Here is a 115,343-nt window from a genome sequence, read left to right as displayed (position 1 = left end):
CTGTAAAAAAGACGATACTCCTTCGCCCAACGCTAACAGGGTAAAGACCTACACTGTGTGGGACAGCTTTTCTGTTTTTATTCCCCCCACAGTGGTAACCTATGACCTCTCCTACGATGCCAATGGCAGAGTAGCTAGTTTAATTTCCACTTCTTCACCCGGAGACCGGACCGAATATTCATACCCTTCAGCAAATCATTTTTCGAAGGATGTTTTCATTTCCAACGTGCTCTTCTCGCACGAAGATGATTTCACTAACAGCAACCGATTACTGGACAGTGTTTTTCAGTACCAAGTCACCTGGACTATTGAATTCAATACCTACGATACCATTGTAACCAAGTACCTGTACGACGCATCTAACAAATCAACAGGTTATAAAGGATTCAGATATTCACTGGTATACGGTATAAAGCCACAATATGCGGCAAACACCGTTTACAATGCAGACGGAGACCTGTTACATGCCGAATCCGGACCCGGATTCAAGGACACCTTTGACTATGAATATTATACCGGTCTTGATTATATCCCACCCATCATATCAGGGCTGCCCGGCGTTAGCAAGGGTGGCAAAAAACACCTCGTAAAAAGAGCAATACTAAACAGCTTTGGCGGGGGCGGCCCCGGTTATATTGATCATATCTATACTTTTGACAGCAGTAACAGAATTGTTTCTGAAAAGATTGTTGGATCCGGAGACACGGAAATAATCACTTATACCTATTTCTAAAAGATCACGTCCCGGGTTTGCGTAGCTGAGCACTGTAGCTTGTGCCGGTTGTTAGTTTAAATAATTTGTGCAGTAATATTGATCCGGAAGTTTTCTTGAAGACCTGGGTGGAAGAATTGAGGCCAGTATATGGGATAAGTTTCCATTGATGAAAGGTACTGTTTTTAGTTGCAGCTTTTTTATTGTTCGCTTCGGTTGTTGGTCAACAAGGCCAACAACGGCCGCCGTGATAGCCTACGATTTTATGGACGTAATGGTTAAAGGCAAGCGAGTCAAAAACATTTACAACTACAGGAGATGAGCCATACCAACACCGGCGAAAGCAACTATATTGTCCGCTCGTTTTAGTTTGATATTATTTCTGGTTCTTGTTGTTCGGGAACAACTAAATCATTACTTAATTCTTTTATAGTTTCCTGCAACTTTTTCAAAGTTGCACCATGTGTATCAATAAATGTCCATGTTACACCTTTATCACTGTAAATGCCAATAAGTGTCGACTTTTGAATTAGTTTTCCATCGGTATGCTTCAATTCGACAATTTCAGTCAAAGTACACTGCAGTTGCTTTTCTAAGTGAATGATTTTTGAACAATTTTCAACTGTAACGTTAGCAATACTAAAACCTTCATCTTCCATTCCCTTAAAGCTTTCTTCCATATAAGAAGCCATTTTGTCAAGCCCGCCAGCCATTTTTATTATTGGAGCATAGGTAAATGCTGTAAAAGATCTATAGTCTTTTTTCAATAAGAGCTTCGCCATAAGAGTCCCCTGTTTTAGAGCATTAGATTGTGAAGCAGAGTCTGCATAAAGCGTCTGAGAAAGCAGTGAAGTATAAATTAATAAAAGAGAAAGTGATGTTATTAAATATTTCATTTTGCTTATTTTACGACTATAAAAAATATTGGATTGCCCAAACCTTTCTGCAAGATTAAATCTCTCAAGACATTCTATCTCACCATCGTGGCAGTGTAAAAACTGAGGCCAGTATACGGGATATGTTTCCATTGATGAAAGGTACTATTTTTAGTTGCAGCTTTTTTGTTGTTCGCTTCGGTTGTTGGTCAACAAGACCAACAATGGCCGCCGTGATAGCCAACGATTTTAAGGACGTAATGGCTAAAGGCAAGCGAATCAAAAACATTTACTACTAGATGTTATAACCCAACCAACCACGGCGACTTATTACCGTACTGTTATAGAAACCCCTTAGCCGGGATTATGCCTATCTTTTATTTTGATAATCTACAAATCCTTTAATTACTTCAGCAGTTTGTGTATTGATAGATGGATGGTCTAAATATGCCTGCAGCCTGTCAATTAAATTTTGTTTGATAATTATATTTTTCTCTCCATTAATTATTCTGTTAAGCATCAGGATTGTCAATGGCGTTGGTTTGCGGTTTAATGATTCAAACAAATGACTTTCATAATACCCAATGAATTTTTCAATAGTATGTACAATAGGCCCCGGCGAACCAAAGTCGGTAGTTGGATATTTTTCCAGCAAATTAAAAATTGGGTCAAATGCCAGCTCGAAATCTTTCTCTTTTTCCAGATCGCTCAATATATCATCGAGTGGTATCTCGTTGCTGTTTGCGGCATTGTCTTCGCTAAAAGGAATAAAATTATTTAGCTTCTCTATTATCTGATAAATGGACATGTTCAGAGTTTTTAATTTTTATGCGGATTGGTGTTACTGATCAAGTACAACGGTTAAATTTTAAACGCCGTTGTTGGTCTTATTGACCAACAACCGAATCGATGGGTTTAGCAATGTGTTAGCATATTAAATTCATCAATACCCGAATGATAAAAGCTGGCTGATGAATAAAGACATCGCCTGAGATTTTTTTATTGGAGACTTGTGGTCGAAGAATGTTTGATGCTATAATTTCATCAGACCACTAACTGCCATCCAATTGGGGTCTTTATTTATTTCTGTTGTAAACGAAACCAGTCGGTTTTTGTTTATTGCTATTTCATGCAATAGTTCGGCAACTTGCTTACCTTTTTCTACATACATTTCAATATTCATTCCTTCATCAGTCACAAGCCGGGCAACCATGTGGGCAATGCATATTCTTCTTAGGTTTTCTGAAAAAAATTCCTCGACTGATCTCATGTCTAAGTCAGGATTTTTTTGAGCTATGCTGTCTTTCAGGTCAACTTTTATTAAAACATTGTAGGGACAAAATTTTTTATAAGCGTATTGCTCGTAAGCCTTGTTCACCCAACCTGTGCCGGTGCCACCTCTTTTGGTTTTAAGTGTTAATATTGAAATGGAACTTTTGGGGTATACTGTGTCACTACTTTTGTTAGCCGTCCAGATTGGATCTTCTTTTTTGCCGCCTAACAATTTGCTGATTAGTCCCATTTGATAATTTACTTTTTTAGTACTGGCAAAGTTGAATATAGCACAATTTTTAAAGTGAAAGATTTTTATAACTGCGAAAGATAACATGGCGGCCCAGCTGTCTGCCTTTGAGATGAAAGGTACTATTTTTAGTTGCAGCTTTTTTGTTGCTCGCTTCGGTTGTTGGTCAACAAGGCCAACAACGGCTCCCGTGTTAGCCGATGATTTTAGGGACGTAATGCTAAAGGAAAGCGAATCAAAAGCATTTACTGCAACATGAAGTAATCTTACCAACAACGGCGAAAGAAAAAGTTAGGCGCTGGTATTTATTTTAGGGCCATGTAGAAAAAAGTCTATAGCCCTGAAGCTTTTACGAATATTAGTATATGAACTACTATACTCCACATTGTTTAAAATTTCATTGAGAACAATCAAATCTTCTCTTTCTGGAAATACTTGTGTTAAATTAAAAACCCAATATTTTCTTGTATCAAGGCCTAAGCCATGGTCATTTATCAAATAGTTTAAAAACTCTCCAACGTGTATTTTTTCTTTAAATAGATCATCTATTCTTTCTTCATAAGTTTGAGGCAGAGGATAGTTTTTCGATTTTGAAATTTTTGTTTCATATTTCTCAAGATGCACCTCAAAGCTGCTTTTTTCTTTTAGAATTGTACTATAAAAGGGATCTGAAATGTCAACTGAACTGTTTCTCTCAACTTTATCAATGCCTTTTAATATAATATCTATGTTTCGACTTAGAGATGTATTTCCTATCCTACCGGCTCTTTTAAGCTGAGATTTAAGTTGACCCAAATCATTTGTTTTTCTAATCATAAACCAAAAAGGTGCGCATGTGCCGCCTTTTGGAGTATTAAGAGCTGATACAATAAAAGGCCATGTTTCATGTGCGTTGAACAAATTGCCCTCTGTCAATATTCCAGCCTCAATTAAATCAATTGAGAATGCATTATACACTGAGTTCTTGGGTGGCAAATCTAATTGATTGCTGCCGAGTCTTCCGTTTGCAGTTGAAATGTCCGCATAAAACTGATCTTTATATTGAGTGAATTCTGTCCTTAAATATTGTGGAGCAATGGGCAGCGCACTAGGATCATTATTGTCAATTCTTACAGTCAACATTTCGCCTTTCGTTCTTACTTTCTTTAACGTAACAGGATTAGCCGTTTCCAAAGCATTTACCAGATACACTGTATCACTTTTCTTCGGCGCTATATTAAACCTCTCAAAACATTTTATCCATTCTGGCATTTTTTTAGGTAATTCTGGCAAAATCAAAAAAAGAGAAGTTATTAAACTCTTTTTGTCAAAAGGGTTAGATGTGTTGTTTATTTTATTGTACAAATCCTCAATTAGAACTTTTTTGTCTATACTGATGCCCACAAGTGAAGGTATTTTGAAAAGATAAGGTTTGTAATTTGATGATAGACTTAACAAGTTTAAGAACAAAGAAACTTCCTGAAAAAACGAAGCAGTGATTTCATAAGATAAACCAATACCATTATGTAAAGCATTAGCCCTGCTGATAATCATTATTTGGAATCTGTTTGTTAATTCCAATATCTTTTCAATATGCCTTGCACCGTCTTTTATTCCGTTTGTTAAAAATATCGTAATAGCAGAGGATTGATTTAATAAGCTTCTAAAATCATGCAATATTTCAGAGGCTGTTTTATATCGGCTTTCATCCTTGTAAATAATTTTTCTTCCAAAAGCCTGAGCTAGCACAGAGTTCATTGCTAATTCAATTGATACTCCTATTAATCCAACCTCCACAGAATATCGTACAGAATCAATTTTCAATTCATCTTTTCTGAAAGTGCAAATGCCAATTTGGGCTAGTGACAAAGCCTCAATGCTCGCTTCAATAAGTCTTATGCTGTCATTTTTTAAGAGCCGTGGCATGGTTTAAGGTATTTGAAGGGGTCTGCGTTTACGATAACATGTAAATATATGATATAAGATGTTAGGTTGGCGAATCCTAAAGCTTATGCTAGTTGTTGGTTTAAAATAATTCGTGCAGAGACATCGCTTGAGAAATTTTTTATCGGAGACTCTGAGTGGAAGATATAAAGTTTGTTTGTTGTTCGCTTCGGTTGTTGGTCAACAAGACCAACAACGGCAAATAACCTACGAACAACGGCGAAAATATTATTCGTTTTGATATATTTGAGCATGGAAGATTTTAATAATGCGCTTTTCATTTATTCTGTAGCAAAGGACTTCCTTGGACAAAGTGCTCATGCTGCAAAAAAAGTGTTTCTTAATCCCGAACTGCTTGATGTTGAAACAGAAGGACAGTTACAATCTTTGGGTAAATTACCTTTTCCAATGGTAGCAGCATCTTTTAGCATGGAACTAGCTTTAAAGGGTTTATTAATGAATAATAACATTGAGATTCCTAATAAACATTACTTAAAGAAACTCTTTTTCTTACTGCTTCCGGACGTTCAAGAACGCATTATTCAGAATTATCTTAATCAAAATGAATTTAATGGATACCCCAACTTCTTTTTAAAGGTCGGAAACAAAAACGCAACATTGCCTCCCACTGTACTACCTGAAAAAAATGAAAAATTAATTAATCAACATGTTGAGGAATTATTAGAAAGGCATAAAAGTGCTTTTATCGATTTTAGATATTTACACGAATTTGGAATAAACAAGCATGAGCTTGCAATGGATTATAAATACTTAGCCAATTTTACATATTCTGTACTCTCTGTGCTTGCTAATGATATCGGACTTCAAACAAACCTAACCCCGCTCCCATAAAAGCCCCTCAGCGGTATGCCGCACAAGTGAGTGACACAACGATGTTGCCCAATGCAAAAATGCCGGTGCAAAAATTAAGCATTCCATAACCATTGCTAAATACGCCTGCCTTATTTTTACACCCCACATGGCTTCACCCATTTTAACATACAACGCAAGGGAAATTATTTTTGAAAACTTTCAGTTCTCAAACCTTACACCGGCCTTTATACTGGCCAACTGTGCCGCTATGCCGGATACAGGTGCCGACCGATTTTTTGCAGTGCAGCCGGATATGATTGACATCAATACGGGTACTTTCAGCAACCCGGGAGGTGGCGTGGTTTTTCCGCCGGTATGGGTGCAGTACAACAAGGGCACGCTGGCACTGGGTTGCAGCTGCAACTATGGTCACCACAAACTGTGCGCTCACGAGGCGCAGGTGCTGTACAACATCATGGAGCGGCCCGACCTGCGGCTTTTTTTTGATGCGGCGTTTCGCCACGACAAGATACAGGCGGTGGCGAAAAACTACGGGCTGGAGCAATCGCCCAACCCCGACGAACATTTTGAACTGGTATGGCAAAACAAATCCGTACGCATAGCGCCGCGGATGAAAGCGCTGCAACCGGTAAACGAAGCAGCACTGAAACAACTGGCAGAAGAGCTGCTGCCTCCACCGGAAAAACCGGCTGCGAAACAAGCAGAAACCCCCACCACGATACTGGTGCTGAGTGCGCATAAATACTACCAGCACCTGCAGGTGGGCTTGTACGAAGCGCCCACCAGCACGGGTGGTAAAATAAAAAATCCGCTGCAAATACTCAACGCCGAAGCCATGGTTTGGACAAGCGCTGAAGCGGTCGTGATAAAATTTTATACGGGTGTGGTGGCCTTTACCAACAACCATCAAAAAACGCCGGAAGCGGCGCACCTGCAGGCTTTGCGGAGCATTGTACAGAACCCGCTGACCTTGCCTGTGTACTGGCACAACCCTGCCCTGTCCGAAAACATTGGCGCCAATAGTTTGGTGCCGGTACAACTTGCTTTGTTGCAAACGGGTCTGCAGTTATCGGTGTATTTAAAAGGCGAATACTACGAGATTAGCGGGCAACTGGCCATTGGTGATAAAAGCTATGCGCTGAATAACCTGCTATTAAAATATGGCTGGTTTATACATGCTGCTAACGTGCTGCACCTGGTGGCCAACCTTGACCTGTTGCGGGTGATGACCTACTTTAAAAAACACAACAACATTGTAGTGGTACACCGGCAAAAGATGGATGAATTCAGGAAGACCATATTGGCGCCGCTGGAAGATACCATCCGCATCCACTACGCCTGGCTGGTGGCGGCCACCAAAGAACAGCTGGAAGAAAATGGTTTTGATGAACCACCGCAGCAACTGATTTATTTAAGTGATGCGGGCGTGCATGTGATGATAAGCCCGGTGGTGCGCTATGGCGAAGTGGAAGTGAGCGTGCTGAGCAAAAGGCAGCTGTATGCAAGGGATCAAAAAAACAATGCCTTTATTGTTGAACGCGATGAAGTGCTGGAAAATAATTTTACGGCGCTGCTGCTGTTACAACATCCCGACTTTGCGGAGCAACTGCACCAGCAGGCTTTTTACCTTACCAAAAAACAGTTTTTGGAAGATGCCTGGTTTTTGGATGCCTTTGAACAATGGCAGGCGCACCATATTAAAATACTGGGCTTTAATGAAATTAAAAACAACCGCCTGAATGCGAATAAGCCGAGTGTGCACATTAAAGTTACCAGTGGTTTAGACTGGTTTAATACCGACCTGGAAGTGCGCTATGGTGGTCAGAAAGCGAGCCTGCGGCAGTTGCATAAATCGTTAAAGAACGGCAGCAAATATGTTACGCTGGATGATGGCACGCTGGGCATGCTGCCTGCGGAATGGGTGAGCAAAATGGCTGCGTATTTTGAAGCGGGTGAATTGGAGGGCGAACAGATCCGTACACCGTTTATCAACTTCGCAACGGTAGAGGCTTTGTACGATAAACAATTATTGAGTGAAGAAGTACAGGAACAGCTGGCCAGCTACAGCGACAAGCTGCACCACTTTGAACGCATTGCCGAAGTGCCCGCCCCGCAAGGCTTACAGGCAAGCCTTCGCCATTACCAGCAACAGGGATTGAACTGGTTAAACTTTTTAGACGACCTGCATTTTGGCGGTTGCCTGGCAGATGATATGGGCCTGGGTAAAACAATACAGGTGATTGCGTTTATGTTGTTGCTTCGGCAAAAACGTGGCGCACAAACTAACCTGGTAGTGGTGCCCACCTCCATCATTTTTAACTGGCAGGAAGAACTGGAAAAGTTTGCGCCTTCGCTTACTGTGCTCACGATACATGGCAACAACCGCGTAAGAAATAATCATTCGTTTAAAGACTATGATGTGGTGCTGACGAGTTATGGCATGCTGGTATCAAACATTCATTTTATGAAAAGCTTTCGCTTTGGTTATATCTTTTTAGATGAATCGCAGGCAATAAAAAACCCGGATTCGCAACGGTACAAGGCTTGCCGTTTATTGCAATCGAACAACAAGATTGTGTTAACAGGTACGCCCATCGAAAACAATACCTTTGATTTGTACGGTCAGCTGAGTTTTGCCTGTCCGGGTTTGCTGGGCAACCAGCAATATTTTAAAGACATTTACTCGCAGCCCATCGATAAGTTTGGCGACAGCAAACGGGCGGCGGAACTGCAGCAGAAAGTGAACCCGTTTATTTTGCGCCGCACCAAACAACAGGTGGCAACGGAGTTACCGGATAAAACAGAGATGGTGATCTATTGCGAAATGGGCATTGAACAACGCAAAGTATATGATGCTTACGAAAAGGAATTCCGCAATTATTTACTGCACCAGCCGGAGGAAGATTTACCAAGGGACAGCATGCATGTATTGCAGGGCCTTACCAAATTAAGACAGATCTGCAACTCCCCCGCCCTGCTGAAAGATGATGCTTTTTATGGCGACACCGCAGCAAAAATTGAAGTGCTGGTGGAACAAATTGAAAGCAAACATAAGCATCATAAGATACTAGTGTTCTCACAGTTTGTGGGTATGCTGAACCTGATCAAAAAAGAACTCGCCGCCAAATACATTCCGTTTGAATACCTGACCGGCCAAACGAAAGACAGGGCTGCCGCAGTGAATGCGTTTCAAAATAATGACGACATCAGGGTCTTTCTCATCAGCCTGAAAGCGGGTGGCACCGGCCTCAATTTAACGGAAGCAGATTATGTGTATTTAGTAGACCCCTGGTGGAACCCGGCAGTAGAAAACCAGGCCATCGACCGCTGCTACCGCATCGGGCAAGAGAAACATGTAGTCGCCGTGCGCCTGATTTGCCCGGATACGATTGAAGAAAAAATTATGAAAATGCAGGCGGGTAAAAAGGCATTGGTGAATGAGTTGATACGCACGGATGTAGGGATATTGAAGCAGCTGGGGAAGCAGGATTTATTGAGTTTGGTGGCTACCCCCGTCCCCTAAAGAGCGGTAATTTGGAGCGTTTTGTTTTTCTGTGAAGTCTGCTGATAGGATTGCTTAGTTGGAGGCACCGCTCCTTCTCTTCCTTTAGAAGAAAGATAAGACAACATCGCAAAGGGCCTTGCAACAGCAAAGCCCTCAACTAAACCATCAATCAATCGACCATCAAAATATTTTTTCTTTCCGCATTTATTTTACCGTAAAATGAATCGTAATAACAGTAGAATCGCTGCCGTGCCCGTTGCGGCCATAACCACGGTTGCCGCCCTCTTTTACTGTTAGTACTACCTGGTCTGACAGTCCCGTTTTTGTTTCAGCCTGGTAATGATATACCGGCGCAAAAATACCAGCTGTATTCACGATTTCGCTTTTTGCATAATTCACTGCCTGTTTGCTGATGGCGGCCACATCATCCGCATCACCATAGGGCTGCAGGTTAAGCAAGTACCCGGTTCCCAAGCTTAGCGTGGTGTCGATGCTGACTTGTTTTGAAATATGGTCGTGCGGTTTTACGCAGGATTGTGTCAGCAATAAAATCATACCAGACGAAATAATAAGTAAAGCTTTTTTCATACATGCAGTTTTTATAAGAAGGCGCCGCGTCTTCTTACAAACAAGACGATTGATTATACAAAAAGGTTGGGTAAAACCCGGTGGATTTTTATCAGCATGGAGCAGCAAGTTCTTCAAAAGAAATAATGCAATGCACAGTTAAAAAAATACAGGTGGATTAACGATTAATAAAATCACTGTAAATACAACCCATGCACCTACAGTAACGCCGGCAATACTCAGTATGCGGTTGCTTCTTGTTGCCTTTGCATCCAGTTCGTACATATCCAGTCTTTTAATATTACTTAAAGGCAGGGTCACACTGTTATGGCTGGTATCCGCCGGCGCTGACAGGTACAGGTGCACTTCCAACAGGGTTTGCTGCTGGTACTTTGCCTTCATTTTATTGGCTTCGTTTACCACGGGAGCTGTATAATAACTATGTTCCCTGGGCAATGCCACCAGGTCTGCCTGCAGGCGATCGTTTGCCAGTGTAACATTTTGCAATCCCATTATTTTATCGGAATAATGAACAATAAAATATTTATTGGCGTTGACCAATTTTTCCATCACAGTCGCACTGACATGTTCCGTTGTATTGGTTTTGTAATAATGTAAAAAACACCCTGAAAGCAATGCGCTGGCGAGTAACAATAACAGTACACTTCTTGCTTCCGGCAGATGTTGTACAAAAGAATGAATCGCTTTCGCAGTTATTTTTTTTATTGTTGAAGCGGCTGCATGTTTCATAAACAATAATAAGTTGTATGCCCGCTGCGTACACCGCAGGCAATGGTTACCTGAAATAAATTTTAATTCCGGCTGAAGGAAATGCAGGTGGTACATTGCTGCTCCATTGCGGTGTGTTTAGCCGCATCAGCCCCACCTCCCCTTCTGCCTTCAGCTTGTTTCGGTGCCCGGCTATAAATAACGGTACACTAGCCCCGATAAACACAGCGCCCATGGTGTATGAGGCTGCATCTAAAGACTTATCGAGTCCGCTTAAATCAAACCAGCCGGTGTTGTTGGTTTCGGTTGATTTGGTATCGGTAAGTGGCGCGATAATAAAAACAGCGCCAATGCCGGCCAGTATCCAGGCAAAGGTTTTTTGTATTCTGCTTTTGCGCAGGTAATCATTAGGTGTAGTTATTTTGATGGGTTTGTCCTGCTGGCTTTGGACTACAGCGGACGTGTTGCTTGCTGATGTATTAATGGTCTGACTTTGCTGGCTAAATACGCCTGTGCTGATCAGTAATAAAGCCAAACCAGGAAGGAACTTTTTCATTGCTTCAATTATTAAAATGTAAATGATCGCCGTTGAATAATTAAAATTACAAACAGGTATTTTTTTCTCTGATGACAATTGTCAATCCAAGTACTGATTGCCGTTTGCAGAATGTTATGGAGCACACTTTTCAATACAATATCCGCCGACGACCAGCTACAGCGTTACTGAATAGGTAAAAATACGTTTACTAAAAAGCCGTTCTGCAACAAACAGAACGGCTTTTATACGCTCAATAATTGTATTGTTCACTTACTGAATAACAATCTTTCGTACCACCCTTTCGCCGGTTGCCTTTACAAAAGCATAGAGTACGTAAACGCCGGGCCTGGTGTTATTAATCTGCAGGTATTCTGTGACAAGGCCATCCCATTTTTTCACTACCCTGCCTGCCATATCATTCAGCACCATGTCAACCGCACCGGTACCGGCAGGTATTAAAACATTCACATTGGCCTGCGCAGGGTTTGGATATATGATCCATTCCTTACTGGCATTGTTTCTTATAACCCTGATTTCACTGAAACCAATTTTACCATTGATATCAGTTTGTTTCAGGCGGTAAAAAACAGGCGCTGAACCAGCCGTGTTATCAGCATCTGTATAATTATAACTTATGGTAACATCGCTGTTGCCGTTGTAAGCTTTGGTTGCAACAAAGGCAACCGGCGTAAAGTCGCCGCCACTCAACTGACGCTGAATTTCAAAACCTTTATTGTTTTGCTCCGATGCAGTTTGCCAGTTCAATGTCACCCCTTCGTTTACACGACTGGCAGTAAAGGTTGCCAGCCTTACCGGAAGTGCACCGCAACCACTTTCTATTGCTGATACGATGCTAATTGGCCATTGTGCGACCGCTACTTCCGCAAGCAAAGGCTGCGTGGAAGAATAAAAAGCATCCTGGTAAGGCTGAAAACCTGTTGCCGGAAAAGAAGCGGTAGCATTGGCTGCCAGGTTAACTGGCGTACTTGCAAAAACCATCGTGTCGGAGGTGTTCAGCACATGGTAAGGCGCATAATCTACATACACTTTATACGAAACATTGTCAAGTGCAGGTCCGTTGTTTTGCAGGATGAGTTTAAAGCCGGGCGGGTTGGTACAATTAACTAGGCCCAGTACCCGAAGCTGGTTAACAGCAACAGACTGCCCCGCAAGCGAACAGCTGACACTGCGGCCATTGGCTGCCTCGCTTGTCCATACATCAAAATATAAAGTTTGAACAGTTGTGCAGGAAGGTAATATTACCTTGATATTTTCAACCGACATTCTTTCGATCAACGTATTGTTGAGGTGCACTTTCACAATGTACAAACCCGGTTGGGGTGGCAATGTATACGAGGGATCAGGATGATACACTGTTCCCGGTAAAGGATAGTCAGCTTGGTTGTCATCAATAACAAAGGTAGACAAGACATTTACCAGGTCGGCCGCTACGGGGTAACGCTGGGGGTTGCTGTACATGCCAACCCAATTGGCGGCTGGCGTGTGATAGGCAGGCTGCGACCAGACATGTACATAGGCAAATTTATTTCCGCTGTTGATATCCTGTGTCCAGGATAAATCAAAACTTGCTTCGCATGTAGCGGGATTAATGCCATTGAGCCGTATTTTTAAATCGGAAACGGCACACTGGGCAACGGCTTGCTGAAAACTAATAAGCAGGACGCTTAATGTTAAGAGGTAGTATAACTTTTTCATAAAAAAAATTTAGGTGAGCAATTTTTTTTATCTCTTGTGGAGAAGGGACTAAATCGTGGGAGTATCGGAGTTAGTGTTAGTCTTTACAAGGAGGAAGGATATGCTGCTTTTGATTATTTGCAGCAGAAGGAAATATTAAATTGCTACTGCAAGTTTACCACCTGCAACAGACAATAATGATGACGACAGATACTGTACAGGATGATATCTGTCAATAAAAAAAATAGTGTGATTTCTTAAATGATCAGAGTCACTGTATGCGGTTAAAGGATGATTTGAACGGGCTTTAAACGCAACAATCATGGGCGTTTTATAATTGATTTGAGATGGTGAAAAAGAACGTACTTCCTTTACCCGGTTTTGATGTTACCCAAATTTCGCCGCCATGGTTCTCTGCTATTTTTTTACAAATGGCCAAACCAATACCGGTTCCGTCCAGTTTTTTATCTGTTTCAAGGCGCTGAAAAATAATAAATATTTTTTTGAAATACTCCGGCTCTATTCCCCGACCATTATCCTGCACCGAAAACACCCAGTGGGTATTGTTAGATGCAGCGTTTACATAAATTTCAGGCGCAGCTTCACTCCTGTATTTAATGGCGTTGCCCAGCAGGTTTTGAAACAGTTGCAGCATCTGCGTTCTGTTTACTTTTATTTGCGGCAGTGCGCCCACCACAATGCCCGCCCCGGTTTCATTCAACACACCCTGAAAATTTGCTTTCACCTCTTCCATTAATTCATTTAAATCTACTTTTTTGTACCCCACCTGACTGATGCCGGTTTTACTGTATTCCAGCAACTCATCAATCAGCCGCTTCATGCGTGTGGCACCGTCAACAGCGTAATGAATGTAAGTATGTGCCTTATCATCCAGCTGGTCTTTGTATTTCGCCTGCAGCTGTGTTAAAAAACCAGTCACCATGCGGAGCGGTTCCTTTAAATCGTGGGAAGCGATGTGCGTAAAATGCTCCAGTTCCCTGTTGGTATCATTTAATTCAATGATGGTTGTTTTCAGGGCTCTTTCGGATGCACTTAAACTGTTTAGCATGCGCATTGCGAAAAGGCTTGTAACCCCCAATATAACCAGTATGAGAAAAATATTTAACCACTGTAAAAACATCTTAATATCTCTTGCTACTTTATCAAGTTTCTGCGAAAAAGCACTCTCTTTTTCTGAAAGCCGCGTAGAGATATCACTGATCTCTCTTATCGATTGCAGCCTGGCAGCATCACTTAATTTTTCCGCATCTTTCAGCGAATAAATGCTGCGACCAAAAGAATCAAGCCGGTTGATTAGCGGTTCAGTGGCCGCCCAAATTTCTATGGCCTGCTGCATAAAGGAAATGTTATGGAACGTCTTAAACAACCAGATCATATCGGGGATATCATCGGTGTGATTTCTACCCATCAAAAAACCTTGCGTGGTTAAGGCATCTTTATCGTTATTGGTTAAACTTGTTCTGGCAATGTTGTCGCCGATGGGAATACTGATCGCTTTGCTAAACCCATACATGTATTCTTTGTTGCCTGTCTGCAGGTAGGTAACCAAAAATATAGAGGCATCTTTTTGTCCTTTTGAAAATTCTGACTCCCCATTGATATAAGCCCTTACAGCAGACAATACTTTTATGGTATAAAAGTTTGTGAGGATTAGTATGATGGATGCTATTAATACTACCAATAACAGCAGTTTCTTTTGTTTCATGAGATTGATATAACTTCTTAGCTACCGGCGGTTTAAACTGCGATGCATTATTCCAATTTTACCGGCTACGTCAAAAGTATAATTAAAGGATGCTATACCTGCGCACGTTAACTATCTTATAGCTTTTTTTAGCCATATTATTACAGGTGGATAATTAAATAACTACAACAGCATTTTTGTTGTTTGGCCTGATGCAGATAGATCTGTAAAAATTGATTCAGAGAGCAGCATGCGTTCCATTCCTGCTACCGGATCAGTAGTAAGGGCGGGGCTGCTATGAGGATTTACAGCCGACATCGCAGCAATTAAGTTGCAGCCATTTGCAGCAGTACCGGATGAGGGCTTACAGCTGCTTTGACACGGTAAAAAAGAAAGTACTGCCTTTACCGGGCTCAGATTCCACCCATATTTCGCCGCCGTGGCGTTCGGCTATTTTTTTGCAAAGGGCCAGGCCAATACCTGTACCAGACTGTATTTTATTAGTTTTCAGGCGCTGAAAAATAACAAAGATGGTTTTAAAATATTCCGCCTCAATTCCCAAACCATTGTCCCTGACCGCGAAAACCCAATGGTCTGCAGTAGCACTTGCATTGATGTGTACCTGTGGTGCTGCTTTACTGCGATATTTGATGGCATTGGCAACCAGGTTTTGCAATACTTGTTGCATCTGTAATTTATTTGCAACTATTTGGGGCATTGCTTCCGCAAACAATCCGGCTCCCGGTTCATCCAGTACATCCTGGAAATCTGTTCGCAGTCTGGCGATAACTTCGTTTAAGTCAACCGTTTCATAAGTAATTTTATTGATGCTGGTTCTGCTGTATTCCAGCAAATCATCAATCAGTTTTTTCATGCGGCTGGCGCCATCTACTGCAAAATGGATGTAAGTCTTCCCCGTTTCATCCAGCTGGTTGTTGTACTTTTTTTCTATCAGGCCTAAAAAATTGGTTACCATCCTGAGCGGCTCCTTTAAATCGTGCGAGGCTACGTAACTGAAATTTTCCAACTCCCTGTTGGTATCATTCAGCATTATGACCGTCGACTTCAATTCACTTTCAGACTTATTTAAACTATTAATGATTTTCATTACAAACAGGAAGCTGATGGACATAATTAATAGGATCAGCAAGATATTTACAGTTTGCAGCACGATTTTTATATCGCTGGCTGTATCATCCAGCACCCGGGAAAAAGCGCTTTCCCACTCAGATGAAAGCACTGATATACCATCTATTTCCTCAATCAGCTGCTCTTTGGCAATGGGGGTAAGTTTTCCCTGCTGCTGCAGTTGCTGAACCATGTCGCCTATCGTACTCAGCCGGTTGACGTGGGGTGCCGCTGCGCCCCACAATTTGATGGCTTTTTGTGCAAACGCAAAAGATGAAAAAGTTTTATAAAACCATATCATATCACTGACATCTGCGGGATGATTCTTTCCTGCTAAAAAACCCGCCTTTGTTTTTGAATCATCCCCATTTACAAGCAAATTGTTCCCGGCAATATTATCACCCAGGGGGATAGCGATTGCCTTTTTAAATTCAGCTATGTAAACCAAATTCTCTGTTTGCAAATAGTTGATGAGGTTAACAGCAGCATTATTTCGTCCCTTGGAATATTCTGCCTGGCCATTGATATAAGCACGCACAGAAGACTGGATTTTTATGGAGTAAAAATCTTTTACTATCAGCAGCGCAGAAGCCACTGATATAATGAACAACAATGTTTTTTTGTTCCGGTTCAAGTCGTCGGTTGAGTGTTGGTGCAGCTTATAACTGTTTGCAATACCTGCGATTCTGTATAACAGACACGGATTAAATTAAGCGATTGGGTTTTCGTGGGTTAGGTTATATTGGACAAATCATTTCGACTATTCATTAAAGATACGTTCATTTAAATATAAAACGCCGTTACATAAATTGAAACGGCGCTATGTTTAAAAGAATTTAAATTTTATTTGCCTTTACCAAACTCAATGGCAGCCTGGGCTGCAGCGAGCAGTGCAATCGGCACGCGGAAGGGTGAACAGCTAACATAGTTCATACCAGTACGGTGAAAGAATTTTACGCTTTCCGGATCACCACCATGTTCGCCACAGATACCTACTTTTAAATTTGGTTTGGTGGAACGACCACGGTCAACACCAATGCGCACTAATTCCCCTACGCCAGCCTGGTCAATCGTTTGAAACGGATCATCATTCAGTACTTTTAAATCCATGTACTGCGGTAAAAATCCGCCGATATCATCCCGGCTAAAACCAAAACTCATCTGGGTTAAATCGTTGGTACCAAAACTAAAGAAGTCTGCTACTTCCGCCATATGATCGGCCCTTAATGCGGCTCTTGGAATTTCTATCATAGTGCCGTAGAGATAAGGGATTTTTTTAACTTTCATTTTTTCACAAACTTCCCTGTACACTCTGTCAACAATTACTTTCTGGTGACTTAATTCATTCACCGTACAGGTTACGGGCACCATAATTTCGGGCAGCACTTTTTTACCTGCCTTTGTTAATTCAGCCGCTGCTTCCAGTATTGCCCTTACCTGCATCTCTGTAATTTCAGGATAACTTACGCCCAGCCTTACACCACGGTGCCCCAGCATAGGATTGTTTTCATGCAATGCCAATACCCTCCTGCGCAACATGTTCATACTGATGTGCAGCTCTTTACTTAACTCATGCAGTTTGGCCACATCATGGGGAACAAATTCATGCAGCGGCGGATCCAGCAAACGAATGGTAACGGGATAGCCATTCATTACTTCCATGGTAGCCTTGATATCCTTCTTTACAAACACATACAATTCTTTCAGGGCCTGGCGGCGCTCTCCTTCTGTTTTACTTAAAATCATTTTACGCAGCAGACTCAATGGCTGCTCGCTGCCTTCGCCATAAAACATATGTTCGGTGCGGAAAAGGCCAATCCCTTCTGCACCAAATTTTAATGCCTGTTTTGCATCTTCAGGAGTTTCTGCATTGGTTCTTACTTTCATTGTACGCTCCTTATTCACCAGTTTCATCAGGTTTCTATAAGCCGCGTTGTCATCCAGGTCAATATCTACCAGCGCCATACTTCCGGTGTAAACAAGGCCCCTGGTGCCGTCCAGACTTAACCAGTCGCCTTCTTTAATGTAAGTGCCATCATTGGCTTTAAAAGATTTTGTTTCGCTGTGTATTTCAATATCCGCACAACCAACAATACAGCATTTACCCCAGCCCCTTGCCACCAGCGCAGCGTGAGATGTCATACCACCTTTAGTGGTAAGTATCGCTTGTGCCTTATGCATACCGTCTACATCTTCGGGAGAAGTCTCTTCTCTTACGAGGATCACTTTCTCGCCTTTGCCTGCCCATTCAACGGCATCAGCAGATGAGAAAACAACACGACCTTTTGCACCGCCTGGTCCTGCAGGTAAACCCTTGGCTACCGGTTTGGTAACCTTCTGCACTTCGGGATCAAGCATAGGCAATAACAATTCCACGAGCTGGTTGGGCGCAACCCGCATGATGGCTGTTTTAGCATCAATCAGTTTTTCGTTGTACATATCGCTGGCTACTTTTACAGCCGCAATACCGTTGCGTTTACCAACGCGGCATTGCAGCATAAACAGTTTGCCTTTTTCAATGGTAAACTCAATATCCTGCATGTCTTTATAATGCCTTTCAAGCCTGTTCTGTATTTCGAATAACTGTTTGTAAATTTCAGGCATGGTCTCTTCCAGCGATGGCAGGTGTTTACTCTGGTCGTTTTTGGAATAATCATTTACAGGTGCCGGAGTCCTGATACCTGCTACTACGTCTTCGCCCTGTGCGTTCAGTAAATACTCCCCATAAAATTTATTTTCTCCAGTACCCGGGTTTCTTGTAAACGCAACACCGGTGGCACTGGTATCGCCCATATTTCCAAACACCATGGCTTGCACGGTCACAGCGGTTCCCCATTCATCCGGTATCTTTTCTATGCGGCGGTATTCGATGGCCCGTTTGCCGCTCCAGCTGCCGAATACAGCGCCCACACTGCCCCAAAGCTGTTCGTACGGATCATCGGGGAAAGGTTTGCCGAGTACTTTTAATACAGTGGCTTTAAAATCTTTTACCAGTGCTTTTAGTTCGGGTACTTTAATATCTGTATCAAATTGATATCCCTGTTTTGATTTTACTTTTTCCAGTTTTTCATCCAGCACCTTGCGAATGCCTTTGCCATTTTTTGGCTCAATGCCACCGGCTTTTTCCATCACCACATCCGCATACATCATAATTAAACGGCGGTAGGCATCATAGGCAAAACGCTCGTCGCCGGATTGTTGTATAACGCCCAGGATTGTCTTTTCATTCAGCCCGATATCCAGTACTGTTTCCATCATGCCCGGCATAGACCGCCTTGCACCGGAGCGTACAGACACCAGCAACGGATTGCTGGCATCGCCGAATTTTTTGGCCATTTCTTTTTCTACAGCGGCCAATGCGCTTTGCACCTGGCCTTGTAATTCAGCTGGATATTTCTTTTTGTTTTTGTAGTAAGCCGTACACACTTCCGTGGTAATAGTAAAGCCCGGGGGAACAGGCAAACGAAGATTGGGATGCCCCGCCATTTCCGCAAGATTAGCCCCCTTGCCGCCTAGTAAGTTTTTCATGGATTCATTTCCATCTGCTTTTCCGCCACCAAAATAATACACATATTTGATAGCTTTTTTAACTTGTGCCATATGTAAATTTTTAGATTTTATAACGATGCATATTACAGCGAAGCAGGATTTTTTTGTATTACATTTATCATAACGGCAGGTGATAGTGATCACTTTTTTATACCATCGTTTCCAATGTTTTCATTCAACACGAAGTCACGTTTAAATGTAACAGCGCAGGTTTGGTTTGGCCGGGAGAAGAGATATTGCTTGCTATTTTTATATAACCATTAGTGCAACGCCCTTATTGTTTACAAAGTATTTACCAACGGCTGCACCTATGCTAACAATAAATAAATTTGTCCGGCCGCTATATAATACAACCGGGCTGCAATTAAATTTTAAGTAATGTACTTTTTGTTTTTTTGCTGCATAACTTGTTGCGTCGCTAACAATTTATGATTGCTTCACACTGTCAAGTATCTTAATATAGTTAATCCTTTCATAAGCCGTTGGATCCGGCATATGTTTCTGGCTCATGCTGCCTTTAAATGCAGCCACATCATCAAAGCCCATTCTTTCCATCCATTGCTGCAATTGTTTGTTCATAGTACGCAGGTAAGGAATACCGTTCTTATATAAAGACGAAGCCGTCATCGCCACATCAGCGCCGGCCAGCAAATATTTAATTACTTCCACACCGGTTTGTACGCCGGTTGTTGCGGCCAGCGAACAATAAACTTTGCCGTACAACAAACTAATCCACAATAAGGGCAACCTGATTTCGCTTGATTCGCTGAACTTTAAATCGGTTGTTACCGACAATTCATCGATATTAAAATCCGGCTGGTAAAAACGATTGAACATTACCAGCGCATCGGCACCGGCATGCTGCATACGAATACTCATATTGCCCATGGCACTGAAATAGGGATTTAATTTTACGGCGACGGGAATATTGACTGATTGCCGGATGGCATCAATGATGTTGAGGTAGCGGTGTTCTACTTCTGCAGATGACATGGTTATATCTCCCGGAATAAAAAAAATATTTACTTCAATGCCATCGGCACCGGCCCATTCCATCTGTTTAGAGTAGTCGACCCACCCCTGGTTGGTGATGCCATTTAAACTGGCTATAATGGGTATTTTCACCCTTTCTTTTGCCTTGCGTATCTGGTTAAGATAATCATCCGTGCCGGAGTTTACATCATCCAGGTCGGGAAAAAAATCCAGCGCTTCAGCAAATGCGTTGGATGTTTTGGAGATCACAGAATTTAACCGCTTCTCTTCTTTGTGTATCTGTTCTTCAAACAGCGAATGCAGTACAACAGCGCCGGCGCCGTTATCTTCCATCATCACAATATTATCTGTTTGTTCAGATAAGGTACAGGCTGATACCACGATCGGGGAATTTAGTTTGAGCCCCATGTAGGTTGTTTGTGTATTCATTTTGCTAAGTATTAAATTGTATTAACTGTATTTTTAGTGAAACATTTCTTTGTCACTTCAATACAACTTTTTAAATTTTAGTCAGTCGTCATAGTCCACACATTCATTCCACAGCGTTTCATTGCTTCATCATTCGTTCCCGCAGTAAGTTGCTATTGTCAGGCTATAGGAACAAAATCACTTGCTTTTTTGGTAGCCAGCTCTTCATAATTTTTCCATTTCAGGTTTACCAGGTCCTGTGCATGTTTCATCAGGTCTTCTGCCACAGTTGGGTTTGTCATGGTAAGCACTTTGTATCTTAATTCATTGTAGGCATAATCTTTCAATGAAATTTTTGGCCTGGTTGAATCCAGTATAAACGGATTTTTATTTTTTATCCGTAAGGTTGGATTGTAGCGCATTAAAGGCCAGTGGCCACTTTCAACGGCTTTGTTCTGTTGTGTTAATCCATCTTTTAAATCGTAGCCATGTGCAATACAATGGCTGTAGGCCAATATCAGCGAAGGTCCGTCGTAGGCTTCGGCCTCTCTCATCGCCAGCAACGTTTGTTGCGGATTGGCGCCAAATGCTACCCTCGCTACATATACATTGCCATAAGAAATTGCCTGCATTGCCAGGTCTTTTTTACCACCACTTTTACCACCTGCTGCAAATTTTGCAGTAGCTGCTGTTGGGGTAGATTTAGATGACTGACCACCGGTGTTTGAATACACTTCTGTATCCAGCACCAGGATATTGATGTTTCTTCCGCTTGATAATGCATGATCCAAACCTCCGTAACCAATATCATAAGCCCATCCGTCACCACCTACTAACCATACACTGCGGCGAACCAATTGGTCAACTACAGATAACAAATGAAGTGCTGGTGAAGAAGTCATTTTTTTCAACTGCTCTTTTAATAACTGTACCCTCAAATGCTGTACCGCCAGTTCTGATTCCAATACCTGTTTGGCGTTCAGAATTTCATCTACCACCGTTGCACCCAGCTGATCTTTCAGCTCCAGTAAATATTGTTTGGCAACACCCAGTTGTTTATCTGCCGTGATGCGCATGCCCAAACCAAATTCTGCATTGTCTTCAAACAGGGAGTTTGACCAGGCTGGTCCGCGGCCGTCTTTGTTTACCGTCCATGGTGTGGTTGGTAAATTACCTCCGTAAATAGAGGAACAACCTGTTGCATTAGCAACGAGTAAACGTTCACCAAATAATTGTGATAATAATTTCAAGTAAGGTGTTTCACCGCAACCGGCACAGGCACCGGAGAATTCAAACAATGGTTCTAAAAATTGAGCACCGTGTACTGTGGAGAAATCAATCTTGGAACGATCATTCCAGGGGATATTTTCAAAGTACTCAATGTTCTTTTTGCCCTGTTCCAGGATGGGTTCTTTTTCTGCCATATTGATGGCTTTTTTTGTACGGTCTGTAATGTTTACCGCAGGGCAAACTTCTACGCATAAATTACAACCGGTACAGTCTTCCAGGTAAACCTGTAAAGCATATTTTGTTTCAGGAAAACCTCTTGAATTGATAGGCGCTGATTGAAATCCTTCGGGTGCTTTTCCCAAATAATTTTCGTGGAAAAACTTGGCCCGGATAACTCCGTGCGGACAAACATACGCACAGTTACCGCACTGGATGCAGGTTTCAGCATCCCAAACCGGCACCAGGTCAGATACATTTCTTTTTTCCCATTGGGTAGTACCACTTGGATAAGTACCATCAACCGGCATCTGGCTTACAGACAATTCATCTCCATGTCCGGCCATCATTACAGCCGTTACTTCCTGCACAAACTGCGGTGCTTTTTTAGGCACAATCAGCAATTCATGCATGGCTGCTGAAACAGTTTTAGGATAGTCAACTTCATATAAATTAGCCAGCGTTGCATCCACCGCTTTAAAGTTCAGGTCAATCACTTTCTGACCTTTTTTAGCGTAGGATTTTTCAATCGCTTTTTTAATCTGCTTAATGGCATCTTCTCTTGGCAACACACCGCTCAATGCAAAGTAACAGGTCTGCATAATGGTATTGATGCGACCCGCCATGCCGGTTTCCCTGGCTACGTTGGTGGCATCAATGATGTACACCTTTATGTTTTTGTCAATGATCATTTTTTGCACCTGCCCGGTCATCTTGCCCCACACTTCATCCTTATCATAAGGACTGTTGATTAAAAACGTAGCATTCTGTTTGGCAAATTCCAGCATCTCCACTTTTTCAATAAAGTTAAACTGGTGACAGGCGATGAAATCTGCTTTGCTGATGAGGTATGGTGCACGGATTGGTTTTGGTCCGAAACGTAAATGGGATACTGTTCTTGCTCCTGATTTTTTTGAATCATATACAAAATATCCCTGTGCAAACAGGTCGGTATTTTCACCGATAATTTTGATGGTATTCTTATTGGCACCTACGGTTCCGTCAGCACCCAATCCAAAGAATAAACCCTGTCTCCATTCTGATTCATCCAACGTATAGGAAGGATCACAAGTAAGGCTGGTAAAGGTTACATCATCGTTGATACCTACTGTAAAACCATTTTTAGGTTTGTCTTTTTTCAATTCATCAAATACCGCTTTCACCATGGCTGGTGTAAATTCCTTGGATGATAAACCATAACGGCCACCAACCAGTCTTGGTAATTTGTCTATTTTTCCTTGTTGCAATGCTTCAACCAAAGTAGCCAGCACATCCTGGTACATCGGTTCGCCGGAAGCACCCGACTCTTTGGTACGATCTAAAATGGCGATTGATTTTACTGAAGCAGGAATTGCTTTTATAAAATGTTCCAGTGAGAATGGTCTGTACAAACGAACCTGGATAACACCCGTTTTTTCGCCGGTTTTATTCAATGCCTGGACAGTTTCATCCACTGTCTCGCCACCAGAGCCCATAATGATAATGACTCTTTCTGCATCAGGCGCACCTGAATATTGAAACAGTTCATATTTTCTGCCGGTCATTTTTTCGAAGTCGTTCATTACTTCTTCAACAATGGCGGGCATTTTATTGTAAAAATCATTCACCGTTTCTCTTCCCTGGAAATAAATATCCGGGTTTTGAGCTGTTCCTCTTATGAAAGGATTTTCCGGATTTAAACCACGGTTGCGGTGTGCAATCACCAGTGCATCCGGTATCATCGATCTGATCTGATCATCAGTCAACAACTCCAGTTTGTTTACTTCATGCGAAGTACGGAAGCCATCAAAAAAGTGCATCACCGGAATTCTTGCTTTCAGTGTTGCAACCTGCGCAATCAGGGCAAAGTCATGTGCTTCCTGTACACTTACAGAACTCAACATGGCAAAGCCGGTAGTTCTTGCGGCCATCACATCCTGGTGATCACCAAAGATGGATAAGCCTTGTGCAGCCAGCGAACGGGCGGCCACATGAATTACGCAGGCAGTTAATTCGCCTGCAATTTTATACATATTCGGCAACATCAGCATTAAGCCTTGTGATGCCGTAAACGTAGTGGTAAGCGAGCCGGTTTGCAAAGCACCATGCACGGTACCGGCGGCACCTGCTTCACTTTGCATTTCCATAATATCGGGAACAGAACCCCAGATATTTTTAATTCCTTTAGCGGCCCATTCATCGGCCAGTTCGGCCATGGTAGAAGAAGGCGTAATTGGATAGATGGCACAGACTTCATTTACACGATAGGCCACATAAGCAGCGGCTTCATTTCCATCTATTGTTGCGATTGTATTTTTATTTGACATCGGTAGTAACATTAACGGGTTCTGAAATCATTTCTATTGCGTGGCATGGACATTGTTCAAAACAAACAGCACAGCCGGTGCAGGCATCGTAATTAAATTTGTAACGGTTACCCTTGCCTAGCTTGATGATGGCATCTTCGGGGCAGGCACCAAAACAGCCGTCGCACTCAAAACAGTTACCGCAGCTGAGGCAGCGTTGTGCTTCAAACCTGGCTTCGGCTTCATTTAAACCGCCGATAATTTCTTCAAAGGTTTTGATGGCTTCTGCAGGCGCCAGTTTATCCTGTTCTTTTTGAGGCGCATCGGTTTGATACCACATGTGTAATTTGCGGTAACCAGCCGTAGGATGTTTTTCACCCTTCAGAAACGCCTGTTGTAACAGATAGGCATTGATGTATTTGGCCGCTTTCTTGCCATGACCAATGGCAATGGTAGAGCTTCTGTTTTCACCTGGCAACATATCGCCTCCGGCAAAAATGCCCTCCTGCCCTGTCATGCGTTCTGCATTGATGTTCACTGTGCCGTCCGCGTTGATGCTGATGCCTTCCAACGCCCTTAAAAAATCGGAGCCTGCTTCCTGTTTGTTTGCATTGATCAGCACATCTGCTGTTACGGTTTCAAACTCACCGGTTCCGATGGCTTTGCCCTTCTCCACTTTCATTTTCTCCAGCGTGATCGTTTTATTTTTTATGCTGCGAATGCTTTTCAGCAACTGCACATCCACACCTTCCGCCAGTGCATCTTCTGTTTCGTAATCGTAAGCCGGCATCAATTTTTTGTCTCCAAAAAAATAAACGGCCACTTCAGAGTGCAGCCGTTTAATAATGCGGGCAAGGTACAAGGCCAGTTTGCCACCGCCATACACTACCACTTTTTTTTGGGTGTAGGGACCAGCGTTGATTTTAAACTGATTAAAGAAATCAAATGCATCGGTTATTAGGATAGAGTCATCCTGTTCAAAATTTTCTTTTTTTATTAACTGGGAACCGATACCAAGAAAAACGGCGTCGAATTTCCCTACCGCTTTTTCGGTGGCAATATCCGTTACCCTGTAATTGGAGCGAATGGTGACACCCATTTTTACGATTCGATCAATTTCTGCTTTTAATATATCATCCGGCAGACGGTAGTCCGGGATGCCGGTCCATAATAAGCCACCGGGATGATCACCGGCGTCAAAAACCTCTACCGTATGTCCCAGCCGTGTAAGATGATAAGCAGCAGATAAGCCTGCGGGTCCTGCCCCCACCACCAGCACTCTTTTGCCAGTTGGCACCACCGTACAACGGATGGGCCATTGCTGCCGGATAGCTTCGTCGCCGATAAATCTTTCTACCGCATGTATATTAATGGTGGTATCAATGTGGTTCCTGTTACAGCCGGTTTCACACGGCTTTACACAAACACGGCCCATCAGCCCTGGAAAGGGATTTTCTTCCACAAGGGTTTGAAACGCTTCAAAGTAGTTGCCAGCCTGGGCGTGGGACAACCAGCCCTGGATATTTTCACCCGCAGGGCAGGCGCTGTTGCAGGGTGGCATAAAATCAACATACACCGGCCGCATGGAACGGAGGGGCCCGGTACCTTCTGCATGTTGCAGCAGATCTACCGGCTTTGTGCTATCTGTACTGGACATAGATAATTATTTCGTCTGTAAAAAATAGAATGATACTGTCAAAAAATCAAGGAAAGGTAATAAGCCGTGCAGCAGTGACAGGTGACTTACTTCAGTACTGAAAATGATTCATATCATGTGAAGTGGATAGATAGTACAGTCTGTATTGAAGTGATGCTACTATTCAGGGCGCTGTGCCCCAATTTTTATTTGCAGGCAAATATTACGCGGAATCGGGTGCTGGCTACGAGGCAAGATTTAAATAAAATTGAAAAAAAATAAAAACAGCCGTACAGTCGATAATTCCGGCAGGCTGGTTAAAACCAGCGGGCAGTACTTTGGCCTGCAACAAAACAATTGAAGAAACGGGAAGAAGGGAAATTTGTTATTATTCAGCAGATTTAGGAAAAGAGACAAAGAAAGTACTTCCTTTCCCTTCTTCAGATTCTACCCAAATTTTACCTTTATGCAGTTCTGCGATTCTCCTGCAAATGGCAAGGCCGATACCTGTTCCCGGATAGCTGCTCCTGGCGTGCAGGCGTTGAAATATGATAAATATTTTATCAAAATATTCGACGTTGATGCCGATACCGTTGTCTTTTACAAACAGCACATAGCGGCTGGTTTCTTCAACACAACCAGCTTCAATTTGCGGCGGATCATAGCCCCGGTATTTTAGTGCATTGGTTAACAGGTTAAGCAGCAACTCATGCACCAATGTATCATTTGCTATGATCACAGGCAATGATTGAACCTTTATTACAGCGTTGTTTAAATCAATTGTTTCCCGCAGCACATTCTGCAGATGTGCAAAAACGGCATTTAAATCCACTGCAGAAAATTCTTCCTTATTCGTACCTATCCGTGAATATTGCAACAAATCGCGTATCAATATTTTCATGCGGTCTGCGCCATCAATTACAAAACGAATGTATTGGCGGGTGGTTTCATCCAATTGGCTGTCCAGCCTTCTTTCAACCAGGTTTAAAAAACTGTTTACCATGCGCAATGGCTCCTGCAAATCGTGGCTGGCGATAAAAGCAAAATTTTCAAGATCTGAGTTCACATTCTTTAACTCCTTTGCATATTTTACCAGCCTAGCTTCTGAATGTTTCCGGTACGTAATGTCTTCGGTAATTGCCAGGTAATGCGTGGTTTCGCCCGCAGTATTCTGAATGCAGGAGAATGCCGCAGATTCCCAGTAAAACTGGCCGTTCTTTTTTTTGTTGTGAAACTCGCCGTGCCATTCGCAACCCTCTTTAAGTGCCTGCCACAAAGCTGCGTATTCTTCATCAGTTGTATGCCCTGAGTTGAGTACGGCTATATTTTTGCCTTTTACTTCTTCAAAATTATAGCCAGTGTTTTCAGCAAATTTTGAGTTCACATATTCAATGCTTCCGCTGGTGTTGGTAATTATAATGCTTACCGGGCTCTGCTCTACGGCTTGGGAGAGCTGCCTTATTTTGTCTTCTTTTTCTTTACGGGCCGAGATATCCAGCATTGTTAAAAAGCAGTGCTCCCCATTGTCGGTAAGGCTGCCTTCCAGGTGTAAAAACATTGGTGGCCGCCCGTCCATCGCAAGCGACAACTCGCAGGTCTGACTAAGGTTTGTTTCAAATATTTTTTCTACAAAATGGTCAAATACGGGCTTGGATTCAACAGTAATAAATGCTGAGAAAAGCTTACCCTTTAGTGTGAGTTTTTGTCGCCCGAGGAGCTGTGCGCCGCGAAGGTTAAGCTCTATAATTTTACTGTGCCTTGACAAGGTAAAATAAGCGCAGGGTGCTATGTTGTATAAGGTAAAATATTTCTGTACGGCCTGGTCTGAAAGCTGCATTGCCGTTATTAATTTTTTGTTGCTTGCATTTAAAGCGGCTGTCAGCTTTTCGTTTTCTTTACTTTTAAGTGTCAGTTCCCTGTTGGCAAGCACCAATTCTGCCGTATGTTGTTCGCTTATTTTATTTTGCAATAACAGCGTTTCCTTTGCCTGTTTCCTTTCAGTAATATCAATGACATTTATAAAACATCTTTCTTCTGTTTCATCTACTGTGCCCGCAAGCAAAACATGCATGGGTGACCGTTCATTTACAGATAAAATAATTTCGCAGGTGTGTTTGGCTTTATCATTAAAAATACTCTCCAAAAAAAGATGATACCGGGGTTGTGTTTCAGGCGATACATACAATGCAAGCCGGTTATTGATCAACCTGCCGCGATCTTTTCCCAGCATTTTCGCCGCACTTAAATTCAATTCCATTATGTCCCCTGCCCGCGAAAGGGTGCAATATCCCGATGGTGCAAAATCATACAGCGTTGCATATTTGCGTGCATACGCAGCCAATTTTTCCACTTCCTCTTTTACCTGGTTTTGTGTTTGCAACAGTTCTTCGTTCTGCATTTCCAGTTCAATCTGGTGCACTTCTAATTCATATATCAGTCTTGAGGTCTCAATTTCTTCGATGGGCTTAAAACTTTTCTGGAGGGTGTCAATTGTTGACAGAGGCTTATTTTGCATGGTAAATACATTTATTGAAAAGGTGGAGTTAGTGATGTTAAGTTAGCATATTAATTTATATTGTTTTTATTTAATTAAACAGCATGCATAATTGTTTTACTTTTTTAATGGATAAATTTCATATTGTTATGGGTGAGCTATTCTTCTAAATGCCGTATAAATTTTATTTATCTAAAACGCCGGATTTAAATTGATAATAGTTATTTATCTTCCGTGTATTGTTACTGATTTAAGGCATGCGCTTATTTATCTTCCATTAGAAGCCAAAAGAAATAAACAGTAAGTTGTACAAACACAATTGTTGTCCGATGACCAAAACAAATTTTATTATGAAGCATCTTTTCTTTCTGTTATTAAGCCCCCTTTGTTTTTTAACTACAAAATCGCAGTCGTACAAGAAGCTGCACTATGATGCCATATTGATTGATACGCACAACGACATCCCCAGTTCCACCATTGAAAAAAAGGTTCAGTTTGATACCAACCTGAAAGGCAAAACACATTCTGATTTAAACCGGATGAAAGAAGGTGGCATTGACGTACAGATATTCTCTATTTTTTGCGGGCCTGAGCAGGAACATCCCTATGCATTTGCCAACCGGGAAATCGATTCTGTGTATGCCTGGTGTAACCGCAACCCGGGTAAAATGATGCTGGTTAAAACTCCGGCGCAATTGCAGCAGGCCGTCAAGGCAAAAAAGCTGGCGGCCATGCTGGGTGTGGAAGGCGGGCACATGATAGAGAATGATTTGAATAAACTGGATACATTTTTTAACAGGGGTGTAAGGTACATGACATTGACCTGGAATAACTCTACCGACTGGGCTACATCAGCCGCAGACGAAACCTTAAAAGGTGATTCACTGAAACACAAAGGACTGACGGATTTCGGAAAACAAATAGTGAATAGAATGAATGACCTGGGCATGATGGTAGACATTAGTCATAACGGAGAACAAACATTCTGGGATGTGATCAATACTACTACCAAACCCATTATAGCATCACATAGCAGTGTTTGGAATTTATGCAAACACCGTAGAAATTTAAAGGATGAACAGATAAAAGCCATTGGAAAAAATGGCGGCGTTATTCACCTAAATTTTTATGCCGGCTTTATTGACAGTACGTATGAAGCAAAGGCCATGGCTTTTGTTGCACAGCATAAATCATCCGTTGATTCTTTAATTGCCTTAAAAATACAACCGGATTACGCAGCCATTATGGTGGGCGAAATTTACAAAGATGAAGTCAGGAATTTTCGCCCGCATCTTTCCGTGCTGATAGACCACCTGGATTATATTGTAAAGCTGATAGGTGTTGACCATGTAGGCCTGGGCAGCGACTTTGATGGTATTGAAGCTCCGCCGCTGGAGCTGAACGGTGTAGAAGATTACCCGCTGGTAACGAAAGCCCTGCTGGAAAGAGGCTACAGCGAAAAAGACATCCGCAAAATTTTAGGCGGGAATTTTATCCGTGTATTTAAAGCAAATGCCGTTAAATAATTTAAGCAGGCATAGCAACCGAAATGCAAAAGCCTCTTTTTATATTCCTTTACCCATTCGATAATTTTAACAGCCACCCTGACTACTAAGTTAACTAAACTGATACATACTGTCAGAAGCGGGATCAGTGCTTTAAAAAAACGGGCGAGGTGTTATTACCTGGATATAAAATGAAAATATTTTTTACCTGCACAATGCTTTTACTGTCATTTGCCAGCGCTTCCCAGCTGGTGGACCTTTCAAGGGTTCCGCCCTATCGCCCCGTTTTTGTGGCTACTGATGCATTTGATTCTTCTTATTTAACCCAGCTGGAAAAAGCTACTACACAAAACCTGCCTGATACCGTGCAACTGGCCATTGGCAACGATCTTGCCTATTACTGGCATACCCGAAATCTTGACAGGGCTTGCGCACTTGCGTATAAAACCCTTGTATTTGCAAAAAGCATTCACAATAAAATATGGGAAGGACGTTTACTGGTAACGCTCGGGGCCGTCTTACTGCGACAGGAAAAACTGGATTCGGCTTTTAAAGCACTGACTTCAGCAATACCCATCGTTACAAAAAAAGATTTACCACAACTCTATACACAGCTGGGGTATGTAATGGAAAGAAAAGGGCAGCTCAGCAAAGCGGCAGATTATGCACTGGAAGCCCTGCACACAGGCGACACGTTGCATGATATAAAAGCGCAGGCAATGGCTTACAGCGACCTGAGTAATTTGTTCTGGAAACAATCCAAGTTTGATAAAGGGATTGAATATGGACTTCATTCGGTGGCACTTTTTAAACAGCGAGGCATCAAAGACATGGACTATAGTTTTACCTTGTACGTACTGGGAAACAATTACCTATCCGTAAAAGATTATCCGGATGCGCTGCAATATTTCAGACTGGCTTTGGCACAAAGCGAACAATACCAGTTTTACAATAACCTGGCCGATATTTATATCGCCCTCAACCAATTGTATACACTTACTGCCGACTATGCCAAAGCAACCTTCAATGCAAGGCAGGCCATCCGGTATTCAACCTTGCTTGACAATAATTTCATGCTGATGCGGTCGTGGCTTTGCCTGGCACATTTACAAAACCTCACCCATCAGCCTGATACAGCAATCGCAAGTTTAAAAATTTGTTTACGGGTGGCAGGCAACTACTTCGGCGATAAATTCTTTTTAAGTCGTGCCTACAAAGAACTCGGTGATGCGTACGCCGCAACAGGCGACTATAAAAATGCGTATACCGCCTTTCAGCAATATGATATATTAAAAGACAGCGTATTTACTGCTGAAGCCGACCAGCGGGTGGCCCAACTGCAAACCGAATTTGAAGTTGCGCAAAAAGAAAGTACTATCAAAACCCAGCAGCAGTCTATACTACAGCAAAGACGGCTGCAGTGGTTAACGCTGGGTGCAGCAGGTTTGCTGGTGCTTATTTTAGCCGGCTTGTACCGCACCTACCACAATAAACAAAGGGTAAATGCACAACTGGAAATGCTCAATGAAAGCCTGGAACAAAAAAACAACCAGCTGGATAAACGCAATGCAGAAAACGAATTGCTGTTAAAAGAAATTCATCACCGGGTAAAAAATAATTTGGAAATCGTTTCGGGGTTACTGGCATTGCAGGCTGCTCAAACCGATCATCCATCGGCGCAGGCGGTGATGCAGGCCAGCCAGAACCGGGTACTGTCTATGGGCATCATTCACCAGAAGCTATATCAAAAAGGCAATCTTGCAGGTATAGAAATGAAGGACTATTTTCTTAACCTGGGAGAAAGTATCCTGGATGCTTACAATGCGGCAGACCGTATCCGCATTACCTGCAATATGCTTCCAATGGACCTAGATATTGATACGGCAGTGCCTGTCGGGCTCATAGCAAATGAATTATTGACCAATTCATTAAAATATGCTTTTGGAGCAAATCAACCGGGAGAAATAACCATTGATCTGAAGAAAACGGAGGTGCTGGATCAATACATTTTTTGCCTGGGCGATAATGGTATTGGCAGGCCTGAAAATACTATTGCTAAAGGCACCGGCTTTGGAACAGAGTTGGTAAATTTACTCGTGCAGCAACTGAATGGCAAACTGACTACCTGTATTAACCACGGCACCCTGATTACCATACGTTTTAAATATACTAAACCACACAATGAGCACACCCGTTAAAATACTGGTTGTAGAAGATGAGATGATCATCGGGGCAAAAATTTCCATGCAGCTAACCAGCCTCGGTTACGAGGTTACTGGTATACTGCCGCGTGGAGAAGAAGCCATCCTGCACGCCAAAGAAAATAAACCCGATATCATACTGCTGGATATTAACCTGAAAGGAAAGCTGGACGGCATTGAGACTGCAGTAGCATTACAACAACAGGGATCCATCCCGATCATTTACCTGACCGCCAATTCAGATGAAGCTACTTTTAACCGGGCTAAATCAACCAAGCCATATGCTTTTATTGCAAAGCCTTTTAAGCAGCTCGATCTGCAACGGGCAATAGAACTTACCATTAGCCGCATGGCAGAAAACGCCGGCGGCTTACCAATGGAAAATAAAACAGAAGAAGAACAGTCTTTTATTTTAAGCGACCGAATCTTTATAAGGCATAAGGAGAAAATGATAAAAGTTATGCTTGGAGATATTCTGTACATGGAGGCCGACCGCAACTACAGCCGCATTTTTACCAGTAACCGTGAATACCTCTTGTCAACAACACTTAAAACAATAGAAGAGAAAATGAGCATGCAGCTGTTCATGCGCATACACCGCTCTTACCTCATCAACATTACGCATGTAGACGAGGTAGCGGAAAGCCATGTGATGATTGGAAATAAAGCGGTGCCGTTGGGTACGGGTATGCGGGAACAACTGATGCACCGGATGCAGACTTTGTAATACTTCCATCTGCTTTTGCCAAAAGGTTGTAATGTTTTTTTCGATGTAACCATCTTCCTGTAAAAAGTTTCGGCCGATACAAGAACAGGTTCCCGGAAACATCCACCTGGCAAAAAAGCATTTAGTTAATATGAAAAAAATCTTTTTACTTTTCGTTGTCAGCAATTTATTGCATCATCATTGCTGTGCCCAAAAAAAAGGGAAATTCCTGGTAGACTCATTGGTTGCTGCATTAGCCGGGATGAAAGAAGATACAACCAAAGTGAACCTGTACTTCAATATCATGAGTGCATATGTTTATTATAAACCTAAAGAGGGATTGGATTACCAGACAGCGGCTTTGGAACTGGCCACAACAACCGGCTGGAAAATCGGTATTGCGAAGATCAAAGACAGGATAGGTCGTCTTAACTGGCGGATGGGCGATTTTGCCGAGGCACTGAATAATCATTTTGAAGCACTGAAAGTTTTTCAACAACTCAATAATGGATATGCCCGGTATATCCTGATAGAGATAGGTCAGGACTACCTGGATGACGGTAAATATGCACAAGCTGAACCGTATTTACTAAAATCAGTAAAGCTGTGTATGGCAGACAACGATAAAACTAACCTCGCTATGGCATACGATATATTGAGGTATATGTACGGCGTACAAGGTAACACGGCGGAAGAGACAAAAATCGGGTACGCTTACCTGAAAGTGACTGAAGAAATAGGCGATATAAATTCCATCTACTATGCAATGCTGCAGTTAGGGAAAAATTTTAAAGAAATTGGCAACTACCCCGATGCTTTAAAATATCTTAAACAAAGTTTACAGATTATCCATGGGTCGGGCAACAAACTTAAAGAAGCCTACTCCAACCTGAGCATTGGCGAAATTTACAATGCAACCGGCAACTTTTCAGAAGCAACGAACTATTATACGAATGCGCTCCGCTTTGCCAATGAATCAAAGGATGTAAATCTGCTGGCGGACGTATATAATGGTATGGGAAATTTATCCATTGCTCAAGGCAGGTACGTGGAAGCCATTCAATATTATACCAACGCCGAAGCGGGTTATAAATCAATCGCACATAAAAGGGAATTGGCAACGCTATATACCAACGTAGGAAAGGCTTACACCTGCCTGAAAAAATTTCCCCAGGCTACAAAATCATTCAGTGATGCAAAAACCCTCTATAAAGGGTTAAAAGCCGACCTGTCAATGGCAGATTATTATAGCGGAATGGCTATGCTGGATAGCGCCACTGGTAACTGGAAAGATGCTTACCTGAATTACCACAAATACATTGTTATTAATGACAGTTCGTTTAATAAAGAAACACTAAAAAAAGCGGTGGCATCGCAAATGAAATATGAAAACGATAAAAAAGAAGCGAATATAAAAGCCGAACAGGAAAAAAAAGATATAGCGGCGCTGGCCGAAATAAGCAGACAGCGTAATATCCGTAACGCTGCATTTGGCGTACTGATATTGGTCCTTGTATTCTCGGGGGTAGTATTCCGCCAACGTAACAAAATTGCAGGTGAGAAAAAACGAAGCGACCAGTTGTTGATGGATAAAGAAGTGCTGCTGAAAGAAATTCATCACCGGGTAAAAAACAACCTTGAAGTGGTCAGCAGCTTACTGGCGCTGCAAAGTGCCCAGATTGATGACCCGAACACCAAAGACGCCATGCTGGCCGGTCAAAACCGCGTGCATTCTATCGGCATTGTACACCAGAAATTATACCAGGGCACTAACCTTGGGGCCATTGAAATGAAAGACTATTTTATTAACCTAGGTGAAAGTATACTGGATTCTTTTGGTGCTGAAAAAAGAGTAACTGTTGAATGTGCCATGGATCAGTTGGATGTAGACATCGATACTGCAGTACCGCTCGGTTTAATTGTAAATGAACTATTGACCAATACGCTTAAATATGCCTTTCCCGAAGGACAAAAAGGGAAAGTGCAGATAAAACTACATAAACAAACGGACGGCGCATTGCGCCTGGAGGTGTCGGACAATGGCGTTGGTAAATCCGGCGTTACAAAAGGTACCGGTTTTGGCGGACAACTTGTATCCTTGCTTACACAACAACTGAGCGGCTCCATGCGGGAAGAAATAAACAATGGCACCCATATTTATTTTGAGTTTAAACCGGTAAAGGCGGCTTGAATTTATCAGCGCAGCAGTATAAAAAACTTAACTTATCCTACCTTCTTTATTTCCGGGCTAAACTGTAGGAAACGTTCAACTTTCACTTCTAAAATAGACGCTGCATCTACCCTGAACAATTGTAATGGCCGGTCCGGTAAAGAATAGCCCATCTACGGACAGTTTTACCGCCCTTTGGTCCTCAAGTGCTGTAAATCCTTATATCCAATTGTTAAGTTTACACAAGAAATATTCGCTTAATGGCGCTTCACTTCAAATGAAAAAGCCATCGTAAAAATGAACAGCTAATAAACAGGACAATACTGGTTAATTATTCAGGCAACTGTTGCGGAATAGTTTTTTTAACGACCGGGTTTGCTGAAAGATAGTATTGATAAGGCGGGAATCTAATCAATGCATAAGGAGGGATGAATAAAATCATTCCTCCTTTTTAAATCATTTCGATGATGCTTCGTCGTATCATATAAAAACTGCACCTCCAATTGTTCGTTACACCACCCCCTGAAAAATAAGCAGATCCAACAACACCTCCCATAATAAAGAATTGATTAAAATGAATGTGAACGGAACGGTCATTCGACTTAGCGTAGTAATAGCCTGAAAAAAAATAGCATCAATTTTTATTAGTTAGATAAGCAACATTATTTTTTATTTCAATACACTTACACCAATGATAAAATTATTTTTATTTGCCTGCATTCTTTCAGCCTGTGCACTACTCTTTATTCGCTGCAATCATGTTCCACCCCAACACCAAGAGGCAACTGCCCCCCTAACAAAAGAAGCAACCGCCGAAGCCCCGGAATACTTTAACCTGCGGCCAAAACTGGAAAAAGAATATGGCTATACACATGCGGTTAAAATCGGCAACGATCTTAAAATTTCAGGCGCCGTTAGTATGAATGATTCAGGGGTAATTATTGGACCGGGAAACATGGAATTACAAATGAAAAATTGTTATAGTGATCTGGAAAAAATTCTGCAGCATTATGGTTACACAATCGATGAAGTGGTAGCTGAAAACATTTATACCACCAATATGGCGGAGTTCATCAAAGTATCCGGTTTTCGTAACTCAGTTTATAAAAAACAATTTCCCACAGGTACCTGGCTGGAAGTAAAAGGGCTGGCATTGGTGGGACAATTGATTGAGATAGACATGGAAGCGCATAAGGTAAAATAATGGGAACAACATGTAGTAACAACAAGCCCAAAGGTTAGCTAAAAAAACAACCGAGCAATAAAACGCCCCATCACCATTAAATATAATCAACATGCCAACGATCCTAGCCAGACACAAAGTAAGAGGCATTGATGCATGGCTTAAAGGCCACCAGGACAGGGTAAACCTGTTTGCTCCTGCAGTAACAAGTTTTAAAACATTCCAGGATACAGACGATCCGAATTCTGTGCTACTAGTAATAGAAACAATGGATGTTGCGCTGCTGGGCGCCATCATCAATGACCCAAAAAATCATGCAGTAAAAGAATTGCACACCGTGTTGGATCCAGTAATACTGTCTATGCCAGTGGATTTATAATGCACTGTACTGCCGCATGTGAAGCAGTCCGGCAGTAATTGGCCGGGTACATAGAACATTGACAGCGACCACCGCACAATCAAAAAAAAGCCAACAATCAAATAAAAATTTATACCATGGCACAATCTAAACTGATCCCCATCCAGCAGCCCAAAGTAAACTGGCAACTGGTTATTTCCTTGTTACTGATTGCATTCGCCGGCAAATTTGTGATACAACATGCTTTACCCTATTTTGGTTTTAAGCAAGCCACTTTTGGCAGGTACTGGAATTATAAATGGCCGCTTATTGGCCACATTTCCGGGGGATTGCTGGCGCTTGCCATCGGTCCTTTCCAGTTTTGGAGAGCCTTCAGAAATAAATACATCACCACCCACCGTTGGATGGGACGCAGCTACCTGTTGTCTATTTTAATCGGCACAGTTTGTTCTACTTACCTGGCCTGGACAAGTGCCATCAAAGTTAATTTTTCCTGGGCGCTGGGTTTACAGGCGCTGGCATTTGCATGGATGACCACTGCAACTATGGCCTATATTTCTGTTATGCGTGGACGCATCATGCAGCACAGGGAATGGATGATCAGGAGTTATGTGGTCACTTTTGCATTTGTAACATTCCGGTGGCTGAATGACTCTTCCATAGCCATCCAACTGATGGAAAAATTTACAGAAAGAGGCCCGGCAATCATATGGCTTTGCTGGACAGTTCCATTGCTTATTACCGAAATAGTACTCAGCTCGAAATACAATAATGCTTATTAAGCCCAACAACATAACACAATCATTTTAAAAAACTAACAACATGAACTTTATTCAAAAAAATGCAAAGCCAGTTTTAATGGCCTCAATCATGGTTACTCTTTTTTCATGCAACAGCACTCCTGAAAAAACAGAAGAACCAGCAAAAAAGCAAGACACCGCGGTAGTAACAATAGCCGCCACACCCGAAGCCCCCAAAATTGCTGCACCTTTTGATATGATGGAAATCAACCATGCGGTAAAAGATTATACCAGCTGGAAAAAGGCATTCGACCTTGATTCAGCGGCCCGTGCAGCAAGCGGTTTGAGCTCTTTAGTATTGGCGAGAAGCCTGGATAAACCAAATGATGTATCAGTTACATTATTGGTTTCTGATGTACAAAAAGCAAAAGCATTTGCCGCAGATCCGAGACTGAAAGATGTGATGGATAAAAACGGCGTGGTGTCAAAACCGGAAATTGGTTATTATCATGTAACCCGCTTTAATCCTGATTCAAAAGAAAAGCAATGGGTAATCATCACCCACAAAGTAAAAGACTATGCTGCCTGGCTAAAAGTATATGATGGCGAAGGCCCCGCAACAAGGTCTGCTAACGGATTGGTTGATGTAGTACTGTCCCGCGCCATTGATGATTCCAACACGGTGCAAATAATATTTGATATTAAAGACATGGCAAAAGCAAAAGCAAGAATCAGTTCACCTGAATTAAAAAAATTAATGACAGATGCAGGTGTGACTGGTGCTCCAAAAATTGAATATTATAACCAAGCGGAATAAGTTAAGCAGGATTTAAACCACCCGTAACAGTGTGGTTTATTTATAACTTGTTTAAACACTTCATCATCACAAAAAAAAACAGCATGCAACGGAGAGCCTTCATTAAAAATTCAGCGCTGGGAGCAGTTGCTTTAAGCGCTTACGGGTTTATACAATTTGACGGTAACAATTATATTGGCGACTGCGAAACAACCACCGATATACTTGGCCCCTTCTACCGGCCCGGCAGCCCCGTTAAAAATAACCTGGCATTAAAAGATGAGCCAGGTAATCCAATCGAACTGAGTGGTATCATCAGGCATAAGGATTGTAAAACCCCTTATCAAAAAGCCAAAATTGAGTTGTGGCATTGCGATGCCAAAGGGGTATATGATAATACTTCAGCTGAATTCCGGTACCGCGGTACTACCTGGTCTGACGATAATGGCAATTATTCTTTTACTACTATTTTACCGGTGGCCTATGATGCTGGTGGCGGCCATATACGTCCGGCGCATTTTCATTTAATGATCACTGCTGAAGGATATCAGCCATTGGTAACACAACTTTATTTTACAGGTGATATCCACATCAAAAAAGACCGGTACGCTTCTTCACAAAAAGCAAAGGCGCGGATTTTAAATGTGCAAAAATTAAACAATGGTACACGGAAAGTAGTGTACAATGTAAGTATGGCGGAAGTATTACAGCTGGAAGCTGCAACAGTAGAAAAGTTAACCGGCACTTATACTGATAGCTCCAATAAAAATAAACCCGTGGAACTTTTCAGTAAAAACAATGTATTGTGGATGAAAAATGAAGCCTTCGGCAATAAGTTTGAATATTCCGGCAACAACACTTTTGAAGAAGCAAACAATCCGCCCGGCATGTACTGGAAACTTCATTTTGAACTTATGGAATCTGGTGCTGTGAAGCTTACTGAAAACTATGTTGATGACGATTTGGTTAAACATGTTGCTACCTATGTAAAAGGAAAATAGCCTTCTTTTTTCCGGCGTTAAAAAATAATCGAAAAATGATTTTCTATTTATCAGGGGTTGCCGAAAACTTTGGAAGCTATTGATGGAGTAATTAAAAAACTTAGATCGTACGGCAAAATGAAAGACCAGTACCTGACCAGCTAACTAAAAGCAACATAAAAAATGAAAAAAATAATTCTTTCTACGATTATTGCAGGGGCTGTTTTCGCATGCACGCAATCTCCCCAAAATATAGACAATAACGTTACTACCGTAACAAGGGATAGCGTTTATACTGTTAAAACCGGGGGTGCTAAAATGATACAGGTAGATGGTAAGTACAATGTATGGACAAAGAAAGTTGGTGATGGAAAAATAAAAGTATTGTTGCTGCACGGCGGCCCTGGTTTTAGTCACGACTACTTTGAGTGTTTCGAAGATTTCCTGCCCAAAGAAGGCATGGAGATTTATTATTACGATCAATTGGGTTGTGGCAATTCAGATGCACCAACAGACACTTCACTTTGGAATATTGCCCGCTACGTAGAAGAAGTGGAGCAGGTGCGTAAAGGTCTCGGGCTTGATACTTTTTATTTACTGGGCCATTCCTGGGGCAGCATGCTGGCCATGGAATATGTACACAAATACCAGCAGCACGTAAAAGGCGCAGTATTATCTAATATGACTGCGGGTATTAAAAGTTACCTGCCCTACGCAGAAGAATTAAAAAAGAAATATTTAACCAGGGCTGACATAGCCACCTATGATTCGCTGGATAAATTAAAGGCTTACCAGTCCCCGGAATACCAAAATTTACTGATGAGTAAATTGTATACGCAAACCATTTGCAGGCTTCCAATGGAGCGCTGGCCGGAGCCATTAATGAGAGCTTTTAAAAAAGCAAACCAATCTATCTACATTCAAATGCAGGGTGTGGATGAATTTCATGTAACAGGAAATTTTAAGGACTGGGAGATGTGGGATCGCCTGCCGGATATTAAAGTACCAACGCTTGTCATTGGCGGAATGTATGATGAAATGAATCCGGCAGAGATGAAAAAAGAGGGACAGCTAATTCCTTACAGTCACACCTACTTATGCCCCAACGGAAGCCATATGAGTATGTATGATGACCAGCAAAATTATTTTAATACCCTCATTAAATTTTTAAAAGATGTAGAGAGTAACCAATTTGTTGCAGATAAAAAATAACGTCACCCGTATCTTTTTTTTAATAAACAAGAAATTAATCACTGCTAAAACTTTAGAAAATGAAATCAGTAATTATTACAGGCACCAGTAAAGGAATTGGCCTCGAAACAGCACTTGCCTTTGCGCGGGCCGGTTATAACGTTTTTGCCACCATGCGCAGTCCGCAAAGTGCGAATGCTTTTAAGCAACAAATTAAAGACGAGGCTTTACCAATAACCATTGCTGCGATGGACGTGAATTCTGATGCATCAGTTAAACAATGTATAGACGGCATACTCAGTGAGAATGGATCAATTGATGTACTGGTAAATAATGCAGGCATTGAGCGACATGGCTCCATTGAAGAACTGACAATGGCCAATTTTAAAGATGTGATGGAAACAAATTACTTTGGGGTGCTCAGATGCACAAAGGCTTTATTGCCATTGATGCGTAAAAACAGGAATGGCTGTATCATTAATGTAACGAGCATTGCGGGTAAAATTGCCAACACACCCTTAGGCCCTTATTCTGCCAGTAAATTTGCGCTGGAGGCTGTTAGTGAATCACTGGCACAGGAAGTAAAACCACATAATATACGGGTAGCCATTGTAGAACCGGGCATTATCAATACACAAATGGCGAATGACATCAGTATAAACGAAGCTTCAATATATCCGCAATCGAAACGTTTTGCAGGCTTGTTTGCCGCTTCACTTAAACACCTACACAACCATCTATGGTTGCAGAAAAGATATTGGAAATTGCTGAAAGCAACAGCTGGCAATTGCGCCACCCGGTTGGGCCCGATGCAATACCTTTTTTGCAATGGCGGGCTTCAATGACAGATGAACAATATGTGGATTGGAATGCAGCCACGGATGAAGATTATTATAATGCAGTACAAAATACTTTTGGTCTGAATGCAAGACCGGAGCAATAGCGGTTTAAAATCTAATTTAAAATTCTTTTATAAAGGTGCTTGCATAATCCGCAGGCACTTTCACTATTTCTTTATGTTGCAACAAAAAAAAAGATGACGAAACTAACATTCACAACGCTGATCTTCTTAACAGTGTTAAGTTCATTTATCAGCACCCATTTAATGGCACAAAATACAGTAACAAAAAATGCAAAAAAAGAGAAGGTAAAACCAGCGATGCCTCTGTATGAAAAATACATTGACGACAACATGGATGCACACCTGAAAGAATTTGTTGAGTTGGTATCTATTCCAAGTATATCATCTATCCCATCCAATAAGCCTGATGTAGAAAAAGCAGCAGCATGGATACAAAATAAATTAAGAGCCATTGGTATCCCCACCACGCAACTAATACCCACAGATGGGAACCCGGTAGTATATGGCAGCTGGGATAAAGCGCCTGGCAAACCAACGGTGTTAATTTATGCGCATTATGATGTGCAGCCGGTAAAAGAATCAGAATGGGACAACCCTCCTTTTGCACCGGTTATTAAAGATGGAAAAATATTTGGCCGCGGTGCCAGCGATGACAAAAGTGGTGTGATGACAACCATCTGGGCGGTGGAAGCCATGTTGAGCACCAACGGAAAATTACCGGTGAATGTAAAATTTATGTTTGAAGGAAATGAAGAAGTGGGCAGCCCCTACTTTAAAGATTTTCTTATAAAAAATAAAGACTTGCTGAAAGCTGATTTCGCATTGAACGCGGATGACGGCCAGATTGATGAAAACAATCCTGCGATGACAGTTAGTTTACGCGGCGCAGCGCAAATGGAATTCAGCATTAAAACAGCTAATACTGATGCGCATTCGGGAGAGTTTGGTGGCAAGACACCCAATGCGGTTTTGATCCTGTCCCAGATTATCAGTTCTTTTTATGACAACAAGGGTAATGTGGCCGTGGAAGGGTTTTATGATAAGGTTGTACCTGTATCTCCTCAGCAAAAAGAGATGATCAAAAAAATACCTTATGATCCCGCAACGGACATGAAAATATTAGGCACTACAGCCGAAGCAGGAGACACCAGTTTTTCGCCGTTGGAAAGAATCTGGTTTCGTCCCACGCTGGAAATTGTGGGCATGCAGGGCGGTTATACTGCGGCAGAAGGCCACTCCAATATTATTCCCGGCAATGCGATGGCGAGAATAACCTGCCGCCTGGTAAGCAATCAAAACGGAAAGGAAATTATTGATTTAATCGTAAAGCACATCAACAAAAATTGTCCGCCAGGCGCTACGGTTACATACAAATTTGGCAAAGGCTATGCAAGCCCGATGCAATTGCCTGCTGACACAAAAGAATACCGGTATATCTCTGATGTGTTATCAACAATTTACGGCAAACAACCTTTGCAATTGGCCACCGGGGGCAGTGTTGGATCGCTGTTATCTATCAAGGAAATTTTAGGGCTGAATGCCTATCCGTTGGGCTTTGAATTAAGCGATGAAAAATGGCATGCAGCCAATGAGTTTTTCAGGATATCCAGTGTACGTAGGGGTCAATTGATTTACTGCAATTATTTACAATATCTTGCTGATGAAGAAGCCAAATTAAAAAAGTAAAAACCCGTACACAAACAATAGACATACAACATTCAAGGTCGTTTATTTAATCGATTTAAAATTTATATTGTTACTAATACTTTGCAAAAAAGCGTGAAGTCCACGAGCCCTGTTTCGAATTTAAAACAGTAACTGGATAAGCTGCCTCTTTTGGTTCGGTTCCGGCTTGCCGGAATTCAAAAAAATGCGCAGCATATTTTTTTGAAAGAAGCAAAAGCAGCAGCGTTCCAGTTACGCAGCCACGCCGGCTGCGGAGGCGAAGTCAACATGTTGAAAAGAAGCACCCAATTAAATGATGCTTTAATTTTTAGACGAACGAATGAAATAAAACCATGTTTAAATAAACACATTGATACAACACTTAGCGAATAAAACAGCAAAAGCACATTCAACAACCAACCAAAACCAAACATCATGCAACGCAGAACATTTATCAAGCATTCGTCTTTGACGGCACTCAGCATCAGCGCATTTGGCAGCCTGTTCTGGAATGGAAAAAACTATGAAGGCGACACGCCAACAACTACTGATATTCTTGGTCCGTTTTACAGACCGGGTGCTCCATTGAAAACCAACCTTATCCTGCGGGGTTCAAAAGGAACACCTGTTGTTTTAAAAGGAAGCATTTTTAAAGAAGATGGCAAAACGCCTGTCAGCAATGCATTGGTTGAAATCTGGCATTGCGATGAAAACGAAGTATACGACAATACTTCTGAAGCTTACCATTATCGTGGCGGACAAAAAACAACTACAGATGGCAAATACGCATTTACAACGATTTTGCCCGTGCCCTATAAAGCCGATCCTAAAGATGAATCCTCCTGGCGACCTGCGCACATTCACATGCGGGTTTCAGTGCCCGGTCAGCAAGACCTTATCACTCAAATCTATTTCAAAGGAGGCAAATATGTTGAAACCGATAAATGGGCGTCTGCTCCGCAGGCAGTAAACAGGATACTGGATATTGCTACCAACAAAGCAGGCCAAAGCGAAGTTGTTTTCAATGTGACCATGCGTAAAGAAATTCCGTTGGATAAAAAAGTGTATGAAAAGGTTACCGGCCTCTTTGATATTGGAGATAATAATACAGTAGAGTTCATTAAAAATGATGACTTGCTTTTTATGAAAAGTAACGGGCAATTAAGGGCTGCTTTAAAATACATTGGCAATAACACCTTTGAAGCGGGAATCGGTTATCCCAAAGCAACTTTTGAATTGCAAAAAGACGGAACTGTAAAAGTAGCTATACAGCGAACAATTGATAAGACTATGTATGGCACAAAAGTTTTAAAATACAATTAATAAAATATTTCAAAAAACTAGAAGCAGCCAGTCAGACTATGAAAGCAATTGCAAAAGCAAGAATAGAATCTATAGATATTTTAAGGGGGGTGGTAATGGCTATTATGGCACTAGACCATGTAAGAGATTATTTTCACTATGGTTCCATTTTTGGTGACCCGACAGATTTAAAAACCACCACCCCTATCCTTTTCTTTACCCGTTTTATTACCAATTTTTGTGCTCCTGTTTTTGTATTCCTGTCTGGTACGTCTGCGTTTCTTTATGGAAGCAATAAATCAAAAAAACAGCTGTTTAAATTTCTTTTCACCAGGGGTATCTGGCTTATTTTTCTTGAAACAATAATCAACAATTTTATCTGGACTTTCGATATCACCTACAGCATACATATTTTCCAGGTTATTTGGGCGATCGGATGCAGCATGGTATGCTTATCCATCCTCATCTTTCTTCCCCGGAAAATAATTTTAGCAATTGGAATGCTACTGGTTGCAGGGCACAATGCCCTCGATGGCATTGTGGTGCAGGGACATAGTTTCCAGTCAATCGTTTGGGACGTTTTACATCATGAGAATGTGCTGGTATCAGGTTCAGGCCATATCTTCTTTCTACACTATCCGCTTATTCCCTGGATTGGCCTGATGGCACTGGGATACTTATTTGGAACATTTTACCAGAAAGATTTTGATGCAACACTCCGCAAAAAATGGCTACTGGGATTGGGCCTTGGGTCGCTTGTTTTATTTTTGGTTTTACGAGGTTTGAATGTGTATGGTGATTTAGTGCCATGGTCAGTGCAGGATAGCCGTACCAAAACAATACTGTCATTTTTTAAGGTGACAAAATATCCTCCTTCGCTATTATTTCTCTGCATTACGATTGGGCCTGCCCTATTGTTTTTATATGCTTTTGAAACCATCAAAACCAAGGTCACTGATTTCTTTTTGGTATTTGGAAGTGTACCTTTGTTCTATTACTTCCTGCACATGTTAGTGATTCATGTTTTTGCCGTTATAGGTCTGGTGATTACGGGCGGCCATTGGCAGGACATGATTATAACTGCTAAAGGATTTCAAAGCCAACAACTCTTAACATATGGATACCCGCTTTGGGTAGTATACCTCGTTTGGATCGGCGTTGTTTTACTGCTGTATCCATTTTGTAAAAAATACATGTTGTATAAACAAGCGCACAAAGAAAAATGGTGGTTGAGTTATTTGTAAAAAATAATCACAAAAACATTGCCCCCAAGACATTTACTTATTAAACAAACAAGATGAAAAAATATGTATGCCTATTACTGCTTGCAATAATTGGATGTACGAACCCTACAAATAGCCAGCCGGTGAAAATCAATGAGCATGATAAAAATGCAGATTCAATAGAAGTGGTAACAATTGTAAAAGAGTTCTTTAAATCGTTTGATGACCGGGACTTGCAAAAGATGAATGAGCTATTGGATCCGTCAATGAAAATCATTCATCACAACGGCGCAACCACTAACCGGGAAGAAATGATTGCCATAATAAAAGAAACAAAAAACTGGTGGCCAAGAACAAGAAAGTTATCGGAGATAGAATTTACCGGTTCCCCTAACATGGCAGTAGTCGGCATTTTGAATGAAGTGATCTTTTCGTTACCCAATAATAAAACAGTGGAAGAACGGTATAGGGAAACCTGGATTTTTAAGAAAACTGGCAATCAATGGAAACCCGTTCGTTGTCACTATTCAAAAATAATGGTCGATAAACATTCTGAAGAAGTGAATTAAAAATCAGTCATACAGATTTACCAATGAAAAAAATACAACTATTTGGAATTGCAATTTTATTTACGGCGCTGTTGCAGGCACAATCAAACCAAACCCAGCAGGCAGTGCAACAAACAGTGACCAAATTATTTGACGCATTATCCAACCGGGACTCTGTCAGCTTAAAACAATATTGTGCTGATGATATAAGCCTGTATGAATATGGAATGGCCTGGAATCTGGATACGCTTATCAACAGGGCAATTACATTAAATACAGCAACCGATTTTAAGCGCATTGATACCCTTGACTTTATCAACACAACCATTGATAAAAACGTAGCATGGACAACTTACAATCTTAGTTCTGAAATTACAAAGGATGGTAAACAGACTTCTGTAAAATGGCTGGAAACAGTGATTGTAGTAAATGAGAGAAACAAGTGGAAAGTCAAAGTATTACATTCATCATTGATCAAACGTAATTAATAAAATTTATGAAACGAATATTACTTGCTTTTATCCTGGTTTCATTTTTCATTGCGCCTGCATTCTCCCAAACCACATTCAGCGATGAAACAAAAAAATACATTGAGTACAACGACTCTGTTACGGTGTTTAAAAATGCTTTGTTGATTGATGGCAAAGGCAATGATGCAAAGCCGCATCAATCCGTTATTATCAGCAATGGTAAAATTAAATGGATGGGTGATGATGCAACACTGCAACTGCCAAAGGGTGCAAAGCTCATCGACTTAAATGGCAAAGCGCTCATGCCCGGCCTGGTCATGCTCCATGAGCACATGTACATATCAGCACATGACATCGGCACCCGCTATCTCCACTTAAAGCAATTGCCTTTTACCTTTCCCCGCTTGTACCTGGCAGCAGGCGCCACCACCATCAGAACCTGCGGCAGCATTGAACCTTATTCTGACCTGCGCATAAAAAAAGACATCGACCTGGGTTTATTACCGGGTCCGTCAATGGAACTTACAGCACCTTATATCCAGGGTAAGTCATCCAATTTCCCGCAAATGAAAGAAAACAAAACACCGGAGGAAGCGGCAGCATTTGTAAACTATTGGGCCGACCAGGGCTTCACTTCTTTTAAAGCATACATGGGGGTTGATAAACCAATTTTAAAAGCTGCTATTGATGCAGTGCATAAAAGAAAGTTGAAAATCACTGGCCATCTCGATATCGTTAAGTATCGTGAAGCAGCTTTATTGGGCATGGATAATTTAGAACATGGATTTATGGTCAGTACCGATTTTGCTGCGGGTAAAAAGGAAAATGAGAAGCCTGAAACCGGCACTGCCATCAAAGGATTGGGAAACCTCGATATCCAAAGTGATAGTGTAAAACAATTTATCCAATTCTTGATTGATAAAAAAACAGGCATCACTTCTTCGCTTGCTGTATTTGAAGGCGCTACCTCTACGCAACCGTTGCCTGTTGAAGATGCAGTGAGTGCCATGTCACCGGATACAAGGGACTTTTATTTAAAAAGACTGGTCAATACCAAATCTGCTAAAGGCATAACTGATTATGATAAAGCATTTGCAAAAGCTGCCAAAATGGAAAAGCTCCTTAATGATATGGGTGGCCTGTTAACGGTGGGTACCGACCCCACCGGTAATGGCGGAACCTTGGCCGGTTACGGCAACTGGCGGGCAATTGAATTACTGGTGGAAGCAGATGGCTTTACTCCTTTGCAGGCGATTAAAATTGCGACACAAAATGGCTCCGTTGCATTAGGGTTTGATAAATCAGTTGGTACTATTGAGATTGGAAAATCGGCTGACCTGTTAGTGATTGAAGGCGATCCGTCAAAGAATATCAGTGATATCCGTAAAGTGCAGTATGTGTTTAAAAACGGTGTTGGTTATAATTCAAAGAAATTGTTTGACTCGGTAAAAGGGAAAGTGGGATTTAATTAAAGTATTAAAATGATTCTCATCAAAGAATAGGGCATTTGCAGAACGCTAAATTTAGAGCAGTACTATTGACCAGGTCGAAGCAACTATCGTTGTGTTGCTCTATAAATAAGTACATGATTCAGACAGAAGCCTTATACTAAATAATTAAATTGTGGTATGTTGGCTAAAGCCAACAATCATCAATGAATTGCCACAGGCTTCAGCCTGTGGATAAAAATAAAATCAAATTGGCTTCAGCCAAACAAATGAATAATAAAAAATAGATAACATGCCATTTGTTAGTGTCTACATTCATTTTGTATGGAGTACAAAAGACAGGGTGCCTTATTTAGAAAACAAAACAATAAGAGACGCCATGTGGCAACACATCAGGGATAATGGAAAAGCAAAAGGCATTTTTATTGATTTTGTAAATGGACACACTGATCATTGCCACTGCTTAGTTTCTCTGGGAACTGAACAGACCATCAGCAAAATAATGCAGCTGATAAAAGGAGAAGCCGCATTTTGGTTTAACAAACAACATTTTATTACAGAAAAATTAGCATGGCAGGATGAATATTTTGCAGTGTCGGTTTCTGAATCAGCCTTGAACATAGTGAGAAATTATATAAAAAATCAGGAAGAACATCACAAGAAAAAGACATTTCAGCAAGAGTATGATGAGTTCCTCACTAAATATGGATTTCAAAAATTTCAAGATGAATGAGAATTATGTTTTGGCTAAAGCCAATAACATTAATTTAATTGTCCTCCAGCTGAAGCTGGAGGCAATTAAAAAGCTGGAGGCAATTTCAAAAGCTGGAGGATAATTCATGGAGCCAATTCGTGAATTGTCACAGGTTTTAAACTGTGGACAAAATAAAATGAATTGCCATAGGCTTCAGCCTGTGGACTAAAATAAAATCAAAAAGGCTTTAGCCAAATAATGAATAAAGAAAATGACAATACGAAAGAAAGTTTCGGAGATGATTAAAAAATTCAGAAACTACTAGCAAAATTTCTTAAATAATAAGACCCAAAACCATACATGAAAAAAATATTCCTGCTGGTGCTATTACCTGTTCAGCTACTTGCACAGACCAATCCCTTTGCAGCTTTTAAAGCCTACAATTTCCCAACCGAATTGCATGCTGCTTCGAGTGGATCAAAAATAGCCTGGGCATTGGATGAGCAGGGAAAACGCAATGTATATGTGGCAGAAGGCCCCGCATTCAAACCCAGGAAACTGACCAGTTTTTCAAAAGATGATGGGCAGGAAATTACCAGTGTATCTATTTCAGCAGATGGCAAGTGGGTGGTATTTGTTCGTGGCGGCGATCATGGTGCCAATTGGGATCATGGCTTACCGTTAAACCCTTCATTTGAAACAAATCCTTTTCATGTGCAAGTAGCCAGTGTACCATTTGATGGTGGAGAAACAAAATATTTATCCGAAGGTGATGACCCTGTTATTTCTCCCGATAGCAAAACAGTAGCTTTCATAAAAGGCGGACAGGCATGGGCGGCGCCCATTGACGGCAGTGCTGCTGCCAGGAATCTATTTACAACAAGGGGCAACGTTGGGTTGCTGGAATACAGTGCAGGTGATAGTTTGTTGTTATTTGTTGCCCATCGTAATGATCATTCTATCATCGGCATTTATACCAATGGTGCAACGCCCATCAAATGGATTGCGCCTTCCTTTAGTTTTGATGAAACACCTCATTGGTCGCCCGACAATAAAAGTATTGTGTTTATCAGAAGACCGGGCGCTGGTGGTGCACCCGATTCTTTGTTGGTTCAAAAGCATATTCCCTGGAGTATTTATACCGCGGATATTGCAAGCGGCAAAGCAACGTTGTTGTGGAAAGCTCCCGCCACCTTGCGGGGCTCTGTACCCACAACAGAAGGCGGTTACAACCTGCACTGGGCTGCCAATAACAGGATCATATTTTTATCTTACCAGGATGGATGGCCGCATCTCTACTCTATTGCAGCGGATGGTGGTAAGGAAACGCTATTGACGCCGGGCAATTTTATGTGTGAGCATATCACGCTAAGTACAGATAAAAAATACCTGACCTTCAGTGCCAACACCGGTAACGGCCAACTGGATATTGAAAGAAGGCATGCTGCGAAAGTAAGTGTTGACAAAGCAGATATGCATGTACTGACAAATGGCAGTGGCCTTGAATGGACACCGTTATTAATCAATGATAACAATACGTTGGCCTTTATCAGCGCCACCGCACAGCGACCACCATTACCTGCTGTGATGCAATTAAGTAAGAGCGACAATGCTGTTCAATTAATGGGTGAAGAATTGATACCAACCAGTTTTCCAAAGGAAAAATTGATTATCCCCACACAAGTAATTTTTAAATCGGCTGATGGCGTTACGGTGCATGCGGATTTATTTTTACCTGCAGGTGGCACCAGTAAAAAACCGGCTATTGTGTATGTGCATGGCGGCCCGCCAAGACAAATGTTATTGGGCTGGCACTACTCCGATTATTATAGCAATGCCTATGCAAGCAACCAATACCTGGCCAGCCTCGGCTTTGTGGTGTTGTCAGTAAATTACCGCCTGGGTATCGGGTATGGTTATGAGTTTCACCAGGCAAAAAATGCAGGCGAAGCCGGCGCTTCAGAATATCTTGATATTAAAGCTGCTGGCGAATGGCTGCGAAAACAAACCTTTGTTGATGCCCAAAAAATCGGCATTTATGGTGGCTCTTATGGTGGCTATTTAACAGCCATGGCGCTGGCCAAAGATTCGAAACTTTTTGCAGCCGGCGTAGATATTCACGGCGTGCATGACTGGGCATCCCGTTCTGGTTTACTTACGGCTTATAATGAGAAATATGAGAAAGCGCCTGACCTGGAAAAAGCCCTCAAAACAGCCTGGTACTCCTCCCCGATTCCTTACATGAAAACATGGAAATCGCCTGTGTTAATCATCCATGCGGATGATGACCGAAATGTACAATTTAATGAAAGTGTTGATATAATCAACCGGTTGGAAAAGCAGCATGTGACCTACGAAACCATCATGATTGCAGATGATACCCACCACTGGATGAAATGGGAAAATGCAGTAACCGTGTACGGGGCTGTGGCGGAGTTTTTTGTTAGAAAATTTAAATAGCAAATAAGACACTATTGATAGAAAGAAAAATAGTGCATAAAAATTGAACCGGTTTTTCAAAAATGCAGCTGACCTTTTACAATTTACTGAATAAAATAAGTAACTTAAAACCGATTAAAAATCAATACCAAAACCAACTAATATGCAACAGCCACTTGCTGCATCGCAGAAAAGAATTGACTCCATTGATGTGCTGCGGGGCATTGTGATGGTTATCATGACGCTGGATCATACCAGGGATTTTTTTCATGTTGCAGCCAACACCGGCGATCCCTTAGCCGTACCCTCTGCATCTCCTATATTATTTTTTACCAGGTGGATCACTCATTTTTGTGCGCCCACATTTGTATTTCTATCCGGACTTTCCTGCTACTTACAATCCTTTAAAAAAAGCAAAAAAGAATTGAGTTCCTTCTTAATCAAGAGAGGACTTTGGCTCATTATTGCGGAAGCGATTATCCTCTCTTTTGTGTTTACGTTAAATCCATTGTACAATATTATTTTCCTGGAAGTAATCTGGGCGATTGGTATCAGTATGATGATACTGGGTTTGCTGATCTACCTGCCATTCCCTGTTATACTTACCATAGGGTTGGTAATAGTGCTGGGGCATAACCTGCTGGATATACCCGAAGCAGCCCCCGGTTTTAAACCCTCTTTTTTATACAGCCTCCTGCACCGGGTGGGCGGAGTAATGCCATTTGCTCCGGGACATATACTGCTTGTGCTGTATCCATTTTTACCATGGACGGGCTTAATGATATTGGGCTATTGTACCGGTACGTTCTTCTCTTCCAACTACAGTGCGGATGAACGTAAAAAAATATTGTTGAGGATAGGTGTCTTTACTATTTTATTTTTTGTCCTGGTCAGGTTTGTCAACGTGTATGGTAATCCATTTCAGTGGAGTAAGCAAAATACCTGGTTGGATACTTTTCTTTCTTTCATCAACCTTCAGAAATACCCGCCCTCTTTATTGTTCATGTGCGTCACCGTCGGACCAGCACTGATTGTTCTGTCTTATTTGGAAGGTATTCAAAACCGCTTTACCAGTTTGGTGAGGATCTACGGCAGGGTTCCTTTTTTCTATTATGTAGTTCATTTCTTTCTGGCGCACGTGGTGGCAATGATCGTATTTTTTGCGAGGGGGCACAATATGCAGGACGTCGCGAAGGCAGCTCAGCAGGTGCCTTTGTTGTTTATTGTTCCCGGTGAAGGATTTAGTTTGCCGGTAGTATATTTAATCTGGCTGGCCATCGTAGCCATTATGTATCCGTTGTGTAAAAAATATGACCGGTATAAAACCAGTCACAAAGAAAAATGGTGGCTGAGTTATTTATAACAAAGCAAATAAATTTTTATTCAATCAACCAACATACCAATGCAAGCTTCTTTGTCCAACAATCAAAAACGAATCAACTCAATTGATTTGCTGCGTGGATTGATCATGATCATTATGGCGATTGACCATGTTCGGGATTATTTTCATGCCAGTTCATTTTTATACAATCCGCTGGATCTTTCCAAAACAAGTGCCCCCATATTCCTTACCCGTTGGATCACGCATTTTTGCGCACCCATATTTATGCTGCTTGCGGGTACATCCGCCTATCTTATTGGTCAGAAGAAAACCAAAAAGGAGTTGTCCGTTTTCCTTTTAAAACGTGGACTGTGGCTGATCTTTCTTGAAATGATCATCGTTAATTTTGGTTGGAATTTTAATATCTTATTTCCCAATTTTCTGTTTGTCACCATCTGGGCACTCGGTGTAAGCATGATTGTACTGGCCGCAATGATTCATTTGCCCGTAAAAATTATTTTGCCCGTTTGCATCCTCATTGTAGCAGGTCATAATTTGCTGGACAAAACGCATGTAACCGGCAACACACTGCCTGCATTTGGCTGGGCGCTGCTGCATGAGCAAAACTTTTTTTACTGGCACAAGGAAGCTTTCCTGGTAGGCTACCCGCTGGTACCCTGGATTGGTGTAATGCCGTTGGGTTATTGCCTTGGTGTATGGTACGCCAGTGGCTATGACGCAGCCAAAAGAAGAAAGCAACTGTTGATTACCGGGGGAGCCGCCATCCTACTTTTTATTATACTCCGTTTCACCAACCTGTATGGTGATCCTGTTCCATGGAGCACACAAAAAAATCCACTGTTTACTTTGTTGTCTTTTATCAATGTCAACAAATACCCGCCATCACTCTTGTATATTTTAGTAACGTTGGGCAGCGCATTGATATCGCTGGCATGGATGGAAAAATTACAAGGCACCGTTGTAAATATCATTTCCATCTACGGGCGGGTACCGATGTTCTTTTACCTCATTCACATTTACCTGATACATTTACTGGCGATGATTGCGTCGGGATTGTTCACCAGTGTAGCCTGGCAAAACTGGATGCTGCGGCAACCCATCTGGTTCAATACAGACCTGAAGGGATACGGCTTTCCGCTGATCGTGGTCTATCTTGTCTGGGCCTTTGTGGTGGTAGCCCTGTTCCCGCTTTGCAAACGATACGATCGTTACAAGCAGTCGCATAAAGAAAAATGGTGGTTGAGTTATTTATAAAGCATACAACCCCGTCAGCGGTTATAAACCCTGACGGCGGTTGGGAAAGAACGAATGTTTTAATTGAACACCATTCTTTAAAACCGCCAACGGGGCGTGGAGCCGCCGTCGGGGTTAGGAAATATTTCAAATTAACGGCTTGCCATCAGATTGTTACACAATATTCCATCATTCAAACCAACCACGTGAACAAAAAAGTCATTACATTTTTATCCATCCTGATCTTTAGCATAGGAGGGCTCCATGCGCAAGTCAGCAAACAGGTAAAGCAAATGGCCTATGCTGATTCGGGCAGGCTGGTGGAAATTTTTAAAGACCTTCACCAGAACCCGGAGCTCGGTTTTATGGAAGTGCGCACATCCGCCATCATCGAAAAAGAACTGAAGGCATTGGGCTATGAAGTGATGACAGGAATTGGCAAAACAGGTGTGGTAGGTATTTTAAAAAATGGCGCCGGCCCGGTGGTAATGTACCGTGCCGATATGGATTGTAATTCAGTAAAAGAAATTACAGGTCTACCCTACTCCAGCACCAAAACGATGAAGAAGGTGGACGGCACGGAAGTGCCCGTAATGCACGCCTGCGGCCATGATGCACATGTAACCTGGTTGCTGGAAGTTGCCAAAATAATGGCGTCTATAAAAAACGAATGGAAGGGAACGCTGGTAATGCTGGCACAACCTGCAGAGGAACCACTGACTGGTGCCAAGGCAATGGTCAATGATAAGATGTATGACAAAGGTGTACCAGTTCCTGATTATTTATTTGGTCTGCACACCACTCCCATTGCAACAGGCAGCATTAAAAACGGTGCTGGTGAAAGAGCCGCAGGCAGTGATCAGCTGGACGTAACTTTTTACGGCATCGGCGGCCATGGCTCTACACCGGAACTTACCAAAGACCCGGTGGTAATGGCTTGCAATGCAGTGTTGCAGTATCAAACCATTGTCAGCAGAAGCATTGCTGCGCAGGATGTGGCTGTGCTGACTGTTGGCGCCATCCACTCCGGTGGCGATAACAATGTGATCCCGGCATCTGCGGTGGTGAAACTAAACCTGCGCTGGTTCAATGAAAGAATAAGAACTGTTTTGCTGGATGGTATCAAAAGAATCAACGAAGGCATTGCTGTTGCGAACGGCGTCGCCAAAGAAAACTATCCATCCATTTTAATGAAGGGCAGTGTGTACCCGCAGGTGAATGATCCGGCATTGTCTGCCAAAGTAAACAAAGCGCTTACGCCCCTGCTGACACCTGAAAAAATCATTACTGATACGCCTCCTATCATGGGTTCCGAAGATTTCAATCACCTGGTATTGGGCAATAATAAAACACTGTGCGATTATATATGGGTAGGCACTGCACAACCCGACCTGTATGCAAAGGCGGTGAGCGAAGGAAAGAGTGCGCCTTTTTATAATCATAACGGCAATTACCAGGTTGATCTGGCAGCCATTCCGCTGGGTGCTGTAATTGGCACTACAACTCTGCTTGAATTATTCAAAAAATAGCGATCAAAAAAAATTATAGGATACTAAAGAATAGCCGCATATTCTTTAACGGCCTCAGAAAAAAAGCGTTAAGAAAATTTGAATGGTTGCCGTTAAAAAATGAAATTGATGTTACAAATGTTTGGCATGGGTATTAGCCCGTAAGTCGCACATAAGCCTGGCTATATTCTGCTGCTTGAGCTAATTTCATTTTAGGCGAGCATTCAAATTTTTAGCTTTTTTTCTGCAGCCTTGATTTTTTTTGTTCCTTTTTTTTATCAAGAAAAAAAAGTAATTGAACCCTTACATCAGATGAGAAAGGCTTTGCGGACTAAATTAATTATTCTAAAATATTATTTAAAGAAGCTTTGATGCAACAACCCTTCACCAGCAACAAAAAAAGAATTGAATCGATTGACCTTTTGAGAGGCATCGTGATCGTCATCATGGCGCTGGATCATGTACGGGATTATTTTCATGCAGCTAATTTTGTGTACGATCCAACCGACCTTACGCAAACCAATGCACCCGTATTTTTCACCAGGTGGATCACGAATTTCTGTGCACCGGTATTTGTGTTCCTGGCAGGCACTTCCGCCTTTTTGGTGGGAGAAAGAAAAACAAAATCAGCACTCTCGGCATTTTTACTAAAGCGTGGCCTGTGGCTGATGCTGCTGGAAGTATCGGTGATCAGCTTTGCCTGGAATTTCAATCCGCACTACCCCACTTTTCGACTGCAGGTGATCTGGATATTGGGACTTTCGATGGTGTGCATGAGCGCCTTGATTTACCTGCCACCCAAAATAATTTTAGCGTCGGGGCTCCTTATATTATTTACGCATAATTTATTTGACAACCTACATGTAACGGGCAACAGTTTTTCTGATTTTTTATTGGCAGAATTGCACGAACGCAAACGGTTCAATTTTGGCGGGCACTTTTTCACTACCGGCTACTCCCTCCTTGCATGGCTGAGCACCATGATGCTGGGTTATTGCTTTGGGGCATTGTATAAAAAAAGTATGGATACGACTGTTCGAAAAAAATACCTGCTGATCATTGGCAGCACTGCCATTGCTGTTTTTATGTTGGTAAGAGCCATCAATGTATATGGAGATATGCAACCCTGGAAAGTGCAGCCCTCCTTCATTATGACGGTTTGTTCCTTTTTAAATGCTACCAAATACCCCCCATCACTGCTTTATACGTTAATGACTTTAGGGCCTGCATTGATTGCGCTGGCATTGCTTGAAAAACCGCTGAGTCGTTTCGGGCAAATCACCATTGTATATGGCCGTGTACCGTTGTTTTTTTACATCCTCCATCTTTTTCTGATTCACCTGTTGGCGATTGTTGCTGTGGTGGCAAGTGGCAGGCCATGGACACAGATGATTTTTACAACGATGCAAAATGCAAAAGACAATCCCTGGTTGACAGGCTACGGATTCTCACTGGCCGGAACTTATTTGGTTTGGTTACTGGTAGTAGTGCTGTTATATCCTTTGTGTAAATGGTATGATCGTTATAAAAGCAACCACAAAGAAAAATGGTGGCTGAGTTACCTATAAAATAAAAAAATGAAAATTAAAACAATCGCACTGTTGCTATGGGTGTTTTTTTATGCTCTGCAGTTGGCAGCGCAGGTTCAGGTAAGAGAAGAACCAAGACACCATCCCGTTTTACAAAACAAATATATCCGCCTGCTGGATGTGTGGTTACCACCTGGAGATACGACCTTGTTTCATATTCATGCAACACCCTCGGTCTTTGTAATACTAAGTAATACCATCACAGGTACACAAATAAAAGACTCAGCGTGGAGCATCGCAGCACGATCAAAAGCTGGTACCGCCTGGTATCGGTCTTTCACACCCGATCCACTCGTACACAGGGTTTGCAATAGCGATACCGTTGTTTTTCATGTAAATGATATTGAGTTATTAGCTCCATACAACAGCACTGCTTCCGGCGTACAACGTCTACCGTTTGCGGTGGAATTTGAAAATGAAAAAGCCATTGCATACCGGTTGACAACAACCGATTTTAATCAGCGAGTGATTAAAGACCGTGGGCCGTTGATAGCAGAACTGGTTAGTGGAAGCAGGATTATTTTCCATAACAATACAACCAATAAAACAACAAGAATAGAAGCGGGCAAATATTTGTACATCAAACCTGCTACCGCTTTTTATTTTTCAGCATCAGAAAAAAGCAATATCGAAATGATTCTTTTTGAAATCAAGTAACGGAACTTTCCGGACAAGAGTAACGGTACATTAAATAAAATACCAGTCATCAAAATAAATAGTTAAATAAAATTTTAATCATGATAAGTCTAACTACATTAAACAAGCCAAGAGTATTCCTGTTCTCCATCCTTGCACTATTATCACTGTATGTACTCGTTGTACAGGAAGTTTTGTACTTGTGGAGTGCCGGTGCTTCCGATTTGGCCCGGTACAAATCCATGTCGTGGTTATTGGTGCCGCATGGAATAATGGGAATGATTGCATTGGTAATTGGTCCGTTCCAATTCTCCACTACGCTGCGCAGGAACAACCTGGCACTGCATAAAAAACTCGGTAAAATTTACATCTTCGCTATTTTACTGGCGATGCCATTCGCTATTATGCTCAATATATATCATCGTATTCCCGGTGCCAACGAAACTTTTGTTTTTGAGAATATCACACAGGCATTGGTGTGGGCAATTACTGCAGCAATGGCCTGGCTGGCAGCTTCCAGGCGGCAGATAACCATTCACAAAATGTGGGCGGCCCGCAGCTACGGTGTTACATTGGTTTTTGTAACTTCCAGGATATACAACCCCATGCAACTATTTATGAAAAGCCCCACTATCAATGATTTCGGACATTTCCTCTGGCTTCTTCTGGTACTGGCACTGGTTGTTCCTGACATGCTGGTGTTTGGTAAGGAATTATTTGTTAGCAAAAAACCGCATCTGCGATAAAAAAATTAAATCAACTACATGAGATATTTACTAACTGCATTTATATTGTCATTTTCATTCACTGCATTTTCTCAATCAAAACTTACCGTCAATGCACAACGCATCGAAAGCCGCCTTGCAGATTTATCCAAATTTGGCAAAGACAGTACCGGCAAAGGTTACAGGGTAGCTTATACAAAAGGTGACCAGGAAGGCAGGGCATGGTTTATAACGATGATGACGAATGCAGGCCTTGAAGTAAGCATTGATGATGCAGGCAATATCACTGGCAAACGAAAAGGGAAAAATGCCTCGCTGCAACCTATCGCCTTCGGATCGCACATTGATATGGTGCCGGATGGCGGCAATTATGATGGTTGTGTGGGTTCCATCGGCGCACTGGAAATGATGGAAGTGTTGAATGAAAACAATGTGGTAACCGATCATCCGCTGCAACTCATCATCTTTTCCAACGAAGAGGGCGGCACCATTGGCAGTATGGCCATGGCGGGGAAAGTAACAGCAGAAGGATTAAAGCAGGTAAGCCAGAGCGGACTCACCATGGCTGCCGGCATCAAAGCCATTGGTGGCAACCCGGATAGTATTCAGTCTGCTGCTTTAAAAAAAGGAGCGCTGAAAGCTTTTGTAGAATTGCACATTGAACAGGGAGGCATTCTGGATAAAGAGCAATTGCAGATCGGCGTGGTGGAAGGCATTGTTGGCATCATCCACTGGGAGGTAACGGTGAGCGGCTTTGCGAACCATGCAGGCACAACGCCGATGGATATGCGGCATGATGCGCTGTTGGCATCCGCAAAATTAATTGTCGCGGTAAATGAAGTAATCAACAGTTATAAAGGAAGACAGGTCGGCACCATTGGTAAAATCGCCGCCATGCCGGGCGCATACAATGTGATCCCCGGCAAAGTAACCATGGGCCTGGAAATAAGAGATCTTTCTTACGATAAAATATGGATGTTGTTTCATGATATTGAAAAACGGGCAGCAGCCATTGCCGCTGTTTCCGGCACCACCATTACGTTTCAGCACCAGGCCAATGAATCTAAACCAGCCTTAACCGATAAAAACATACAAGCTCAAATCACCGCATCTGCAAAGGCACTTGGCTTTACTACCAAGGTAATGCAAAGCGGCGCCGGGCATGATTCGCAGGAGATGGCATTGATCGCACCAGTAGGTATGATCTTTATCCCGAGCATCGGCGGTATCAGCCATTCACCCAAAGAATTCTCCAAAACAACCGATATTGCAAATGGCGCCAACGTACTATTGCAAACCATTTTAAAACTGGATAAAGAATAATCATGAAAAGATTTATTACTGCAGGCCTGCTTATTTTATTGTACTGCCCTGTGATGGCACAAAAAACGGCGCTGCTTGCCAAAACATTGATAGACGGCACGGGCAAAGCAATCAGCAATCCGGCGATCGTTATTGAGAGCAATAAAATCATCGCCATCACTACCAAAGACAATATTCCGAAAGATGCAACGGTCATCAATCTTGGCGACTATACTTTGTTGCCCGGCCTCATTGATTTGCATGTACACCCCAATAACACGGAAGACGATTACCAAATACAGCACATGCGCAATTCTTCTGCTGCAAAGGCTTTGCTCGGTTTAAAAAATGTACAGGACCTGCTCTCTGCTGGATGGACAACGCTTCGGGTTGCCGGAGATGCCGATGTTGGTTATGCCAATATGGAAGTGCGCAATGCCATCAACAAAGGGCTTTTTACTGGTCCGCATATTTACGGCGCAGCACATTACCTGTCTGTCACCGGTGGCGGTGGCGACATCAATTTTATTTCTCCCGAACAAAAAATAACCGCAGACGGATTAATTGTGGATGGCCCGGAAGAAGTTAGAAAAGCAGTACGCAACGAAATTAAATACGGCAGCGACTGGATAAAATTACTGGTGACCGGTGCGTTTATGACGGTGGGTGACAACCCAAAAAATGTACACTTTAGTCCGGAAGAATTAAGGGCAGCAGTAGAAGAAGCGGCAAGGCGGGACGTTCCCGTGATGGCGCATGCGCATGCAACAGAAGGCATCAAGATGGCAGTAAAAGCAGGCGTACGAAGTATAGAGCATGGATCTTTTATTGATGAAGAAGCCATGGACCTGATGATTCAACATGGCACTTACCTCATCCCCACTTTTACAGTTGGATTGTATTTCCAGGAGAAACTGGCAGACAGCAAGGCTCTGGAAAAAGCGGTGGACCTGGGTAAAAAAACAAAAGAAGGCATGTACAACAACATGCGGCTGGCTATCAAAAAAGGGGTACGATTTGGGTTGGGTACCGATTATGTTGGCTGGCCTGCAACCTACTCTGCACGGGAGTTTGGCGAATATGTCCAACTCGGTATGACGCCCATGCAGGCGATTCTTTGTGCTACGAAAACCAATGCAGAAATTCTAAAAAAAGAAACGGAAATCGGATCTGTTGAAGTGGGCAAACTGGCAGACATCATCGCCGTAAAAGGCGACCCTTTAAAAGACATTACCGAATTGCAAAGAGTAAAATTTGTAATGATTGGTGGTAAGGTGGTGAAGAACGAAAAGTAAATTTTTAAATAAACAGAGATGAAAAATATTGTAACCGTTGTGTTTTTGTGTTTGCTGCAAGTCAGCACCCGTGCGCAGAAACCAAGAGCAAGAGATATCGGAATTCCCTTTGATGGCATACCGGGAAAGTACAATGCCATAACAGATGTAAAAGGTGTTGAAGTTGGTTACAGTACCATCATTTCCGGCAGCGGAAAAAATGTATTGGGCAAAGGCCCGGTCAGAACCGGCGTTACGGCCATTCTGCCAAGAGGTAAAAACAATAACCCGGTCTATGCCAACTGGTACACACTAAATGGCAATGGCGAAATGACCGGCACTACCTGGGTTACCGAGTCTGGCTTTTTAGAAACACCGGTGATGATCACCAATACCAACAGCGTGGGGGTTGTAAGAGATGCGGTGTTAAAATGGTTTGTAAACAAGCACTGGTATAAAGAAGATTTTTGGTACACCTACCCTGTGGTGGCCGAAACATATGATGGATTCCTGAATGATATTTATGGCTTCCATGTAAAAGAAAGCAATGCATGGGAAGCGCTGGACAGTGCAAAATCGGGCTATCTTAAAGAAGGCAATGTGGGTGGTGGTACCGGCATGATGTGCCTCGGATTTAAAGGTGGCACGGGTACCGCTTCAAGACTAGTAAAAATTAAAGACTCCAGCTATACGGTGGGTGTATTGGTGCAATCCAATTTCGGCAGAAAAAAATCACTGACCATTGCAGGTGTGCCGGTGGGAAAAGAGCTGATGGATACGTTGAACAATGAATTGAAATTACCACCCCAGCATTACAGGAAAGAAGGTGATGGCTCCATCATTGTAGTGGTTGCTACAGACGCTCCTTTATTACCTCACCAGCTAAAACGAATAGCACAAAGGGTTCCATTGGGTATCGGGATTGTGGGCGGCCGTGGCACCAATGGCTCCGGAGATATTTTTATCGCCTTCTCCACTGCCAATGCCAATGCATTTCAACGAAACGATTTTACAAAAGTGAATGAACTGCCCAATGATTTAATTAACCCGCTTTTTGAAGCAACGGTTCAGGCTGTCGAAGAAGCCATTATTAACGCCATGGTAGCAGCGGAAACCATGGAAGGGGTCAATGGCAACAAGTCCTATGCCCTGCCTCATCAACTGGTAATAGATTTATTGAAAAAATATAAACGGATCAAATAAATACAGATTGTCAACTTTGAGAAAATAGTTTAGTTAGTGCATGTATTATATAACAAAAAAGCCATCCAGGTAGGGACGGCTTTTTTGTTATCAGAATTACTTTTATCAGAATGTAGTTTTGAGCGTTACTCCATACGTTCCCGGATCTCCCAGGTGCACTGCCCCAAAATCATACGCGTATTCAATGTACTTTGTTTTGGTAATATTTCTTGCCCAGAAATATACTTCCAAATGTTTACTGCTAACTCCGGCCCGGGCATTCAAGCGCTGGTTGGAACCCTGGCGGATATTGTTGGCAAGGTCGAAATACTCTGTGCCGAGATAATACCATTCGCCACCGGCAATCAATTTAACCTGGTGCCTGGCACTTATAAGATATCCATATTGCAACGTGAAAACTGAAGTTACATCAGGTGTAAATATCTGGTGCTTTCCATCCAGGTTTACAACGTCCCCATTTGACGCTACTTTAAGCGATTTATATTTAGCGTTGGTGTAGCCAAGATTGTAGCCCAGCTGAAGCCCTTTTACCGGCGCAAACAACAGTTCCAATTCAGCTCCTTTACTGGTTAATTCACCGGTATTTTTTGTAACGGTGATGGCATCCGGCAGCACCAATGTAGGCACCTGTGCATTATTGATGTGGCTAAGGAACAAAGTAAAGTTTAACCTCAATCGCTGATCGAGCAACTCATTTTTAATACCCAATTCTATATTGTTACTGTACTCCGGTTGAAAAGGATATAAAGGGGGCTGGCTTGGGTCAGAAGATAATTGTGTAAGGCCGCCCGTTCTGAAACCGCGGCTGTAATTGGCAAACAGGTTACTGTTGTGTGCCACCTGGTATTGTAAACCGATTTTCGGTGAAATGGCATTGAAATTACGTGCTGCGGCAGTATCCGGCCTTGTCACAAAAGCATCACTTCCATCGGGTTGTCCCTCTCCTTTTACCTGCAGGTACTTGTGCTCATAATCGTATCGCAAACCGGCTACCAGCATCAGTTTGCTGGTTACGTTGTAATTGGCCTGGCCGAACAATGCAAAGCCCGTATTTTTTGCCGTTGAAGTGCTGATGGAAGCGAAATCAGGGGGTATATTGGGGTCTAACAACGCCGCATCTTTACCAAAATGAGTCGCTTGCTTATTAGGGTTGTTCTGGTGAAAGAAATAAGTGCCAGCCGTCCAGCTAAATTTAGATGATCTGTTGGTAGCAGAACTAAATTTCATTTCATGCGTAATCACTTTTACGTTGTTCCATTTATTGCCATAATCATTGATCACTGTTACTGCGTCCAAAGGAGAAAAATCTCCATCGAGTGGCGACTTGTAGTAACGATGATTGTTTTGCCATGCCAGTTGCGAACTGAAATTAATAGCAGTACCTGAATGGTTCACCGCCAGTGAAGCATTCAATGTATTATCAATCATTTTACCCACGGCATTTTGATTGAGCTGGTATGGATTTTTAAAAGCATCTTCCACACCATTTACCAAAGGAAAAGCCCCATCGTTTTTATTATTCTGATGCTTTACATTCAATGTAACGGCCCATCCTGAACCCGGCAAATATTTTAAATAATAATTGCCACTGGCTGATTGCTGTTTGTCAAATGAACTGTTGTTGAATTGATTGGTATAAAACCCGTTGCGGCTGCTAAAAACACCCGAAGCGCCAAAAAACAATTTGTCTTTTATCAACGGCGTACGAATGCCGGCGTTGTAGCGTTGCTGGTTGTAATTACCGATATTGATTTCTGCAAAACCGCTGGTAGTATTGGATGGTTGTTTGGTAATGATGTTGATTACCCCGCCCATGGCGTTTCTTCCGTACAGTGCGCCTTGTGGCCCGCGCAATACTTCTATCCTTTCTACGTCCGCCAATTGAGGAATATAAGTGTCAAGGCTAAACTGGTTAACACCATCAATATAAGTAGTTACGGCCGGGTCGTAGGAAGTAGTGGTGATGCCACGGATAGAAGTAACGTTTCTTCCATCGCCTGAATTACCCGATGCCAGGTTGGGTACAATTGCTGTTAAATCCTTGCTGTTCCATAACCTCAATTCTTCTATTCTGCGTGCAGAAATGGCCGAAATACTCACCGGTATTTTTTGCAATAATTCTTCTTTTTTTTCCGCTGTTACGGTTACCGTTTCCAATTGAAGCAATGCATTCTGCAATTGAAAACGCACAACGTTCTCCGTCTTGTCTTTTACTTCAACTTCGGTGGCGGTAGTTGCGTAGCCAACAGAAGACAACTCCACCGTATACCGTCCGGCAGGCAAATGCTGCACACTAAAATCACCTTCTTTATTGGTGACTGTCGTAACTGCCGTGTTCAATAAATGTACCGTAACATTTGGCACGGGTAACGAATGCGTATCAGTAATTTTTCCCTGCAACGTTTGTGCATGGCCGTTAACGACACATCCCGATAATATCATCGCACAAACAACTTTAATCAATCTTCTTTTTTTCATCTATATTTTATTTTTTAAAATGCGCTCTTCACTTTATTCTTTAATAATAAGATCAGCATCAACAATCAATGTGCTAATGCTGATCTTTTAAAACGGTGTTTATTAATTCGAAAACTGAACAGACATCATACCTGCCTGCAATTTTTCCTGCGGTTTATATACAATGTAAACGGTATGTTGTTTTCCATCGCTTACCGTTTCAATCGGTAGTTTAACAGTCGTCAGCTGCATACCTGCGCCTTTAACCGGTGGTATCGTGGTGCCGCCTTTGCTAATCACTTTTCCATCAGGAGCATCCAGTCTTATTTCAAAATCCAAATTCTTTTTAGGTGCGGCCTGCGAGCCACAGCCCAACTGAATAGTACGAACGCCTGTCAGATCAATATTCTCCAGCGCCACCCAACCTTCGGCAACAGGTAAAATCATCAGGTTATTACCACCGTATTTCATAGCAGTAAAACTTTTTGTTTTTTCCGTTCCGGTAAATGTAACCGTATTGCTGTTTAAGGCTACCGAATTGCTACCTGTTAACGCCTTGATGTTGTTGCCGCCTTTATCTGTATAGCTGGCAGATAAAACCATTACACTGTTAGGTTTGACGTTAGCCGGAGGAATAATTGTACCTGACTGAGGAAGCGATTTTTTTACCGCCGCCTTGTTGGAAAGCGACAGCACCCAGCTCACAATCTGATGGATATCTTCCTGTGCCAATGTTGGATGCGCAGCCATGGCCACCTGCCCCCAAACACCACTACCGCCTTTAATTATCTTCTGTGTCAGGTACGTCATTGCATTGGGATCTTTCGCGTATTTCTGTGATACCTCTACAAATGCCGGTCCCACTGATTTTTCGACTTCTTTATGACAGCTCTTACAATCCAGCGTCATCATCAAACTCTTACCACTAATGGTAGCCTGCCCCTGCTGATGCCCCATTGGCGAGCCGGCTTTATCAAAGCCTTCCACATAATCAACAGATACATACAGGTTGGCCAAATCAAATTTTGCCGTGTCGGTTTTATCGGCCACGCTTACTGCGTACTGCACTGGTAAACCCGGTAAGTAAAAAGATTTATTGCCACCAGTGATATCAATCGTTACAGTTGGCGTTTCATTGCCCGCATATACCCTTACTTCATTGCTTTTTGATGAAGCGCCTTTATCATCTTTAGCCTCTACGGTGATAATATAATCTCCTGCGGTTGTATAGGTGTAATCGAGCGTGGGCTCAGTTGTTTCTTTGGAGGTACCGTTGCCCAGGTTCCATTTATAGGTGATTTTATCTTTTTCGAGGTCTTTGGCATCAACCGCTATTTTAACAGCAAAAGGCAGCACGCCTGTACTCTTATCTGTTTTGATGGACGTAATTACAGGAGGTCTGTTACCACCATTAAAATCTATTCTTGCCAAACCGGCATCTACATTTTTAGTAAACCATCCATTGCCATATTCCAGTAAATACAGTTTACCATCGGGTCCAACTTCCATATCAATTAAAGAATTCACTTTTAAAGAAGGAAAGAAAGGCTCCATTTTATCAAAGTCGCCATTGGGCTGCATTGTGACTGCTTTTATCCAGCCACGTATCCAATCGTAAATAAACAATTTGCCATTGTAGTAATCCGGTAAACGGGTTTCTTTTGGAAACATGTCGGTGTAATATACCGGTCCTGCCATAGCGTTTCTGCCGCCAGTACCAACCTGTGGAAAATCAGGTGACGCTGCATATGGATACCAGATAAATGCTGGTTGTGCCGGCGGCAATTCTGTTAAACCGGTATTGTGTTTTGAATTGTTGATAGGATGTGCCGGGTCATACAGATCGCCGCTTTTTCCGGTGCCATAATCAAACTGGCGGTAAGGATAATTGTTGCCAACAAATAACGGCCAGCCGAAGAACCCTGCTTTACGTGCCTGGTTCACTTCGTCATAGCCACGCGGGCCACGGGTTGCCATGCTGTCATTATTGGCATCGGGCCCAACTTCGCCCCAATACAAATTGCTGTTCTTTTGATCTACTGTTATTCTGTATGGATTACGGTCGCCCATTACATAAATTTCAGGCCTTGTTTTAGCTGTGCCTTTTGGAAACAGGTTGCCGTCAGGTATTTCATAGGTACCATCATCCTTCACCCGGATACGCATAATTTTTCCGCGAAGATCATTGGTGTTTCCGCTGGATCTTCTTGCATCGTATTGCTGGTTGGGAGAAAAATCATTTAAGGGAGCGAACCCGCTGTTTACATATTTCGCTTTCGGTTCGTCGAATGGTGTTGAGTTATCACCGGCAGAAAAGTACAACAATTTATCAGGGCCAAACGCAATGGAACCACCGGTATGGCAGCAAATTTCCCGTTGGGATTTTACCTCCAGGATTGTTTTTTCAGATTTATTATCAATCGTATCATTCTTAAAAGTGAACCTTGATAAGCGGTTTACTGAACTATCAATCGGGCTGTAATAAATATATATCCAGTTGTTTTTAGCAAAGTCAGGATCTTTTGCAAGGCCTAGTACACCTTCTTCCGCATTCACGCCCGGCGTCGATGTTTTGAAGTATGCATTTAAAAAACCCACCTGCTTTACTTTTTTGGTATCGCTTTTATACAACATGATTTCGCCGCGGCGCTGTGTAACCAGGATATCCAGGTTTGGCAGAATGGTCATTTCAGTTGGCTCATAAAACTCCCCCTGGGAAAGCTGTGTTTTTGTAAAACGATTGTCTTCCGGAGGTGCCTGGGTTTTTACTTTTGAGTAATCCAACGCCTTATTTTCACCGATGGCATATTCAATACCTCCCAGGATATGCTGCAGGTATGCCTCTTCGGTAAAGGATTCTTTGGTATGGCCTAATGCGGTATAAAACGCACGTCCGCCATCATAATCATGGTACCACGACATAGGATGATTGTCACCATTCTCGCCACCATGATATGATTTTTCATCAATAGTTAAGAGTATCTTGGTTTCCTTGCTGAGCTTTTTATAACTGTAGAATTCATCTGTTCTTTTCCACTGTGCCGGTAAATGTTTGGTAGCGATATTTTCCTTGTCTACCACGTTTAAAATACCAGGCTGCACGTTTGGAAAAGTATCATGTATACCGGGGTGACTCAAAAAGTAGCCTCCAACCAATCTTCCATACCAACCCCAGTCGTATTCACAATCTGCAGCGGCGTGTATACCCACGTAGCCACCCCCGGCTTGTATATATCTCTCAAAAGCGGCCTCCTGTAAATAATCCAGCACATCTCCGGTGGTGCTTAAAAAAACTACGGCTGAATAATTTTTTAAACTGTCTTCATTAAACATGCCGGCATTGGTGGTGGTGTCGACATCAAAATTGTGCAAACCTCCCAGTTTCTGTATCGCCGTATTGCCATCAGCAATAGACTCATGATGATAGCCGGCAGTTTTGCTGAACACCAGGATTTTTGCTTTGCCTCTTTCTTTTTTGGAACAGGAAAAAGTTGTTATAAGAATTGCTAACAATAAAAAATACTTCACAATGGCAAGTGAACGGTTCATGTTGATTTTAGTTTAAGTATTAAAAGGTTTTACAAATCGTTGAATTTTATTAAAATCGGTGATGGCATTTGGATGTGTCACATTGGTTATTTTAACCGGCAGACAGACCATCCTTTATGCGTTTGCGAATATAGCAATACTGTTGCTGTTTACACTTTTAAAACAGCGGTAAATTTAATTTGTCAATAATTTCATTGTGTTGAACTGACACATTATAATAAAAAGTGCTTTTCCAAGTTTCAAATTTGGGGAAACTAATTAGTCTGCGGGTGCTATACCAATTACGGAAAATGGGTGGTGATTGTGACTGACCAAAGTAATTTCCACCGAGGCTATTTAAACATTTATGGCTAAACTAAAATGCAAAAAAACAGTAATAACAGTGATCGAATTCCCGTATTAAATGGATACAGCAATCAGGTTGCGGGCATAACAACTACTAAACAGTAGTGAAAATTCCCCACTTTAAGATATGTTCGAATATTTTATTTGTCCTATTTAACAATATTCCTACTCTGGGATTTTTCGAAAAACTCCCTGCTGGCAAAGGTTTCAGACCTTGTGGCTTTTTGAAAGCACATAAATAACAAATTTGGCACGCACTTGTTGTAATAATGACTTATATTATACGTTTGACTTACAAAAACTAAGATTAAGCGGAACTACATCCTCTACATAATCACCACTTTAACTGAAACACATGAAAAAAATTCACCTCCGCAGCCTTATCAGCGCATCACTTTGTGTAATTCTGCTGGTAAACTGCAAAAAAGAAAAGAGTACACCTGCTGTAACGCTCCCGGTACTAACTACAGATTCTGTCACAAATGTTGGTTTTGATGTGGCGAAAGTTCACAACAATATCACCACAGATGGTGGCAGTACTATTACAGCAAGGGGGGTGTGCTGGAGTACAAGCCCAGCTCCTACCGTAAATAACAGCATTACAACTGATGGTTCGGGAACAGGAAGTTTCATTAGTTCAGTAACCGGTCTTAGTAATAATACAAAGTATTACCTAAGGAGTTATTCAACTAACAGCATGGGTACCGCCTATGGAAATGAACTTAGTTTTACCACTGCGGTTCCGGGAAATAAAATTGATACCGTAGCATGGATGTTACACAATCTTGATGTGACTACATATAGCAATGGTGACACCATCCCACAAGTTACAGACCCAGCTGTATGGAGTAGCCTTACAACAGGTGCATGGTGTTATTATAATAACGATTCTACCAATAACACTTCATATGGTAAGCTTTATAATTGGTATGCTGTGAATGATCCCCGGGGTTTGGCCCCTGCAGGATGGCACATTGCGTCGAAAGATGATTGGTCTGCAATGGTAAATTCGTTGGGCGGAGATCCTGAAGCTGGCGGCAAACTAAAATCGATGGACTTATGGCTTAGCCCCAATACCGGTGCAACCAATATTACAAGTTTTAACGGAACACCAGCGGGGTATCGCTCAGAATTCGGTGGTTACGCTTTATTAGGGGCTAACACTTTTTGGTGGACATCAAAAGAACACAATGCAACTACAGGTGTTGAAAGAAGTCTGGGATATGATTACAATGATTGCTATATGTTTTACTACGATAAACGTTGCGGCATGTCAGTACGATGCCTTAGAAATTAACTGCTAAGTTATTGGTCACATGTTGATCGGCCTTGGCAAATACATTTTACCTGATCTCCATATTTTTTTCGCTGAATTAAATAGCGGTTGCTCGTATGAAACAGCTACCGCTATTTTTATTTGAGCGCTGCCGCATCACCCTCCGACTCAACCTTGCCAAACTTTGTTTATTTTTGTCGGGTATGTATGAGGTATTTTTTAAAAAAATCAACGAAGTAATTCACCTGACTGCCGATGAAGAGGCTATTTTCAAGAACTACCTTAAGCCAAAGAAACTAAGAAAGAAACAGTTTATTTTACAGGAAGGCGATGTATGCAAATACAGCATTTTTGTAGAAAAAGGTTTATTAAGATCGTATTCTGTAAATGAGAAAGGTAATGACCAGGTGGTACAATTTGCGCTGGAGGGTTGGTGGATTGCAGACCTCTACAGTTTTATTACAGGAGAGCCTTCAAGGTATAATATTGATGCACTGGAAGACTGTGAATTGTTGTTGATAAATAATGATGGGCTAAAAGAAGTGAGAAGGCAGATTCCTAAATTTCTTGAATTTTCTTTTTTGCAAATGCAGAATGCGTACATCGCACTTGAGAGAAGATGGTCGCATATGGTAACACTTTCAACCGAGGAACGGTACAATAAACTGCTGGATAAATATCCTGACATTGTTCAAAGAGTGCCCCAACACATGATTGCTTCGTACCTGGGTCTCACACCCGAAACGTTGAGCCGTGCAAAAAAGCAAATGACACTTCCAAAGTAATTTCTTCTTTTATTTCGACACCATTGATATTTATCAACGGTATTTCTTGTCTAATCTCAATACCTGTTGGTGTAGCCTGGATTAATTTTGCGCTATCAATCGCCGCGTTATTGCTATCGGGCGCAATACTCAATCAACGCCTGAAAAAGTAACGGCCACTGAAATACATCAGCTATGCATATAAAAGAAACAATCGCACTCATCGGTACTGGAAAAAATGGCAGGCTTGCAGCGGTTTCGTTGCTGGCATGCAGATATCAGCTATTGCTGTGTGATAAAAATATTATACAAGCCCGGGAGTTGGCGCAGGAGTTAAATAACACTGCCTGTGACTGCGTAGCAGAAGCAATGGAATGCTCCTTTAACTGCGCCTGGGAAGCCGATATAATTATATTGACGCCAGACTTAGAGGAACAACTGGAAGTTGCCGGGTATATTAAAGCCGTCGCAAATCAAAAGTTACTAATCAGTGTTTATGATGACGGTAATAGCAACTCCGGTGACAAAGGTATTTCTTCAACTCAGCAAATTGATTTGATCAGGGACATACTTCCTAACACAAAAATAGCTTTAATAAAATTTGCCACTGCACGCTGCGACAAAGGTCTTAAAACAAATGCTATTGAAAATATTGAGATTTACAGCAGAGAGCAAAATACGCTTGATACAGTTGCCGGAATATTTAAAAATTCCGGTGTTGAAAATGTAAAAAAAGAATTGCTTTCATTAACGCCCAACATGTTACAACCTGGAAGCAGTGATCCAAAATGTTAAAGCAATTTAACTAAATCTGTTGATTTTTATCAACACTATTTCTTGCTTATCCTCAATAAAAAAAAGTAATCCGCTTAATAGCTTTGCAGTATCAAAAATCATCAACAGTAAAATTCTAATTAAAAAAAACAAAAACACAACATGAAAAAATTAAGCATTCTTTTGGTAGCTGCAGTAGCAGTCTTTTCTTCTTTTAAAGCCATTGAAACATGGAAACAGGATAAAGCGCATTCCCGCCTTGGATTTTCCGTTACTCACCTGGGCATCTCCGAACAAACAGGTTTTATTAAAGATTTTGATGTAACGATTAAAGCAGAAAAAGCGGATTTTAGTGATGCAGTAATAGAGCTAAAAGCAGACATCGCTACTATTAATACTGGCATGGACATGAGAGACAACCATTTGAAAAGCCCTGATTTTTTCGACGCAGCTAAATTTCCAACACTTACTTTTATCAGCACAGGCATCACCGGTGCGGGGGCAAACAAATATAAACTGACAGGTAACCTAACCCTGCATGGCATTACCAAACCTGTTACCCTGGATCTTCTGTACAAAGGCACAACTACCAACCCAATGTCCAAAGCAGCAACCAGTGGCTTCCAGGTAACCGGTGTTATCAAGCGTACAGATTTCGGTGTTGGAACTAATTTTCCTACCGCTGTTGTAAGCGACGAAGTAGCAATCAAGGCAGACGGCGAATTCAGCAAATAACTTATCAGCAAACAAGGGCTGGTGCTTTTGTCAGCCCCTGTTTTTAACATTAAGGCACTGCCGGGAGCCTGGCAGTTCTAAAAAAAAATTGTATGAAAAAAATATTCATTGGCTTTTCCGCAACGATAATACTGGCAGCAATGTTTGCTTTCACAACAGTAACAAGCTGGAAAATTGCAGATGGCTACAGCATCGTATTTGCTACCAACGGGGTAAGCGGCATTTTTAAAAATATAAGCGGCAATATTTTATTTGATGATCAAAGCCTTGCTGCTTCAAAATTTGATATTGCTATTGATATTAATACTATCAACACGGGTAACGGCATGCAAAATAAACATGCAAAAAGCGCAGAATGGTTTGATGCTGCAAAGTATCCTGCCATCAAATTCACTTCTACTAAAATTGTAAAAGCCGGGGCCGGCTACGCTGCTACTGGTTTGTTGCAGGCACATGGCATCAGCAAAGAAGTGAGTTTACCTTTTACCTTTAAAAAAACAACCACGGGTGCCTTGTTTGAAGGAAATTTTAACATCAACAGGAATGACTTTAAAATAGGTGCCGCAGGCGGAGAAGTTGGTGATGTGATTAAAGTAACAGTATCCCTGCCGGTTATAAAATAAACTAAAATAAAATGTATAAAAAATTATTACTACTGGGTGCTGTGTCTGGCTTGTTGTCGGCTATTGCATCCATCATCTATCAAAAAGTATATGCCGCTTCGCTTGGTGAAAATTTTGCCCTCATTGTAAAACCGTTCAATATTATTGTAATAAATATTATCAGCGGCCTAATAGCTGGCACAGGTTTTTGGCTCCTGAATAAATGGCTGAGGAATAATACAGAAATTGTTTTTAACCTGCTGTTTGCAGTGTTATCTTTTGCAAGCATAGTTCCTGCATTCGGGTTCCGTTTACCCGTAACCATCGAAACACCTGAGCTTTTCCCCGGCCTGGTTGTGCCCATGCACTTTTTTCCGGCGCTGGCATGGTTAACACTCAAACCTCTTTTTGTTAAGACCTATCAACCCTACCAGAAGGTATTTGCTTAGCAGTCCTTGCTTTTTTCAACCTTGTGATTTGTTTGTTGTTGTATACACAACATTAAAGCCTGCAAACGCCGGAGATATTTTATCGAACAAAATTTTTAAAAAAATATAATGCATGAAACATCTTAAAACAGCTCTAACCCATTACCCTGTAGCAGACAGTATTAAAAACAGGTGGAGCCCGAGAAGCTTTTCAGGCGAACCCATAACAAACGATAACCTTAATACGATCCTGGAAGCTGCTACCTGGTCTTTCAGTGCTATTAATGAACAGCCATGGCGGTATGTAGCGGCACAGAAAGGTACCCCGTTATTTGACCAGCTTTTTGATACCCTTGCAGCGGGAAACAAACCGTGGAACAAACAAGCGTCTGCTTTTGTGGTAAGCCTTGCAAAAACAACTTTTGCCGATGGTATTACGCCAAACGGCAGCGCACAGCATGATGTAGGTGCTGCCAATATGTTGTTAACCCTGCAGGCCAATAGCATGGATATCTATACACATCTGATGGGTGGCTTCGACAGAGCGAAGGTGGCCGCATTATTACAATTGGAAGCCGATATTGTACCGGTTGTAATCATCGCATTAGGCTACGCGGATGAAGCAGAAAAACTAGAGGAGCCTTTTAAAACAAGGGAACTGACGCCCAGGATCCGTAAACCGTTGAGTGAAATTATCCGGCAAACAGCGCACGGTAAAAACTAAAAATTGTTGCGTATTCTTGTAAGCCATCACAGTAAAACAGCCTGGCTGCAACAGTTATGAACAGAAAAAAATTTATACATTCAATTATAACAGGAGGATTTATTATGCCCGGGTTATCAACATTTAATAAGTTTACCAGTGATTTAAAAGAACAGGCCCACCGCATGCCGGTGCTTTTTATCGGTCATGGTTCACCCATGAATGGCATAGAGGACAATGAATTCAGCCAGCGTTGGACTAAGATGGCCAAAGAGATCCCTACTCCATCGGCTGTTCTGGTAGTATCCGCACATTGGTTTACAAAAGGCACCCGTATCACGGCAATGGATTTCCCTAAAACAATTCACGATTTTGGAGGTTTTCCCAAAGCCTTATTTGATGTACAATATCCTGCCCCCGGGAACCCGTCTTTGGCCCTGGAAACCGCCACATTGATTCATACAACACCCGTTTTGCAGGATCACGACTGGGGTTTGGATCATGGCACCTGGACCATCGTTCGGCACATGTATCCCGCAGCCAACATCCCTGTTTTACAATTAAGCATTGATTATTCAAAAGGTGCCCGGTACCACTACGACCTTGCGAAAGAACTATACAGCCTGCGCAAAAAAGGCGTACTGATTATTGGCAGCGGCAACATGGTGCACAACCTGGGTATGGTAGCGTGGGATAAAATAGACGGCCCTGCCTATGGATACGACTGGGCCTTGCAACTGAATGAAAAATTTAAAGACCTGATATCATCGGGCGATTTTAACCCCCTGATTAATTATGAAAGTTTGGGTAAAGAAGGCCGGTTGGCAATACCAACTCCTGAACATTATTTGCCGCTGCTATATACCCTTGGATTGAAAGGCGAAAATGATAACACCGATTTTTTTAATGATAAAGCTGTAGCAGGTTCATTAACGATGACATCTGTTAAGCTGGGTTAAGTCTCACTTAATTTAGTTCACATAACTTACTTCAGGGAAGTTATAAAACATTAATCGCCGACAGTTACTTCAAATGATGTTGGTTGTGCTGATAACACAGGTGCCGAAAATTTTGTTTTGGAATTTACCATTTTGCGCCACTCCGGAATTTACACACATTATTTTCTGCTGAACAAAATCATATTGCGTTGATTATTTCATACGGGTTTATTCTCAGCAGTTGCAACCTTGGAATATTTTTTTGTATGGCACTATATACATGATAAACGGCGCATGCCTGCATATGGAACACAGTAAATTGCAATACGGATAGACTATGGTCTTAAACTGCTGCAATATGAAGACAGTAACCGCCAAACAACACGGCATTGATGATTATATAACTGGCTTTCCAGAAAGAATACAACGATTGCTAAAACTGTTCCGTTCTGCTATTATAAGTGCAGCGCCGGAAGCAGAGGAAGTAATCAGCTACCAGATGCCCGCCTTCAAATATCATGGTATGCTTGTCTATTTTTCAGCTCACCGCAGTCATATTGGCTTATATCCTTCCGGATCGTGCATTGCACATTTTAAGGAAGAACTCTCCATGTATGCTACTTCAAAAGGCGCCATTCTGTTTCCGATGGATCAGCCGCCTCCGCTGGAGTTGATAAAAAAGATCGTGAGTTTTTGTGTACAGGAAAATGCGCAGAGAGCCGCTGAGAAAGTCAAAGTAACCAAATACAAACTTCAGTAATAACAGACTGCAACCAACAACAAGTCCGGGAACCTGCCAGCAGATAATTCGTTTTTCACAGGCCGGGCAAACAAAAGCAACTTCCCTTTCGGCCTGCAACTATTATCTAAGATGAATTAACGGTAGTAACGAAGCATGTTATAACTGATTACCCGGTACAGGACAATGAATCAATTTTACTGCATTTTCGCCGGATGGCAGACAAGTGTGCAGATCTTTCCTTTTTACTGTTGATATTTGCATCACAATTAGTTGGCGTAAAGCGTACCTGTGGTTTAAAAAATACTTTCAATCATGACCAAAAAATGGATCCCCTTAATCTGTTGCATTTGTTTACTAGCCGCCTGCACCGGCAACAATAAAGAGGTTGATCAGGATGCAGGAGTAACAATGGCTGTAACACCACAGCTGAGTTACACGCTTGTGAGTATATATCCGCACGATACATCCGCCTATACGGAAGGCCTTTTAATAAACGAGGGCAAATTGTATGAAAGCACGGGTTATACAGATGAGCTGCCGCAAACCAGGTCATTATTTGGTGTAGTCAATTTAAAAACCGGCAGGATTGAACCAAAAGTGCAATTGGATACCAGCAAATATTTTGGAGAAGGTATTGTTTTTTTGCACGATCAATGGTACCAGCTTACCTACCGCACTAAAATTGGGTTTGTGTACGCAGCCAATACTTTTAAGCAGGTTAAAACATTTGTTTTACCAGTTAAGGAGGGTTGGGGTATGACGACTGACAGTACCCTGCTCATCATGAGCGAAGGAACCAATATTATAACTTACGTTGACCCGTTTAAGCTTACTGTTGTAAGAAAAATTAGCGTAGAAGATGAAACAGGTCCGGTTCTGAATATCAATGAACTGGAATACATCCGGGGCTTTATTTATGCCAACATTTATGGCACCAGCTTTATCATAAAAATTAATCCTGCCAATGGTAAAGTGATGGGAAAAACTGATTTCACGTTATTAAAGAGCCAGCAACGAAATGCGTTTGCCGGCGCCAAAGAAATGAATGGTATCGCCTACAATCCGTTAACCGGGAAAATTTTTGTTACAGGCAAAATGTGGCCTAACCTGTTTGAAATAGAATTGAATCAGTAAGACAGGGTTATGCCGAATGGTTAATTTTATCTATCCAATACTGAACTGTACCCGCAACTGCATTTAAAAATTCAGAAAGATCGGAAGGCTTTGTGATGAATCCACTGGCATTGTTCGCATATGCCATATCAATATCATTTTGTGATGAAGAGGTAGTAAGCATTACTACCGGTATGTGATTCAGGCTTTCATTTTTTTTCATAAAAGCCAGCACTTCATGTCCGTTTTTTTTGGGCAGGTTGATATCAAGCAATGTAAGATCAGGCATTTCTCTATCGGCAAATCCATTGGCTTTGCTTAAAAAATCGATCGCTTCTTTTCCGTCCGAAGCTATACTCAATTTAAAATCTATGGCTGCGTTTTCAAGCGCCACCCGGGTCAGCAGAATATCTCCTTCATTGTCTTCAACAAGTAAAATGTGTATAGTTTTTAGCATGCTGTTTTATTTACCAGGCCTGTAAGGGTTTATATACAATATACGCAGCAACAAACAAACTTGAGTAATTTATTTTTTAATGGTAAAATAAAATGTTGTTCCTTTTCCCGGTACAGATTCCAGCCAGATTCTGCCGCCGAGGTTTTCAATAATTTTTTTGGATATGGCCAGGCCAATACCGGTGCCGGAAAATTCGTTCTGGTTGTGCAGGCGTTGAAAAATAATAAATATTTTACCAAAGTATTCCGGTTCAATACCTATGCCGTTATCTGCAATGGAAAACTGCCAATAGCCGGGCGTTTCTTCAGCGGATATTTTTATTTGCGGTACAATTCCTTTTTTTATATACTTTACAGAATTACCCAACAGGTTTTGAAATACCTGCATTATCGGTGACCGGTAGGCGTATAAAACGGGCAGCTCGCCAACTTCAACAACGGCTTTATTCTCATCTACCTGCTTTTGCAATAATTGTAAAATTTCAGCTACCAATAAATTCAGATCAAGCAATTCCAGGCTATCTTCCGACCGGCCAACCCTTGATATTTCCAGTAAATCCAGAATTATCTGGCGCATTCTTTTAGCACCGTCCACCGCGAAGTGAATATAATTTCTACCCTTATCATCAATGTGTTCGCCATAGTTAAGTTCCAGCAGTGTAAGGAAACTTGTCACCATCCGTAAAGGCTCCTGTAAATCGTGAGACGCAACATAAGCAAACTGTTCAAGCTCTGCATTTGAATCAGCCAGGGCTTTCGCCTGTTCATACAGGTCATCATTTAATTTTTTTAAATGTAGTTCATTTTCTTTCACGCTGGTAATATCCTGCGTGGCGCCGATCATACGAACGGCGTTGCCGTCCTCATCCCGTATAATATATCCCTTGTCATATACATAAGCATATTCTCTGTTTGCTTTCAACAAACGGTATTCTTCGGCCCAATAAAAAATACCAGGATTCTGAAAAGCTGCCACCATGGATATCCTCACAGCAGCAAGATCATCCGGATGAATCAATATTGAATATTCCGGATCGGTTTGAACACTGTCTGCGGCATCATAACCAAATAAATTTCTGAACCCATCGCCTGTACGGGTGATTTCGCCTGTAAGAATATTTAAGTCCCAAATCGAATCATTGGTGGCTTTTGCTACCAGGTTGTATCTTTCGTTGCTCACCCGTATTGACTCTTCCGCTTTTCTTTGATCTGTTAAGTCCAATCCAATACCCAGCAAACAGTCCCTGCCTTCATAATTTATTTTAAGCGAATTAATAAAGAACGGGATGGTTGTTTTATCCTTTTTAAGAAGTTCAATTTCTACACCCGGAATACGTTTTTCAAAAACGGTTTTAATTCTTGCCGCTATTTTTCCCTTCTGATTGTCATCATAAAAATTCAGTGGGTGCATATTTTTTATTTCTTCGCCGCTGTATCCTGTAACACTTTCAAAATTGTTGTTCCATCTAATAAAATTGCCTTCAGCATCGTAGAGGTAAAATATGCCGGGTAAATTATTAATCAAGGTATCGCTTAAATTTTTCTCTCTTAAAATTGATTCTTCCGCCGTTCTGTGTTCAGTAACATCTGTAACGGTTCCCACATAACCTATTACTTTTCCTGCTGCATTTTTTTCGGGAATTGCCTGGCCCATTACCCAGGTAATTGATCCAGCCGGACGTACAAAACGGTATTCTGACTGGGATTGCTGGTGCGCCAATACTTCTTTATTCCAACCGGCTTTTAATTGTTCACGATCTTCCGGATGCACGGCGGACAACCAGCCACTGCCCAGCGCCTGCTCAAACGAAAGCCCTGACATATTGCACCAGCAGGGGTTAACGTACGTGGTGCTGCCAAAAGCATCGGTATGAAAAATTCCAACCGGGGAAGTTTCGGTCAGCGTCTGGTACCGCTGTTCACTTTCTGCAACTGCAGCTTCCGCCTTTTGCCTGGCAGTTTCTTTTTCAAAATTGTCCAGCGCAAATGAAACGTCTGTCGCAGCTTCTGTCAGCAAGGCAATTTCTTCCGCATCAAAAAAATTCTTTTCACCGGAATATAAATTAAAAACGCCTACTGTCTTATTCAATTTCCTGATCGGTATTCCAATGGATGAAGAGTACCCCCTGTTGATTGCCGCATCCCGCCATAGCAGCATTTGCGGATCATTTTCGATATCATTACAAACTATAAAACGATCTTCCCTGACGGCACGCCCCGCCGGCCCCCGGCCTTGCGGTATATCACCGGCAGAAATTTCTTTAATTGTTGACAGATACTCCTGTTCATCACCCACCTGTGCAACGGGAATTATTTTGTCACTCAACTCATCTTTCAAACCAATCCATGCCATCTTAAACCTGCCACATTCAACTGCTATTTTACATGCTTCCTTAAAGAGTGCAGTTTCGGTAGTGGTACGAACAATCATTTGATTAATCTGGCTGATAAAAAGATACAGCCTGCTCGCCTTTAAAATCTTCTTTTCGGCATCCTTCCTTTCCGTAATGTCAGTAATAATTCCGTGCCATACGGTGCTGCCATCAGGCTGCGCTACCGGCATCGAATTGCCGAGCAACCAAACCAAGCCCTTGGTGGGGTGATTGTAACGAAATTCTTTTCGCCACGGCGTTAAGTTTTTGGCAGAAAGCAAAATATCATGGTAATGTGGTTCTTTATCATCCTGGTGCCAGCGCTGCAACACAACGTCTTCATTTTTTAACACCTCTTCTTTTGAAAAACCCCATATGTTAATTGAGTGCTCACTTACATAAGGCAGGCCCAGGTGTCCATCCGGGTGTAATTGAAAAGAACAAATTAACCCTGGTGCTGTAGCGGTGATGATGGCAAATTTGTCTCTTTCTTCTTTCAATATGTTTTCAGCCAATTTGCGTTCGGTCACATCATTTAGGTTACTCACGATGCCCTCAATAGCCGGATCATTCAGCAGGTTAATCATTACACCTTCCAGCCATACATGATGCCCCAGGTTATGTTTTATCCTGAAAGAAACTTGTACCGTTACGCCAGGCGCAGACAATATATTTGTTATATTTTGGTCAAAGATTTTCTGATCTTCCGGATGTACCAGTGCCCGGAGTGATATTTTATCAAAATCATTGTCCGTCCAACCGGTAATACGAAAAGCAGATGAACTGCGAAAAACAATTTTTAAATTTTTATCCAGCAGGGAGATAATACCATCATTATTTTCTACCAGGGCACGAAAACGGTTTTCACTTTCAAGCAATTTCTCTTTGGCCCTGTTCCTTTCTGTAACGTCTCTTAAGTTAGTTATCAATCCACCTATCAGCGGATCATGAAGCTTGTTGTCAATAACACCTTCCAGCTGAATGTAATGGCCATTTTTATGCCGTACCCTGAAGGAAACCTGCTGAGGCGTTGCCGGGTTTTCAAGCGCCGACTGCATGACGCGTTCTACACCACTGACATCTTCCGGATGAATATAATCCCGTGACTGAACTGCTTCAAACTCCTTGTTAGTCCACCCTGTTACTTTTACTGCCGAAGCACTGCGGTAAACAGTTACCATATTTTCATCTATCAGGGAAATGATACTTTCGTTATTTTCCACCAACGCTTTGAACAGTTTTTCACGCCGGATAAGCTGCTCTTCCGCCTGTATCTTTTCTGTAACATCTTTGGCAAAACCTTGTATAACCGGCGGATTTGTTCCGTTTCGTTTTAATGAATTCCTGAATTTCCAGATACGGTGTTCACCAGCCTTCGTCTGCACATGAATAAGGCTGCCTGCCGTACCATGTTCCAACATGTATTGGAAGTATTCGCCAAATTTTTCTTTTGATTCCGGCAACAGGATATCTTTAATATTCATCTTAAGCAGCTCTCCGACCTCATAGCCAAGGTTGTGTTTAGCAGCCAGGTTAACAAAAGAAATATTTCCGTCGAGATCATGCGTGCAAAGGATATCCGTAATGTTTTCTACAATGCTCCTGAATTTTTCTTCATTTTCTTTTGACTCTTCTTCCGCTTCCACCCTTTCAGTAACATCTCTGAAATTGTACACAATTGCCTGTACGTTTTCATCATTCAGCAAATTGTTGATTATTCCTTCCATCCAAACATACCCTTTGTTCTTATGCAAAAAACGGGTCAGGGATTTAATTGGTTTGCCCGGACAACTCAAACATTCCATATAATCAGCATTTGCCTGTGCTATATCGTCCGGATGAATCAATTTTTCCGGTTCGGCATGTTGTATTTCCTCATCAGTCCATCCTGTAAGCCTGTAACCGGAAGGACTGCGATAAATGGTTTTGAAAGATGCATCCAGCAATGTCACGGAGTCATAGTTGTTCTCTATAATGGAACGGAAACGTTTCTCGTTTTGCCTGATTTTTATTTCTGTCGCCGCTTTTTCCTTTTGAAATTGCTTCAGCCGCAAAGCCGCGTCAATGGCTGCGGGCAATCTTGCCAGCCTGTCTTTTAACAGGTAATCATCTGCACCTGCTTTAATAATTCCTGCGGCAAATTCTTCCGATACGGTGCCCGTAACCAGTATAAATGGAATGGGCATATCGTTTTCCTGCAAAAGCTGCAGCGCTTCTGCAGCATTAAATTGTGGCAAAGAGTTATCAGACAGAATTACGTCAGGGTTAAATCGTTGTAACGCCAACACATACTCCGCCCGGTCGGCTACTTCTAAAAATTCGTATGTATGGCTGGCATTTTTTAGCAGCAGGCGCCTGATTATTTCGGCATCGGCTTTGCTGTCTTCCAGTATCAATATTTTCAGGGGTATTGAAATCATAGAGCTGCCGGAGATTGATTTACTAAAAGCCAATAAAAGCCAGGGTTGCTGACAGGCTCAGCAGCCCTATGAGAACCTGTATCGTTATCAGTAATAGAGGCGGCTGGGTATAATATCTCCTGATATTGTACAATCAGGGCTGATGTTCTGTTTGCTTTGCCCGTTTTGCTGTGCCAATACCATAGCCTACCACAAAAAATCAGCAATGCAAATAACATACCCGCGAATACACATTTATTTATAGATAGCCTTAACCTCATAAGCAACCAAAAGATTTTGGAACAGGATGGCGGTGTATATGTCCAAAAGAACATGTTACCAATAATTTAAAGATACCCAAAAAGAAGTACTACACTTGGTGACAGAAAGGGTACTACTTTGTTTTTAGAAGAGTTACTACAGGGCGTAGCGCAATGGGTGTAAAAAATGTGATGTTGGGCGAAAACTATTTTTCAGCCAAAATTAAATATTACCACTCTGTTTTTATTTTGTCATTTTTAACGGGCGAATATTCTGTCTTTCGCCTGCCGTTTACTTCCATGGCATCAAAAAAGCATTTTTCACCCGTTGCAATATTCATATTTTCCACGTTCTGAATATGGAAGTGCAGGTGCGGTTCAGACGAGTTACCGGAGTTACCACAGAGGCCCAACAACTGCCCCCGTACTACTTTTTGCCCCTCGGCCACCTGTATAGAGTGGTGTTTAAAATGGGCAAAAAATAAATACTCCCTGTTAGCGGTTTTTATAATTATCGTATTTCCCGGAATGTATACGGGATTAAATTCTCCGGGCAAATTATCCTTTATTCCATCTACAACCAGTACAACCTCTCCATCGCAGGGTGCATATAATTCCTTACCAAAGGCATAATAATCTTCGTTGGCCAGGCCATCTGTTTTAAACGATTTGCCCATCCCGTCTTTGATCACAATGTCGAACGCATTTTTTTGTGCCACACTTTCAACATGGTAATTTAATTCTTTGGTATCCCCACCCCATATAACAGTCCACTCACCCTTAAAGGGCAGCTGCAGTTTAGTTATATTTCTTTGAAGTTTGGGAAGACTTTCTTCAGTATACGGCTTTACAAATAAGCCATTTATTTTAGCATTCTTGTCAATTGAAATATTTACAGCAAACAATGCTCTTTCAAAATTTGTTTTGTACCTGGCATAAGTACCATTTTCATACTTCACAAAACTGCGTGCCGTGATTTGTCCTGCCTGTGAGCGCAGGCCATTTAAAAAATCACTTGTTTTATTCAGCGGTAATGCCGTTTGCATTTCCTGAGAAAACATGGCAAAGATGCTATCGTTTTTTGCAGCATTGTAGTAGGTTTCAAATCTGTCAGCTACTGCCATATAAGTACTGTTTTCCGTTTGACAGTAAATTGTATTTACCGAAAAAGTGAAGACAAGCATTGAAAATAAACGTACCATATGTTGATTATTTTATTTAACCGCCTTAAGATTAAAAGATAAAGTTACCATTACCGTAGCCAACCTTTAGTAATGCGTAACGCATTTTTTTTCAAAACTGTATGCATGGAGATTTACAAAGCTTTGCTGGTAATAAAAGAAATGCACCCACGCAACAATGAGCTCAAAAAAGCCAGTACCCGAAATTTGCAGCCTCTTAAATAACTTTTTGATGGCTTAATACAGTGCAAAAAAAATCTTGTGGTTTTCACCTGTCCGCTTATCTTTATAACATAAACAATTCATTAAAAAAACATTTATGAGAAAATTAATGCTGCAGGCCAACCGGAAACTGCTGGTAATAATGACAATAGTTGTTGTTGTTATTTTCGGCACTGCCGGCACTACTGCACCTGTACATTCCAACGTATACAAAAACCTTAAAATTCTGCCACAGGATATCAGCAGGGAAGCGATGCATGATATTATGGATGTACAATTTGGCGATGCTCTGGGGGTACATTGCGACTATTGCCACGCTAAAGAACCAGGGGCCGATCACCCCGATTTTGCAAGTGACGCCAATCCTAAAAAAGAAACTGCACGCGACATGATGCGCATGGTACTGCAGATGAATAAGGATAATTTTCAGGTAGCAAAACCAATGATCGGCGATTCTTTGATGGTGGTTACCTGTTACACCTGTCATCATGGATCTGCATTTCCGGATACAAAAAGCAAAGTACCGGTAGTTCATGATTTTGGTCCTCCTGCTGGTCGTGCAGGTCAGCCCGGACCTCCGCCGCCACCGCCGGCCGCACCTCAAAAAAATTAATTATTAAATACTAATTGCGGGCATTCAATTTTCCTGCATAAAAGAATCCCGTTGTTAAAAGCAATGGGATTTTTTTTGTGCAATGCCACAGCTTTTATTTGCTGTTTTATTCAGTCAGGCTTTTGTAATTTTATAAAAATTTTTCATGGATGTAAAGATCGAACCTTCTTGGCACGAGGTACTAAAGAATGAATTTACAAAGCCCTATTTTTTAGAAATTGTAACTTTTTTAAAGATTGAAAAAAATGCAGGTAAAATTATTTACCCCCCGGGACCGCTTATCTTTAATGCCTTTAACCATACCCCTTTTGATAAGGTAAAAGTTGTGATACTAGGGCAAGATCCTTACCATAACCCGGGACAGGCGCATGGTCTTAGTTTTAGTGTACCTGCGGGGATAAAACCGCCGCCTTCTCTTGTAAATATTTTTAAAGAAATTCAAAAAGATTTGTCTGTTACTATGCCCGAAGGATATGGCAACCTAACCAGTTGGGCGGACCAGGGTGTACTTCTATTAAACGCTATTTTAACGGTAAGGGCAAATGAACCAGCCAGTCATGCAAAAATTGGCTGGATGAATTTTACAGATGCCGTCATAACAAAAATATCTGATGAAAAAAAAGGGGTAATATTTCTTTTATGGGGTAAATTTGCGCAGGAAAAGCAATTGCTGATAGACGAAACGAAACATTTTGTATTGAAAGCTGCCCATCCTTCGCCATTTAGTGCGGACAAAGGTTTTTTTGGTTGTAAACATTTTTCAAAAGCAAATGAATTATTAATCAACCAGGGCCTTGCTCCCATCAACTGGAAATTATTATCAACCTGATACCTGTTTCCGAAAAACAGCTCAGTAAATATACGAACCATTTTGACCAATACTGACAACTATTCTTCACCGCAAACAACTGCTTCCTTCAAAGATGTATGCAAGAATATTTTTGGCAGAATATGGGCTGTTTGGGGATTAATCAGTTTTGCCACTACCTTCCTTATCATCTTTATACCATCAATGCTTTCTTATTTAATTCCGGGGCCCAGGGGACAGGATTATTTTATTACCGTGTCAAGGGTATGGATGTGGACCTGGCTACGGATGGTAGGATGCCCTGCCACCATCAAAGGCAAAGAAAATTTCAAGCCCGGTCATACTTATGTAGTTGTGTACAATCACAACGCTTTGCTTGATGTGCCCCTTTCTGCACCATTTATACCGGGTGGCAATAAAACAATTGCCAAAGCTTCTTTTGCCAAGGTCCCCATTTTCGGGTGGTTTTATAAACGCGGTTCCGTGCTTGTTGACAGAGGCGATAACAAAAGCCGCCTGAAAAGCTTTGAAGATATGAGGGAAGTGTTGCGCAACAACCTGCACATGTGTATTTACCCGGAAGGAACCCGTAACCGAACCAATGAACCTTTAAAGCCATTTTTCGACGGTGCTTTCAAACTGGCAATTGATACCAAAAAGGAAGTTATTCCCTGTGTAATTTTTGGAACCAAACAAGCCATGCCCGCAAATAAAGGATTTTATTTATGGCCTACCAGGTTACAAATGCATTTTTTGCCTGCCGTTTCATCAGAGGGTATGAAAGCACCTGCATTAAAAGAAAAAATTTTTACAATGATGAAAGAACATTATGTGAATGGCGTTCAATAAGTACGCAATAACTGGTCAGGAATTTTCAGATTAGTTTTAAATGCTTATTTTTGAAACTTGTGCAATTTTATATTAGTATTATTGAAATAAGAGAAAGGTTGAAAGTTTTTTAATTAAAAAGTGTTTTTTTTAGATATGAAAAAAAAGGTTACAAAGATTGGCGTACTTACCTCCGGAGGCGATGCACCGGGAATGAATGCCTGCATACGTGCCGTGGTACGGACAGGAATTTACAACGGATTGGAAGTTTTTGGGATTGTGCGTGGCTACACCGGAATGGTGGAGAATGATATTTTCAAAATGGAAAGCAGAAGTGTAGCCAATATCATTCAGCGTGGCGGAACCATTTTAAAAACGTCCCGTTGTAAGGAATTTTTTACACCTGAAGGCAGAAAGAAAGCATATGATAACTTAACCAAACTAGGCATTAACGGGTTGGTAATTATTGGTGGCGATGGTAGTTTCAGAGGTGCACAAACATTCAGCAATGAATATGATATTCCCTGCGTAGGGTTGCCGGGCACTATCGACAAAGATATAGCGGGCACTGATTTTACAATTGGTTTTGATACCGCTGTAAATACCGCGGTTGAAGCAATTGACAAAATACGGGATACAGCAGATGCACATGACCGTTTATTTATTATTGAAGTAATGGGCAGGGATGCCGGTTACATAGCATTGCACAGTGGTATCGCTACAGGTGCCGAAAATGTACTGATCCCGGAACGCAAAACAGATATCGAAGAAGTTATTAAGCAATTAGCGGAAAAAGAAAGAAGACATAAGTTGGTTAACCTGATTGTAGTGGCTGAAGGAGATGAGTTTGGTGGTGCCGATGAAATTGCAAAAATTGTAAAAGCCCGTTTACCAATACAGGACGTAAGGGTTTGTATATTGGGTCATATTCAACGCGGCGGTTCCCCAACCTGTTTCGACAGGTTGATTGCAAGCCGCATGGGCTATTCGGCTGTTGAATGTTTGATGGAAGGGAAATTCAATGTGTTTGTTGGAATGGTCAATAACCGTATGCATTATACTCCGTTAAACGAAGCTGTAAAAAAGAAACAGCGTATCAGTGAAGAATGGATGAAAATAGTAAAAATCTTGGCCAGCTAATTTCGGGGTAATCAATCCGTACTGTCTGTTACCAAATGAAAACGGTAAAAAATTCACTTGACATTTGAAAATAAACTAAACAACTAATGAGCAAAAATTTAGGTAAATACCTGCATGCTGAAATGGATAAAGAAGCAGGTTTTCAACATACGATTAAACGAACAAAGATTGTTGCAACAGTAGGCCCCGCCTGCTCTACTTACGAAAAGTTACTGGACCTGGTAAAGGCAGGCGTAAACGTTTTCCGCCTAAACTTTTCTCATGGCGCTTACGAAGATAAAAAACAGATCATTGATTTTATAAGGGAAATCAACCGCAAAGAACCCTATAATATTGCCATTTTAGGCGACCTGCAAGGTCCTAAGTTAAGAGTGGGTGAACTGCAGGATGGCCAGATAGAATTAAAAGACGGGAGCCAGTTTATTTTTACCACACAAAAAATGGTGGGCACAAAAGATAAGATTTATGTTAGCTATGCCAACCTTGCCAAAGATGTAAAAGTAGGCGAACGCATATTTTTAGATGACGGAAAGATGGAAGTGAAAGTAGAAGAAATATTAAATGATACGGAAGTTAGAATTTCGGTAACATTGGGCGGTATCCTGTTTCCAAAAAAAGGCGTCAATTTACCCGATTCTGCCCTCACGATGCCTTCGCTTACAGAAAAAGATATTGCAGATCTTGATTTTATTATCAGCCAGGATTTAGACTGGATAGCCTTGTCTTTTGTTCGTCATGCTGATGACATCATTGATCTTAAAAAGCGTATCAAAGCACAAAAAAGTAAGGCCAAGGTTATTTCTAAAATAGAAATGCCGGAAGCGTTAAGAAATATCCGTAATATCATTGTTGAAAGTGATGGCATTATGGTTGCCCGTGGCGACCTCGGTGTGGAGGTACCGGTTGAACAGGTTCCCATTATTCAGAAAGAAATCATCCGCAAATGTATGCACCGGGCAAAACCTGTGATTGTAGCAACGCAAATGATGGAAAGTATGATGGAGCGTACCAAACCAAACCGCAGTGAAGTTACAGACGTTGCCAACGCCGTGCTGGAAGGCGCCGATGCTGTAATGCTGAGCGGTGAAACTGCGATGGGCCAGTATCCTACCCTTGTGGTGGAAATGATGAGCAAGATCATTCTACAGGTGGAGGGAACACTATACGATTACGATAGGGACGATATTTTGACGCCACAGCAACACTCCCCTTCTTTGCTGAGTGATGCACTTTGCGCAAGCGCCTGCAAAATGGCAAAAGATGTAAATGCCAAAGCCCTTATAGGAATGACGCAGAGTGGTTACACCGGTTTTATGCTGAGCAGTTACCGACCCAAGGCACCGCTATATATTTTTAGTAAAGAAAAAACACTCATCAACCAGCTGAGTCTCAGCTGGGGCGTAAGGCCGATTTATTATGCAGAAGAAGAAAGCCTTGATGATATCTTCATGGACCAGATAAATATTTTAAAAGAAAGAGGTTTTCTTAAAGAAGGCGATGTGGTTGTAAATACAGGCAGCACGCCAATTGAAAAACATTTACCTACCAACATTTTAAAGGTATCTATTGTAGAGTAAGAAAATATTTTGTAAATAAAAAGTTGCCCTGCGTTAAACACAGGGCAACTTTTTATTTAACAGATTTTATTGCCAAACGCAAATGATTACCGCGGCAATAATATTACCCAACAAGGTATATCCGCCGTTAATAAAATGAAGGCCAGTGGCCCTTTTTTCAAACAGGTAAGAATTGCTGATAGCAGTTGCGCCGAAGCATATGCCGGTGAGTGTACCCAACTTCAGGCCCTGACTAAACAGGCCAAGATTAAGATAGGCTGCAAGAATTGCAAGCCCGATACAAGCAACCAAAATGGTTACAAACGAAGCGCCCATAATAACTCCCATTCCCTTGGTAGCATTGGGATCACTGGCATCAATTTTGGTCAATGCCAGCCAGGTTTTTGCAAACAATACTTTAGAATACCAAATGGCTCCCAAAGCAAAATAGGCTATAGCAGCGACGAGGACTGCCAGCCAGTGAATGTGGTGAAAAATTGCTGGATTCATAAAAATAAATTGGTTTTATCCGCCGAAGGCGAAATGTTAAGTGGAGAAGATACCGGCATACAAAATACAATAAATATTTACTTTTTCCTATCCGTCTCACTAATGGAAATAACGACTGATGGAGCAGGCATTTTGCCACTGCACTACATAACTTTTGACAAAAAAACAGCGGCTGGTCAATCATTTAGCACCACAACCTGGTGTTTTTTTTGCGTTGCAATTTTTCTTGTTTGGATATGTAAAACTGTTTTACCATTGGTGGTATCGATGTAATAACCTTCTTCATTGTGTAATATTCTTTCACCAGTTAATTGTGGTAACAATTCTCCATCCAGGGATGCCGTTTTCGGAGAGGCGCTTGTATGGACTATTAAATGATAGCTTCGCCTGTCAATGCTTCCATTATACTTCCCTTTTACAGCGTTTATGGTAACTGTAATAATCTTACCGGCATTCATTTCAAATAAAGTCGTAGCGTAAGCCCCCTTTTTATACTCCCTGGTAAGCCCGTCATCCTCATATAAGTTAAATGCTGTCTTACCTTCCGGGTACATATCCAGTGTTAATGTATCAGGCTTTTTTTCTGCATCAAAATTCATTGCCTGGTACATCGGTATAATAGCTCCAGCCTTTACAAACACGGGCAGTTTTTCCAAAGGCGCAGCATAATGTCTTAACCACTTTCCGCCGTTAAATAGTTCCCCGTTCCAGTAATCAATCCATTTTCCGCGAGGCAAATAAATACTGTCACGTTCGTTGCCCGGTTTATACACCGGTGCCACCAGCAACCACTGGCCATTCATAAACTGGTACTGGGTTTGTTTACCCAACGTGGTGCTGTCACTAGGAAACTCAAGTACCATTGCTCTTGCAGCGGGTACTCCGGTGATATTAGCTTCCCTGCATAATGTATACATGTACGGGGTGAGGCGCATTTTTAACTGCAGGTATTTTCTGTTGATACTGGTATAAGGCTCACCCGATATCCACGGCTGTTTATCTTTTTTTGCCCAGCCGCTCATGGTCATTAAAACCGGGATAAAAGATTTCCATTGCAGGTCACGTGTATAGGTGCTGTCACTGCCACCAAAAATACCATCGATATCTGAGGATGCGGCGTTCTGTGCACTTAAACCTGCGCCAGTTATCGTTGGGATATGAAATCGGATGTACTCCCAACCGCCATACTGATCACCGCTCCACACGGTGCTGTAGCGCTGTGTACCAGCCCACCCCATTACGCTCCAGATAAAGCCGCGGGCATTGCTGTTGTTTTCTATGCCTTCATAAGCAGCCCTGCAACCATCCAGTGCATACTTATAACCAGGCCCAACCCAGGCCACATCCAGCTTACACAAACGGGTGCCATAGGTGCCTACTTCGGTAGCTATTTTATCTATACCATTCTCTGTCCATAAACCTGTGTAAAATCCACGTTCATGCAAAGCCTTTACCACACTGTCTAATTTTACATATCCGCAGCCATAACCATCATTGGGTAAAATCCATCCACGTGGCATTTCGTGCGCTATATATTGGTCGGCTATTTTCCAAATTACATCAGGGGTGGTCTGTGGTTTTTTATCACGTCCAGGCTTGTTGTAACAATTGGCATCACCCATACTCAAGGCCCATCTTGGCATCAGAAAAGGCTTGCCGGTAATATCTGTATACCGGTTTAAAATATTTTTAAGAGAGGGGCCGTAAAAGTAAAAGGCATCAAAACGATTTTCATTGTGTGATAAGCGCAGGGTATCATTAAAACTATATTCACCTGCATCAAATGTATTTCTATAAACACCATAGCCGCTAGTGCTCATGTAAAATGGAGCAGGATTGGCACGGCCGCCATCATCCCATCCTCCGCCTTTTTCAATAAGAATCGTTTTGTTGCGGTGTGAAAAATAGCCGTTCTGCATACCACATCCGTAAAAATATTCACCGGGCCTGGCAGATAAACTTTGCACTGTTTTTTGACCAAATAAAAGTGGCTGCTTTTCTTCCCAGATAACCGCTCTGTTAGCCGCATTATACATGGCGAAACGCATCGGCTTTTTATATACCCTAACTGCACAAAGCTTACTCTGCAACAAAACATAATCGCCCTTGTCGGTGAAAATAATGTTACTTTTTAATGTTGGTTTTGCAATCACAATATCTCCTGCGGACGGATCGGTGAAACTACCATCTGGCGCTAACCAAATCCTGAAAATGTCGCCACGATAAAATTGCAATCTAACTTTGGTGACGCCGGATGAAAAAACAAAAGCCGTTGATTCCTTTTTTATGGCCGTGATATTACCAACAAAAGTTGCAGCAGCATTCAGTTGTACATTAAGTGTATTGTCAATTGTGTGTTCGTCGCCTGGGTAATTTATTTTGAAACTGATATGATGCACTGGTCGTAACGTAAGGTCTGTGGGAGGAAAAACAATGTCTCTTTCTTCGCCAGGTTTAAAAGCATTGGTTGCTGCCGGCACTTTTAAGGTGAGTATATTTTGACTATCAATATTTGCCGTAACAGTAAAATTGGTGTTGATATTTTGCCCGCCGGAATTTTTTATTTTTAGTACCAGTTCATCGTTCTTTTTAAACTGGTTGCTTTCTTCATTGTGCGATAAAAGCCGCACTACACTTACATCCTGGCTGTAAGCTTCACTTAATGCAATATCATCTACCATCCAGTAAAACCCCATCAAGCCCTTCCAGTAAAACCGTAAAAAAACGGTTGGCTGATTGGCAGCAACTGCAGATACATCAATGGCTTCAGTAAGTGGAGCAAACATATCCGTTTCACTTTTAACGGTATGGCGTACATCCCATTGCTGCCAGTGAATGCTATCGGTACTTACACCAACAAACAACCCGGCTGTATCATTTTGCCGGTAATTCCACCAGCGAAATTTTTGTTGAAACTGTAAAATCACCGATTTTTTACCAATGCAATTAATAGGTGCAGAAACAATATATCCATCGGGGTATTGTTTGCGTTTAACCCAGTTGTCTACGTCTTCATCCGTAAAATAACCAGCCTGGAACTGCAGGTGATAACCCCTGCTGACAGAAGCAATCGGCGGTGCCTGTTGCTGGTATTTATAAGAACCGGGATAAGGCTGATTGGTGACTATCCATTGTGGATCCCAAGTAGCAGCGGGTGGAATGTGCCAACCTGCAGGCAGACTGCCCGAAGAAAAATCCTGGTGCCAGAAAACTTTGTTCTTATTGCTTTGGGCTGACAACAACGTAGCATACAAAATGAATATGCTAAAAACTATTTTCTTTATCTGCATATAAAATGGTTGTTTTATTTTTTCGCCAGCACCAATTCCGGTCAATGCAAGATAAAGAAAACGCAGAGTACGGTATCTGACATCGCTTAACAATTTAATGTATATTCTGTCTTACAAATTTGCCTCTTTATACATGACAGCATCATTTGCTATATTTAGAAAAAATTTAAGTATGGTATTGAAGCAATTGTTTACGGCAGCAATTTCATTGACGATGTTCAATGCCGGCATGGCTCAGCAAATAAAATATGTTAGCAGTAACTATGGCTGGAACCCTGATTCACTGGGCAACCACAGGGCTGTGCTGCAATTTAATGGAACAGGCCATGTTGCAAAAGTAAGCATATCATGGAGAAGGAATGATGATCCGGCACACAAACGAATTATTATTCAGGATGGGGCAACCGGAAAAAAGATCATCAATGTAAGCACAGCATATGCAGACAGAGAAAGAGCTGACATCTCTTTTGAACCTGAATCAGGCAAAGGAATTTATTACGCTTATTATATGCCGTACCGCAATGAAGGTCGCAGCAATTATCCCAAAGGCGTTTACCTGCAACCTGAAAATACTGCAGATGGTAAATGGCTGTCTGCCTCCAAATCTGCAAAAATCAACACTACCGTAAAGCAAATAGAATCCATTGATTCCTTCAACAGTGTTTACCCGATGGAGGTAATTGCAACCGCAAAAGAAACCGCGGCTATCATTGCATCTGCCTCCAATAAAAATTACCTGGTGTTTCCTGAAAACCGGCTATATCCTATCAAAATGAAAAACCGTATTCCTTACCGCTGGATACAAAAGGGGCTGCAACATAGCTTCAGCGACAAAGCGGCTCGTGGCGAGCAATACAGCTACCAGTTAGGCCTGTACGCTGTGGAGGGGTTGCAGGATGTACAGGTAAAATTCACTGACCTGGTCAGCAACAAAAATGAAAAAATCCCCGCCAGCAAAAGCCTTTGCATAAACACCAACGGCATAGATTATGCCACCCATCCTTTTACAAAAACGGTCAACGTCGAAAAAAATGCAGTTCAGCCATTGTGGTGCACGGTTGATATTCCTGCAACTGTGGCAACTGGTATTTACAAAGGAAAAGCTACCATCACATCAAAGAATGCCTCCGCTACCACTATTGATATTATACTAACTATTACCAACGAATTACTAACTGATGGCGGCATCAGCGAACCATGGAAACAAACCAGGTTACATTGGCTCAACTCCACACTGGCACAGGATAATACGGTAATTACACCTTATATTCCATTGACTGTGCAAGGCAATACCGTTGGTTTATTAGGGAGAAAAATAACCCTGGGAGAAAACGGCTTCCCGGCACAGATCAGTACTTTTTTTACACCTGAAATGACGGGCTACACAGAGCAGCCCAATACCCTGCTTTCTGCGCCGATTGATTTTACATTTTTACAGCCGGATGGTGGTAAGATGGTTTTAATAAGCGACGGCATTCATTTTACAAAAAAAGAAGCCGGTACTGTGCAATGGACTTCTTCCAGCAACAGCCCTTCGTTAGAAATGGATGTTGATGCATCTTTGGAATTTGACGGATTTATTGCGTATAAAGTAAAAATAACCGCTTTAAAAGATGTTGCTCTGAAAGACATTGCCATGCAAATCCCCCTTACCAAAACAGCGGGTAAATACATGATGGGGCTCGGACAAAAAGGAGGAAACAGACCGCCCTCATTTAGCTGGAAATGGGATGTGGCGCACAAAAACCAGGATGGTGCGTGGATTGGAAACGTAAATGCGGGATTGCAATATTCTTTACGGGACGACAAATACGTTCGTCCCCTGAATACTAATTTTTATTTACAAAAGCCTTTACTGCTGCCAGATAGCTGGGGCAATGATAACCAAGGCGGGGTAAATATTAATCAACAAGACAGCACTGTTTTGGTAAATAATTACAGCGGGCAACGCAGCATGAAAAAAGGTGATACACTGTTTTATAATTTTACTTTGTTGATTACACCTTTCCATCCTATCAATACCGGTTTTCAATGGGCTACCCGTTTTTACCACAGTTATAAACCAATCGATACTATTAAAGCAACCGGCGCAACAGTTATTAATATTCACCATGGTAACGCTATCAATCCTTATATCAACTATCCTTTTATAGAGTATAAAAAAATGAAGGCTTACATAGATGAAGCACATAGCAAAGGACTGAAGGTAAAAATTTACAACACGGTAAGAGAACTGAGCAACAGGGCCTATGAGACTTTTCCTATGCGCAGTCTTGGCCACGAGATTTATTCACCCGGCAAAGGAGGTGGCTTTAGCTGGTTGCAGGAGCATTTGGACAGCGATTATATTGCTGCCTGGTTTGTACCTGAATTGAAAGATGCCGCCATTGTAAACAGTGGCATGAGCCGCTGGCACAATTACTATGTGGAAGGCATGAACTGGCTTGTGCAGAATGCAGGCATTGATGGCATTTACCTGGATGATGTTGCCTTTGACCGTATTACAATGAAAAGAATAAAACGCGTATTGACGAAAGATGGTCACCCCGGTATAATTGATTTGCATTCCGCCAACCAGTACAATAAAAATGATGGCTTTAACAACAGCGGCAATTTGTACATGGAGCATTTTCCGTACCTGAACCGTTTATGGTTCGGCGAATACTTTGACTACGAAAAAAATGATCCTGATTTCTTTTTAACTGAAGTGAGTGGCATTCCCTTTGGCCTGATGGGAGAAATGTTACAGGATGGCGGCAATCCCTGGCGTGGGATGATTTATGGCATGACCAACCGGATGCCCTGGAGCGATAATGCAGACACAAGGCCCATCTGGAAAGCCTGGGATGATTTTGGTATGGAAGGAACCAGTATGATCGGTTACTGGAGCGATAACTGCCCTGTAAAAACGAGCAATGATAAAGTACTGGCAACAACATACACAAAAAAAGGCAGGGCACTTATTTCTATCGCCAGCTGGGCTGCTGCTGATACGACTGTTCATTTGCAGATAGACTGGAAAAAACTGGGAATGGATCCTGCAAACACGATAATTATTGCGCCGGAAATAAAAAACTTTCAACCGGCAAAAACATTTGATGCCAGTGAATTGATACCGGTAACAAAAAATAAAGGCTGGTTGCTGGTGTTGAAGGAGAATTAAATATAGCTTTAAAGAGGCGGCATGCAAACTATATTTATTTCGTAATAAGTCCAGCTATAATCGCTAATGCAATACTCATTAAAGTTCCTATTACCAGGTATTCTGTTTTAATTTCCGGCCGGTCTTTTTCATTAAACCGGATAATGCCTTTTGCTGCCACCAGCAGGCCAATTGCGGAATACTGGCTTTGCAAAACAAAGATCAGTATGATGATCCGTTCCACCATGCCGATCCATTTACCGGCATTGGCAAGGCTTTCAGAGTCTGGCAATTTATCCCGCCACTGGCGGGTTAGTTGGCCAATTAAAATACCGGCAGGGGCAGTTAAAAACACAACCGCCGTTAGTCTTTTCCAAATAGCAGCGTCTGTATTTAACTGTTGAAGTGTTTGCTTTACATCACCCCATTGAAGGAAAGTGAAATACCAACACCCGGCAATTATCAACATGTGAAAAAACTGGTCTGCAATAAAGTAAGCAACAGTATTTTTCTGATACGATTTCCATCCGTCAATAAGTGTATGCGTAATTAAAATGATGAGTGCTACTATCCAGTATTGCCAGCCAATCAGCAGCAATGCCACCAGCCCGGTTATAAGGCCATGCAGGTACAGTTTACCGGAACGGAAATGTTTTTCCGTTCTGTCATTTACCCAGCTGGCAGGCTGTAGTATAAAATCGGTAATAAGATGTGCCAGCACCACTTTGGTAAGCCACACTGCCTCTGTAATCATGTTAGTTGATTGATGATATTTTCATATTGTTGCAACAGTTTTTCAATCTCCGCCCAGCGCCCGGCCGTTACATGCTGGTGTACGGTACTCTTGGATTTTTTCAGCAAGCCTGCTATCTCCTGCTGCGCCCTTCCCTTCAGCAATTCAAAAATCACTTCCGCCTGCTTGCCCGTCATCGCTTTAAAGATGGCATTCAGGTAATCCGAAATAATCTCTAAACCCACATTGGCTAAACTATTACCGGAAGTCATTATCAGTCTTGTTCCTGCCTCCGCCATTTCATCAAAGGCACGGCCTGATAAAATAAATGCTTCGCCTTTGGACGTGCCCAGTTTTTTTACAGGTGTTGTTACCGCTCCTATCCCGATACTTATCCTTATATCTGATTCACTTATTGTTTCGCTTTTTGACAAACTGATGGCCGCCGTACGGCAAATCAAGGCCGTTTTCAGGGCTTCCGCAGGATTTTTTACATATACCTGGAAACTATCGCCCCGGTAAAATTCAAACTGGTGGGCAGCCAGCGCCGCCGTTAATATTTTAAGTAGCTTCTTTTCTGTTATTTTTTTTAACCGGGTTGAGTTTACAATATCACCGGTTAGTACTGCCCTTAGTGCCATTACTAAAAATTGTTTGCTGGTATAAATATACAACAAATAATTCAGTTCGTTTAAATGAACGAACTTTTAATCAATTCGTGTAATTAAACGAACTTTTAAATAATTCGTTCATTTAAACGAACTACGCTATAATTCGTGTAAATAAACGAACTTAAACCTGGGCTAAATTTAGCTGCTTTATTATAACAGTTTATTGAAACCAGACCGCTGTGCATATACATTTGCCAAAGAATTAAAAACTAAAACCGGGCCTGTCACTGCGGTTATTTATCTGGGATATACCTATCAGCTGGTCCGCCTGGTCGGTAAAAGATTTATAATACACCAGTATGGTATAACTATTTTCAGTTTCCCAATAGTTACCATCCATGTCAGTTCTTTTGGAAGGATCATTTTTATCAACAAGCGCATAGCCGTAACTATAATAGCCTTGCTTTAAATACTGGGTATTTTCATAAATATCCCTTTCTGTATTGAAATGCATTTTACTACTTTCATTCAACTGATAGTCCGTTAACTGACCAATTAAATAAAGGTCTTTATCAGCAAAAGCATTGTTGCCCGGTGGTATATATTTAAAATGAATATTGGCGTAATCGCCCTGCCAGTAAGGATTAATTGATTCATAAGTTGTAACCAGGTATTTACCATCCAGGTCTGCATAATATATATACCGTTGCCCGCTCCTGTCGCCATCGGCCTTTACATATAAATCAGTTCTTTTGCTATTGGCGCTGTCAACACGTTCGCTTAATAAACGAAAGCTTCTAAGGTCCAGCCACCGCCATTCTTTTCCTGCAGCAAATACAAAATTATTTTCATTGCTGTACTCAAGCGAATTATTTCTTATAAAAGTGGGCAGCACATTTCCCTGCGCAATATCCCAGCGGTTATTTTGTAAAACCACCACTTTCACCTGCTGACTGGCATTACTGGTATTTACCCCTGCCAGGTTAACAGTAAACTTTAAATGCTGATGCGTATTGTACCTGTCCGGTGTAAAAGGCTGCAGCACCTGCGCAGACACACTTGCCTTGGAATCCAGCACCAGCAAAGCCCTGGTAAAAGCAAGCTTACTGGTATCGCCATCTAAAAATACTTTTACAATATAGTTGCCGCTGCGGATGGGCATACTGTTTGTTTCCGGCAGTGTTGCCTGGTAATGAACATACCTTGTATAGGCGATAGATGAAAACCGGTAGGTGGAAATGCGTTGCTGCGTGAAGCCTTTTATAAAATCAAACGGACTCAGATTAACCGGTTGCCAGTTGTAATCGCATAACTGGTAAGTGTAGTAGTAGCTTTTTACCCGGTTGTCCATATCATCAAAATGCAGTTCTGTTCTGTCGCTGCTGTTGAGTTTATAAATTGCCATAGATTCCTGGTCGCCATAGGCGTGAAATCTCACTGTATGGATATTGGTATCATAAATGACATCAGGATTGGTTTGCGCTGGCAGCGTTTGCTGCATCAGTAAAAACAGGATGGCAGCAGGGATCAATTTAAAAATGTGCATGTAGTTATTAAAATATTTACTTTTGAAAGATAGCAAAAAATACGCCGATTGAATATATCCGCTTTTATAGCCCGCAGAATTGCCTTTAACCGGCAAAATACTTTTTCACGATTTATCATCCGGCTCGCCATCGGCGCCACTTCCATCAGCGTAGCTGTAATGATAGTGGCATTGAGCTTTGTAAACGGTTTTCAAAACGTAATCAGCGATAAAATTTTCAGCTTCTGGGGCCATATTCATGTGCAGCAAGATATTGAAAACCGTGTTAGTATTGCAGAACAGTTTCCTATACTTGCCAACGATACGGTTGAAAATATTGTTAAGAAATTGCCGCAGGTAAAAACCATTGAACGCTACGCCACTAAATCGGTGATATTAACTTATGGTACTGATATTGAAAGTATTCTGTTAAAGGGTATTGATTCTTCTTTTAATTACAGTCGTCTGAATCCATTTTTACAAAAAGGAAAATGGTTATCATTTACAGACAGCGGTTATAGCAGCGAAATAAATATTTCGGCTTATATCGCCGGCCAGCTAAATGTACAGGTAAACGATACGCTGCTTTCTTTTTTTATCCAGGAAGATGGCACTAAACGGCCTCGTAAACTGAAGATAGCCGGCATTTTTAAAACTTCCATAGACGAATATGATAAACAATTCGGCCTGTGCGATATAAACCTCATCCGCCGGATGAACGACTGGAACCCACGCCAGATTGGAGGGTATGAAGTTTTTTTAAACGATTACCGGCAAACCGATACCGTTGCAACACTGATTAAAGAATTAACGCCACAGGGCTGGAGCGCCAAGACCATTACAGAAATGTACAGCAATATTTTCGACTGGCTGGCATTGCAAAATAAAATCAAACTGATTCTGATGGGCATCATGATGATCGTTGCAATAGTAAACCTCATCACCTGCCTGCTGATTATTGTATTGGAAAGAACAAGAATGATTGGTATTTTAAAAGCAACCGGCGCCAGCGACTGGATTGTACAAAAAATATTTTTATACAATACCAGCCTGATAGCCATAACAGGCATTGTAGCGGGCACTGCCCTGGGCTTATTCATATGCTGGCTGCAGCAAAAAACCGGCTTTATTAAATTAGATGAAGAGGCTTATTATATGGCCGCAGCCCACGCAGATGTAGTGTGGTGGCAGGTTGTACTGGTGGACTTTATTACGCTTGCTATTTGCTTTGCCACATTGATTGTACCTACGTTGCTGGTAAAAAAAATAAAACCTGTCAAAGCAATTCAGTTTCGTTAAGATGATTTAAATACAATTTTTTGTCCGGGCTAAGCAGCAACCTTGTGGTACATCGTTGCGTCGCACACTTGTACTTTTTCAGCCTTGGGGTGCTCCCCTACTAACCGTACATGCTCACTAAATTTAAATGGCCTTGCTAAATTATACCCTTGTAATAAAAAATGCCTTCGCACAGCGCAGGTGCTGCGATGCGAAGGCCAGTGTTCAATACAGGTATTAAGTAAAAGAGGGCGACGCAACGGTGCTCCACAGAGCTTCTTAGCCCGGACAGGTATTTTCTTACTGCACAATATGCGACAAAATAATACCTGTTGCCACAGCCGCATTCAACGATTCCGCATGGCCCGCTTTTGGTATCGTAATTTTTTCGGTACAGAGCTCCATCACTTCATCACTAATGCCTTTTGACTCGTTGCCAATTACAATAATGGCTTCTGCTATGCCTTTCAGCTGGCTTACTTTTTTACCGTTCAAAGCGGCGGCATATATTTTAATGTGTTCATATTTTTTAAGCCAGGCTGCAATGTTGGTATACACTACATTTACGCGGCCCAGGCTGCCCATGGTGCTTTGCACCACTTTGGGATTATACATGTCGGTACAATTGTCCGAGCAAATGATGGCTCCAACGCCAAACCAGTCTGCAATGCGTATGATGGTACCGAGGTTACCCGGATCCTGGATGGTATCCAGCACAAGGCTTATTTTACCTTTTGGCTTAACAGGAAGTTGTTTTGATTTTTTAAATACCGCCAGCACCTGGTTGGGCGTGGTTAAAGCAGATATTTTTTCCAGTTCAAAATCGTCAATCACCTGCAGCGGACCGCTATAAGTTGTACGAATTAACATTTCATTTTCCTGCATCCATGGTTGTAAACCCAATACCTGCTGGCATGAAAATACAGGCGATTGCAACAATTCCATTACTACTTTACTACCTTCGGCAATAAATACATTATCCGCATCCCTGAATTTTTTGTGGTGCAAACTTTGGATATATTTGGCATATGTTTTACTTAACATCGTTCTCTCAAAATTTATAATAGTTAGTGTGGTTGTAAAAACGAAATTTTTGAATGTTCTGAAAAATATTTTTTGCGCAGCATTGCTATTGTCTTCCTGCACCACGGTACGAAATTATCAAAAAGGTAAACCCTTTTTGATAAAAAATAGTATTGAACTCAAAGGCGGCAATTTTAATACGGATGAAAGAAACATTGCCAGACAAAGATTATACGATCAGCTGGATGACAGCGCAAAAGTGGTAATAATAGATAAATTGTTTTTATTTCACAAAACAACGCCGGCTGCTGCGTACGACACAACCTACTCCTACCGGAGTGCGAGGAATATGATTGGCTCCATGCTGCATCTCGGTTACTACCAGGCCAAATCTACTGTAAAGATTGATACCGTTAGTGGCAGTTTCTTCAGCACCTGGTCGCTTAAATTTGAAAAGCAGCAACGGGTGTACGTAAAATATATCATTGATGCTGGTAACCCTACCCTGGTAGATACTTTCAGCTATAACTTAAATAAACCGGAACTACAGCAGCTTGCAATTGAAGCCATGCCGAAGTCCTTAATAAAAAAAGGTAATCCTGTTTCCAAGGGTGAAGTGCTGGGAGAAATAAACCGGATGGTGGATGTTTACAGAAATAAGGGGTACTATAAATTTATTACAGACGATTTAAGGATGCGGGGCGATACTTCTATTTTATCGTTAACCACAATTTCTGACGACCCTTTTGAAAACATCCGTTTACTTGCAGAAGCCAATCAAAAAAGAAATAAACCCACTATTAAACTGGAAATGATTTTAAACCCGCTGGCAGACAGTATGCGGTTGCAAAAATATTATATTGGTAATGTGTATCTGTATCCCGATTACAGTGGTGTTGACAGTTTAAACAGCATCCCCTTTTTATCAGATACCACCCGGCGGGACAGCTTTGTTATCCGTTACCATAAAAAATTATTCCGCAACGGTTTCCTGGTGCGCAATATGGATTTTAAAAAAGGCGATTTGTACCGGCAGGAAAATTATGCCAAAACCCTCAGTAATTTTTCAAAGACCGGGGTTTGGCAAAACATCAATATTCAAACCATAGAAAGAAAGGACAGCGTTGCCAAACTGGATATGATTTTGCAAATGATACCCGCCCGTAAGTACGGCTTTGAAGCCAATGTGGAGGCCAGCTATTCGGTAAACAGCAATACCAATACTGCCACCATAACCAATGGCGGAAACCTGCTGGGATTGTCTACCAATCTGTCTTTGCAAAACCGCAATATCCATAAGGAAGGTATTAAGATGACCCATGCCATACGGTATGGTGTTGAGTTGAACTTAAATACACAACGCTCCAGCAGGGTTATCAATTCAAACGAACTGAGTTATACCAACACCATCAGCTTTCCCCGTTTGCTGGGGCCCATCAAACTGTTGCCTAAATCGTGGTTTAATAATGGCAGACCGCTTTCACAGCAAACCTTTATCAACACCAATCCATCTTATACAAAACGAATTGACCTGTTTAATCTTTTTTCAACAGGCCTTGCTTTTGGTAACCAATGGAGCAACAGATCAAACAGAAAAAACACCATTAAGTTTCCGAATATTGAGTATTCCTACCTTTTCAATCAGTCGGACAGTTTTCGCACCATACTGAACAATAATCCTTATTTACGTTATTCATACAATACAGCGTTGATCATTGGCAGTTCCTACAACTATTCTTCTACTTACATTAATCCAAAACATACCAACAGGCTCAGGTCTTTTAGTGGTAATGTCGAAGAGTCTGGTTTAATTTGGGGCAGGCTGGGCATTTTTAAAAAAGAATTACGCCAGTTTGTTAAAGTGGATGGAGAATATACCTTTTCTATCAATAACCCAAAATCGGCCCGTGTCTTCAGGGCTTTCGTTGGCGTTGGTATTCCGCTGGAAAATAATGATACCGCTTCTCTTCCCTTTTTTAAACAATATTTCTCCGGCGGTGCCAACAGTATGCGTGGCTGGCCTATTCGTGGCATCGGACCCGGGGCGAAGCCTTTGGGAACCATCAACTCTCTTACAAACGACCGCACCGGGGATATCCGTTTTGAAGTAAATGCTGAATACCGTCATGACCTTTTTCAAATAATACCCAACCAGCTTGTTTTAAAATGGGCGCTTTTTACAGATATTGGTAATGTGTGGAATTTCAGAAATACGCGACCCGGTGGCGGCCCCGACAGCCTGCAGTTCCAGTTTAAAAATTTTTATAAACAATTGGGTGCGGATGTGGGTACCGGTTTCCGGTTTGATTTTACCTATGTTGTACTTCGTTTTGATCTTGGCTTTCGGGTAAAAAAACCTGAAATTGCAAAAAACGATGGTTGGCAAATACCAGATATTAGCTACAATCACTTGTTAAAAGGTGGTGTTGAAAACAGCCAATGGCGACGGGATAATTTCAATTTTACAATTGGTTTAAGTTATCCTTTCTAACCTAATCCAACGGCAAGCCGGCCCTGTTATTATCTCCGGCATTCTGATGACTTACCAGGTTTAAAATTGTTTCCATGTCAATGGCATCAGCTACCTGCAATTGCCCGATTCTTGTTCTGCGTAAACTGCCAAGATAGCCCCCACAGCCCAATGCAGCACCGAAGTCATTCGCCAGGCTGCGTATATAAGTCCCCGTAGAACAAACCACCTTAAAACTGACGGCAGGCAAATCAATTCCCGTAATTTCAAATGAATGAATGGTGACATTTCTTGGCTCTAATTGCACAGCCGTTCCCCTTCTTGCCAGTTCATATGAGGCAACGCCATCTTTTTTTATAGCAGAATAAATGGGTGGCAATTGTTGAATAGCACCGATAAATTGTTTTGTAGCATGTATGATTTCATCAGAAGTAAGATGATCGAATTTTGTTTGATGTTCCGGTTCACTTTCGAGGTCGAATGTTGGCGTTACAGCACCCAGCACAATGTGGCCGGTATACTCTTTTTCCTGCGCCATGAACTCATTTATTTTTTTTGTAAACTTCCCGGTACAAACTATCAGAAGTCCTGTTGCCAGAGGGTCTAACGTACCAGCATGGCCAATTTTTTTTATCTGTAAAATATTACGGAGCTTTCTTACAATATCAAATGATGTCCAGTGGAGTGGCTTGTCTATGAGCAAAACCTTTCCTTCTGCATAAGGCAATTGCAGCGCCGGATCAATCGGAATTCTTGGTACACGCTCCTGTTTTTCAGGATAAGCGCCTTCACCTGTTTTACTATTGTGTTTGGAACGGTATGATTCTTTACGGGCCAATGCTTTATTTTTTTGCGAAGGTAAGTGAAGCAAAACAATGCGGTCTTTTATCAATATTGCAAGACGTTTCGTAACAAAAATTATCTGTGCATCAGGTTGCTTGTCTTGCTTTTAACTCAAGGTATTTGTTGATGGTATTTACAGTTAAATTTTCGGGAGAAGTTAAAATAGATAAAATACCGTTGTTGGAAAGCTCTTTAACAATCAGCCTTTTTTCAAACGCAAATTTTTCAGCAATGGTTTTAACGTACACGTCTTCTATATTCGTTGCGCTTTGCATGGACAATTGTTTCAATTCCGTATTTTCGAAAAATACCACCATCAGCAAATGATGTTTTGCAATGGACTTTAAATAATTGAGCTGCCGTTTTAATCCTGAAAGCGATTCAAAATTAGCGAACAGGATCAGCAGGCTTCTTTGCTTGATCCGGCTGCGTATCTGCAGGTAAAGCATTTCGTAATCACTTTCTAAAAAATCGGTTTCCTGGTTATACAGCAATTGCAGAATGTTAGCTTTCTGTAACGGCTTACGATCGGCTGCCAGTATGGTGCCCATTTTATTGGCGAATGTTATCAAACCAACTTTATCCTGCTTTTGCAAACATACATTGCTTAATACCAGTGTACTATTGATGGCATAGTCCAGCAGACTTAAGTTATTAAAAGGCATTTTCATCAAACGGCCTTTGTCGATAAGGCAATACACCTGCTGGCTTTTTTCGTCTGTAAAATTATTTACCATAATGGCGGATCGGCGGGCAGTTGCTTTCCAGTTAATGGTTCGTATATCATCGCCGCGTACATATTCTTTTATCTGTTCAAACTCCATGCTGTGGCCGATTTTTCGCATGCGTTTACTACCATGTTCCGATTGTATAGTAGTTTGTGAAAGCAGTTCATATTTACGTAGCTGCATAAACGAAGGATATACGGGTACGGTTGTTTCGGCTTCAATATCAAAACGGCGCATCAGTAAACCCAGCAGGGATTTTACGTAGATAATAATTTGCCCAAAATGATATTCGCCACGCTCTGTAGGCCTTACAGCATACACGATTTCCTTTTGTTGCAGCGCTTTAAAGTGCTGCTGTAATATCCAGTCACGTTTTTGAAATTGCACAGGCAGCTCATCAATAATTTCTAATTGCAGTTCAAAAGGCATCCTGTTGGTAATCTGCAACGTAATCCTGTTTTCATCGCCGTTGCTTAACCTGTCTGCCATCATCCTTTTTGCCTCTGGCTCCCTGCCCACTATAAAAAGAAAAATATAATCTGTCAATACCAACACACCAATTATAAAACAGCTAATCTGAGGTACTAAAAATAATGGTGCATAAAAAAAAGCAGCAATAAACAATACGGCGCAAACGCCCAGCACCAGGTAAAAACGATTGGTTAAATATAGTGCACCGATGTATTTTTTTATTACTGTCATTGTTATAAACGGAAGCGTAAGCCTAATCCATTTTTATCTTGGAACCTCAATTGATTTCAGCATATTTTCAATCAAATCATCTGCGGTTACACCTTCCATTTCTTTTTCAGGTGTAAGAATAATACGGTGCCTTAAAACCGGCGAAGCCATCTCCACAATATCCTCCGGTGTTACAAAATCTCTTCCTTTAATGGCAGCACTTGCCTTTGAAGCCCTTAAAATTGCCAATGAGGCCCGTGGCGATGCACCAAGGTATAATGCAGGATTGTTACGGGTTTCAATCACAATCCTGGCAATAAATTCTATCAGCCTCGGCTCAACCACAATAGATTGGATAAGCGCCCGGTATTCATGAATTTCTTTTACAGAAACTATTTTATTTACCTGGCCAAGCAACTCCAGTTGCGTATTGCCATGCTGGTTATTAAGTATGCCAATCTCTTCGTGGAGGTTAGGGTATTGTACGTCTATTTTAAAAATAAACCTGTCCAGCTGTGCTTCCGGCAAACGATAAGTGCCCTCCTGCTCCACCGGGTTTTGTGTTGCCATGATGATAAAGGGGAAACGCATTTCGTGTGTTACCCCATCGACGGTTACTTGCCTTTCTTCCATTACCTCAAACAATGCTGCCTGTGTTTTGGCAGGAGCCCTGTTGATTTCATCAATCAAAATAATATTACTAAAAACGGGCCCCGGCTTAAAATAAAAATCCCCTTCCTTCGGATTAAAAACGGACGTACCAACCACGTCACTCGGCATCAGGTCGGGTGTAAACTGTATGCGGCTAAAATCCACATCGATGATTTTTGCCATCAGTTTTGCAGTAAGGGTTTTTGCAACTCCGGGTACGCCTTCTATTAAAATATGCCCGTCGCACAACAAACCAATCATCAGCAGATCTAACATTTTATACTGGCCTACAATTACTTTTCCTATCTCGTTGCGAATATTCTGCATTTGCTGGTTAAGTGCAGAAAGATCGGTCCGCTGCTGAAACACTTCTTCTTCCATTATTGATTTTTTTTATAAAAAATATCGATTTTCCTGTTTAATAATAATAATTGTTCATCGCTTATTTCTGGCGCTTCCTGCAACTCGCTGATCAGTTTAAAAAGCCCTTCAGTTGTTTCTTTCGGCACATCACTTTTCCTGCTAAGGCTGGTTATAAAATCATCGGTCACATGACTGGTATTTAAAAAATATTGTTTGCGGATATGCTCCTGGAAATACATGATCATCTTTGCTGCAATATTGTGGTTATCTCTTTTTTGCAGGTACAGGCGACCGATTGTTTCAGTAAAGGCTACCGTGGTATTAACATTGGGCGGTATTGCTTCAACTATTCGCTGGCGACGCTTTCCTCCAAATAAAATATAGAGCAGCAATAGAGATAATACAAGCCAGAATGCACCAGCCGTTGCCGGATACTGCAGCAACAACTGAAATGCATTTTTACTGTCTTTAGCAGAGGGCCGGTTTCTTTTATTATAGTAGTCGTCCCAGTAAATATGATCCGGTGTTCTGCTAACAAAAGTGAAAAGATTTTGCAGGTAAAAATAATTTTGCTTCTGCAATAAAAAATAGTTGCTAAGTGCCCTTGGCTCACAATGCAGGTAAACGCGGCCACGGCCATAGAAAATCTCAACATAATTTGCTTCGCCCTTTTCATTTGTGCCCAATACATTGGTGACTGTTGAATCGTATCGGGCAAAATGATTCGTGAAGGGATAATAAAAATAGGTATATGGCACAATGTTATAATAAGAGCCGGAATCCATTCTTACAGCAGTGTAGCGCATGTTTTCCAGGTAATCCATCTTAACCAGCGAGTGTGCTACTTTACAACCCAGGCTATCCATTAAAGTGCTGTCAATGTTTTCACTGCTTATAAATAACGTATTGCCATTGCTTACATAATTCAGCATAGCTTTTTGGGCGGCTTCAGACAGGTATAAATTTTTGCTTACCGAAATATAAAGGGCTGCTGTATCTGTTATGTCCTGCCAGGAAGCTTCAAAACTTTGCTTTTGTACATAAAAATTATTATGGTAAAATACCTGTTGCAACTGGTTAAAAGCAATATACCCGCCAAAAGGATTTTTATCTTTTTTTGAAAATGTTTCTTTCAGATTGGGCAGCGTTTTTTTGTCGGGCGTGCAGGAGCTCACAGACCAGGTGAGTGCTGCAAAAAGGGTACAATATAAAACTGCTATTCTCAATACTTAAAGCTGGCTGTTAAACTGTTTAAAATTATTTTGAATTCTGCCAAACAATATTTCGTCCAGTTCAAACCCCCCATACCAGGCATATTCATATTGCAACGTTAGTGCTGCAAATTCGTTTTTGTAAGGCTGGTTAAAAACTTCACGGATATACTGCGAATTTGTTTTAGCCGGGGCAAATGTAATGACGTCTTTAATCGCCAGCTTTTGCAGTGTTTGCAGGTAATTGCAGCGAACAGCCATCCGGTAATTTTTATCAGCTATTGCTTCATTGATTAGTTTGGAATAATCGGCCGCTGCAAAATTTTCTTCCGGCTTTTCAATAATTGCCGTGACTTTACTTGTGTAAGAATTACGCTGAAAAAAACCTTCGGTAAAAAAAAGTTTATGCAAAACAAAGCCAACAAAAAGCACCGCCAGTGTCCAGAAAAATACTTTTACAATTGGTGAAAAGAAAAATTTTTCCAGCCATGAAGTACTATGCACCGCTACTGGTTCAGATGTCTGTCGCTTTTTCTGCAAGGCTATCAATAAGCTGTCTAAGTTTTTAGCGTAGCTGAAAGAAGATGCATTTTTTAACGCTTCAGCAGAATCTGCCGCGGCAGCTAGCTGGCGATCGTACAACAGGGAATCTGAATTGGTATCAGGAACTTGACTATTTTTTGTATCAATCTTCATCGACCTCGTCACTATGGAATCTGTAGTCAATGAAGCTGAATCTCTGTAAACATATTCACTGTCCTGAGCCGCCACTTTAAAACAGCAAAAAACAATCAGCAAAAAAGAGGTTAAAAATTTACTGCACTTCATGTTGGCCTAAAGTCATTTTATTAAAATCATTTTGTTGAAGTGCATTGTTCTTGTTATGCAGGCGAATAGGGTAAAGTACAAAGTACCAGAGAATAAACGACAACGACAAGAATAAAATAATGCCACTACCCCATACCGGCAAACCTATATTGTTCTCTTTGTCAAATGTATTGCTCATTAAATGTGTTACATAACTTTCAAAAAAGGCGGCGACAATAAAAACCGGTACCAGAATGATCATAATTTTCAGGGCATCCTTTACCGCAGTTTTAAAAGAATTTTTTCTTGAATAGGTGCCCGGAAAAAGAATGCCCTGCGCTATAATAAAACCGGCTGTAGAAGCGATCACAAACGCAAGTATTTCCAGCGTACCATGTACCCAAATCACCATCACCGATTTTAAGCCAAGCCCCTTTGCAAAAAACATGTATTGAAAACAGCCCAGCATTAAACCATTTTGCCACATCATATACAACGTAACAACACCCGCACAGAGGCCGCCTGCCACCATCATTAAAGCAACAAAACTATTGTTCATCGCAATATAAACAAACATGGTAAAGGGGTTATCACTCTTATAAACCCCGAAAGGATCTCCTTTAGCAATATTGTCTTCAGTAGCGTCTACATAACCATCTGACAATACGCCACGGATAAATGATTCATCTTTAATAGAACCGAAGACGCCAATCAAAACAAACAGTAAAAAAATCACAAACGTAAACAGTAGTGTCCGGTGGTATTTTTTAAACAGCAATGGCAATTCAAATTTCCAGAACGTAAAAATGCGGTTATACTTTTCCTTCTTATTCTGATAAATACTTTGGTAAATGCCGGCAGCAATGCCATTGATCCAGCGGGTAAGTTTGCTGTTGGGATAAAATGTTTTTGCGTAGGAAAGATCATCCACGAGTGTAATAAAACGCTCGGCGGTTTCATCGGGGTCATCGGTTTTAGAACGCTGATAGGTATTCCATTTATCTACGTTCTTCTTTATAAACATTCCTTCACGCATTTGATAAAAGTAAGAAATTATGTTATAAAAATAATTATTGTTAAAGCCGGCTGCCATTCATTTAAAAAGATGCGAAAACCATCCAACCGGATTCGCTGAAATATCAGAGCTGATTTTTTAGGATATTTTTTTGTATGTAAACTTAAATAGGTAATTTGTAACATGTCCGTAATACAAATAGCTACGCCATTTAACATTGATATTGAATTTGAAATTGCTGAATTTCATAAACGCATCCTGGCCTACCTCGTTGATTTTTTTCTGCTGATATTGTACATGTTCAGTATGCTTTATTTACTCTTCGGCGGTTTCAGAATTGGCGAAGGTGGTATTGGTCTCGCCATGATTGTACTGGTTATTCCGACCATTTTTTATAGCCCTGTAAGTGAAATTTTGTTAAACGGGCAAAGTGCAGGAAAAAAACTGATGAAGATAAAAGTGGTTAGCCTGGATGGAGGAGAACCAGAATTAAGTCAATACCTGCTAAGATGGTTTTTACGCTTTTACGAATGGGGATTCATCATTTTTACACTTTTTTGGTTAAACCCTTTTACAGGATTGGTATGGCTTTTTATCGGAGGATTAACCTCCATAGTTATAATCGGCGTCTCGCCCAAAAGTCAGCGGCTGGGCGATATTGTAGCCGGAACTGTAGTGGTAAATACCCACACGGCCCTAACGGTGGATGATACTATTTTTATGGAAATCAATCACGCAAATTACTCCGTAAAATTTCCTGAAGTAATGCGGCTGAGCGACCGGGATATCAATACAATAAAAAATGTGCTAAGGCAGACTGCAAAAACAAATCAGTACGATATGTGTAACCGCGTTGCTATGAAGGTGCAAACGGTGCTTAAAGTGTCCACCGACATGTACGCCAATGATTTTTTAGAAAAAATACTGGAAGATTATAACTATTTATCTACTAAAGAATAGTAAGATTTCAACTGTAAAATAGCTTCTTTTTTTGCCAATAGCAGTAACTTGCCTGCAATTCATTTTTTACCTGACAACTGAAAATTTATGAACCGTTTTTACAAACTGGCTGTGGCATTTTTTTTACTTACCCCCTGTAAAGAAACTGCTGCACAGCGGCTGCAGCCACCAGGTATTGAGAAGAAAATAGTTCGTTGTTATACAACTGAAGTAATTAATGAGTTTAGAAAAAAACATCCCAACGCTGAAACCGATGCTCAGTTTGAACGCTGGCTAAACAAAAAAATACGGGATAGAAAAGCGCAGCGGGCACAGGTTATCAATTATACCATTCCCATCATCTTTCACATCATAAGTAAAGGCAACGCTGATGACATTGGCGCAACCGCCATCAACGAACAGGTGTTACAACTAAATAAAGATTTTGCCAATCTTTCAAACAGTCAGTATGCGGCAGCCGCTACCACGGGCATTCAGTTTGTGCTGGCGAAGAATGATACATTGGGCAGTCCGCTCACGGAACCCGGGATACAACGTGTTAACAGCTCATTGAAAGGTTGGACAGATTATGCGGTTGCGGGCTGGACAGCCGGCTATATTGATACTATTGTAAAATCCGCCACTGTATGGCCTCCTGATAAGTATTTTAATGTATGGGTTATACCAAGCATAGTTAACAGTTCATCCACTTTGCTCGGCTACTCTACTTTTCCTGTAAGCTCCGGCTTGGCTGGCATATCCAGTAGCGAAACTAATATTACAGCGGGAGTAGTAGTGCAGACTGGCACCATTGGCAGCACTTTTTTACCGAAGGGATGCGGCGGTTATGGGCTGGGTAAAACCTTAACGCACGAAAGCGGCCACTTTTTTGGCTTGAGGCATATTTGGGGTGATGCCAACTGTGGCAATGATTTTTGTGGCGATACACCGGTGCATTTTACCAGCAACAGTGGCGTACCAACTCACCCGAAAAGTAACAGTTGCGGCACGGCCGATGAGATGTTCGAAAATTATATGGACTACAGTGACGATATCGTTTTAAATACCTTCACCAGTAACCAGGCAGACAGAATGCAAACAGTGATGCTTAATAGTCCGAGACGGGTAACGCTCGCTACTTCGCCCGCCGGTGCTGTAACCGTTACTGCAAGCAATAAAGTGTCTTTTATCAATTGTTCAGGTGCGCAAAAAATTACAGAAACTGGTATTACTACGAGTTACCCGAGATACAGGGATGTAGACCTGACGCTAAATGTTGAAGACAAGGCAACCGGACCTGCAACAGTGACTATAACAACCGCCGGCACCGCCCTGAATAATTTTCATTACCAGCTGCTAACCCCCACCTCAACTTTTGCTTCAGGCGATAATTTTAAAGATATTAAAATCAGGATTTTTGATAATGCAGAAATAGACGGCGATAAAACAATTGTTGTTGGATACAGCATCACAAGCGGTACCGGTGTTTCCTCCGGAAGCAGTGCGCAATCGATTACCATTACCATCAAAGATGATGATAACCAACAATACGGCAGCAATGTAGTCGCACTGCTAAATGAAGATTTCGGTAGTTCCGGCGGAACAACTCCTGCGGGCTGGCTGGCTGGTTCATTTAAATCACCTGCGGGCTTTAATACGTGGAAGGTAGGATCAAATGGAGGCGCAGGCATTACCGGCCAGGCGCTGTATGTTACCAATGATAAAGTGCTGAAACCGTTGGCTTACTCGCCAGATTCCACTTCAGATGCAGTCGCCATCTCGCCGCTAATCCATGCCACAGGGTACAGCAGTTCTGCTTTGTCATTTACTTACAAATGTAACGGCGAAGCAGATTCCAATGGCACTTATGATTATGGCCTGCTGATGTACTCTTATAACAACGCCTCCTTTTTTCCCTTAAGCGATGGGGCTGGCAACGTCTACACTTTCCAGGGAGATACGGCCGCCACAGGTTCCGGCAATATTGTATTACCACCCGCTTTGGTAGACACCTCATTTACCATTGGCTTCAGATGGATTAATGATGACAATACGGGCAATAATCCTCCGTTTTTAGTAGATGATGTAAAAGTAACGGCTACGCCATACCCTATTGAAACTAGTGTTAGCAGCAGTTATGGTTTCAATATAAGAAGTGGTACTGCTTCCAATAATTTTAAAAGTACCAATGGCAATGCCATTGTGTTTATAAAGAACACCAGTACAAACCTTACGGATGTTACGGCACAAATAACGCAGGCAGGCAGTGGAACAACCGGTTTGGTAACAACAGGCGGTGCTTTTGTACGCACGCAAAAAGTTTTCCAGGTAAGCCCGGCCGTAGCCAATACTACCACTACTTACCAGGCCACTTTTTATTTCACCGAAGCCGAACTGGCCGCCTGGGGGGCAGGGAAACTCAACCTGAAAATTTTGAAAGTTAAAGATGGTGTTGACCTCAACTCTACTTTAAACGCAAGTAATGCCGAATTGATAGCCCCTGTTGTTTTTGAAGACGCAGCAGCGGGTTACATTACATACACCGGCAATTTCACCGGCTTTTCCCAGTTTATGCTGGTATCTCCTGCCACTGCGTTACCGGTAACACTAAACAACTTTGTGGCCACACCAAGGCAAAAAGACATTGCTTTATCCTGGACTACCGAACTGGAAATTAATAACCTGGGATTTATGGTTGAGAGAAGTTTGGATGGGACCAATTTTAAGCAGATAGGCTGGGTAAAGGGCAACAGCACCACCTCAATTTTGTCGAAGTATGCCTATACTGATCATTATGTTCAGCCCGGTATTTTATACTATTACCGAGTACGGCAGGTGGATATGGATAACCAACAGCAGTACTCCATCATTCGCAATGCACGTATTAATCCATCCGCAGCGGTTGCTTTAACCATTAGCCCTAATCCTGCAAAAGATGTTCTCAATCTTTTTATATCAGGAACAGGTAACGAGGCTAGTGTTGAATTGATCAATACTCTCGGTCAAAAAATAGTACAGAAAAATAAAGTCAACGCATCTTCGGGCATCTATCAATTGGCATTGAAAGGCATTGCCAGGGGGATTTACACCATAGTAGTTCACCTGCCTGAAGGAGTGTATACCGCAAAAGCAATCGTTGAATAATTCGCAGTTTCTACTAAATAAAAGACATAAAAATTCCGGCATGTACAGTGCCGGAATTTTGGTATTGTTTGTATGACGACGATATTGTCAACGTCCGAGCATTGCCGCAATAATGCCGCCTATTAAAGCCAGCAACAAAATAACAAGGTATAGAATGGTAACGATTCCTGCAAAACGGTAAAAATTTTTAAGATTTAAAAATGATACATTCAATGTTTCCTGGTCGTTCGCCTTCAGGGCAATTTGCATTTTTACACTAAATTTAAAAAGGAATAAAGACATAAAAAACGCGATAGCTGCTACAAAAAGATAAATTAGTGTAATCATCCACCCGGCCATTACTGCCATTGGCTTACCTCCGGGCAGGGTAGACAAACTGTTAAATATATTGCCGATAATAATCGCACCAACTGCAATCAGTACACTTAAAAAAAAACCGGTAATGGCTAAAAATTTAGTCCACATCGCCGTTTCTTTCAGGTGGCTTTGGGATATATTGTCAATCATTAATTCGTTCTCCAGCAGGTTGTGTTCAGTATCCATAAATGGGGGTTAAAATGGCTACTAATTTAAACTTTCACAGGCAGTAAAACAACAGGCACTGAAAATTTCAGTGCCTGCATAACAATGGCTGTTCCTTGCTTTAATACGCTCTCGCAAATAAAACCCGCTGGCTGCTTTTATTACCCGTTAAAATACATTTACCATCTTCCATTTTGTTATCCAGGGGAATACAGCGGATGGTAGCTTTTGTAAGTTCCTTTATTTTTTCTTCTGTTTCGGGCGTTCCATCCCAGTGAGCCGCTATAAATCCTGTCTTTGTATCCAGCAGCTGAATAAACTCATCCCAGTTATCCGCATTGGTAATGTGTTCATCCCTGAAACCTTTGGCCTTATTATAGATTGCAGATTGAATGTCCGCTAATAATTTAATGATATTTTCAGCCAGCCCGTCAATGCTCATGCTAGCCTTTTCTTTTGTATCCCTTCTTGCAACTTCAACAACATTGCTGGCAATGTCCCTGGCCCCGATTGCAATGCGAACTGGTACGCCCTTCATTTCATATTCAGCAAATTTCCATCCAGGCCGGTTGTTGTCATTATCATCATATTTAACTTTTATTCCGGCAGCTTTCAATTGCTGCTGCAATACTTTTACCTTATCGTCAATCAGATTTTTTTGTTCTGCTCCTTTAAAAATTGGTACAATCACTACTTGTATAGGGGCTAATTTGGGTGGCAAAACCAGTCCCTGGTCATCACTGTGCGCCATTACAAGGGCGCCAATCAGGCGGGTGCTTACTCCCCAGCTGGTCGCCCAAACATAATCAAGTTTGTTTTCTTTATCAGCAAATTTTACGTCAAAAGCTTTCGCAAAGTTTTGCCCTAAAAAATGAGAAGTTCCTGCCTGTAATGCCTTACCGTCCTGCATCAGGGCTTCAATACAATAAGTATCTTCAGCACCTGCAAACCGTTCATTGGCAGATTTAATGCCTTTGATTACCGGCATCGCCATAAACTCTTCTGCAAAGGTGGCGTATACATTCAGCATCTGCACTGTTTCATCCACTGCTTCATCCCTGGTTGCGTGCGCCGTATGCCCCTCCTGCCACAAAAATTCTGCTGTGCGTAAAAACAAACGGGTACGCATTTCCCATCTTACCACATTAGCCCACTGATTGATCAGCAATGGCAAATCGCGGTAAGATTGAATCCATCCTTTGTAAGTGTTCCAAATAATTGCTTCACTGGTTGGTCTTACCACCAGTTCCTCATCCAGCTTTGCCTCCGGATCAACAATTAGCTTCCCCTTATTATCCGGATCGGTTTTCAACCTGTAATGGGTTACAACCGCACATTCTTTAGCAAATCCTTCTGCGTTTTTTTCTTCTGCCTCAAATAAACTTTTGGGAACAAACAGCGGAAAGTAAGCATTTTCGTGGCCAGTATCCTTAAACATCTTATCCAGCTGATCCCGCATATTTTCCCATATAGCATAGCCGTAGGGCTTGATCACCATACAGCCCCGGACAGCACTGTAATCCGCCAGTCCACCTTTTAATATCAAATCATTGTACCATTGAGAATAATCCTCTTCCCTGCTTGTAATTTCTTTGCTCATTTATTGTAAATTATTATTTTAATCCTAAGAAAAAAGTTGAAAAGACCTTCTTATCCACTGAAACAACACAACTTATATATAAACCATAATCATTTTCTTTTAGCACATATTTAACAGCGCAATGCCACAATGTTGCATTATATTTATATTGCCATTTGA

At 41.7% G+C, this 115,343-nt stretch carries 85 protein-coding genes (1 of these 85 cut by a window edge); 51 read left to right on the top strand and 34 right to left on the bottom strand.

Features of this window, described 5'->3' with window-relative positions:
* Positions 1-733: the 3' portion of a hypothetical protein gene (locus tag QWZ08_RS15525; protein ID WP_290338388.1), read on the top strand. Its footprint begins 56 nt before the window's first position; 733 of the gene's 789 nt are visible here — the last part of the coding sequence; its start codon lies beyond the left edge, outside the window; the stop codon is at positions 731-733.
* A gap of 344 nt (positions 734-1,077) precedes the next feature.
* Here the strand turns inward: QWZ08_RS15525 and QWZ08_RS15520 are convergent, their stop codons facing one another.
* The 4 genes from QWZ08_RS15520 to QWZ08_RS15505 form a co-directional block, all read right to left on the bottom strand.
* The gene (locus QWZ08_RS15520) at positions 1,078-1,740 is read right to left on the bottom strand and encodes a hypothetical protein (RefSeq protein WP_290338387.1); all 663 of its coding nucleotides are present in this window, start codon (positions 1,738-1,740) and stop codon (positions 1,078-1,080) included.
* Between the two features lie 217 nt (positions 1,741-1,957).
* Complete coding sequence (locus QWZ08_RS15515; protein WP_290338386.1) at positions 1,958-2,395, bottom strand: hypothetical protein; 438 nt, start codon at positions 2,393-2,395, stop codon at positions 1,958-1,960.
* Between the two features lie 225 nt (positions 2,396-2,620).
* Positions 2,621-3,385 carry a hypothetical protein gene (locus tag QWZ08_RS15510; RefSeq protein ID WP_290338385.1) on the bottom strand — a complete coding sequence of 255 codons (765 nt, stop codon included), beginning with the start codon at positions 3,383-3,385 and terminating at the stop codon, positions 2,621-2,623.
* Between the two features lie 15 nt (positions 3,386-3,400).
* Positions 3,401-5,014 (bottom strand): hypothetical protein, encoded by a 1,614-nt coding sequence (locus QWZ08_RS15505; protein ID WP_290338384.1) that lies wholly within the window; start codon positions 5,012-5,014, stop codon positions 3,401-3,403.
* Positions 5,015-5,284: 270 nt separating this feature from the next.
* On the opposite strand from QWZ08_RS15505, the gene QWZ08_RS15500 reads away from it, so the two are divergent.
* Together QWZ08_RS15500 and QWZ08_RS15495 are read left to right on the top strand one after the other, a co-directional pair.
* Positions 5,285-5,884, top strand: a complete 600-nt coding sequence (locus QWZ08_RS15500) for a hypothetical protein (protein WP_290338383.1) — start codon at positions 5,285-5,287, stop codon at positions 5,882-5,884.
* 127 nt (positions 5,885-6,011) lie between these two features.
* Positions 6,012-9,389 (top strand): DEAD/DEAH box helicase, encoded by a 3,378-nt coding sequence (locus QWZ08_RS15495; RefSeq protein WP_290338381.1) that lies wholly within the window; start codon positions 6,012-6,014, stop codon positions 9,387-9,389.
* A gap of 186 nt (positions 9,390-9,575) precedes the next feature.
* On the opposite strand, the gene QWZ08_RS15490 is transcribed toward QWZ08_RS15495, so the two are convergent.
* The 11 genes from QWZ08_RS15490 to QWZ08_RS15440 all read right to left on the bottom strand — a co-directional run bounded on the left by QWZ08_RS15490 (position 9,576) and on the right by QWZ08_RS15440 (position 28,565).
* On the bottom strand, positions 9,576-9,959 hold the full coding sequence (locus QWZ08_RS15490; protein ID WP_290338380.1) for a hypothetical protein: 384 nt from the start codon (positions 9,957-9,959) through the stop codon (positions 9,576-9,578).
* 138 nt (positions 9,960-10,097) lie between these two features.
* Positions 10,098-10,688 (bottom strand): hypothetical protein, encoded by a 591-nt coding sequence (locus QWZ08_RS15485; protein WP_290338379.1) that lies wholly within the window; start codon positions 10,686-10,688, stop codon positions 10,098-10,100.
* Positions 10,689-10,734: 46 nt separating this feature from the next.
* Complete coding sequence (locus QWZ08_RS15480) at positions 10,735-11,223, bottom strand: hypothetical protein (protein ID WP_290338378.1); 489 nt, start codon at positions 11,221-11,223, stop codon at positions 10,735-10,737.
* 252 nt (positions 11,224-11,475) lie between these two features.
* Complete coding sequence (locus QWZ08_RS15475) at positions 11,476-12,921, bottom strand: T9SS type A sorting domain-containing protein (protein ID WP_290338377.1); 1,446 nt, start codon at positions 12,919-12,921, stop codon at positions 11,476-11,478.
* A gap of 310 nt (positions 12,922-13,231) precedes the next feature.
* Positions 13,232-14,626: a sensor histidine kinase gene (locus QWZ08_RS15470; protein WP_290338376.1), complete on the bottom strand. Its 1,395-nt coding sequence runs from the start codon at positions 14,624-14,626 to the stop codon at positions 13,232-13,234.
* 343 nt (positions 14,627-14,969) lie between these two features.
* Positions 14,970-16,343, bottom strand: coding sequence for a sensor histidine kinase (locus QWZ08_RS15465; protein ID WP_290338375.1), 1,374 nt, complete (start codon positions 16,341-16,343; stop codon positions 14,970-14,972).
* A gap of 233 nt (positions 16,344-16,576) precedes the next feature.
* Complete coding sequence (gene ppdK / locus QWZ08_RS15460) at positions 16,577-19,333, bottom strand: pyruvate, phosphate dikinase (protein ID WP_290338373.1); 2,757 nt, start codon at positions 19,331-19,333, stop codon at positions 16,577-16,579.
* A 375-nt stretch (positions 19,334-19,708) separates the two neighbouring features.
* Complete coding sequence (locus tag QWZ08_RS15455) at positions 19,709-20,704, bottom strand: dihydroorotate dehydrogenase-like protein (protein WP_290338372.1); 996 nt, start codon at positions 20,702-20,704, stop codon at positions 19,709-19,711.
* 158 nt (positions 20,705-20,862) lie between these two features.
* A complete protein-coding gene (gene nifJ, locus QWZ08_RS15450) occupies positions 20,863-24,435 on the bottom strand; it encodes a pyruvate:ferredoxin (flavodoxin) oxidoreductase (RefSeq protein WP_290338371.1) in 3,573 nt (1,190 codons plus the stop codon).
* The gene (locus QWZ08_RS15445) at positions 24,425-26,071 is read right to left on the bottom strand and encodes an NAD(P)-binding protein (protein ID WP_290338370.1); all 1,647 of its coding nucleotides are present in this window, start codon (positions 26,069-26,071) and stop codon (positions 24,425-24,427) included. The genes nifJ and QWZ08_RS15445 overlap by 11 nt, the downstream gene beginning before the upstream one ends.
* A 367-nt stretch (positions 26,072-26,438) precedes the next feature.
* Positions 26,439-28,565, bottom strand: coding sequence for a PAS domain S-box protein (locus QWZ08_RS15440; protein ID WP_290338369.1), 2,127 nt, complete (start codon positions 28,563-28,565; stop codon positions 26,439-26,441).
* A gap of 329 nt (positions 28,566-28,894) precedes the next feature.
* Between QWZ08_RS15440 and QWZ08_RS15435 the strand changes: the two genes are divergently transcribed.
* The 28 genes from QWZ08_RS15435 (at position 28,895) to QWZ08_RS15300 (ending at position 61,837) form a co-directional block, all read left to right on the top strand.
* Entirely contained in the window at positions 28,895-30,070 is a 1,176-nt protein-coding gene (locus tag QWZ08_RS15435) for a dipeptidase (RefSeq protein ID WP_290338368.1), read from the top strand.
* A 194-nt stretch (positions 30,071-30,264) separates the two neighbouring features.
* The gene (locus tag QWZ08_RS15430) at positions 30,265-32,247 is read left to right on the top strand and encodes a tetratricopeptide repeat-containing sensor histidine kinase (protein ID WP_290338367.1); all 1,983 of its coding nucleotides are present in this window, start codon (positions 30,265-30,267) and stop codon (positions 32,245-32,247) included.
* The gene (locus QWZ08_RS15425) at positions 32,231-32,977 is read left to right on the top strand and encodes a response regulator (protein ID WP_290338366.1); all 747 of its coding nucleotides are present in this window, start codon (positions 32,231-32,233) and stop codon (positions 32,975-32,977) included. The genes QWZ08_RS15430 and QWZ08_RS15425 overlap by 17 nt, the downstream gene beginning before the upstream one ends.
* Before the next feature lie 130 nt (positions 32,978-33,107).
* On the top strand, positions 33,108-35,147 hold the full coding sequence (locus QWZ08_RS15420; RefSeq protein WP_290338365.1) for a tetratricopeptide repeat protein: 2,040 nt from the start codon (positions 33,108-33,110) through the stop codon (positions 35,145-35,147).
* 670 nt (positions 35,148-35,817) lie between these two features.
* A complete protein-coding gene (locus QWZ08_RS15415) occupies positions 35,818-36,330 on the top strand; it encodes a RidA family protein (RefSeq protein ID WP_290338364.1) in 513 nt (170 codons plus the stop codon).
* A gap of 91 nt (positions 36,331-36,421) precedes the next feature.
* A complete protein-coding gene (locus QWZ08_RS15410) occupies positions 36,422-36,688 on the top strand; it encodes a hypothetical protein (RefSeq protein WP_290338363.1) in 267 nt (88 codons plus the stop codon).
* 116 nt (positions 36,689-36,804) lie between these two features.
* On the top strand, positions 36,805-37,449 hold the full coding sequence (locus QWZ08_RS15405) for a DUF2306 domain-containing protein (protein WP_290338362.1): 645 nt from the start codon (positions 36,805-36,807) through the stop codon (positions 37,447-37,449).
* 40 nt (positions 37,450-37,489) lie between these two features.
* On the top strand, positions 37,490-38,224 hold the full coding sequence (locus QWZ08_RS15400) for a hypothetical protein (RefSeq protein ID WP_290338361.1): 735 nt from the start codon (positions 37,490-37,492) through the stop codon (positions 38,222-38,224).
* Positions 38,225-38,307: 83 nt separating this feature from the next.
* Positions 38,308-39,204, top strand: coding sequence for a dioxygenase family protein (locus QWZ08_RS15395; protein ID WP_290338360.1), 897 nt, complete (start codon positions 38,308-38,310; stop codon positions 39,202-39,204).
* 162 nt (positions 39,205-39,366) lie between these two features.
* Complete coding sequence (locus QWZ08_RS15390; protein WP_290338359.1) at positions 39,367-40,395, top strand: proline iminopeptidase-family hydrolase; 1,029 nt, start codon at positions 39,367-39,369, stop codon at positions 40,393-40,395.
* Between the two features lie 59 nt (positions 40,396-40,454).
* Entirely contained in the window at positions 40,455-41,219 is a 765-nt protein-coding gene (locus tag QWZ08_RS15385; RefSeq protein ID WP_290338358.1) for an SDR family oxidoreductase, read from the top strand.
* A gap of 191 nt (positions 41,220-41,410) precedes the next feature.
* On the top strand, positions 41,411-42,922 hold the full coding sequence (locus tag QWZ08_RS15380; protein ID WP_290338357.1) for a M20/M25/M40 family metallo-hydrolase: 1,512 nt from the start codon (positions 41,411-41,413) through the stop codon (positions 42,920-42,922).
* A 414-nt stretch (positions 42,923-43,336) separates the two neighbouring features.
* Positions 43,337-44,224 (top strand): dioxygenase family protein, encoded by an 888-nt coding sequence (locus QWZ08_RS15375; protein WP_290338356.1) that lies wholly within the window; start codon positions 43,337-43,339, stop codon positions 44,222-44,224.
* A gap of 38 nt (positions 44,225-44,262) precedes the next feature.
* The gene (locus QWZ08_RS15370) at positions 44,263-45,447 is read left to right on the top strand and encodes an acetyltransferase domain-containing protein (protein ID WP_290338355.1); all 1,185 of its coding nucleotides are present in this window, start codon (positions 44,263-44,265) and stop codon (positions 45,445-45,447) included.
* Positions 45,448-45,500: 53 nt separating this feature from the next.
* On the top strand, positions 45,501-45,995 hold the full coding sequence (locus tag QWZ08_RS15365) for a nuclear transport factor 2 family protein (RefSeq protein ID WP_290338354.1): 495 nt from the start codon (positions 45,501-45,503) through the stop codon (positions 45,993-45,995).
* Positions 45,996-46,018: 23 nt separating this feature from the next.
* A complete protein-coding gene (locus tag QWZ08_RS15360) occupies positions 46,019-46,462 on the top strand; it encodes a nuclear transport factor 2 family protein (RefSeq protein WP_290338353.1) in 444 nt (147 codons plus the stop codon).
* An 8-nt stretch (positions 46,463-46,470) separates the two neighbouring features.
* A complete protein-coding gene (locus QWZ08_RS15355) occupies positions 46,471-47,916 on the top strand; it encodes an amidohydrolase family protein (protein ID WP_290338352.1) in 1,446 nt (481 codons plus the stop codon).
* A 268-nt stretch (positions 47,917-48,184) separates the two neighbouring features.
* Positions 48,185-48,625, top strand: a complete 441-nt coding sequence (tnpA, locus tag QWZ08_RS15350) for an IS200/IS605 family transposase (RefSeq protein WP_290338350.1) — start codon at positions 48,185-48,187, stop codon at positions 48,623-48,625.
* A gap of 321 nt (positions 48,626-48,946) precedes the next feature.
* Positions 48,947-51,046 carry a S9 family peptidase gene (locus tag QWZ08_RS15345; RefSeq protein WP_290338349.1) on the top strand — a complete coding sequence of 700 codons (2,100 nt, stop codon included), beginning with the start codon at positions 48,947-48,949 and terminating at the stop codon, positions 51,044-51,046.
* Positions 51,047-51,188: 142 nt separating this feature from the next.
* On the top strand, positions 51,189-52,388 hold the full coding sequence (locus QWZ08_RS15340; protein WP_290338348.1) for an acetyltransferase domain-containing protein: 1,200 nt from the start codon (positions 51,189-51,191) through the stop codon (positions 52,386-52,388).
* A 39-nt stretch (positions 52,389-52,427) separates the two neighbouring features.
* Positions 52,428-53,621, top strand: a complete 1,194-nt coding sequence (locus tag QWZ08_RS15335; protein WP_290338347.1) for an acetyltransferase domain-containing protein — start codon at positions 52,428-52,430, stop codon at positions 53,619-53,621.
* Between the two features lie 185 nt (positions 53,622-53,806).
* Positions 53,807-55,129 carry an amidohydrolase gene (locus QWZ08_RS15330; protein WP_290338346.1) on the top strand — a complete coding sequence of 441 codons (1,323 nt, stop codon included), beginning with the start codon at positions 53,807-53,809 and terminating at the stop codon, positions 55,127-55,129.
* Between the two features lie 350 nt (positions 55,130-55,479).
* The gene (locus QWZ08_RS15325; RefSeq protein ID WP_290338345.1) at positions 55,480-56,676 is read left to right on the top strand and encodes an acetyltransferase domain-containing protein; all 1,197 of its coding nucleotides are present in this window, start codon (positions 55,480-55,482) and stop codon (positions 56,674-56,676) included.
* 9 nt (positions 56,677-56,685) lie between these two features.
* Complete coding sequence (locus QWZ08_RS15320; RefSeq protein WP_290338344.1) at positions 56,686-57,354, top strand: hypothetical protein; 669 nt, start codon at positions 56,686-56,688, stop codon at positions 57,352-57,354.
* An 80-nt stretch (positions 57,355-57,434) separates the two neighbouring features.
* Complete coding sequence (locus tag QWZ08_RS15315; RefSeq protein ID WP_290338343.1) at positions 57,435-58,079, top strand: DUF2306 domain-containing protein; 645 nt, start codon at positions 57,435-57,437, stop codon at positions 58,077-58,079.
* Positions 58,080-58,097: 18 nt separating this feature from the next.
* Positions 58,098-59,381 (top strand): Zn-dependent hydrolase, encoded by a 1,284-nt coding sequence (locus QWZ08_RS15310; protein WP_290338342.1) that lies wholly within the window; start codon positions 58,098-58,100, stop codon positions 59,379-59,381.
* A 2-nt stretch (positions 59,382-59,383) separates the two neighbouring features.
* On the top strand, positions 59,384-60,655 hold the full coding sequence (locus tag QWZ08_RS15305; RefSeq protein WP_290338341.1) for a metal-dependent hydrolase family protein: 1,272 nt from the start codon (positions 59,384-59,386) through the stop codon (positions 60,653-60,655).
* An 18-nt stretch (positions 60,656-60,673) separates the two neighbouring features.
* Positions 60,674-61,837, top strand: coding sequence for a DmpA family aminopeptidase (locus tag QWZ08_RS15300; protein ID WP_290338340.1), 1,164 nt, complete (start codon positions 60,674-60,676; stop codon positions 61,835-61,837).
* Positions 61,838-61,942: 105 nt separating this feature from the next.
* On the opposite strand, the gene QWZ08_RS15295 is transcribed toward QWZ08_RS15300, so the two are convergent.
* The gene (locus QWZ08_RS15295; RefSeq protein WP_290338339.1) at positions 61,943-64,315 is read right to left on the bottom strand and encodes a TonB-dependent receptor; all 2,373 of its coding nucleotides are present in this window, start codon (positions 64,313-64,315) and stop codon (positions 61,943-61,945) included.
* Positions 64,316-64,417: 102 nt separating this feature from the next.
* Complete coding sequence (locus tag QWZ08_RS15290; RefSeq protein ID WP_290338338.1) at positions 64,418-67,843, bottom strand: ThuA domain-containing protein; 3,426 nt, start codon at positions 67,841-67,843, stop codon at positions 64,418-64,420.
* Between the two features lie 700 nt (positions 67,844-68,543).
* On the opposite strand from QWZ08_RS15290, the gene QWZ08_RS28315 reads away from it, so the two are divergent.
* The 10 genes from QWZ08_RS28315 (at position 68,544) to QWZ08_RS15240 (ending at position 76,284) form a co-directional block, all read left to right on the top strand.
* Positions 68,544-69,485 carry a fibrobacter succinogenes major paralogous domain-containing protein gene (locus QWZ08_RS28315; protein WP_290338337.1) on the top strand — a complete coding sequence of 314 codons (942 nt, stop codon included), beginning with the start codon at positions 68,544-68,546 and terminating at the stop codon, positions 69,483-69,485.
* Positions 69,486-69,580: 95 nt separating this feature from the next.
* A complete protein-coding gene (locus QWZ08_RS15280) occupies positions 69,581-70,249 on the top strand; it encodes a Crp/Fnr family transcriptional regulator (RefSeq protein WP_290338335.1) in 669 nt (222 codons plus the stop codon).
* Between the two features lie 174 nt (positions 70,250-70,423).
* Positions 70,424-71,023, top strand: a complete 600-nt coding sequence (locus tag QWZ08_RS15275; RefSeq protein ID WP_290338333.1) for an NAD(P)-binding domain-containing protein — start codon at positions 70,424-70,426, stop codon at positions 71,021-71,023.
* A 141-nt stretch (positions 71,024-71,164) separates the two neighbouring features.
* A complete protein-coding gene (locus QWZ08_RS15270) occupies positions 71,165-71,737 on the top strand; it encodes a YceI family protein (RefSeq protein ID WP_290338332.1) in 573 nt (190 codons plus the stop codon).
* A 92-nt stretch (positions 71,738-71,829) separates the two neighbouring features.
* Positions 71,830-72,360: a YceI family protein gene (locus tag QWZ08_RS15265; protein ID WP_290338331.1), complete on the top strand. Its 531-nt coding sequence runs from the start codon at positions 71,830-71,832 to the stop codon at positions 72,358-72,360.
* A gap of 11 nt (positions 72,361-72,371) precedes the next feature.
* Positions 72,372-72,788 (top strand): hypothetical protein, encoded by a 417-nt coding sequence (locus tag QWZ08_RS15260; RefSeq protein WP_290338330.1) that lies wholly within the window; start codon positions 72,372-72,374, stop codon positions 72,786-72,788.
* Positions 72,789-72,900: 112 nt separating this feature from the next.
* Positions 72,901-73,491, top strand: coding sequence for a nitroreductase family protein (locus QWZ08_RS15255; protein WP_290338328.1), 591 nt, complete (start codon positions 72,901-72,903; stop codon positions 73,489-73,491).
* A gap of 56 nt (positions 73,492-73,547) precedes the next feature.
* Entirely contained in the window at positions 73,548-74,429 is an 882-nt protein-coding gene (ygiD, locus tag QWZ08_RS15250) for a 4,5-DOPA-extradiol-dioxygenase (protein WP_290338327.1), read from the top strand.
* Between the two features lie 337 nt (positions 74,430-74,766).
* A complete protein-coding gene (locus QWZ08_RS15245; RefSeq protein ID WP_290338325.1) occupies positions 74,767-75,168 on the top strand; it encodes an iron chaperone in 402 nt (133 codons plus the stop codon).
* 294 nt (positions 75,169-75,462) lie between these two features.
* Complete coding sequence (locus QWZ08_RS15240; protein ID WP_290338324.1) at positions 75,463-76,284, top strand: glutaminyl-peptide cyclotransferase; 822 nt, start codon at positions 75,463-75,465, stop codon at positions 76,282-76,284.
* 7 nt (positions 76,285-76,291) lie between these two features.
* Here the strand turns inward: QWZ08_RS15240 and QWZ08_RS15235 are convergent, their stop codons facing one another.
* The 3 genes from QWZ08_RS15235 to QWZ08_RS15225 form a co-directional block, all read right to left on the bottom strand.
* Complete coding sequence (locus QWZ08_RS15235) at positions 76,292-76,720, bottom strand: response regulator (RefSeq protein ID WP_290338323.1); 429 nt, start codon at positions 76,718-76,720, stop codon at positions 76,292-76,294.
* A 69-nt stretch (positions 76,721-76,789) separates the two neighbouring features.
* Positions 76,790-81,511, bottom strand: coding sequence for a PAS domain S-box protein (locus QWZ08_RS15230; RefSeq protein WP_290338322.1), 4,722 nt, complete (start codon positions 81,509-81,511; stop codon positions 76,790-76,792).
* A 469-nt stretch (positions 81,512-81,980) separates the two neighbouring features.
* The gene (locus QWZ08_RS15225) at positions 81,981-82,874 is read right to left on the bottom strand and encodes a M23 family metallopeptidase (RefSeq protein ID WP_290338320.1); all 894 of its coding nucleotides are present in this window, start codon (positions 82,872-82,874) and stop codon (positions 81,981-81,983) included.
* Positions 82,875-83,250: 376 nt separating this feature from the next.
* Between QWZ08_RS15225 and QWZ08_RS15220 the strand changes: the two genes are divergently transcribed.
* From QWZ08_RS15220 to pyk, 5 genes are all read left to right on the top strand, one after another.
* The gene (locus tag QWZ08_RS15220) at positions 83,251-83,766 is read left to right on the top strand and encodes a c-type cytochrome (RefSeq protein ID WP_290338319.1); all 516 of its coding nucleotides are present in this window, start codon (positions 83,251-83,253) and stop codon (positions 83,764-83,766) included.
* Positions 83,767-83,911: 145 nt separating this feature from the next.
* Positions 83,912-84,595, top strand: a complete 684-nt coding sequence (gene ung / locus QWZ08_RS15215; RefSeq protein ID WP_290338318.1) for a uracil-DNA glycosylase — start codon at positions 83,912-83,914, stop codon at positions 84,593-84,595.
* Between the two features lie 42 nt (positions 84,596-84,637).
* Positions 84,638-85,423 (top strand): lysophospholipid acyltransferase family protein, encoded by a 786-nt coding sequence (locus QWZ08_RS15210; protein ID WP_290338317.1) that lies wholly within the window; start codon positions 84,638-84,640, stop codon positions 85,421-85,423.
* Between the two features lie 135 nt (positions 85,424-85,558).
* On the top strand, positions 85,559-86,542 hold the full coding sequence (gene pfkA, locus QWZ08_RS15205; RefSeq protein ID WP_290338316.1) for a 6-phosphofructokinase: 984 nt from the start codon (positions 85,559-85,561) through the stop codon (positions 86,540-86,542).
* A gap of 86 nt (positions 86,543-86,628) precedes the next feature.
* A complete protein-coding gene (gene pyk / locus QWZ08_RS15200; protein ID WP_290338315.1) occupies positions 86,629-88,119 on the top strand; it encodes a pyruvate kinase in 1,491 nt (496 codons plus the stop codon).
* A gap of 66 nt (positions 88,120-88,185) precedes the next feature.
* Here the strand turns inward: pyk and QWZ08_RS15195 are convergent, their stop codons facing one another.
* Together QWZ08_RS15195 and QWZ08_RS15190 are read right to left on the bottom strand one after the other, a co-directional pair.
* Positions 88,186-88,608 carry a DUF1761 domain-containing protein gene (locus tag QWZ08_RS15195; protein WP_290338314.1) on the bottom strand — a complete coding sequence of 141 codons (423 nt, stop codon included), beginning with the start codon at positions 88,606-88,608 and terminating at the stop codon, positions 88,186-88,188.
* Positions 88,609-88,784: 176 nt separating this feature from the next.
* On the bottom strand, positions 88,785-91,898 hold the full coding sequence (locus QWZ08_RS15190) for a glycoside hydrolase family 31 protein (RefSeq protein WP_290338313.1): 3,114 nt from the start codon (positions 91,896-91,898) through the stop codon (positions 88,785-88,787).
* A 133-nt stretch (positions 91,899-92,031) separates the two neighbouring features.
* Between QWZ08_RS15190 and QWZ08_RS15185 the strand changes: the two genes are divergently transcribed.
* Entirely contained in the window at positions 92,032-95,061 is a 3,030-nt protein-coding gene (locus QWZ08_RS15185; protein ID WP_290338312.1) for a glycoside hydrolase domain-containing protein, read from the top strand.
* Positions 95,062-95,095: 34 nt separating this feature from the next.
* Here the strand turns inward: QWZ08_RS15185 and QWZ08_RS15180 are convergent, their stop codons facing one another.
* The 3 genes from QWZ08_RS15180 to QWZ08_RS15170 form a co-directional block, all read right to left on the bottom strand.
* Positions 95,096-95,794, bottom strand: a complete 699-nt coding sequence (locus tag QWZ08_RS15180; protein ID WP_290338311.1) for a DUF3307 domain-containing protein — start codon at positions 95,792-95,794, stop codon at positions 95,096-95,098.
* Positions 95,791-96,414 (bottom strand): hypothetical protein, encoded by a 624-nt coding sequence (locus tag QWZ08_RS15175; RefSeq protein ID WP_290338310.1) that lies wholly within the window; start codon positions 96,412-96,414, stop codon positions 95,791-95,793. The genes QWZ08_RS15180 and QWZ08_RS15175 overlap by 4 nt, the downstream gene beginning before the upstream one ends.
* A 232-nt stretch (positions 96,415-96,646) precedes the next feature.
* On the bottom strand, positions 96,647-97,930 hold the full coding sequence (locus tag QWZ08_RS15170; protein WP_290338309.1) for a type IX secretion system plug protein: 1,284 nt from the start codon (positions 97,928-97,930) through the stop codon (positions 96,647-96,649).
* 48 nt (positions 97,931-97,978) lie between these two features.
* Here QWZ08_RS15170 and QWZ08_RS15165 point away from each other — a divergent pair, with 48 nt between their 5' ends.
* The gene (locus QWZ08_RS15165; protein ID WP_290338308.1) at positions 97,979-99,208 is read left to right on the top strand and encodes an ABC transporter permease; all 1,230 of its coding nucleotides are present in this window, start codon (positions 97,979-97,981) and stop codon (positions 99,206-99,208) included.
* Between the two features lie 279 nt (positions 99,209-99,487).
* On the opposite strand, the gene QWZ08_RS15160 is transcribed toward QWZ08_RS15165, so the two are convergent.
* Positions 99,488-100,231 (bottom strand): TrmH family RNA methyltransferase, encoded by a 744-nt coding sequence (locus QWZ08_RS15160; RefSeq protein WP_290338307.1) that lies wholly within the window; start codon positions 100,229-100,231, stop codon positions 99,488-99,490.
* A gap of 49 nt (positions 100,232-100,280) precedes the next feature.
* On the opposite strand from QWZ08_RS15160, the gene QWZ08_RS15155 reads away from it, so the two are divergent.
* Entirely contained in the window at positions 100,281-102,701 is a 2,421-nt protein-coding gene (locus tag QWZ08_RS15155; protein ID WP_290338306.1) for a BamA/TamA family outer membrane protein, read from the top strand.
* A gap of 1 nt (position 102,702) precedes the next feature.
* On the opposite strand, the gene truB is transcribed toward QWZ08_RS15155, so the two are convergent.
* The 6 genes from truB to QWZ08_RS15125 form a co-directional block, all read right to left on the bottom strand.
* Complete coding sequence (gene truB, locus QWZ08_RS15150; RefSeq protein WP_290338305.1) at positions 102,703-103,518, bottom strand: tRNA pseudouridine(55) synthase TruB; 816 nt, start codon at positions 103,516-103,518, stop codon at positions 102,703-102,705.
* A gap of 91 nt (positions 103,519-103,609) precedes the next feature.
* Positions 103,610-104,953 (bottom strand): DUF58 domain-containing protein, encoded by a 1,344-nt coding sequence (locus QWZ08_RS15145; RefSeq protein ID WP_290338304.1) that lies wholly within the window; start codon positions 104,951-104,953, stop codon positions 103,610-103,612.
* 33 nt (positions 104,954-104,986) lie between these two features.
* Entirely contained in the window at positions 104,987-105,964 is a 978-nt protein-coding gene (locus QWZ08_RS15140; RefSeq protein WP_290338303.1) for an AAA family ATPase, read from the bottom strand.
* The gene (locus tag QWZ08_RS15135; protein WP_290338302.1) at positions 105,964-107,172 is read right to left on the bottom strand and encodes a DUF4350 domain-containing protein; all 1,209 of its coding nucleotides are present in this window, start codon (positions 107,170-107,172) and stop codon (positions 105,964-105,966) included. Before QWZ08_RS15135 ends, QWZ08_RS15140 begins: the two co-directional genes overlap by 1 nt.
* 3 nt (positions 107,173-107,175) lie before the next feature.
* Positions 107,176-107,985: a DUF4129 domain-containing protein gene (locus QWZ08_RS15130; RefSeq protein WP_290338301.1), complete on the bottom strand. Its 810-nt coding sequence runs from the start codon at positions 107,983-107,985 to the stop codon at positions 107,176-107,178.
* Positions 107,972-109,000, bottom strand: a complete 1,029-nt coding sequence (locus QWZ08_RS15125; protein ID WP_290338300.1) for a stage II sporulation protein M — start codon at positions 108,998-109,000, stop codon at positions 107,972-107,974. The genes QWZ08_RS15130 and QWZ08_RS15125 overlap by 14 nt, the downstream gene beginning before the upstream one ends.
* A 162-nt stretch (positions 109,001-109,162) precedes the next feature.
* On the opposite strand from QWZ08_RS15125, the gene QWZ08_RS15120 reads away from it, so the two are divergent.
* Both QWZ08_RS15120 and QWZ08_RS15115 read left to right on the top strand, forming a co-directional pair.
* A complete protein-coding gene (locus QWZ08_RS15120; RefSeq protein WP_290338299.1) occupies positions 109,163-109,939 on the top strand; it encodes an RDD family protein in 777 nt (258 codons plus the stop codon).
* Between the two features lie 87 nt (positions 109,940-110,026).
* Positions 110,027-113,062 (top strand): M43 family zinc metalloprotease, encoded by a 3,036-nt coding sequence (locus QWZ08_RS15115; RefSeq protein ID WP_290338298.1) that lies wholly within the window; start codon positions 110,027-110,029, stop codon positions 113,060-113,062.
* An 87-nt stretch (positions 113,063-113,149) separates the two neighbouring features.
* Here QWZ08_RS15115 and QWZ08_RS15110 read toward each other — a convergent pair whose 3' ends face one another.
* Positions 113,150-113,605: a hypothetical protein gene (locus QWZ08_RS15110; protein ID WP_290338297.1), complete on the bottom strand. Its 456-nt coding sequence runs from the start codon at positions 113,603-113,605 to the stop codon at positions 113,150-113,152.
* A 100-nt stretch (positions 113,606-113,705) separates the two neighbouring features.
* Entirely contained in the window at positions 113,706-115,184 is a 1,479-nt protein-coding gene (gene proS / locus QWZ08_RS15105; protein ID WP_290338296.1) for a proline--tRNA ligase, read from the bottom strand.
* Positions 115,185-115,343 lie beyond the last annotated feature (159 nt).

This window comes from Ferruginibacter paludis (assembly GCF_030409685.1).
In the GTDB taxonomy this organism is placed as follows: domain Bacteria; phylum Bacteroidota; class Bacteroidia; order Chitinophagales; family Chitinophagaceae; genus Ferruginibacter; species Ferruginibacter paludis.
This window is presented reverse-complemented; position numbering and strand designations above follow the sequence as displayed.

What these genes read in the sequence shown, in the direction of transcription:
- QWZ08_RS15335 (WP_290338347.1), top strand. Translation starts at nt 52,428, where the DNA reads ATGCAAGCTTCTTTGTCCAACAATCAAAAACGAATCAACTCAATTGAT.
- QWZ08_RS15260 (WP_290338330.1), top strand. Translation starts at nt 72,372, where the DNA reads ATGTATAAAAAATTATTACTACTGGGTGCTGTGTCTGGCTTGTTGTCG.
- QWZ08_RS15265 (WP_290338331.1), top strand. Translation starts at nt 71,830, where the DNA reads ATGAAAAAAATATTCATTGGCTTTTCCGCAACGATAATACTGGCAGCA.
- QWZ08_RS15320 (WP_290338344.1), top strand. Translation starts at nt 56,686, where the DNA reads ATGAAAATTAAAACAATCGCACTGTTGCTATGGGTGTTTTTTTATGCT.
- ppdK (WP_290338373.1), bottom strand. Translation starts at nt 19,333, where the DNA reads ATGGCACAAGTTAAAAAAGCTATCAAATATGTGTATTATTTTGGTGGC.
- QWZ08_RS15245 (WP_290338325.1), top strand. Translation starts at nt 74,767, where the DNA reads ATGAAGACAGTAACCGCCAAACAACACGGCATTGATGATTATATAACT.
- QWZ08_RS15220 (WP_290338319.1), top strand. Translation starts at nt 83,251, where the DNA reads ATGAGAAAATTAATGCTGCAGGCCAACCGGAAACTGCTGGTAATAATG.
- QWZ08_RS15110 (WP_290338297.1), bottom strand. Translation starts at nt 113,605, where the DNA reads ATGGATACTGAACACAACCTGCTGGAGAACGAATTAATGATTGACAAT.
- QWZ08_RS15430 (WP_290338367.1), top strand. Translation starts at nt 30,265, where the DNA reads ATGCTTTTACTGTCATTTGCCAGCGCTTCCCAGCTGGTGGACCTTTCA.
- QWZ08_RS15435 (WP_290338368.1), top strand. Translation starts at nt 28,895, where the DNA reads ATGAAGCATCTTTTCTTTCTGTTATTAAGCCCCCTTTGTTTTTTAACT.
- QWZ08_RS15325 (WP_290338345.1), top strand. Translation starts at nt 55,480, where the DNA reads ATGCAACAACCCTTCACCAGCAACAAAAAAAGAATTGAATCGATTGAC.
- QWZ08_RS15295 (WP_290338339.1), bottom strand. Translation starts at nt 64,315, where the DNA reads ATGAAAAAAAGAAGATTGATTAAAGTTGTTTGTGCGATGATATTATCG.
- QWZ08_RS15290 (WP_290338338.1), bottom strand. Translation starts at nt 67,843, where the DNA reads ATGAACCGTTCACTTGCCATTGTGAAGTATTTTTTATTGTTAGCAATT.
- pfkA (WP_290338316.1), top strand. Translation starts at nt 85,559, where the DNA reads ATGAAAAAAAAGGTTACAAAGATTGGCGTACTTACCTCCGGAGGCGAT.
- QWZ08_RS15140 (WP_290338303.1), bottom strand. Translation starts at nt 105,964, where the DNA reads ATGGAAGAAGAAGTGTTTCAGCAGCGGACCGATCTTTCTGCACTTAAC.
- QWZ08_RS15175 (WP_290338310.1), bottom strand. Translation starts at nt 96,414, where the DNA reads ATGGCACTAAGGGCAGTACTAACCGGTGATATTGTAAACTCAACCCGG.
- QWZ08_RS15425 (WP_290338366.1), top strand. Translation starts at nt 32,231, where the DNA reads ATGAGCACACCCGTTAAAATACTGGTTGTAGAAGATGAGATGATCATC.
- QWZ08_RS28315 (WP_290338337.1), top strand. Translation starts at nt 68,544, where the DNA reads ATGAAAAAAATTCACCTCCGCAGCCTTATCAGCGCATCACTTTGTGTA.
- QWZ08_RS15240 (WP_290338324.1), top strand. Translation starts at nt 75,463, where the DNA reads ATGACCAAAAAATGGATCCCCTTAATCTGTTGCATTTGTTTACTAGCC.
- QWZ08_RS15235 (WP_290338323.1), bottom strand. Translation starts at nt 76,720, where the DNA reads ATGCTAAAAACTATACACATTTTACTTGTTGAAGACAATGAAGGAGAT.
- QWZ08_RS15515 (WP_290338386.1), bottom strand. Translation starts at nt 2,395, where the DNA reads ATGTCCATTTATCAGATAATAGAGAAGCTAAATAATTTTATTCCTTTT.
- QWZ08_RS15145 (WP_290338304.1), bottom strand. Translation starts at nt 104,953, where the DNA reads ATGACAGTAATAAAAAAATACATCGGTGCACTATATTTAACCAATCGT.
- QWZ08_RS15130 (WP_290338301.1), bottom strand. Translation starts at nt 107,985, where the DNA reads ATGAAGTGCAGTAAATTTTTAACCTCTTTTTTGCTGATTGTTTTTTGC.
- QWZ08_RS15355 (WP_290338352.1), top strand. Translation starts at nt 46,471, where the DNA reads ATGAAACGAATATTACTTGCTTTTATCCTGGTTTCATTTTTCATTGCG.
- QWZ08_RS15360 (WP_290338353.1), top strand. Translation starts at nt 46,019, where the DNA reads ATGAAAAAAATACAACTATTTGGAATTGCAATTTTATTTACGGCGCTG.
- QWZ08_RS15405 (WP_290338362.1), top strand. Translation starts at nt 36,805, where the DNA reads ATGGCACAATCTAAACTGATCCCCATCCAGCAGCCCAAAGTAAACTGG.
- QWZ08_RS15415 (WP_290338364.1), top strand. Translation starts at nt 35,818, where the DNA reads ATGATAAAATTATTTTTATTTGCCTGCATTCTTTCAGCCTGTGCACTA.
- QWZ08_RS15340 (WP_290338348.1), top strand. Translation starts at nt 51,189, where the DNA reads ATGCAACAGCCACTTGCTGCATCGCAGAAAAGAATTGACTCCATTGAT.
- QWZ08_RS15185 (WP_290338312.1), top strand. Translation starts at nt 92,032, where the DNA reads ATGACAGCATCATTTGCTATATTTAGAAAAAATTTAAGTATGGTATTG.
- QWZ08_RS15485 (WP_290338379.1), bottom strand. Translation starts at nt 10,688, where the DNA reads ATGAAACATGCAGCCGCTTCAACAATAAAAAAAATAACTGCGAAAGCG.
- QWZ08_RS15385 (WP_290338358.1), top strand. Translation starts at nt 40,455, where the DNA reads ATGAAATCAGTAATTATTACAGGCACCAGTAAAGGAATTGGCCTCGAA.
- QWZ08_RS15500 (WP_290338383.1), top strand. Translation starts at nt 5,285, where the DNA reads ATGGAAGATTTTAATAATGCGCTTTTCATTTATTCTGTAGCAAAGGAC.
- tnpA (WP_290338350.1), top strand. Translation starts at nt 48,185, where the DNA reads ATGCCATTTGTTAGTGTCTACATTCATTTTGTATGGAGTACAAAAGAC.
- QWZ08_RS15315 (WP_290338343.1), top strand. Translation starts at nt 57,435, where the DNA reads ATGATAAGTCTAACTACATTAAACAAGCCAAGAGTATTCCTGTTCTCC.
- QWZ08_RS15120 (WP_290338299.1), top strand. Translation starts at nt 109,163, where the DNA reads ATGTCCGTAATACAAATAGCTACGCCATTTAACATTGATATTGAATTT.
- QWZ08_RS15410 (WP_290338363.1), top strand. Translation starts at nt 36,422, where the DNA reads ATGCCAACGATCCTAGCCAGACACAAAGTAAGAGGCATTGATGCATGG.
- QWZ08_RS15115 (WP_290338298.1), top strand. Translation starts at nt 110,027, where the DNA reads ATGAACCGTTTTTACAAACTGGCTGTGGCATTTTTTTTACTTACCCCC.
- ung (WP_290338318.1), top strand. Translation starts at nt 83,912, where the DNA reads ATGGATGTAAAGATCGAACCTTCTTGGCACGAGGTACTAAAGAATGAA.
- QWZ08_RS15270 (WP_290338332.1), top strand. Translation starts at nt 71,165, where the DNA reads ATGAAAAAATTAAGCATTCTTTTGGTAGCTGCAGTAGCAGTCTTTTCT.
- QWZ08_RS15125 (WP_290338300.1), bottom strand. Translation starts at nt 109,000, where the DNA reads ATGCGTGAAGGAATGTTTATAAAGAAGAACGTAGATAAATGGAATACC.
- QWZ08_RS15160 (WP_290338307.1), bottom strand. Translation starts at nt 100,231, where the DNA reads ATGTTAAGTAAAACATATGCCAAATATATCCAAAGTTTGCACCACAAA.
- QWZ08_RS15375 (WP_290338356.1), top strand. Translation starts at nt 43,337, where the DNA reads ATGCAACGCAGAACATTTATCAAGCATTCGTCTTTGACGGCACTCAGC.
- QWZ08_RS15275 (WP_290338333.1), top strand. Translation starts at nt 70,424, where the DNA reads ATGCATATAAAAGAAACAATCGCACTCATCGGTACTGGAAAAAATGGC.
- QWZ08_RS15505 (WP_290338384.1), bottom strand. Translation starts at nt 5,014, where the DNA reads ATGCCACGGCTCTTAAAAAATGACAGCATAAGACTTATTGAAGCGAGC.
- QWZ08_RS15490 (WP_290338380.1), bottom strand. Translation starts at nt 9,959, where the DNA reads ATGAAAAAAGCTTTACTTATTATTTCGTCTGGTATGATTTTATTGCTG.
- QWZ08_RS15400 (WP_290338361.1), top strand. Translation starts at nt 37,490, where the DNA reads ATGAACTTTATTCAAAAAAATGCAAAGCCAGTTTTAATGGCCTCAATC.
- QWZ08_RS15345 (WP_290338349.1), top strand. Translation starts at nt 48,947, where the DNA reads ATGAAAAAAATATTCCTGCTGGTGCTATTACCTGTTCAGCTACTTGCA.
- QWZ08_RS15420 (WP_290338365.1), top strand. Translation starts at nt 33,108, where the DNA reads ATGAAAAAAATCTTTTTACTTTTCGTTGTCAGCAATTTATTGCATCAT.
- QWZ08_RS15365 (WP_290338354.1), top strand. Translation starts at nt 45,501, where the DNA reads ATGAAAAAATATGTATGCCTATTACTGCTTGCAATAATTGGATGTACG.
- QWZ08_RS15170 (WP_290338309.1), bottom strand. Translation starts at nt 97,930, where the DNA reads ATGCACATTTTTAAATTGATCCCTGCTGCCATCCTGTTTTTACTGATG.
- QWZ08_RS15195 (WP_290338314.1), bottom strand. Translation starts at nt 88,608, where the DNA reads ATGAATCCAGCAATTTTTCACCACATTCACTGGCTGGCAGTCCTCGTC.
- QWZ08_RS15440 (WP_290338369.1), bottom strand. Translation starts at nt 28,565, where the DNA reads ATGCAAAATAAGCCTCTGTCAACAATTGACACCCTCCAGAAAAGTTTT.
- QWZ08_RS15395 (WP_290338360.1), top strand. Translation starts at nt 38,308, where the DNA reads ATGCAACGGAGAGCCTTCATTAAAAATTCAGCGCTGGGAGCAGTTGCT.
- QWZ08_RS15380 (WP_290338357.1), top strand. Translation starts at nt 41,411, where the DNA reads ATGACGAAACTAACATTCACAACGCTGATCTTCTTAACAGTGTTAAGT.
- QWZ08_RS15190 (WP_290338313.1), bottom strand. Translation starts at nt 91,898, where the DNA reads ATGCAGATAAAGAAAATAGTTTTTAGCATATTCATTTTGTATGCTACG.
- ygiD (WP_290338327.1), top strand. Translation starts at nt 73,548, where the DNA reads ATGAACAGAAAAAAATTTATACATTCAATTATAACAGGAGGATTTATT.
- QWZ08_RS15255 (WP_290338328.1), top strand. Translation starts at nt 72,901, where the DNA reads ATGAAACATCTTAAAACAGCTCTAACCCATTACCCTGTAGCAGACAGT.
- QWZ08_RS15470 (WP_290338376.1), bottom strand. Translation starts at nt 14,626, where the DNA reads ATGAAACAAAAGAAACTGCTGTTATTGGTAGTATTAATAGCATCCATC.
- QWZ08_RS15455 (WP_290338372.1), bottom strand. Translation starts at nt 20,704, where the DNA reads ATGAATACACAAACAACCTACATGGGGCTCAAACTAAATTCCCCGATC.
- QWZ08_RS15180 (WP_290338311.1), bottom strand. Translation starts at nt 95,794, where the DNA reads ATGATTACAGAGGCAGTGTGGCTTACCAAAGTGGTGCTGGCACATCTT.
- QWZ08_RS15225 (WP_290338320.1), bottom strand. Translation starts at nt 82,874, where the DNA reads ATGGCAGTAGCTGACAGATTTGAAACCTACTACAATGCTGCAAAAAAC.
- QWZ08_RS15310 (WP_290338342.1), top strand. Translation starts at nt 58,098, where the DNA reads ATGAGATATTTACTAACTGCATTTATATTGTCATTTTCATTCACTGCA.
- pyk (WP_290338315.1), top strand. Translation starts at nt 86,629, where the DNA reads ATGAGCAAAAATTTAGGTAAATACCTGCATGCTGAAATGGATAAAGAA.
- QWZ08_RS15280 (WP_290338335.1), top strand. Translation starts at nt 69,581, where the DNA reads ATGAAACAGCTACCGCTATTTTTATTTGAGCGCTGCCGCATCACCCTC.
- QWZ08_RS15230 (WP_290338322.1), bottom strand. Translation starts at nt 81,511, where the DNA reads ATGATTTCAATACCCCTGAAAATATTGATACTGGAAGACAGCAAAGCC.
- QWZ08_RS15480 (WP_290338378.1), bottom strand. Translation starts at nt 11,223, where the DNA reads ATGAAAAAGTTCCTTCCTGGTTTGGCTTTATTACTGATCAGCACAGGC.
- QWZ08_RS15370 (WP_290338355.1), top strand. Translation starts at nt 44,263, where the DNA reads ATGAAAGCAATTGCAAAAGCAAGAATAGAATCTATAGATATTTTAAGG.
- proS (WP_290338296.1), bottom strand. Translation starts at nt 115,184, where the DNA reads ATGAGCAAAGAAATTACAAGCAGGGAAGAGGATTATTCTCAATGGTAC.
- QWZ08_RS15305 (WP_290338341.1), top strand. Translation starts at nt 59,384, where the DNA reads ATGAAAAGATTTATTACTGCAGGCCTGCTTATTTTATTGTACTGCCCT.
- QWZ08_RS15300 (WP_290338340.1), top strand. Translation starts at nt 60,674, where the DNA reads ATGAAAAATATTGTAACCGTTGTGTTTTTGTGTTTGCTGCAAGTCAGC.
- QWZ08_RS15520 (WP_290338387.1), bottom strand. Translation starts at nt 1,740, where the DNA reads ATGGAAACATATCCCGTATACTGGCCTCAGTTTTTACACTGCCACGAT.
- nifJ (WP_290338371.1), bottom strand. Translation starts at nt 24,435, where the DNA reads ATGTCAAATAAAAATACAATCGCAACAATAGATGGAAATGAAGCCGCT.
- QWZ08_RS15475 (WP_290338377.1), bottom strand. Translation starts at nt 12,921, where the DNA reads ATGAAAAAGTTATACTACCTCTTAACATTAAGCGTCCTGCTTATTAGT.
- QWZ08_RS15445 (WP_290338370.1), bottom strand. Translation starts at nt 26,071, where the DNA reads ATGTCCAGTACAGATAGCACAAAGCCGGTAGATCTGCTGCAACATGCA.
- QWZ08_RS15390 (WP_290338359.1), top strand. Translation starts at nt 39,367, where the DNA reads ATGAAAAAAATAATTCTTTCTACGATTATTGCAGGGGCTGTTTTCGCA.
- QWZ08_RS15495 (WP_290338381.1), top strand. Translation starts at nt 6,012, where the DNA reads ATGGCTTCACCCATTTTAACATACAACGCAAGGGAAATTATTTTTGAA.